Source organism: Paenibacillus sp. FSL H7-0357 (assembly GCF_000758525.1).
In the GTDB taxonomy this organism is placed as follows: domain Bacteria; phylum Bacillota; class Bacilli; order Paenibacillales; family Paenibacillaceae; genus Paenibacillus_AQ.
On sequence record NZ_CP009241.1, the window covers coordinates 2133041 to 2248383 of the forward strand.

Here is a 115343-nt window from a genome sequence, read left to right on the forward strand (position 1 = left end):
TGGTGACGATCCGCGGTGACCGGTTTGTCATTCCGGTCAAGGCCGAATACCGCGCCCATTTTGGCGGAATCGTGCATGACCAGTCCGGTTCGGGGGCAACGCTGTTCATTGAGCCGGAGTCCATTGTGGCGATGAATAATAAGCTGCGGGAGACCCGCCTGCGCGAGGAACGCGAGATTGAGATCATTCTCCATCGGCTGACCGCGCTGGTAGGCGACATTGCCGAAGAGATGACCTATGATGTCGATATCCTTGGCGAGCTTGATTTCATCTTTGCCAAGGCGCGTCTGGCACGCGATATGAAAGCGACCCAGCCACGGATGAATGATCGTGGCTACCTCAAGCTGCGCAAGGGGCGCCACCCGCTTATTCCGGCGGAACAAGTCGTTCCCTTGGATGTGGAGCTTGGCAATCAATACAGCTCAATCATCGTTACCGGGCCGAATACGGGCGGTAAGACGGTTACGCTGAAGACCATCGGCCTGCTGAGCCTGATGTCGATGTCCGGATTGTTCATTCCGGCAGAGGAAGGCAGCCAGATGTGTGTATTTGATGCGATTTATGCCGATATTGGGGATGAACAGAGCATTGAGCAGAGCCTCAGTACCTTTTCCAGCCATATGACCAATATTATTTCCATACTGAAGCGTATGACTCCGAAAAGTCTGATCCTGCTGGATGAGGTGGGAGCGGGAACAGATCCGGCCGAAGGCTCGGCACTCGCCATTGCGATTCTGGAGCATATTCACCGGATAGAATGCCGGATGGTGGCCACCACGCATTACAGCGAACTGAAGGCTTATGCCTATGAACGCAAAGGGGTCATCAATGCCAGCATGGAATTTGATGTGCAAAGTCTCAGCCCAACCTATAGATTGCTGATTGGTGTGCCGGGCAGAAGCAACGCATTTGCCATTGCCGAACGCCTCGGCCTGCAGAGTGACATTCTTGAGCATGCCCGCGGCGAGGTCAAGGAAGAGGATCTGCGCGTGGAGCACATGATTGCTTCACTTGAAGAGAACCGTCTGGGTGCAGAGAATGAACGCGAGCGTGCCGAAGTGGTCCGCCGTGAAGCGGAAGAATTCCGCAACCGGCAGCAGCTGGAGCTGGAGAAGCTGGAGAGCCAGCGTGACAAGCGGCTGGAGAAGGCGGAGAAAGACGCCAGTGCCATTCTGGACAAGGCGCGTAAGGAAGCGGAGGAAATCATCAGCGATCTGCGGAGGCTGGCGATGGAGGAAGGTGCCTCCGTCAAGGAGCATAAGCTGATTGAAGCACGCCGCCGCCTCGATGAAGCCGAGCCGGCACCGCGTAAGAAGGCGGTATCCCGCAGCAGCAGCGGCAAAGCGCCGCGGCGGATTCAGCCCGGAGATGAAGTCAAACTGCCGAGCGTGAATCAGAAAGGCTTCGTCGTGGAGCTGAGCGGAACGAAGGAAGCGCTGGTGCAATTCGGCATTATGAAGATGAAGGTTAATCTGAACGATCTGGAGTTCCTGGCTTCCGCCCCGGATGTCCCCGTTCCTGCTCTTCGCCGGGCTACTACAGTGAAACGTACCCGTGACGAGAACATCCGCAGTGAGCTGGACTTGCGCGGGACGAACCTGGAAGAGGCAATCATGGAGACCGACCGCTTTATTGATGAAGCCTTTCTCGGCAACCTGGGCCAGATTTCGATCATACACGGCAAAGGAACCGGCGTGCTGCGAACAGGCATTCAGGAGTACTTGCGCAAGCATAAGCATGTCAAAAGCTACCGGCTCGGGAATTATAATGAGGGCGGCGCGGGCGTAACCGTGGCTGAACTGCAATAGCGGCGGAGCCTGGCGGAAAGAGGGGGAAAGATGCAAGAAACTATTGATCTTATGCTGGGCCATCCGCTGGGCGCACTGATCGGTTACTTCACCGTGGCGATTTTGGGGCTGGTGGTGTTTCTGTCCTTTTTTGAAATGGTGACGAAATATAACTGCTGGGAAGAAATCCGCAAAGGGAATTTGGCGGTAGCCATGGCGACAGGCGGCAAAATCTTCGGCATTTGCAATATCCTGCGCTTCAGCATACAGGCAGGGGCATCAATTTACGAGACGATGAAATGGTCGGTTGTCGGATTTCTGCTGCTCTTGCTGGCTTATTTTTTGTTCGAGTTTTTAACCCCTGTTTTTTCAATTGATGATGAAATTGCCGCAGATAACCGTGCTGTCGGATTGACGGCCATGCTGATCTCGGTTTCACTGTCTTATGTAATTGGCGCCGCTATATTCTAAACTCAGGGAGTAGGAAAATCATGAAGATGCTGATCCGGATTCTGTTTTTTTCTGCCCTGGCTTTTATAGCGGCCGGTATTATTTATTTAATGGTGAATTGAATTTAAATGTGAGGTAAGAAGGAGATTTTAGTGATGGAAACAACCGTATGCCCTTGGTGTCATACCGAAATCGTGTGGGACGAGGAATTTGGACCCGAAGAGACTTGCCCCCACTGCAACAATGAGCTTAGCGGCTACCGTACAGTCACTCTGGGCAGTGACGATCTGGAAGAAGACGAGCCGGAGACTGAGGACGAACCGGAGTCAGAGGAAATCAGCGATGAGGACTTGTGGGACGACAGCGACAAGGAGAGCGTAGTGCCAATCTTCAATACCGCCAGCCAATTCAGCGACGATTATGATATGAAGCGTTATGAGCATAGCGTTTCTGCAATTCTTGCTGCACAGCTTGAAGCGCCCGAGTGCCCGCAATGTCATGAACTGATGGTGCTTGCCGGTACACAGAAGGTAGACAGCTTTGAGCCATCAACTCCCGAAGCACTGGGTGGAGCTGTATTGAAAGCGCCGTTTGCGCTTAATCTCTATGTATGTCCTTCATGTTTTCATGTTCAGCACAATCTGGCGCAGGAAGACCGTATTCAGTTTGTGCGTAACCTGAGCACCTCTGCGGAATAAATGCCGATTCATGTCAGCCCTGCTTTCTGGACATATTAAAGCTAGGAATGTCCAAAGGCAGGGGGTTAATTATGAAAAGCTTATTGCGTAATCAGGCGGTTCTGCTGCTTGCCGTGGCCGGGCTGTATATGCTGGCGAGTGTGCTGGCAGGCACTTTTCTGAACGTCTATCTGTGGAAAAGCCGCCAAAATTTTGCCATGATCGGCTGGTTTACTGTTGCTCAGCAGGTGGCTGTTGGCCTCAGCTTCTGGGTGGGCGGCAAATGGGTGAAGGAGCATAATAAGATGAATGCCCTGCGGCTGGGAATCGCCGTTTCGGGCTTTTTTTATTTGCTGGTGCTGTGGCTGGGCGGACAAGCAGTACATTATATCTGGCCGTTCGGCCTGATCCTGGGGCTCTCGATAGGCTTCTTCTGGCTGGCGTTCAACATCGTATTTTTCGAAATTACCGAAGCGGTGAACCGCGATTTCTTCAATGGGTGGATGGGGCTGCTTGGTTCCTTTACCGGCATCGTCGGACCGTGGGTTTCCGGTTGGCTGATCTCGCTGTGGCCAGGAGAACACGGGTACCGCGTCGTATTTATAATCTCGCTCTGCACTTATGGTATTTCAGCCGTTCTCAGCTTTCTGCTGCAGAAGCGTAAGAGCGAAGGGACCTACCTGTGGCTGGAGCCATGGAAAGAGCTCCGGCGTGCCGGCAGCCCATGGAGACCGGCAGCGGCTGCGCTGCTGTTTCAAGGGTTGCGTGAGGGCGTTTTTTCATTTCTGATCGGCTTATTGGTGTACATAGCGGCTAGGGAGGAGAGCAAGCTGGGGCAGTTTGCGCTAATTACCTCAGTTGTATCTCTAATCAGTTATTTTGTTGCCGGTAAGTGGTTCAAGCCCAAATTCCGCTCCGCAGGCATGTTGGCCGGTGGCCTGCTGCTGGTGGCTGTGATTACGCCGCTGCTCTGGAAAGTCAGCTACGGGACGCTGCTGATAATGGGCATAGGAACCTCGCTCTGTATTCCGCTGTATATGCTGCCTATGGTTTCGACCAGCTTTGACTTGATGGGCCTGTCTGCGGAGGCTGCCGGCAAACGGGTCGAGCTTGTCGTGCTGAGGGAGCTGAGCCTCATGAGCGGACGGCTGCTAGGGGTGTTCGTATTCATTGCGGTGCTGTCTGTGAACGACTCACCGCAGGTCATCACGCTGCTGATGCTGCTGCTGGGTGCATCTCCGCTGGGCAGCTGGCTGGTCTTGCGCCGTCTGCTGAGAAGCGGCAAATATCATCCGTCTTGAAGAGGGCGTGATGACCGGATGGGGGGAAGGTTAAGTTTTGGCCAAGAAAAAAGGTTATGGCCTAAGGACGAAGGTTGCAGTTATGGTATCCGCTGTGGTGATGTTGGTCATGCTGGTGCTCTACATTATTTTCCGGAATCAGATTATCCCGCAGACCCGCCATGCCCTGGAGGATAAAGCCATTACGATTGCCCGCACTCTTGCCCTGATGCCGCTGGTGTCGGAAGGGCTTGGGGAGGGCCGCAGTAAGGAGATTCAGGCCTATACCTCCAAAATCACCCGCCGCAATGATATTATGTTTGTAGTCGTAATCGATATGAACAGTATCCGCTATTCCCATCCTGATGCCTCGATGATTGGAAGGCACTTTGTGGGTGGAGGACAGAAGATGGCGCTGCGCGGGGAAGAGAGTATCTCCGAAGGCGAGGGGCTGCTGGGCAAGTCACTGCGCGCTTTTGTGCCAGTGTATAACAACAGAGGTTCTCAGGTGGGAGTAGTCGTAGTCGGACTTTCACTGGAACGCGTACACCGTCTGATACGGCAAAATGAATGGACCATCATTGCGATTCTGCTGTCCGGTGCTGTGCTTGGAGCCGGAGGGGCGATCGTGCTGGCCCGGAAAATCAAACAGATGATGTTCGGCATGGAGCCTTCAGATATTTCCAAGCTGCTGGAAGAGCGCAGCGCCATGCTGCAGTCAGCACGCGAAGGTATTATTGCGGTAGATGATAAAGCCCGGATCACAATGATCAATGTGGAAGCAGAGCGGCTTCTGGGAACGGTGGGCATTACTGGCAATGCGATGACCCGGCATATCGCAGATTATTGGCCTGAGCTGCGTCTTGAGCCCGTGCTGGCCACAGGGGAAGCGAAGGTGGATCAGGATCTTGAGCTGAACGGTATCACTTTGCTCGTCAACAGTGTTCCGATCCGGGTGAATGGCCAGATTGCGGGAGCCATCGCTACATTCCGGGACAAGACCGAGCTTGCCGTGTTGGTTGAACGGCTGTCCGGCATTTCCGTATATGCGGACGCCCTGCGGGCCGGGACGCATGAATTCATGAACAAGCTGCATGTCATTATGGGAATGACACATATGGGCCTGTACGATGAGCTGCAGCAATACATCTCGGGAATGGTGGGCAACTACCAGAAGGAAATTGGCTCCATTACGAGACAGATTAAGGACCCCGTGATGGCAGGCTTCCTGCTGGGGAAATTGAGCCGGGCCCGCGAAGCTGGAATTGATCTGCAGCTGACCGGGGACAGCTATTTGCCGGAATCGGCAGACCCGCAGTGCATTCATGAACTGATCACGATTGCCGGCAATCTGCTTGACAACGCTATGGAGGTACTGAAGGAGCATAACGTCAAGGAGATAGAGCTTGCTTTTTGTTATGACCGGGGGCGCCTGATTTGCACCGTGCGGGACAGCGGACCGGGCATTCCAGAGGCGCTGCGGGAGCAGGTATTTGTTCAAGGCTTTTCCACCAAGGGAGAGCAACGGGGGATCGGTCTGTACCTGGTCCGGAAAAGCGTGGAGAAGCTGCAGGGCAAGCTTCAGATTGTAGATGACGGGAAGCCGGGAACAACGTTTATGGCCGATGTGCCATATGCTGTAATGGGTGATGAAGCTGTATGACCATTAAGGTGCTGTCCAGCCGTGAAGATAAAGGGGAACATTGATTATGGACAACGATCATCACCTGCAGCTTTGGGATCAGGTGCTTCTAAGAGTGCTGGATATACGGCTGCGGCGGGTAGAAGCAGGTGAGTTTCATCTGCCTTATGTCCTGCCTGCAAGTTCTTTTATATTTTGTACGCACGGCAGCGGCGAGCTTTGGCTGGATGAAGAAATCTGGCTGGCTGATGGATTTTATCTGCTGCACGCAGGCAAAGGCAGGCGGCTTAAAGTAAATACGGAGAAGGGTATGGAGCTGTATTTCATTTTCTATAAGGCTGTTTTGTCGCAGAACTCCTTGCGTGAATTTCATATCCTGATGCAAACGGACAGCCCCTTCGATCATATGTGGGGAATTTCTCCAGCAGAGCCGCTGGAACTGCTCAGTCTTGCCCAGCAGATGCTGGAGGGCTGGCATACTGACAAAAGCCCTATAGGTAAGCTGCTGATAAAAGGAATGTTCATGCAATTCCTCCATCACGCTTTAAAGGATAAGCAGTACTGGAAAGCAGCCAAGACATCAGTAGCGGAGCAGGTTGTGCGGTATTTGTCACAGCATTATCGTGGTCAGGTATCCATTGAACGCCTAGCGCAGCAGCTTAATTACAGTCCTCAATATATTTCACGAAAATTCAAAGAGCAGACCTGCTACAGCCCGCTTGACTATGTCATCAAACTTCGCATGTATAAAGCACAGGAGATGCTGCTTGCTACCAATGCTTCTTTGCAGGAAATCGCTACATATGTTGGCTATACTGACGTTGTATATTTCAACCGTATATTTAAAAAAAACATGGGTGTTGCTCCCGGAATGTTTAGAGCACAATTAGAAGCCGGGCAAAGTGGTGTTTCGGATTATGCTATAAAGAAGTTAAATCCGTCTCTTGTTATGAAACTTATCCAACGATATCATATTGATGATAATGAAAATCATTATCAATATACGGAGGATGGAGAGTTTGATATGCTTAACCATTACAAGAAAATGACCACAATGCTCAGCTTATGTGTCATGCTGCTGCTTGTTGCTTGCGGAACATCTCAGGGCGGATCACAAGCTGCGGGGAGCAGCCAGGCGCCAAATGAACAACAGAATAAAGCGGTATCGACTCCGGCCATTCAGCCGGACGGATTGCCGCAGGAAACCAAAACTGTCTCTACGACATTTGGTGAAGTGGAGATTCCCGTCCATCCTCAACGGGTGGCTGCTATTTCCTATTTGGGTACTGTGCTTGCACTGGATGTTAAGCCCGTTGCGGCAGAGGAGTTTTTAATGTCAAGTCCATACCTTGAAGGAATGCTTGACGGTGTGGTGGATGTGGGCAACTCGCTGGAAAAGCTGCTTGAGGTGGAACCTGATCTGATTATTAGTCATGTAACGGATCAAGAAACCTATGATAAGTATAAACAGATTGCTCCTACTGTTGTGATGCCGTACAATTCATTTGAATCCGTTGAAGCTGAAATGGACTATTTCGGCAAGGTGCTTGGCAAGGAGGAAGAAAGCCGGAAATGGAAGGAACATTTCCAGGAGCAGATAGCCAGCGCGAAGCAACAGGTACAGGAAGCTGTCTCAGAGAATGAAACGGTATCCGTTATGCAAGAGTTTGATGGTCTTGTATATTTGTTTGGCAGCAAGTCCGGCAGAGGCGGACGTATTATGTACGAGCAGTTGGAGATGAACCCTCCCGCAGCAGTACCGGGAAAAATGCTTCAGGAATCCTATGCTGAATTTTCATTGGAGCTATTGCCGGAGTATATGGGAGATTATCTTGTGCTAACCTCCGAATCCTCATTGGAGCAGCTGCAGGCTGATCCCATCTGGGGAATTCTTCCTCCGGTCAAGGAAGGACGCGTATATTTGTGGAATGAATCGAGTTCCTGGTACCGCGATCCCATTGCAATGCTTAATCAAATCAATGATTTAGCCGATTGGCTGGCTGCTGCAGCGAAAGCTAACCTATAAACCGTAAATGGTGTGGAGACTCTGTCCGAGGATAGAGTCTCCTTTTGGTGCTCTATATTATTTTCTGAGATCAGATTATCCGGCAGCAGGGAGATTCAGGCCTTTACCTCCAAAATTATCTGCCGTAATGATATTATGTTTGTAGTCGTATTTAATTGAGCCTCTTCGAAGGTGAGGGGCAGGTGCGGCAGAATGAATGGAGAAGTTACTGATCCAGCTTCAGATTGTAGAGGATAGGAAGCCGGGAACAACGTTTATGGCCGATGTGCCATATGCTGTAAAGGGTGATGAAACTGTATGAACATTAAGGTGCTGATTGTTGAGGATGATCCGATGGTGGCGAAATTCAACCGCCATTATCTGGAGCAGGTGCAGGGTTTTGAGTTCGCAGGCTGGGCCTCTTCAGGCGATGAGGCTGCAAAGATGCTTGTGGATCGTGAAGTAGACCTGATACTGCTCGATATTTATATGCCGCATACCAACGGGCTGCAATTGCTGTCCTCCCTGCGGGAGCAGGGAAGCATGGTTGACGTTATCGTGATTTCCGCAGCCAGCGACAATGGGAGCATCCGTAAAGCGCTGCAGCATGGGGCTGTTGACTATTTGATCAAGCCCTTTGAGTTCGCCCGTTTTCAGGCGGCGCTGTCTGCATACCGGGAGGATCATCTGCTGATGAAGCATAGGGAGCATCTCAGCCAGGAGCAGCTTGACAAGCTGCTGCGGCATTCCCTGGGAACCGAGGAAGACAAAGCGGGGACTCTGCCCAAGGGACTTGCAGAAGGGACGCTGGAGAGCATTTGGAACACCATACAGCAGCTGGAAAGGCCGGTATTCTCCACCGAGGATATTACGGCAAGTGCCCCGCTTTCGCGGATCTCTGTCCGCAAATATTTGGCTTTTCTCACGGAGGCCGGTGTGCTGGAGATGGAGATCAGCTATGGATCGGTGGGCAGGCCGGTATATATGTACACAGTATCTGCTACGGGCCATGAAATTATAGCTAAATATATATAAGCGGCAGCTGCCAATCAAGAGGGACCTTCGGGTCCCTTTTTACTGTACAGGACAATCGTTGAACCAGACGTGGTTACTCGCTTATTCGCTATGGATTTGGGGTTTCATCACTCCTCTATGAATTTAAGAAGCAAATACTAGGCATATTGGTCCTTTCTCTAAATAATATGTCGAATCTACTTGACAATGCTAGGCCTTTTTGACTAGTGTTAACTCAAATATTGGTAGAGAGGATCATGCTCAGGATGGTAGGGTTGTCGATGAAATCACTGTTTTACAAGTTTTGTATGGTACTATGTTTGTTAATTCTGGGTCTTGCTATTTTTCCGCGTCCGTCGCTAGGTTCGGCTAATATTGTGAACCCTGGCCAGGTCTATTCCTATTCCACTATGGAAAGAGATATCAAGAGTCTGGCCGTTAAATATCCTGGACTGATCACTTACAAATCGCTGGGTAAGACGATATACGGACGCGAATTGTGGGCAGTTCAGCTAGGTCGCGGGGAAGCCTCTCTGTTTCTGAATGGCTCGCACCATGCCCGGGAATGGATGACGACTTCACTGCTCATGAAAATGGCAGACTCGTATGCTCAAGCTTATGTCCAGGATCAGAAGCTGGGAAACTATAAGGTGAGAGATTTGCTGAACAATGTCAGTATCTGGATCGTGCCGATGGTGAATCCGGATGGTGTCACGCTGGCTCAGCAGGGGACAGCGGGTTTGTCTAAGAGTCTAGCTTCCACACTGGTAGGCTACAATGGAGGAAGCAGTAATTTCAAACGCTGGAAAGCGAATATGCAAGGGCTCGACCTGAACCGCCAGTATCCAGCGAGCTGGAGCGCGATCAGGAATACTTCGCCTTATCCGTCGTACCAGAATTACAAGGGTGTGAAACCGGCGCAAGCGCCGGAGATCCGGCTTATGATGGATTTCACTTATACGCTGGATCCGGAAATGACCATTTCCTATCACAGCTCCGGCGAGATTGTTTTCTGGAACTTCAACACGCTGGCAGCCAATCTGGGACGGGACAAAAAAATCGCCGCCGATGTCGGACTCTTTACCGGTTATTCTCTGGTGAAGCCGGAGAAGAATCCATCCGGTGGAGGCTACAAGGATTGGTTCATCCAGGAGTTTAAACGACCTGGCCTTACGATTGAAATCGGCTCGTACGCCGGTGAAGGGCCACTGCCGCTCAGCGCTTTTAATAACATCTGGGCGAAGAATAAGAAAGTCGGAGTGTATGCAGCTGCGGTCTCATATGATCTTTGGTTCAAGAAGCAGACGCTGGAGCAGGTTGGGCTACCCATGAATCTGTTCACCCAATCGGCAGTATTCTCCGGTACCGGCAATTCGCCAGCCATAGGCACGCAGCAGCCGCAGGAAGTATATGTAATCGCACGTAAGGGAAACTGGTTCCAGATCAAGTACGGCAGCGGTGTGGGTTGGATTTGTCCTGCACCTGGGACATTGGCTGTCGTGGAGGCAGTAGAAGCCACTGCTCAATTGAATGCACAAACAAAGCTGTATAAGTATCCTGATCTTCTGGCTCCCAAGGCGGGCATCCTTCCGCCACAGAAGGTAGAGGTCAAAGGCAAGTACGCCAATTGGCTGCTGGTCTCGAGCTTGAACGGGACGTGGTGGATTGACGGAACTTCGCTTACTCTGGTAGAGGCTGCGGACCCTACGGCAGTGTCACAGGGTGCAGAGGAAGTAAATAATAGCGCCGAAACTGAAAGCAGTAGCATTAATGAAGGAGGAGCACCCGCCGAAGAAAACAGTAACGCAGCGGAAAGCAGCGGCGTTACTGAATAAAGCAGCTCTGCAGAAGGCAGTGGAAATGTTGGACGGTGAGTGTTGCAGAAGTGATAGTTAAATCATAACATCATGCGAAAATGGCAGACCCGAAACTACAGGTCTGCCGTTTTCATTTTTAGCTATACATAAGCATCTGCACCAGGAAATTTAAGATTAACTTAAGATTCTCGAAATATAGCTGAAAGGTTGAAAGGATATTCTTGATCCATATGTCTGACAAGAGAAGGGACAGAATCAGGAGAAGAGGTTAAGAGAGATGAAAACAATACAGCGGACTATCATCCAAGTATTAATGATTATATTGGTTATGGTCACAGGCAGCGTGCTGCCCTTACTGCAACCGGGGATGGCCCATGCGGAAGCGGCTCCACTTGCTGTAGATGCGGACCGAATTGACAAATTTGTGGAAACGATGCGGGAGAAACTGGATGTTCCGGGTATGGCGGTCGGGATTGTACAGGGAGACCAGACCGTCTACACCAAGGGATATGGAATTTCCGGCCCTGAGGGTCAGCCCGTTACAGCGCAAACCCCTTTTATTCTAGGCTCGGTCTCCAAATCGTTTACGGCGCTGGCCATCATGCAATTAGTTGAGCAAGGGAAGATTGACCTGGATGCGCCGGTACAGCGCTATTTGCCGGACTTCGAGCTTGCTGACAAGGAAGCGTCCAAAACCATTATGGTCCGGCATTTACTGAATCAGAACAGCGGACTGTCCACGTTACATGGGCGGACAGCTTTTACCAACACGATGCCAACTATAGATGCACTTATACACAATCTGAAAGACACACCATTAACCGAGACCGTCGGCAACAAGTTTCAATATTCCAACTACAATTACGATATACTGGGCGGAATTATTCAGGCCGTTTCCGGCAAGTCTTATGCTGAATATATCCAGGATCATGTGTATTCTCCTCTGGATATGCAGAACAGTTTTACTTCTACACCCGAAGCGAAACTACAGGGATTGGCCACAGGCTACAAGTCCGTCTTTGGTTTCATGGTTCCTTTTGAGCAGCCGGACAACCAATCCATGCTTGCGTCCGGCTATCTGATCTCAAGCGCAGAAGATATGAACCATTATTTAATTGCTCAAATCAATGGCGGAAAGTTCCATGATCGCAGCGTGGCTACTGCGGAAAGTGTTGCGAAGATGCATCAGCCGGCCATAAAAGACCCTACCACCGGCGGTGAATATGGCATGGGCTGGGAGATCGTTAATGGTATTGTTCAGCATCCGGGTGATGTTGAGAGCTTTCACTCCGATATGAAGCTGGACGGGGACGTAGGTGTTGTGGTATTGATCAATGCCCATGATTATTTGGTGCGCGGCTTCAAATTAAGCATGGTGGCTGATGGAATTCTTGACATTATACATGGACGCGAGCCGGTTGAGGATGTGGGCAGTATTGCCGGTACCCATATTTTCATTGATCTGGCTTGTATAGCAATGGCAATTATGCTGGGAGTGTCGGCTTTCAACCTGTTTAAACGCAAGAAAAGCTTTCGATTTACCCCGTTGCGGACCAGCGTATTCGCATTTTGCCTGCTTTTGTTTAATGTAGTGCTGCCGATTACGGTTTTATACGGTCCTAGTCATATTTTTGCCCCATGGAGAGTGGTGGTCTCCTTTCTGCCTGGGATTGGACATCTCGTCTTTGTCCTGAGTATCCTATCTCTCGGGATCGGTGCTGCCAAGCTGATTGTACTGGTTCATAATCTGCGTCTGCACAGAATGAAGGGAAGCGGGAAAACGATCGCCAGCTAGAATTGAATAGAGGAACCGGGGCCGACCGCTCCAGCCGGAAGATTCGATATCTTCAGTCAACAGGGAATCAACTTTAGGGCCAGTCAGAGGGCTGGAAAGTACTTACAGAGCGCATCGGCTAGCTTGCAGTAAAAGTGCCGGATTCTACATCGTGGAGCCGGGCTGCTGCCAGCTAAGCTGAGTGTAACTCCCTTTACGTTACCGATCCCTAAGAAAGGCCAGCGAGAGAAAGTCACTGCCGCCAACCCCCACCAATGCAGGCCCTGCCTTTATTTGCGAGGCGTTCCTGAAGACCGGCTATGATGACCCGGAGCTGAACCTCAACCAGACCGTCGAGTTAGCGTAGAGCAGACGGTTTCGGAAGCAGGCTCTACACCAGGGAGATCAACAGGGATTCATCTGTTGGTCTCTTTTGCTGTGCAGCCGGAAGAAATAAATGTCACGCCTGAGGCTACTCAAGTGTTATATCTATAGAAACAGAAGAAATAGAAGAAAGGAGACCAACGTGGATTCTATAGAAGAGAAGATTAGGAGGATACAGGCCGGAGATGCCCGCCTGTTCTCAGATGTAATCAGGCTGTACCAGCAGCGGATATACCTCTACTGCTTCCGGCTGCTGAACAGCAGGGAAGAGGCGGAGGATGCGGTGCAGGATGTCCTGATTAAGGCCTATCAGAATATCGGGCAATACAAGCCGCAGGCGGATTTCGTATCATGGCTCTACAAGATCGCTTACCACCATTGTCTGAATCAGTTGCGGCGGCAGAAATTTCAGCTTCAACTGCGCAAGCTGCTCCGGCAGGACGTTGCGGTGAACAGCGCCGAACAAATGGTTGAGAACCGCCTGTTCAGCGAGCCGGTCTCGGCCGCTCTGGGGAAGCTTGATGTGGAAGACCGGAACTTGTTAATTCTGCGAATATATGAAGATAAATCGTTTGCGGAAATCGGCGAAATTCTGGGCGTCAGTACGGCTACCGCACGCAAAAGATATGAACGGACCAGAGGCAAACTTAAAAAAGCGATTGAGAGAAAGGAGAAACAATTATGGGCAAGAGTGAATTGACTTCGGAGGAGCAGTTTCTGAAGGATGGAGACCGTTCGGCCAATTTGATCCCCGTTGATGTTCATGGACCGGTAATGAAAGCGCTCGGGCTTGGCGGGACCTTACCTGCTGCAGAAGAGCAGACAGCGCTGCAGACACTTCCGCCAAACGAAGCGGCTCCTAACGTGATGCGCAGGCTGGAGACAGAAGCCGCGGCTGGGCGGGGCCGGAGGAGATTCCTGCGGATTCCGGTGCAGGGCTGGGTGGCGGCACTTCTTGTATTGGTCTTGCTGGGCGGCGGCTATACCCAGTATTCCGGTGAAGTCCGGCAGGGGGCTGGAGCTCAGTATAAGGTGCTGCCGTATAAGCCGCTTCCGGCGACGACATCAGGTGGTATGATAGAGAAGGCGATAGAACCCTTGATTCCCTTGCATCCCGAGGTACAGCCGAGTACAGAGAATGAAATCTACAAAGAGAATAAACTCTACAACATGAAATATTCAAAGGGCTACAATGCCATTAAGACGCTGCTGCTTCCTGGAGAGTATGCCACCTATGTTATCACACGTGAAGACCGGAAAGAAGAATCTCATCTTGGCTTGTACTGCCCGCCGATCATAGTCAAGGACTATTCCACTTATAAGACCAGTGTCGAGAAGCACCACGCTCCGGAAGTGAAGCAGCCGGGGTATATGCCGGATGGGTATGCCTTGGACGAGGCGTTTATCAAGCCTTCTTTCATAAAAGTTCCAGATGAGAAGCAGCTTGAAGGCGGAAGCGTGAGAGACCTGGGAGACAACTTCCGGCTGACCTGGAGAGTAGAGAAGGCGGAGAACATTGCCTATCTTTCTTCTTCACTGGTGTACAAGAAGGGGAAGGTTCAGGTGAGAATCGGTGCTTCACGTGTTGATGACAAAGACAAACCGGCATATCCGCTGTCGTGGACCAAAACGACAAAGGTGGAGAATATTGAGATTGGCAGCAAGCAGCTCATTTATCTCGAAAACTCCAGCAACAAGGAGATCGACATGGGGTATACGTATAACCTGGTCTGGTCTGACCCCGAAGCGCAGATCGTCTATAATGTGTCGGTTCGCCAGGAGAAATCTGAGTTGACCAAGGATGAGGTCATCCGCATTGCTGCCAGTATGATGAATTAAACGAGCGAATCCTACATCACCATACTTCCAGCACAAGAAGCCCGCGTCGGACGCGGGCTCTTTGCATATTCCATCTTCCGTAAGCGTTCCGAGCCCCAGCAGCAAAATCTAGTTACTTTAGTTACTAAATGTTTTTTTTAATTACGTAAGCTTCCAAGAACAGCATCTTTGCCGCTATGATTATTGTGAAAATATGCACAAGGGGGCAAAGATTACACATGAAAAAGAAAACAGCAGCTGCTCTTCTTCTCATTCTCTCCGTCATGCTTGTTATCGCTGGATGCGGTAACGGAAACAGCAACAACAATACCAGCAGCAACGCAAATGAGAACAAGAGCAAGAACAGCGCGACAAACGCGCCGAAAGAAACTGAAGCCGTTTCGGGGGCATCCGAAGCAAGCTATACACCGTTCGATCAATTAAAAGATAAATATGATATTATCATTGTCGGTGCAGGCGGGGCTGGGATGTCTGCTGCACTTGAAGCAAAAGAAAAAGGCATGAATCCGGTTATTTTGGAAAAAATGCCGGTTGCCGGCGGGAACACAACAAAGTCATCTTCCGGAATGAACGCTTCGCAAACGAAATTCCAAAAAGAGCAGGGCATTGAAGACAGCAATGATTTATTTTATGAAGAGACATTAAAAGGCGGTCATGATACCAACGATAAAGAAATGCTCCGTTTCTTCGTTGACAATTCAGCAAGCGCTATTGATTGGCTGGATTCCATCGGAATTCGCTTGAACAATATCACGATTACTGGCGGGATGAAGGAAAAACGTACACACCGTCCTGAAGATGGTTCAGCGGTCGGACAATACCTTGTCAAAGGTTTGGTGAAAAACGTACAAGAAAAAGGCATCCCGCTTTTTGTGAACGCGGATGTTAAGGAGATAACTGAAAAAGACGGCAAGGCAAACGGCGTCAAAGTCCTCTTTAACCAAAAGGATGAGAAAAACATTACAGCGGCTGCTGTTATTGTGACGACCGGCGGTTTCGGCGCGAATATGGATATGATTTCTAAAGTGAGACCTGACTTGGAAGGATATGTGACTACAAACCAGATCGGCAGCACCGGTGACGGCATCCAGATGATTGAGAAGCTCGGCGGCACGACAGTCGATATGGATCAAATTCAGGTTCACCCGACGGTGCAGCAGGACAAATCCTATCTCATTGGGGAAGCTGTCCGCGGTGAAGGCGCTCTGCTTGTCTCAAGTGAAGGCAAACGGTTCACCAATGAACTGGACACGCGGGACAAAGTCACAGCTGCAATCAATACACTTCCAGAGAAATCGGCTTTTCTTGTATTTGATTCCGGCGTAAAGACCCGTGTTAAAGCGATTGAACAGTACGAAAAGATGGGCTTTGTGATCCAAGGAGATTCTATCGAGGCATTGGCCAAAGAAATGAATGTCCCGGCAGATCAGCTGCAAAAGACACTGGATACCTGGAACAGCTCGGTGAAGAATAAAAAGGATGCTGAATTCGGCAGAACTACAGGAATGGACAACGACTTGTCCGGTGCGCCATACTATGCGATTAAAATCGGCCCCGGGATTCATTACACCATGGGCGGCGTAAAAATCAACACGAACACAGAAGTTCTAAATAAAGACGGCAAACCTATTACAGGACTGTTTGCGGCTGGGGAAGTTGTAGGCGGCCTGCACGGACAAAACCGGATCGGCGGCAACTCTGTAGCGGAAATCATTATTTTCGGCCGTCAGGCAGGTATTAAATCTGCTGAATTCGTAAAAGCACAATAAGTAATCAATACCTCTTCTACTAGGCAGAATAAAAGCTTGGGCTCAACAGAGCCCAAGCTTTTTGCTGCTTTTATGCCTGTACGGCGGGAGAAGGAGACGGCTTGCTTGACCGGGTCAGCGAGAACAGCTCCAGCTCGGGCCGGTATTTACCGGCAAGGGTATCGGCCAGAAGCTCGGCAGCGATCATGCTGTAGACCGTGCCGTTTCCGCCATAGCCTTCAATGAAATAGCAGTGGGGATACTCTGGATGCGGGCCCATATAGGGCAGTCCGTCCCGGGTTGAACCGAAGACGGCTCCCCATGAATATTCCGCTTCGATTCCCCGGATTTCCGGGAAAAGGGCTTCCAGCTCTTCAAGCAGCCGCTGGCCCTGGGAGAGCACGCGGATATCCCGGCGCTCCGGATCGGTCAACGGCTCATCTTTGCCTCCCGCAATAATCCGGTTATCCGGCGTAGTCCGGAAATAGAGGTACGGGCGGGCAGTTTCCCAGATCAGGCTCCGCTCATGCCACTTGGGCAAATGATCAAGCGGTTTTGTCATAATGGCGTAGGTATTGATGAGCTCGGCGCCACGGTCTTTTTTCATCTCCTGGGTTTCGTAGCCCATCGCAAAAATCACTTTCTTGGCGAAGATCCGTCCGTTCCCGGTTATGCAGGTCACACCTTCGGCGCTGTATTCATAATGCCGTGCCCGGGTATGCTCATAGATGCGGACACCGTTGTCACGGGCTTTGTCAATTAGGCTGTGAACAGTCCGGAAAGGATTTGTCTCTGCATCGCCCTTGGAATATAGTGCGGCGGGTTTGGAGAAGGCGTAATGTGAGCTGACCTTGTCTTGCCCCCAGAATTCCGAATCAAAGCCGTGTGATACCAGATTCTCATGCTCCAGCCGCAGAGCTGGCACATCTTCAGGTGTGCTTGCATACAGCAGACTGCTGCGGGGAATAATGTGCGGATCAATGTTCAACTTGTCAGGCAGCTCCAGAATTCTCCGGGCAGCCTGCTGGCACAGCTTATAGAACAGCACACCGTTTGCTTCCCCAAACGTATTCATACACGCAGTCAGCGATTTGTCGTTGGCTATCTGCAGCAGGCCGGTATTGGCATGGGAGCTTCCGTCTCCAATTGCTCTTTTATCAATGAGAACTATATCTGCTCCGCTTAAAGATAAGCGGTAGGAGGACATGGCTCCGCCCATACCTCCGCCAACAATCAGGCAATCGCATGTAATATCCCCTTCAAGCGCAGGATAGGATGGAGGATTTGGAAAAGAGCTGCCCCAAGGCAGCTGCCCGCTGTTTAGTTTCATTTGTTGATCTCTCCTTTATGAGATACCGATAGGGTAGTTTCGCCGGCTTTACCCGCTCTTATGCACTGGTTTAACCGGCATTCATCCGGGAGCACGCATAACATCAATGCACACATAATGTGCCTGGATACGCGGCATAATAACGACTGCTTGAACCATTTAGAAGGAGGGAAATACACACTATGCAATCGAACCAAATGCAGGCGCTTAGCGGCAAAGAAGTGGAATACATCGCTGACTCCATCTCTAATGAGGATCTGTTGATCAAGCAGATGGCCGCAACCGCCGGGACGACTCAGAACGCCACGGTGCACCAAATCTGCGTTCAACAAATCCAAAGCCATACTGGTCATATGAATACTCTTGTGCAGCTGCTGGAGCAGCATCAGCAATACGCACCGACACAGCCGCAATAAAGCGGCCGGGTATTAGTATGGAAAGCAATTTCAAAACCAAACTATTGAGGGGGTAATATTGTGTACGCACAAAACGGATCGGCATTTATGTCGGATGAGGATTTACTCAACACAGTGCTTGCAGATTTGAAACGGACGGTACGCGAATATACGACCGCTGCGACGGAGTCGAATTGTCCGACTGTACGCCGGGTGTTCAACGACCTGACCATGGATACTTTACGCCTGCAGGGGGAACTGTACACGAAGATGTCCCAAATGAACATGTACACTACGCCAGGCAAGGCACTGCGCCAAGATATTGACAAGCAGATTCAGACCGCTCACCAGACCCAGCAGAAATGCCAGCAGTTCGTACAGCAAAAAACAGGTGCAGCCGGAACAAACGCACATTATGGAAATGTTCCCCAGCATCAGCCGAACGTACAAAGCTCTTACTATATGTAACCTTCCTGCCGGGGGGTGAAGCAACGAAGGGCCTGACCTGTTCGTGCGTAAAAACCTCAGCAGCTAAAGCCGTCCGCTATCCGCCGGATTTCCTCCGGAGGGGTGGACGGTTTTTTTTTGTTGGCGACCCTTATTTCGAGCACTGCCCCGTCTTCCCCATGGGGTTATTTTGTTTGCAGAACTGTCATTTTCGTGTCATATTAGTATTAAACTCTTTTCGCAGGACGATGCGTGATCTTTACGCAGTTGCCGGTGCGAACTATCCGGAGGGAAGGCATGAAGGAAATGAATGAATTGAAGCGGAAAGTGCTGGAACTGCTCAAGGAGGACGCCCGAAGCTCTACGGCGCTGATGGCGACGTTGCTCGGAGCGGAAGAAGATGATGTTAAGACGGTTATTGAGCAAATGGAGAAAGATCATGTCATTGTAAAATATGCTACTGTCGTGAATTGGGATAAAGTGGATGACGAACGGGTGACCGCATTGATCGAGGTGCAGATCACGCCTGAACGGGGCCGCGGATTTGAAGGCATTGCCGAACGGATCTATCTGTACCCGCAGGTCAAATCGGTCTATTTGATGTCCGGCGCCTACGATCTATTAGTGGAAGTGGAAGGACGCAACCTGCGCGAAGTCGCCAATTTTGTCTCCGAGAAGCTGTCTCCGATTGATTCGGTGCTCTCTACTAAAACCAACTTTACCCTCAAAAAATACAAACAGGACGGTATCATCTTTGAAGAGCATGAAGAGGACAAGCGTCTGATGATATCTCCGTAAAGGAAGTAATGATATGATCACCAATGAACCCAAACCAACCGGAGATACAGGCAAATCAATGAATTCATATTTGGCACCGCTGGTTCAGCAAATCCAGCCCTCAGGCATCCGCAAGTTTTTTGACCTGGCGGCTGGCAGCAAGGATATCATTTCCCTCGGGGTCGGGGAGCCGGACTTCAAGACCCCATGGCATGTCCGTGAAGCCTGTGTCTATTCGCTTGAGCGAGGTTTTACCGGATATACCTCCAATGCAGGGATGCCGGAGCTGCGTGAAGGCATTGCCAATTATCTTCAATCTCGTTTCGCTGTTGAGTATAATCCCGCTAATCAGATTATCGCCACGGTAGGCGGAAGTGAAGCAATTGATTTGGCACTCCGCGCATTGATCGCACCGGGAGATGAAATTCTCATACCTGAGCCCTGCTATATTTCGTATTCGCCGATTACTGCAATTGGCGGAGGCATTCCGGTCGGGATCGAGACCTTTGGAGAAAATAACTTCAAACTTACGGCAGAGGCGCTTGAAGCCAAAATTACACCGCGCTCGAAAATATTGATCCTCTGTTACCCGAGCAATCCGACGGGGGCGATCATGAGCCGGGAAGACTGGGAACCGATTGCCAAAGTCGTCGAGAAACATGATCTCATTGTGATTTCAGATGAAATCTATGCCGAATTGACCTATGGAAGCAATCATGTGAGCTTCCCATCACTGCCGGGGATGATCGACCGGACCATTCTGGTCAGCGGCTTCTCCAAAGCGTTTGCGATGACCGGATGGCGGATGGGTTATGCCTGCGGCCACCCCGATTTGATCTCGGCCATGCTGAAGATTCATCAGTATACCGTAATGTGCGCCCCTTCCATGGGGCAGGTAGCTGCGCTGGAGGCTTTGACCAACGGTATGGAAGAGAAAGACCGGATGACGGATTCCTACAATCAGCGGCGGCGCCTGATCGTCAAAGGCCTGCGCGATGCGGGATTGGACTGCCATGAGCCGCAAGGTGCGTTCTACGCTTTTCCAAGCATACGCCGTACCGGACTGACCTCAGATCAATTTGCCCAACGTCTCTTGCTGGAGTACAAGGTAGCTGCTGTTCCTGGCAGTGTATTCGGCTTAGGCGGCGAAGGTTATCTGCGCTGTTCCTATGCCACATCGGTATCCCAGCTGAACGAGGCGATAGAGCGGATAGGTGAATTCGTCTTACAGCTGGAACGTGAACGGACTGAATAAGGCAGTGAGATGAAGTTTAGGAGGGATGATTGTGCTCTGCGCCGATTGTTACTTGCCTTCCTATAGCGGGGAATGTTATCCGGAAAACGGAAAACGGTCCTGCAAGGCGGATGCTTCAACTCGCAAACTCTCTCTGGAAGATGAGATTCAGGCACTTCGCAGCAGAATGGAGCAGCTCTTTATACAGGAGAAATCCTTCACCTCAGATATTGTGATTGAAATCAGCAGTTTGCTGGACCTGAAGATTAATGAATATATGAGAGGACGTATGCGCAGGGATTGACTGCACATACATCCATTTGGAGAAGGGGCTGTCTCAAAAGTAGATTTTTTATGAGCGGAGACAGGCCACCTTCAATTTTAAAAGCATAAAAGTCAATAGAGCAGCGCTCCTCCTGTTATTGGAGGAGCGCTGCTCTATGTTTTTGGTCCATGGCTGCTCGCTTCAGTAGATTGTGGGCAAGCGAAAGCCAACCGACCTCTAGCGTCACTTTTTCTATCCCGCGAAGCAGAAAACGCCGGAAGCCCCGGTTATTTTTTAGTTGTCCAAATACACTTTCTGGCTCCGTCATTCGACGTACAGCTAAGGCGTAGCCCTCTTCACTCCGCAACCGTTCCCGCGCTTGGTTCTGGTATCGCAGCCGTTCCAGACTGACGACCACCTCCCGATTTCCTGCCGCTTTCGTGCAACGCTCCTTTAGGGGGCAGCCGTCACAGGAGCTGCTTCGGTAATGACGTCTACGAATTTCATAGCCGCTCTCTAAGGTCTCCTTGCTTTCCCTGTGGAAATGCAGCATTTTCCCACCTGGGCACGTCCAGTTATCTTCGGCTGCATCGTATGTACAGTTCTCGATTTTACCAACATTCGTTTTCCAGGCCTTGCTCTTTTCCTTGTGGTAGCTGCCGTACTTCACCACCGCCTGAATCTCTTTCTTTTCCAGATAGGCGTAGTTTTCTTCGCTGCCGTAGCCTGCATCCGCAATGACTGTCTTTGGCAGTTTTCCGAGGATCTGCTACGCTTTTTCCATATGCGGCTCTAAACAGCGGGTGTCGGTCGGTCTTTGGTGTAAACTGTAGGCTAAAATAAATTGGTTTTCGGTCCCGATTTGCACATTGTATCCCGGTTTCAGCTGGCCATTTCGCATGTGGTCTTCTTTCATCCGCATAAACGTTGCATCTGGATCTGTCTTGCTGAAACTGTTCCGGTCACCAAGCAGCTTTTGGTATTGTTCGTACTTCAGCAGTCGGGGAAGCAAATCCTTGCGCAGCTTCCGAACAGCCTTTTTCAAGGGCTTGTCTTTCGGTTTTTGGGCCAGCTGAGCTTCGAGCTTTTGCACCACCTGTTCAAGTTTCACGCTGCTCACTTCGGAATCTGTGCCGAGTTCAGCCAGATCTTTACCTGGATTCTCTTGTTCTTCCTGCTCTTCTGCCGTTTCAATGTCAGCGAACAGGGCATGTACCTTATCCTGCAGTGTGGCTTTGTGTTTACTGACGGCTTTCCCCCAAACAAACGTGTAGCGATTGGCGTTCGCCTCGATTTTGGTTCCGTCCACAAAGTAATGCTCGAGGGAAACGTATTTTTCGTCAGCCAGAAACTGAAGCACGGCGGTAAATACGGTTTCGAGAACGTTCTTCATCCGCTGGGAACGAAATCGATTCAACGTCCGAAAGTCTGGCCGCTGCCGACCGGCGAGCCACATGAAGGGGATGTTCTCCCGAATGGATTTGGCGATTTGGCGAGAGGAATAGATGCGCTGCGTGTAGGCGTAAATAATGACTTTGGTCAGCATTTTAGGATGGTAGCTGTCACGGCCACCACCCGGGTAGGCCGCGTCAAAAATGCCGTCGTCCAGCCGGTTAACGGCGGCGTTGACGATACGAACGAGGTGATGTTCTGGAATATCTTCCTCCAGATCCATTGGCAAGCAAAGTTGGTCCATGGTATATTGAATGTACAAAAGAAACCTCTCCTTTGAAATGGTTGTGTGGTAACTCCATTTTACCAAAGGATGGTTTCTTTTTTTTGCGTTTTTTAAAGATTGTAGGTCCAATTCCCGCTTAAACAGCGGAGAGGACGGAACGATTGTGGAAAAGCGGAAGCGGTCGCCTTTGTCCCCGGATTTTCACCGCTAAGGAGAACAAATAAAATCTGGGGACAACAGCGATTGGAACAACGGTCCGTTCGCGGAGCGTCCACCCAAAAAGCTTACGTATCTCCTACGTTAAAAAAGGGCTGACCCAAGCAGCCATTTCATGGCTTTTGGGTCAGCCCCTTCTATTTTTCGCTAAAATAGATGTATCATATCACTAGTAAATTCCTTATAATGGGTTATGAATGAACGATCATTCATTTCATGGAGGTGTCTATGAGCATTCAAAGCAAAATGCTGGAGCAGAGATTTATCGACGGCTTTGAGCAACTCGCTCCAGATCAGGCAACGCGCCAAATTATAACTCACGCGCTCGAGGTTTTTTCGAGGAAAGGATTTGCCGGGACCAAAATCAAGGATATTGCGGCCAGTGCTGGATTCAGCCAGGGGTATGTATATATGTATTTCAAATCGAAGGAGGAGATCTTCACCAAGATTGTCGAACTGGCGTCGGAAGGGGCAGGAAGATCCGTGCAATATGCAGCGGAGCTGGAAGGGACGGCTATGGAGAGAATCACTTGGCTGACCGAGGCGTTTCTGTCCCCGGGCAGTCTTGCGATGCAGCATTGGCAGCTGATTCTTTTGCAGACAGCAACCTCCGAAGCTATCCCGGAAGAAGCAAAGCGGATCTCGAAGGAGAAGATTAGAGAGCCTTTTGAGCAGCTGATTCCGCTTATTATGGAAGGCCAGCGGGCCTTGGAGATTGTGGAGGGCGATCCGCTGGAGCTGGCGATTGCTTATTTTTCATTCATCCAGGGGCTGGGAATCGCAAGAGCTCAGGCCACGGAGCAGAATTCTTTTCCTACTACAGAGCTGGTGCTGCGCTTTTTGAAGAGAAGCTAACAGAAGCGGACATTGAACCTAAGGGAGAGAACAGTCATGGTCAAGGTATTTAAACGTGAAGCAGGCAAGGAGAGGGTGCTGCGTTCCTATAATGAGCTGCTGGAACGCTGGGCGACGGAATTCCGCGAGCTGGATATTGAAACGGAATACGGATCAACACATTGTATAACGGCAGGAGATGAAGGCAATCCGCCCTTGCTGCTGCTTCACGGGGTGGGTGATAATTCTGCAGTGATGTGGATGCTCAATATGCAGGAATTATCCAGGCATTTCTATTGCATCGCGGTAGACACGATAGGCGGACCCGGCAAAAGTATTCCTAACGCCAATTTCAGCAAGCGGACGTTCTCACAGGTGGATTGGATTACTGCCGTAGCCGATGGGCTGGGGATCGGGAAATTCCATCTGGCGGGTGTATCGAATGGTGCCTACATGGCTTTTAATTATGCGACCTGCCTGCCTGAAAGAGTATACGGGGTGGTGTGCATGGAAGGCGGGATGATTTCTGCTCCGATGAAGGCGATGATCCAGACGCTAATGATGATGTTCCCGGAAATTCTCGTTCCGACCCGCAATAATCTGCTAAAGGTCACCCGAAAGCTAAGCTCGCCAAACTCCGGACTTTTTGACAAACATCCCGAAGTGGCTGAGCATCTGGTGCTGTTAATGAAGAACCATAATCAACAGGCCATGTTTGTTCATCAGCTTCAGCTTTATGATAAAGAGACGGCGGTTGCGATCAGAGACAAGCTTTACTTTCTGGTGGGGGATTACAAGCTGGGCCACAAGAAGGATTTCCTGGAGATTTTGAAGGATGGGGATTTCCGCTATAAAGTGATCGAGGATGCAGGGCATGGGGTTAATCATGAGCAGCCGGAGATCATCAACAGGGAAATTATCAGCTTCCTGCAGGAACAGGAGGCATAGGTGTGATAGAAGAGGCTATACAAAAACGCGAAAACCTTAATTTGACTGAACTTGTCATGGATTGCCCGGACTCAGGCAGTTATTAACATGGCAGAAATACCGATCTTCATTTGCCAACCTTACATCCTACCGATTAAACTATGAATATGTGATGTTGAGAGTGAAGGGGGCAGAAAAGAGATGGCGATTTATACGCGTACGGGGGATAAGGGAGAAACATCGGTCATCGGCGGCCGGGTAGGCAAGGATGATGTCCGCGTCGAGGCTTACGGAACGATTGATGAGCTGAACTGCTTTGTGGGTCAGGCCCGCAGTCTGATGGAGGACGAGAGGTTCGCTGATGTCCGGGAACAACTGCTGGAGATCCAGCATGAGCTGTTCGATTGCGGTTCGGATCTGGCTTTTGTGAAAATCAGCGAGAGCAAATATAAGGTCAAGAGCGAGATGGCGGTTCGCCTGGAGGGCTGGATCGACGAATTGCAGGCGGAGAATCCGGTGCTGGAGCGCTTCATTCTCCCAGGCGGCAGCCAGCTGTCCTCAGTGCTGCATGTCTGCCGCACCGTCTGCCGCCGTGCAGAGCGGCGGGCGGTTACGCTGGGCCGCAGCGCAGATATTAATCCGGAAGCTGTGATTTATTTGAACCGGCTTTCGGACTATTTCTTTGCGTTGGCCCGCACAGCGAATACACGGCTGGAGATTGCTGATGTAGAGTATGTGCGCAGCAAAAAGGTGTTCCGCAAATAATATGACAAGCTATTATTCACCGATCTCCTATATTGTGCCGCCGTCCGAGGACGGCTGGCTGCTGAAGACCATCCTGCAGAAGCGGATGGATGTGTCCCGCAAGCTGCTCTCCCGCCTGAAGATGACAGAGCAGGGGATTATGCTGAACGGCGAGCGAGTCTATATCAGCGTCCGGGTCAGCGCCGGAGACACCGTGGACATCCGGATGGAGCAGGAAACGTCGGAGGATATTTTGCCGCAGGATATTCCGTTTGATATCCTGTATGAGGATGGGCATCTGCTGGTCGTGAACAAGGCAGCCGGAATCATTGTCCATCCGACCCATGGCCATTATACTGACACACTGGCAAATGGGGTCGTCCATTATTGGGCGCAAAAGGGAGAACAGTACCGCTTCCGCCCGGTTCACCGGCTGGACCAGGAGACGTCGGGCGTACTGGTAATCGCGAAAAATCCTTATAGCCACCAGCATATTTCCGAGCAGATGATTGCCGGAACCGTGGACAAACGTTATGCGGCCTTTGTTCACGGAATTCCTGCGGTGCCGCGCGGTGATATCGACGGTCCCATCGACCGTGACCCGGCAGAACCGCACCGGCGCATTGTGACGCCGGACGGCTATCCTTCGCTGACCCGGTATGAGGTCAAGGCAACCTACCCGGGCCGTGCGGCTAGGGTGGAGCTGAAGCTGGAAAGCGGCCGCACCCATCAGATCCGGGTGCATATGAGCTCCATCGGCTGCCCGCTGATCGGTGACGGCATGTACCGTCACCTGCTGTATGGCAAGGAGGAGCTGACTTCGGAGGAAGCGGGATGGCTTGCAAGCATCGCGGAGCTGGATGCCTCAATTCCGCGGCAGGCGCTGCATGCGGTGCGGCTGTCGTTCAAGCACCCGGTCGGGCTTGCGGAGCTGGTCTTCGAAGCACCACTGCCGCCGGATATGGCGCTGCTTGAGCAGAAGCTGGAAAAGGAGACGGCTGGGGAGTAGCGGTACTGCACCTGCACTGCACCTGCACAAGCATATGTCGCCGCAACACCTGGACCTCGTGATTAACGGGAAAAGGTCCCTGTAATTATCGCTTTTGGAAGTAGCGGAGTGAATAGCGGGATTTACTACCTGTAATTTTATCGATAGTGTGTTATAGCGTGATTTCTACAATTATAGAGGGAGTAATTCCCGCTGTCCTTTTATAATTGAGGGTTCGGCTGGAACTAGCGGGCATATTTCCCTCTAGTAACGCCCGTATTACTGATCTAATGCACTGTAAAACGAAAAGATAGACCGGAATTACAATTCTATCTGTGAATGATACATGACAGCACCACGGGTCATCTCCTTAGCTGCAGTTGGGCTGCAATTGAATTCACTATAAATTTTAAAAGGGAACTGCCAAAGGAGCTGCTATGAGTCAACTGAAAGTATATCAATATCCAAAATGCGGAACCTGCCGCAGCGCTGTCAAATGGCTGAAGGAACAGGGGCATGAGCTGGAGCTTCAGCATATCGCCGAGCAGCCGCCCACTGTGGAAGAGCTGCGTTTGCTGGTCGCGAACAGCGGGTTTCCGTTGAAGAAGTTTTTTAATACGAGCGGTGAGGTGTACAAAGCACTGGGCTTGAAGGACAAGTTGTCCAGTCTTAGTGAAGATGAGCAGCTTAAACTGCTGTCCAGCAACGGGATGCTGATCAAACGCCCGGTAGTCACTGACGGCAAGAAAGTCACTGTAGGCTATAAAGAAGAGCAATACGGCGAAGCCTGGAGCAACGCCTAATAAGATGGAATATAAGGAGAGGTTACACATGAGTTCAGTAACAACGGGCCGGGTAATGATCGTCGATGGAATGGCTCTGCTGTTCCGGGCCTTTTATGCGACCTCTTATGGAGGATATATCCGCAAGACGAAGGCCGGACTGCCGACCAATGCGGTGTACGGATTTTTGCAGTATTTTTTCGATGCGGTCAGCACATTCGAGCCTTCCCATGTGGTCTGCTGCTGGGATATGGGCAAAGGGACTTTCCGCACCGAGAAGTATGACGGCTACAAATCGAACCGGATTGATGCACCGCTGGAGCTGATTCCACAGTTTGATCTGGTCAAGGAAGTCGTGGCTGAACTAGGCGTACCGAATATTGGACTGGTGGGCTATGAAGCGGATGACTGCATCGGCACGCTTGCTTCATGCTACAGCGGGGAATCCGAGGTGTACATTCTCACCGGCGATCACGATATGCTGCAACTGGTCAACGATAACGTCAAAGTCGTCATTATGAAAAAAGGCCGCTCGAACTATAAAGTTTATGATCCGGCGGAATTGCTGGAGGAAAAGGGCCTCACCCCTGCCCAGGTGATTGATTTGAAGGGCTTCATGGGCGACACCAGCGATAACTACCCCGGTGTAAAAGGCATTGGCGAGAAAACGGCGCTGAAGCTATTGACCGAATACGGTACGGTGGAAGGGGTAATCGAGAATCTTCATCTGCTTCCTAAAGGCGTGCGTGCCAAAATTGAGGCCGATCTTGATATGCTTCACCTGTCCCGTGAGCTGGCGGAAATCCGCTGTGATGTTCCGGTAGTCTGCACGCTGGCTGAATGCCTGTGGGCGCTGCAGCGCGAGACGGCAGCCCGCAAGTTCCAAGAGCTGGAATTCGGCAGCCTGATGCATCTGATCGGCAGTGTGCAGGATGAGCGGGGCATTGTGCAGATCGAGCTTGGGGATCTGGGCTGATCTTCGCCAGCTGCTGATACAGGTTGATTATTTTTTTGCAAAAGCACTCTTGAACCCATATAGGTTCCAGAGTGCTTTTTTTGCGAATGGGGCGGAACATGTTATATAAAGATTGACGAAGGGGTTTAGCAGTGTTTATAATATTAATATAATTATTAAGTGGTTAATATATATATTAATTAATGAGAGGTGGATTATTAAAATGGCTCAGCGTGCAGTATTAAATGCGGATATCCGCAAGGGAACAATCAACCGGAATATTTATGGACATTTCTCCGAGCATTTGGGACGTTGTATTTATGAAGGCATCTGGGTAGGTGAGGATTCGCCGATCCCGAACACGAACGGCATCCGCAACGATGTTGTGGAAGCGCTTAAAGAAATCAAGATTCCGGTGCTCCGCTGGCCGGGCGGCTGCTTCGCCGATGAATATCACTGGAAAGACGGCATCGGTCCGCGCGAAGGACGCAAACGGATGATCAACACGCATTGGGGCGGTACGGTGGAGAACAACCATTTTGGCACCCATGAATTTATGGAGCTATGCGCCATGCTGGATTGCGAGCCTTATATCAACGGCAACGTCGGCAGCGGCACGGTTCAGGAAATGTCGGAGTGGGTGGAGTATCTGACGTTCAACGGCGTTTCGCCAATGGCGGAGCTGCGTCAGGAGAACGGCCGGCAGGAACCGTGGGCCGTGAAATATTTTGGCGTGGGCAATGAGAACTGGGGCTGCGGCGGAAATATGCGTCCTGAATATTATGCCGATCTGTACCGCCGGTATCAGACCTATGTGCGCAATTATGGAGACAATAAGATCCATCGCATTGCCTGCGGTCCGAATGTCGATGATTATCACTGGATGGAGGTCCTGATGCGTGAAGCCACCCGCTATATGGATTCCATCACATTGCATTATTACACCATTCCGGGTCCTGCCTGGGAACAGAAGGGGGCGGCTACCGGATTTGAAACTGGCGAATGGTTCTCTACGCTGGAGAAGGCGCTGCGCATGGATGAGCTGGTAACCCGCCATAGTGTGATTATGGACAAATATGATCCGGAGAAACGTGTGGGTCTCATTGTCGATGAATGGGGAACCTGGTATGATGTTGAGCCTGGAACCAATCCCGGCTTCCTCTATCAGCAGAACACGATCCGTGATGCGCTGGTTGCCGGTGTAACCCTCGACATTTTCCATAAGCACAGCGGCCGCGTTCGGATGGCGAATATTGCCCAGACGATCAACGTGCTGCAGGCTGTAATTCTTACTGAAGGCGAGAAAATGCTGCTGACTCCTACGTACCACGTATTCAACATGTACAAGGTGCATCAGGATGCGGAACTGCTTGATCTTTCTCTGGAGAGTGGCACCTATAGCTTCGAAGGCCGCGAGATTCCGGAAGTCTCGGCCTCAGCTTCCATTACGGCGGAGGGTGTAATTCATGTCAGCCTGTGCAACCTGAATCATGCTGCTGCAGCATCGCTTCCGCTGGAGCTGCGCGGACTTGCCGGGAAAGAGGTTGAAATTACAGGAACGACGCTGGCCGGAACAGCAATTGATGCCCACAATACATTCAGCCAGCCGGAGGCAGTGACGCCACAGCCGTTTACCGGCTTTAAGCTGGAAGGCGGCAAGCTTAACGTTGAGCTGCCTCCGATGTCGGTGACCGTGCTGGAAATTACCCCGAAGGCTTAAGGGAGCATCCGTTATGAGCACTTTATCAACCTGCAAGGGCTGCCGGGAAGAGTATAAGGTGACGGATGCCCAGATTGCCCGGATTCTGGCTTCATCAATGTTCACCCCGGACAACACCGCTTCAGATGAAGTATACAGGGAGCGGGTTGCCCTTTGCTCAGCTTGTCCGAAGCTCCAGGATGGCGTAACATGCACAGCCTGCGGCTGTATCATTCCGGTAGTGGCCAAGCTGAAGGAGCGCGGCTGCCCGTTGCCGGGCGGCGGTTTGTGGAGTCCGGTCACGGAGTAGCGTTCCGCCAAGCCGTTGGAGAGCCTTTGTCACAGAGGAAGCATCATCGGCTGTGAATACCGGAAAGAACCCCGTGGAGTCCCAGGCATACTGAAATTTTAAACGCCCTCATCACTCGTGGATACAATACCGCGAGGGATGGGGGCGTTTATGTGAGAAGAGAAGAATATATGTGCGGACTTTACAGTGAAGGCGTCGCTTGGCTAGGAATCTGTCCCATTCCCATTGTCAGTACCTGCTGCTGCATCCCTTTTATCCGCGTCAGCACCATTGAATCCATCGGTATAGAACAGCTCTACGACCAGATCCTCGTTGTAATTGCCGAAGCCTTTGCCGAATAAGGTGAGCCCGCCGATATGTTCGGCATCCTCTTCCACCGAGAGCCTGAAGGTCCACTGCTTGTTGCGGATTGCAACCTGCTCCAGCGTAATGTCTGAGAGTTTTAAGCCGTCCATATAGGTTCCTTTTGGGGTAATGCGCAGCTGCTTGAGCAGGCCGTATTGATTGGTGTACGCCGGCCACCAGGCAGGGGTATATTTCCCCGGGCTGTCTCCGTAATCGCCTGGGCTAGTCCAATACCCGAGCTTCTGGCCATTTAGCGTGAACGCAATATCCGAAGGCCAATTATTATTGGTTGACGGTGCTTCGGAGGCAATCTCCATCGTAATGATGAGCTCCTCCGGCTGCTGGCTGGACAACAGGAAGTTGGGTATTTTGTATTCGACATAACCTTTGCCAAACCAGAGAATTCCGGCATTCATCCGCTCCATATCCCAGAAATAACGGGGATCGTCGAAGCTGCCGATGATATGCTCGGTAGTGGCCAGTCCGCAGGTTGGCTCTATCTCAAAGTCGGAATAATGTCCGACCGGTATTTCTTTCCGGTGACCCTTGCGCTCTGCTTTGGCCTGGAGTGGGAAGATAATCTCCACCCCTTCAGCGGCAAGAGAACAAATCTTCTGCAGTCCGCTTCGTCCGGGGGCCATATGGGTGCGGATCAGTCCGGCCGTTTCCAGCTTACGCACATGCATTGTCATAATGGCGCTGCTCAGCTTGACCGCTCCCGCCAATTCCTTTACGTTCATGGGCTGAACAGCAAGCAGCTGCAGCATTCGCAGACGTACAGCGCTTGAGAGCGCCTCGTACACCGGCAGGGAATCTTCGGTAAGATCAAGTTTCATTTTCTGGGTACGCCTCCGGATTCAAGTTATATAGTTAATAATTATATTACTTAAATGGCTTTCTTACAACCCGTAGGGTTCACCGGATGGTGTGCTGGAGAACTTTGCCGCTCCACTTTTATCACAGACACCACCCGGCGAAGTCCACTATAATTGACAGGATAAATTAGCGATAAGACAAGGTGCCCTTGTAACTACAAGGGGTAACAGGGAATCGGGTGCAAATCCCGAGCGGTCCCGCCACTGTAAGGAAGAGCTGAACTTCAGCATGTCACTCGGCAAACAGCCGGGGAAGACGAAGGAAGGCGTTATGATTCCGAGCCAGGAGACCTACCTTGTTTGCGCGCACCACGACTCTACGCGGATAGGAGCGGTGTACGAATTGGTTAAAGAGATGAAGGCATGCAGTTTTGGAGACGGTGGATTTTGAAGATTTGGTGCAGAGCAAGTGCCAGCTTCAGCTCTCCCACATTACAATTCTGCGAATTCTCCGCGCTGTTGCAGCGGGACCACCATCTCTTACATATCTGATGACGTACATAGCACTCCCACCCCCCGGGGCGGGAGTTTTTGATTTGATGCGGCACAAAATGACGAATCCATGGAGGGAAAAGGATGAACAAACGCAAGTTTTGGAGTTTTGCTGCACTTATTGCCGGATTTACCGTTTATTTTTTGCTGAATGAGCCGGGCACGGCTAACGCGATGCATATTATGGAGGGGTTTCTGCCGGTAGGCTGGGCCGTATTCTGGTGGGCGGCGTTTCTGCCGTTTTTTGCCCTTGGAGTCCTTAAGCTGAAGAAAATGACCAAGGACAACCCGGAGCTGAAGCTGCTGCTTGGGCTGGCGGGTGCATTTACCTTTGTATTGTCGGCACTCAAAATGCCTTCCGTAACCGGAAGCAGCTCCCATCCTACAGGAACGGGACTTGGTGCTGTAATGCTGGGGCCGCTGCCGATGAGCGTAATCGGGTCTGTTGTACTGCTGTTTCAGGCGCTGCTGCTGGCGCACGGGGGGATAACGACACTCGGTGCGAATGCATTTTCGATGGCGGTGGCCGGTCCTTTTGCCGGGTATGCGGTCTATAAGCTGCTGATGAAGGTGAATGGACGTGAAAAGCTGGCAGTCTTTATGGCGGCGGCAGTGGCTGATCTCATGACGTATGTGGTGACCTCGGTTCAGCTTGCAGTGGCTTTTCCGGCGGCAGACGGAGGTGTGCTGGCTTCTCTGATTAAGTTCGGCGGTATTTTTGCCGTGACGCAGATTCCGCTCGCCATCAGCGAGGGGCTGCTGACCGTGCTGCTCTGGAACTGGCTGAAATCCTACAGCCCGAATGAGCTGTCGCTGCTGAAACGGCAAACCAAGGGAGGAAGTCTGTGATGAGCAACAAGTGGAAAAATGGATTGATGCTGCTGGCGGTGATTTTGCTGGTGGTGCTGCCTCTGCTGCTGGTGAACGGGGAATTCGGCGGGGCTGACGATGCCGCAGAGGGTGTAATTACAGAGATTGATCCCGGTTATGAGCCCTGGTTCAAACCGCTGACCGAGCTGCCCGGCGAAACGGAAAGCATGCTGTTCGCGCTGCAGGCGGCGATCGGGGCCGGAGTGATTGGCTATTCCATCGGCCTGCTGAAAGGCAGACAGGACCGGCGCAAGCTTAATGATCAGAAGAATTGATGCGTTATCCTACAGCAATGCGCTGAGGCAGCTGCCCGCGATGTGGAAAAGCCTGTTCGCAGCAGTCATGTTCATCCTTTCCTATGCACTTCATCCGGTCTTGCAGCTTGTGATTGCGGGCTGGATGACCGTGTGGTGTGTCCTGTACGCCAAAATCCCGCTGCGCGCCTACGGCCTGCTGTTTGGTACGGCACTTTTGTTCTTTTGTCTGAGCCTGCCGGCCCTATTGCTTGAAATTGGCCTTCCAACTGCCGGTGAGGCGGTAATATCCTTGCAGCTCCCGGCTTTGACTCGTTCGCTATACATTACGGCGGAGGGGCTACACCGGGCAGGATTGCTGCTGGCGCGCGTGTTGGCCTGCCTGACCTGCTGCTTATTTATCATATTTACAACACCGTTCGGAGAATTGCTGCAGGTACTCCGCAGGCTGCGGATGCCGCAGATCGTACTGGAGCTCATGCTGATTATGTACCGTTTTCTGTTCCTGCTGAGCGATACAGCACATGGAATGATGCTGGCCCGGCGGCTGCGCGGCGGCAGAAGAGGACGGGTGGCCAAACTGCGGGAAGTTGCGGGAATGGCGGGCTCGCTGTTTGCCAATACGATGCACCGCTACTATGGGCTGTCGCAAGGGCTGATAACCCGGGGGTACATGGGTGAGATCATTTTGCCGCCTTATGTGTCACGCCCGGTGCCGCGCAGATTCGCGGTTCAGGCCTGCACCGGTATTTCCCTGCTGCTGCTCGCTCAGCTATGGATCTTGCGGAGCTGGTGATTTCTTGATTGGGGAATCGGCCAACGGCAGGAGTTAAAGTGGAGACTGAACTAAGAGTAAGGAGATTGCAATGAATAATGAATATAGCCTGGTCTTTGAGGGGGTCGCCTTCAGTTATCCGGACACGGCGGAACCTGCGCTGCGGGAGCTGACTGTCTCCATCCCCAAAGGACGAAAAACAGCAGTGCTCGGCCACAACGGCTCCGGCAAATCAACCTTGTTCCTGCATGCCGTTGGCGTACTGCGTCCGCAGAAAGGCAAGGTGCTGCAGGGCGGTACCCCGCTAACCTATTCCAAAAAAGAGCTGGCCGCCCTGCGCCGCCGCGTGGGCCTCGTCTTTCAGGACCCCGAGCAGCAGCTGATTCTTAGTACGCCTATCGAGGATATTTCTTTCGGACTGCGGGGGACGGGCATGGATGAGGCCGCTATTCAGAAGCGCTGCCTGGAAGTGCTGGAGCAGCTGAATCTGCTGGCTCTGCAAGATAAGCCGGTTCATCAGCTCAGTCTGGGCCAAAAAAAGCGCACGGCGCTCGCAGGGGTCATGGCGATGGAGCCGGAGCTGATTTTGCTGGATGAGCCGACCTCCTATCTGGACCCGCTCTCCGAGAGACAGCTGCTTGCTGGACTTGAGAGCATTTATGCCAAGGGCACCACGGTGGTCATGGCGACGCATGATATGAATCTGGCCTACCGCTGGGCAGACTGGATCATCGTGCTGGATAAAGGCGCCTGCCGGGTAGCCGGATCGCCGGAGGATATTTTTGCAGACGGGGAAGACATGCGGGCGATCGGTCTTGACCTGCCGCTGCTCGCCGATATATGGCATAGCCTGCCCGGCCGTTTGACTGCCGGGCAGACTGCTCCCCGGAATGCAGAAGAGTTCAAAGCCATTCTGAAGCGGGAAATTCAATAGAATGATTGCGTCAATGACAGAGGTGAATGCTGTTTGGGCAGAAGCATCTGCTATATATAGAGCGTTGTAGCAAGCAGCAGGGGAAGCATGAAATCAGGTTATTTTGTGGACGGGGGAAAAAGGATGGAAAAACAAGGAAAGCTGCTGATTATCGGCTTTGGCCCCGGTGCCCTGGAGCATATTACAGGCCGCGCACTGGCTGCGCTTGAGGAAAGTGAAGCTGTCATCGGCTATAACACCTATGTAGAGCTGATCAAGCCGCTGCTGAAGCATCAGGAAATTGTCGGTACCGGTATGACCGAAGAGGTCAGCCGGGCCCAGGAAGCGGTGCGCAGGGCGGAAGCAGGACAGAGCATTGCGGTCATTTCCAGTGGGGATGCAGGTGTGTACGGGATGGCCGGACTGGTGTACGAGGTGCTGATCGAACGGGGCTGGAAGCGTGCGGGCGGTGTGGAAGTTGAGGTGATTCCCGGAATATCGGCGATCCAGTCCTGCTCCTCACTGCTGGGAGCGCCGATTATGCATGATGCCTGCACGATCAGTCTGAGCGATCATCTAACGCCGTGGGAGAGCATCGCGGCGCGTGTCGATGCGGCGGGTGCGGCGGATTTTGTAATTGCCTTCTATAATCCGCGCAGCGGCAAACGGACGCGGCAGATTGAGGAAGCCCGCAGCATTCTGCTTCGCTACCGCGATCCTTCCACGCCGGTCGGCATTGTCAAAAGCGCCTACCGTGACCGCCAGCAGACGGTTGTAACTACGCTGCAGAATATGCTGGAGCATGAGATCGGCATGCTCTCCACAGTTGTGGTCGGCAACTCCGCGACTACCGTCTATGAAGGTCTGATGGTGACGCCGCGCGGCTATGAGCGCAAGTACAGTCTTGGCGCCGAGACGCAGGCGCTGAAGCCGCATGAGCGGCTGCGGACAGCGGCAGAGCCGTGGTCGCTGGCTGCGGCAGCGGTTGCCGCAGAGGCCGCAGCAGAGGTGAATAACGCTGCTGGCCCTATGGGCAGCGCGGCGGCTGCGGAGAGCGGAGCTGCTTCTGCAGCGGCCCGGACGGAGCTGCCTAAGGCTTTTGCTTCCGCCGTTTCGCCGGCGGGGCAATTCGAAGCCTCCGAACTGGAGGTTTCGCCGGCACTTGGCAGCCATAGATATAGCGGCGCCCAGATGGCGCTGCTTGCGGAGCTTGCAGGCGATGAAGGTCAGCTGGTATATACGCGGGACGGACATTTTTTGCTGCGCAGCAGTGGGGCTGAGCAGGAGGATAAGGCGTACCGGCTGGCAGAGGCCGGGCTGAATGTGAGCCTGCCAGGGAATTTTGTGAGAGTGAAAACTTGCGGCTTCTGTGAATTAAGAAAGGAAGACGGACTTAATGCAGCTATCCGCCTTCATAAGCATCTCCACGGACGGCCGGTGCCGCGGGAACTACAGATCGGTGTAGCTGGTTGCGGCATGGCCTGCAGCTCAGCCGTGCTGGAGGATATCGGCGTAGTGTTCTCCAAGGGCAGCTTCGAGCTGTATCTTGGCGGGAAGAAGTCGGGAAGAGGCGCACATGCAGGCAGCCTGTTCCGAGAAGGAATGAATGAAGATGAGCTCATAACCGCAGTTACAGCGATTGCCCTGCGATACGCTTCGCAGGGCAAAATCAATGAACGGTTTTATACATTTTTTCAGCATGGGGGTCACAACGAATGAAAACAGTATTGCTCGTAGGACATGGCAGCCGGGTAGCGGAGGGCAACGAGGAGCTGCGGAAATTCACAAGTGAGCTTGCCGCCCGCAAGCCGGAGCTGACCTTTGTAACCTGCTTTATAGAACTGGCTTCGCCTTCGATTGCTGAGGGCATAGCGCTTTGTGTAAAAGGAGGCGCTTCGACGGTTTACGTGGTACCGATTATTTTGTTCGCGGCTGGCCATTCCAAGCTGGACATTCCGCTGGCCATGGACCAGGCGAAGCTAAAGTATCCCGGCGTGGAATTTGTGTACGGACGTCCGGTCGGTGTACAGGAGCGGGCGGTGGATATTTTGCTGGACCGGATCGCAGAAGCAACTGCGTGGAGACAGCCGGCCCAGCCGGAAGACAAGATACTGACATTGGGGGAGAATGCGAAAGAAGCGGGTCCGGGGGAAGTGCATTCTGTCTCCGGAGCTGGCAATACAGGCACTGCTGCAGTTGAGATGAAAACCTCGAAAGTGGAGGACAAAGACACCATTATTCTTGTTATGGGCCGTGGAGGCAGCGATCCTGATGCCAACAGTGATTTCTATAAGCTGACCCGCCTGCTGTGGGAAAGGACTGCTTATAAAAGCGTAGAGGGCTGCTTTATCGCCATTGCCAAACCTTCGCTGCCCGAGGGGCTGGAGCGTTGTCTGGTATTGGGTGCGCGTAAAATTGTGGTGCTGCCGTACCTGCTTTTCACCGGAGTTCTGATGAAGCAGTTTTCTGATATCATCTCGCAGTTCGCTGCCGGGCATCCTGAGGTCGAGGTGGAGCAAGGCAGTTACCTTGGTTCTCACCCGCTGCTGTCCGACATGCTTGCGGAGCGAATTGAAGAGACATTGGAAGGCCAATCCTTCGCCAACTGCGATAACTGCAAATACCGTGTTGAGGCGGCCGCACACCACCATCACCACCACCATGGTGAGGAAGAACATGAACATGAAGAGGGACACGGGCATGATCATCATCATGGGGAAGATCATAGCCATGACCACGGGTATCACCATCATCATGGGGAAGATCATAGCCATGACCACAGGTATCACCATCATCATGGAGAAGATCATAATCACGAGCATGGGCATCACCACCACCATCACGGGAAACATCATAGCCAGGAGCACGGGCGATGTGGGCATAATCATGCGGCTCATGGGCATCAGTGCTGCAGCAGGCAGCATGAACAGGAGCATCACTCCGAGATGGGTACGGAAGGCAAAATACAGCCGCGTCAGCGGGAACTTTCAGTACAGACAGTATCTTCGGCCAACGGACCGAAGGAATTCTGAACGCTATGATATTTATGTTGTGCGGAACGAGTGATGCCCGGGAATTAGCGCTGACTTTGTCATCTCATGGATTGCCGCTGGTGGCTTCTGTCGTGACGCCAAGTGCAGCGGAGCGGCTTGAAGCAGCCGCAATACGGACTGCGGTTGGCAGGTTGGACCAGCCGGGGATGACCTCCTTTTTGCAGGAGGGGAATTACAGTGTTGTAGTAGACGCAAGCCATCCCTTTGCACTTGAGGCCCATGCCAATGCAATGGCCGCTGCGGAAGCGCTGGGGCTGCCCTATTTTCGCTACGAGCGGCGAAGCCTTCACTATGACAGTCATCCCCGGTTGATTTGTGTAGATTCTTATGAAGCAGCGGCCCGCAAAGCAAAACAATTAAAAGGCTCGGTCATGCTGACCACCGGTGGGAAAACACTGGAGATTTTTGCGGAGCGGCTGCTCAGCGATCCGGAGGTGCGCCTGACGGTCAGGCTGCTTCCCTGCCTGGAGAACATTGAGAAATGCCTTGCGCTTGGGATAGAACAGCGGAATATTATTGGGATGCAGGGACCTTTTTCAAGGGAAATGAACGAAGCGATGTACAGGCAGTACGGCACGCAGGTCATGATCACTAAGGAGAGCGGGGCAGAGGGATCTCTTGATGAGAAGCTGCATGCTGCGCTGGATATGGGGCTTTACGTTATTTTGATAACGCGTCCGGACACGCCTTATTGTGATTTTGGCAGTGTCTATCATGCAATGGATGAGATAGCTTATGCGGTAAAAGCAGTACTGGCGGGGCGTGAGCGAAAAGATGTGGAAACATCTACTGAATTATGAAAAGGGGAATGGGCTTGGACTTTGGAACGGATTTCAAACCGCTGACGGTGCAGCCGCAGGAAATTGAGAGCTTGAGCTTTCAAATGATCACGAAGGAACTGGGAGTACATTATTTTAACGCTATACAGTATCCGGTGGTGCAGCGGATCATCCACGCATCTGCCGATTTCGAGCTGGGGCGGAGTCTGGTGTTTCATCCCCGGGCGATTGAAGCGGGTATAGCTGCCATTCTGCAGGGCAAGCCGATCATTGCCGATGTGCGGATGGTAGAGGCCGGTATCGCCAAGGAAAGGATACATAAATACGGCGGAGATGTCAGGGTGCATATTTCCGATCCGGATGTCATCGAAGAAGCCAAAATGCTGGGGACGACCCGGGCGATTGTCGCGACGCGCAAAGCTTGTAAGGAAGCTCCCGGCGGGATATATGTTATCGGCAATGCGCCTACGGCGCTGCTGGAGTTGATTCGTCTGGTAAAAGAAGGAGCGGCCCAGCCCGGACTTGTCATCGGCATGCCCGTTGGTTTCGTATCCGCTGCCGAATCCAAAGATGAGCTGCGCAAGCTGGATATTCCCTACATTACGAACATAGGCCGCAAAGGCGGCAGTACGGTCGTTGTAGCAGCGGTGAATGCCTTAAGCCTGCTGGCTGTCCGGCAGGATACTGAGCAACAGGAATCTGGACGGTAGCAGTAAAGGTAGGGTTTTATACGAATAAAGAATAAATAATCATAGAAGTCGGGAACTAAGCAGAAACAAGCCAAGACTAGCCAAGCTAAGACAAGAAGAAGCGAATTAATGAGAGCCAAACAGAGAGCAGAACATTCACAGACCACAAGTGAAAAGTAACATCAAGTAAGTACTAAGAAGTACTAAGAGCACTAAGAGCACTAAGAGCACTAAGAGCACTAAGAGCACTAAGAGCACTAAGAAGAGCTAAGAAGTACTAAGAAGTACTAAGAGCATTAAAAAAACTAATAAGCTAAGAAGCAGCACTAAGCACGTAGAAGCACTAAGTTAAAATGTAGTGAGCCAAGCAAGTGCAGCAATTACCGGTATCAACAGAGACCCATAACATACAGCAAAGAAGGGATCGGCATGACTGAGGAGACCGCTTCAAAACCTATGCGCCGGGGTTATACCACCGGCGCCTGTGCTGCCGCCGCAGCCAAAGGCGCGGCACTCCTGCTGATCACAGGCGATGCGCCGGAGAGCGTGGAGCTTTACTTGCCGGCGGGATTCCGGCATACCTTCGAACTGACCGGATGGCAGCGTCAGGATAATTTCACGGCAATCTGTGCCACGGTGAAGGATGCCGGGGATGATCCGGATGCCACTCACCGGGCCTGGATCGAGGCCACTGTCAGTTGGCTGGAACATCCCGGTGTGGAGATTGACGGCGGGCGGGGCGTCGGCAGAGTAACGAAGCCGGGGCTGCCGGTAGGGGTAGGAGAAGCCGCGATTAATCCGGTGCCCCGTCGTATGATTCTGGAAGCTGTATCCGAGGTGCTGGAAGAGCATGGCGCCGCCCGGGGACTGCGGGTGGTAATCAGTGTGCCCGAAGGCGAAGCCATTGCGCTCAAGACACTCAATCCGCGCCTAGGCATCGTAGGCGGTATTTCGATACTCGGCACAAGGGGAGTGGTTACGCCGTTCTCCACTGAAGCCTATAAGGCGAGTGTGGTTCAGGCCATATCGGTTGCAGCTGCTACAGGGAACAGGGGCCTGATCCTCACTACCGGCGGCAGCAGTGAAAAATATGCCATGGCAATGTTCCCGGAGCTTCCGGAGGAAGCTTTTATCCAGATGGGCGAATACGTGGGGTTCTCTCTCGGCCATGCCAAAGCCTATGGATTCAGCAAGGTGACGCTTGTCGGTATGGCGGGCAAATATTCCAAAGTAGCACAGGGTGCCATGCTGATTCATTCAAAAAATGCACCGGTTGATTTCGGTTTTTTGTCCCAAGTAGCGTCCGAAGCCGGGGCTGACGAAGAACTGGTGCAGGAGATTGCTGCCGCCAATACGGCTTCGCAGGTTGTGGACATGATGACGGAGGCCGGGAATTACGCTTTTTTTGAACAATTATGCCTTCATGCCTGCAGACATTGCCTGATTCACATGAATGGGGAGATGACGGTAGAAATGGTGCTGATCACGATGAAAGGCCGAGTGCTGGGAAGGGCGGAAATCTGTGGCTAATGTAATTTATATCATCGGTATCGGCGAGGATGGCGCAGGCGGGCTGACGCCGGGTAGCTTGAGAAAAGTGCAGGAGAGCGAGGTACTGCTCGGCGGGGAGAGGCAACTGTCGTTTTTCAGCCGGTACGATGGGGAAAAGATCACGCTGCAGGGCGGGCTGAAGCCTTTTGCCGATAAGCTGGAGGGATTGTGGAAAGCAGGAAAACGTATTGCTGTGCTGGCTTCGGGGGATCCGCTGTTTTTTGGGATTGGCGGCTACCTTGCCAAAAGGTTCGGGCCGGAGCAGGTCGAAGTGATTCCGTATTACAGCAGTGTGCAGCTTGCTTTTTCCCGGCTGGGTGACAGCTGGCAGGATGCAGAGCTTATCAGTCTGCACGGCAGGCCGATTAACGGGCTGGCCCAGCGGATTGACGGCAGGCAGAAGATTGCTCTTTTGACGGATGAAGTCAATACTCCTGCGCGGATTGCAGCTTACCTGCGGGAGTTTGGCATGACAGAGTATCAGCCTTTTGTCTGCGAGCGGCTGGGCGGCCCGGAAGAGGTCTGCCGGTTCTGGGAACTGGAGGAGCTGGAGCAGGCGGAGTTTGCAGCACTAAATGTAGTGATTCTGCGGCGGAAGCCGGGAAGTACGGTGGAGGTGCGGCGCGGATTCGCATATCCCGATGGGGTGTTCCAGCAGCGAAAGCCGGAAAAGGGCCTGATTACCAAACGGGAGGTCCGCGCTTTTGTCCTGTCGGAGCTGTATCTGTCCGAGGATGCGATTGTCTGGGATATCGGCTCCGGCTCCGGTGCAGTAGCGGTGGAGTGTGCGCGGATTGCCCGTCTTGGCAGGGTCTATGCCCTGGAAAAAGGGGCAGATAATCTGCCCAACATTGAAGCCAACCGCCGGAAGTTTCGTGCGGATTTTGCAATTATCCATGAAAAAGCCCCGCAGGGGCTGGATAAGCTTCCAGACCCTGACGCTGTGTTCATCGGCGGCAGCGGCGGTGAGCTGGCAGCTATAATTGCACATAGTGCGGCCCGGCTGCGGCCCGGAGGGCGGATCGTTGTGGGAGCCATCACGATTGAGACGCTGCATGGCAGCATGGAGGCACTGGCACTCGCCGGATTTGTTCCGGAAGTAACGATGCTGCAGGCCTCGCGGGGCAAACCGATTCTTGGCATGACCCGGTTTGAAGGGATGAATCCCGTCTATGTGGTCAGCGGCCAAAAGACGGTTTAACCGATGAACGCTGCAGGGCAGCGGAAGATAGGTATGAGGCGGACATCGGCTGCGGTGCGAAAAAGATAAAGTTGTGAATGCGGCTATGGTGCGAAGAGGGTAACGATACGAGGACGATTAGACGGCTACGATGCGAAGAAGGTAGCGATATGAGGACGACTAGACGGCCACGGTGCGAAGAAGGTGGCGATACGAAGATGACTAGACGGCCACGATATTTAGTAGGTAACGTCACGAAGTTAGCTACGAGCAGAGGCGGACCGCAGCGACGTTATTTTATCAATGAGCTTTAGTTTTCCAAGTAAACGGACCCCAGCGCCGCTATTTCATTCGCTGGGCTGTACCGTGGAGGTAAATGATGCTAATAACGTCTCTGGAGTCCGAGAAGAGCGAAAAACAGCAAGAAATCTGCAAATAGCGCCTCTCCAGTCCGCGTAGCCACCAGGTGCTCGAATCATGAGCGATGGACCAAGCATTCTGTGCTAGTCCTCCCCTTGAGAAACTGAGTGCTGCATCCAGCAGCTGCAAGGGAATCAACTGACCATCGTCCGGATATGCAATCGGCAATCTAGAGCGAAGCACATGGAAGATTAGTCCATATCTGAGTTAGTCACTACCAGATTTAGTTACTAATAGCTTCAGTCCATACGTGCACCCGTGCGTGCCAATCCGAACTCTTATATGCATACCTGTGCCGCAAAATGCCAGGCCGTACATACACGAAACTGTCGCAGCATAAATCCCTCCTGCCATAGGCAGTAGTGACCTAAAGATATATCCAAGTAAACATTCAGCTCAATAAAAGGAGAAACTGGAGATGACAAACAATCAAGCGGAACCGCAGCTGGTGCCCACAAGCGGGCAGTATACTGCCGGTGAAGAGACAGCCCAAGCGATGGCCCAAACTGCTGTGGAAGAGTATGAGTTTGTTGACGGCCAGCTGGAGGCCGAGAATGCATTTGAGTCTAAGGCTGCTTTGCTGGCTGTAGGTACCTTGTATGGAGTGGGTGTCGGTCCCGGGGACCCGGAGCTGATTACGGTCAAAGCCTGCCGTCTGTTGAAAGAATGTCCGGTGATCGCCTATCCGGCTGCCAAAAAAGGCGGTAAATCCTATGCACAGGAGATCGTCGACACCTATGTAAATGAGGACGAAAAGGTCATGCTGGGACTTGTGTTTCCGATGACTAAAGACCCTGTGCAGCTGGAGAACGGGTGGCGCTGGACTGTGGAGCTGTGCTGGAATGAGCTGCGCCTTGGCAATGATGTTGCTTTTGTGACGGAGGGTGACCCCAATCTGTACAGCACCTTTATTCATCTGGCCCGTTTAATGCAAGAGCAGCATCCCGTTGTGCCGATTGTATCGGTTCCCGGAATTTCATCGGTGCTGGGTGCCGCTGCGGCACTCGAACAGCCGCTTGCCGACGGCGATCAGCGGGTGGGTATTATTCCGGCTACCGATGACCGCGAGGCGCTGAAGGAAGCGCTGCTGCATCATGATACTGTAGTGTTCCTTAAGGTGGCGAAGGTGCTTGATCTGGTGCTGGAGGTGCTGGATGAACTGGGTCTTGGAGGAAAAGCGTCCGTTGTCACCAAGGTGACTTCTCCCTATGAGACCGTCTGGCGGGATGCCCGCGAGCTGCGCGGCTCGGATCTGGAGTATTTGAGTCTGATGGTGGTGAGCAAATGACGGAAGTACAGCTGGAACCTAAGGTCTACATCGTCGGGGCAGGACCCGGCGATCCTGAGCTGATTACCGTTAAGGGCAGCCGTATTCTGCGCTCGGCCGATCTCGTATTGTACGCCGATTCGCTGGTCAGTGAAGAGCTGATCTCCAGCGCGAAGCCTGGTGCTGAGGTGCTGCAAAGCTCAGGGATGGATCTGGAGCGACAGGTGGAGCTGATGGCAGAAGCGGTGCAGGCCGGCAAAAGCGTAGCACGTGTGCATACAGGCGACCCCTCGATGTATGGTGCGATCCTGGAGCAGATGTCGCTGCTGAAGCTGTGCGGCGTCGGCTATGAGATCGTGCCGGGTGTCAGCTCTGTTTTTGCCTCAGCGGCGGCACTTGGCGCGGAGCTGACGGTGCCGGAGCTGACGCAGACGGTCATTCTGACCCGTGCCGAAGGACGCACGCCCGTGCCCGAGCGCGAGCAGTTGCGCCGTCTGGCCAGCCATCACTGCACGGTGGCACTGTTCCTCAGCGCTTCACTGGCCGGACATGCGGCGGAGGAATTCCTCGCCGCCGGATGGAGTCCGGACACGCCTGTGGCTGTGGTCAAACGGGCCACCTGGCCGGATCAGCAGATTCTGCGGACAACGGTAGAGAGACTGGAGGCTGACCTGCGTGAAGCGGGCATTACGATGCATGCGATGATTCTGGCCGGCTGGGCACTGGATCCCGGGCTGGTCGACCGCGATGCTCACCGCTCAAAGCTGTACGACAAGACGTTTACCCACGGCTGCCGGGAAGGGACCGGCAATCATGGATAAGAAATATGCGGCTGTCGCCATTACACGTAACGGCATTAAGCTTGCGCTGACGCTGGGGGAGCAACTGGGCGGTACCGAAGTATTCTGCTACGCCAAGTACAGCGGGGAGCTTGAAGAGCTACCGGGGGAACGCCGGATATTTGCTGAGCCGCTAAAAGAGCTGCTGCCGGTTCTATTCCGACGTTATGAGGCTTTGATTCTTTTCTTCTCGCTTGGCGCAGCGGTAAGATTAGCTGCGCCTTTACTGCAGGATAAAAAAACCGACCCCGCCGTCATCGTGATTGACGAACGCGGAGAGCATGTAATCAGCATGCTCTCCGGCCATTTAGGCGGGGCCAACAGGCTGACACTGCAGATTGCCGGGCTGCTGGGCAGCCATCCGGTGATCACGACCGCCTCGGATGTTCAGGGGACGTTCGCGGCGGATTTGCTCGGCCATGAATTCGGCTGGCGGCCGGAGAGCTTCACCCACATGAAGGCGGTGAGCGCCGCCTTGGTGAACGGCGAGCGGGTAGCCTTCCTGCAGGAGCACGGGGAGTGCGGCTGGCTGCACCCCGGAGCGGCATTGCCCGAGCATGTGCAGCTCTGCGGGGATATGGCTGAAATGCGCGCGGCTTCCTTCAGCGCGGCAATTGTTGTAACCGACCGGCTGCTGAAAGCGCCGGAAGCGGCGGCTTTGCCGGAACGGACCGTAGTGTACCGTCCGCGCAGCCTGGTGCTCGGCCTGGGCTGCAACCGCGGCACTTCGGCGGCGGAGCTGGAAGCCGTGGTGGCGGAAACCCTGGCAGAGCTGGGGCTGTCCCTCCTAAGCGTGCGGAATGCGGCCACTGCCGGGATCAAAGGCGATGAAGCCGGACTGCTCGCTTTGTGCGCCAAGCACGGCTGGGAGCTGGCTTTATATCCGCCGGAGCAGCTGAATACGGTTCCGCTGGACCAGCCGTCGGAAATTGTATTCAAGGCGACCGGAGCATATGGTGTTTGCGAGCCTGCAGCCCTTTTGTCTTCCGGTGCGAAGGACTTGCTTTTGCCCAAGAAAAAAAGCGGCAATGTGACGATTGCCGTGGCCAGGGTTATTTTTGACAGAGGGGAGGCAAATGCAGATGTATGAGTGGGAAGGAGACGGGCTTCCGTTGCAGCGGCGTGCCCGCATCCTTGTAGCCGGTACAGGCAGCGGTTCGGGAAAAACGACTGTAACACTTGGGCTGATACGGGCGTTTGCCCGGCAGGGACTGAATGTACAGGGCTTCAAATGCGGCCCGGATTACATTGATCCGGCCTATCATGCCGCTGTCACCGGACGATCCCCCCGGAATCTTGATTCCTGGATGACCTCAGGCGAGTATTTGCTGGAGTACTTTCTGCGCTCCTCAGCGGAAGCGGATCTTTCGGTGATCGAAGGGGTCATGGGGCTGTATGACGGCAAAGAAGCGACAGGGCTAACCGGCTCAACCGCCGAGATTGCCATCCTGACAGAAAGTCCGGTTTTGCTGGTGCTCGATGTCCGCAGCATGGGCCGCAGTGCGGCGGCAATAGTACTGGGCTTCCAGCAGCTGGAGCTGCGCGTACGTATTGCCGCAGTTATCGTGAACCGCTGCGGCAGCGCCAGCCATTACCAGACGGTGAAGGCGGCGATTGAAGCTGCCTGTGGAATTCCCGTGCTGGGCTGGCTGCTGCGGGATAGCGGGCTCGACATTCCGGAGCGGCATTTGGGCCTGCTGCCCGCCGTTGAGCGGGGGGAGCTGGAGCCCTTGTTCGACCGTGCCGCCGATCTGCTGGCGGAGGGCACCGACCTCTCGGCGCTGCTGCAGCTTGCCGGAGCAGCGCCCCCGCTGCGGCATCCGCTCCTCTTACCGGAGATCCCGCTGGCAGAGATCTCCCTGTTTGGTGACCCTCCACAGGGCGGGTCGCCAGCTGAAGACTACCCGGTGGCGGCGTCCGGATGCCTGCGTGAAGATCAACCGGCAGGCATCGCGGAAACAGGATTACCAACTAATCCTGCTCCCGATTTGCACCTTTCCCGGGGTGTGGAAAGTGAACGGGCAGCTGCTTCCCAGCGGCCAGACCAACCGGAAATCGCTAGCAAATCCGCTGCGATATTCCCAGCCGTATCTCCAAGTAGCCATCTTCCCATCGCTCCGTCACTCGCGTCAGCCAGCTACCAGCCGCCGGTTCACCCCATCCATCCGTCCCTTGTACCAGCCGACTACCGCCCGGTTCTTGCCGTTGCCCATGATGCGGCATTTAATTTCTATTACACCGACAATCTGGAGCTGTTGGTTCGAGCCGGTGCAAGACTGGCTGAATTCAGCCCGCTGCGCGGCGAGGGCATTCCGCCGGATGCGGACGGCATCTATATCGGCGGCGGGTTTCCCGAAGAGTTCGCTTCTGTGATCGCGGGGAACAAGGCTTTCCTGAACGGCATCCGGTCAGCTGCGGCGGGCGGAATGCCGCTCTATGCCGAATGTGGCGGCTATATGGTACTGGCCCGCAGTCTGACCGACCGCAGCGGGAACTTGCATGAGATGGCCGGGATTATTCCGGCCCATACGGTTATGCAGGAGCGTCGTGCGGCGCTTGGTTACCGGGAAGTTACCGCGATCCGGGACTGCCTGCTGCTGCAGCAGGGAGAGACGCTGCGCGGACATGAATTTCATTACTCCGTCATGAGTTATGACCATGGAGAGCCGAGGACCTTTGCGTATGAGAGCAAAGGGAGGGGCGGCAGCCAGCCGGAAGGTTATGTAAGCGGCAATGTGATGGCAGCTTATGCCCATATTCATCTGGCTTCTTATCTGCCGGCCGCCGCACGGTTTGTCGCAGCATGCCGGGCCTATCATGAACGTAAGTAAGCCAGATATTTACCAGCTATGACAAAGGACAAAACAGCTGCTCCGGTTAAACAGGGGATAGCGTGTAATGTCCTTTTTTTCGGAAAACAGAAGTATGTCAACCGCTTGTCATAACCCTGCAACCCACGTATAATAAAGGCAAGAGAGCGCTTCAATATTGTATAACTACCGGTAGAGCCGGTTAACGGCCAGCCGTTCATGGAGAAGGGGGAACACTGCAGTGAAATTGTTGGGAGCGATTGAAGCAGGGGGAACGAAGTTTGTATGCGGAGTGGGGAATGAGGACGGGACGATAATCGACCGGGTCAGCTTTCCAACGACAACGCCCGAAGAGACGATGGGACTCGTGATCGATTATTTTGGCAATAAACAAGTCGACGCCATCGGCATCGGCTCATTTGGACCCATTGATCCGGTGCTGGGAAGCCCTACGTATGGATATATTACGACGACTCCGAAACCTCACTGGGGACAATATAATTTGGTAGGAGCCGTAGGCGGACAATTCAATGTGCCGATCGGTTTTGATACGGATGTGAATGGAGCAGCGTTGGGTGAATACAAATGGGGCGCGGCTCAGGGGCTGGACAGCTGTCTTTATATTACCGTTGGCACAGGCATCGGGGCCGGGGCAGTGGTCGGCGGTGAGCTGATTCACGGCTTATCCCATCCTGAAATGGGGCATATTCTCGTGCCGCGCCATCCGGAGGACAACTTTGCAGGCTTTTGCCCTTATCATGGGGATTGCCTAGAAGGCCTGGCCGCAGGTCCGGCGATCGGCAGCCGTTGGGGCCAGCCGGCAGGCGAACTGCCTGCGGATCACCCGGCTTGGGCCATGGAGGCCCATTATCTGGCGCATGCACTAATGAATTATGTGCTTATTCTGTCTCCGCAGAAGATCGTTATGGGCGGCGGTGTCATGAAGCAAAGTCAGCTGTTCCCGTTAATCCATGCCAAGCTGCAAGAGTTGCTGGGGGGTTATGTGCAGCATCCTGCGCTGAATGAAGGCATCAGCAACTATGTTGTTTCACCACAGCTTGGAGACAATGCCGGACTGTCCGGAGCGCTTGGATTAGCCAAAATGGCATTGGACAGAGCCTAACACAAAAAGAGATTGACTGTTCGGCAATCTATGGTATCCTAGGATTTAACAGTATAGCATTTAAGAGGGAGCACCTCTTTCACGTTCAGCGTGAGAGAGGTGCTTTTTGTGCGTTCAAGGGGTCTATATAGCAGTCGTGCTCTATAGATTGGAAGCTCCGGCGTTGACGCGATCATGCTTGCTGTAAGACGAGGAAGGTAGGGATCGGGATGCAGATCGTATTTATGAACCGGTTGTCGAGAATGTCAGGGGCGGACCAGGAAGCGTTTGCCCAGCTATGGATTGGCGAGGAAGAAGGCAGTTGGAGTGTGGGCTGGCGCGATTTTTCCGGAGCCGAGGAGCTGAGCGACAATATTTGGTATGAGGGCGGCTCATGGAATGAGATGTTATGTGTATACAGGCATGAGCTGGCGGTAAAGATGGGGGACGGCTACCGTCCGTTAATCGACGGCGTATTCCATGAAGAAGAGGGTCTGAACAGCCGTAATCAGGAGCAGCTCAAGCTGCAGCATTACAGCGAACAGCACGCTAACGAAGCCATCTATGAGGAGCTCTGCGCCTGGCGCAGGGGCAGGGCATCCAGTGAGCGCAAAGCGCCTTATATTCTGGCCAGCAACCGTCTGCTGCGGATGCTCAGCGCATTTCTTCCCCGCACGCCGGAGGAACTGCTGCAAATCCCGGGGGTCGGCGAGGGAAAGGCTTCGCAATACGGGGCCGAATGGCTGAACATCACTTCGGGAGCTTCGCGTGATCACAGTTATCCGCTGAGCTGGGTCAACGAGGCTGTTGAAGAGGAAGCTTTCAGCTCATGGCTTTATAAGCAGAAAGAGCTTAAGTACAAGAAACAGCTGGAACGGTTGCGGCTGCGGCGCATAGTGCTCCAGGGGATTGAAAACGGCCTGGGAATGGACCAGCTCAAAACGACGAGCGGGGTTAGCCGCCGTGAAGTGCTCGAAGCGGTAGAAGAACTGGAGAAGGACGGATATTCCGTGGAGAAGCTGATTGAGCTGGAACTACAGGGAATTTCACCAAACGAGCAGGACAGTATATGGACCGCTTATGAACTGTTGGGGGATTCCTTCCTGAAGCCTGTGCTGTATAAAACGTACGGAGAGGAATTTTCACCTGCCGAAGGGCTGGATATGTATTATGAACGGCTGCGGCTGATCCGGATCCGTTTCCGGCGCGGTACGGAGAGCGGAGTGGAGATGGCTACGGGGTTTTAGAATAAGGCTTTCGATGCCGGGGCGAAATGGAGTTGCCTAAGCGAAAGAATTGTAGCTAAGCGGGATTTTCCCCTTGCAGGAGAGAGTTCCGCTTAGGTTTTTTTTCGATTTGTATTACAAAATATGCAAACAGGGTAATGAACATTAACCTTTAGGCAGATGATCAAAGGGGATTTGCGGATTGCCGCTGAACATATTCTGGATTGGAGCTGTATACATGAATGTTTTACAATGGCTTGAAGTGTGGTATTCACGGCAATGTGACGGAGATTGGGAACACAGCCAGGTTGTCAGCATCACGACACTTGATAATCCCGGGTGGTCTGTTGACATTTTTCTGGGGGGAACTGAACTGGAGGATAAAGGTTTTGAACTGCTGAATATTGACAGGTCGGATCTCGACTGGGTATACGGCAAGGTAAGCGATAATATTTTCCAGGGAAGAGGAGGAGTGAACAATTTAGAAGAGATCCTACAAATATTTCAGCAATGGGCAATGCTTAACGAAGATTAGGAAATGATGCTATTCAGCTTCTTCTAAACAAAAAGACGAAGGCTTCCATTCCCTTGCGGTACCGGTGCCTTCGCCTAGCGTATTCGTCCGTTGTTGTTCATAGCCAATCCTTTTTGCGGAAAACAAACAGCATCCCGCAGCCGAGCGTCACCATAACGGCAATAACGCCATAGTAGCCGTACTCTGAATGGGTCTCGGGAATATTGTCAAAGTTCATCCCGTAGATCCCGGTAATTACGGTCAGCGGCATGAATATCGTTGTAATGGCTGTAAATACTCTCATAATTTCGTTGGCACGGTTGGCAATACTCGATTGGTATGCCTCGCGCAAGTTGCCCATAAGATCGCGGTAGGTCTCGAAGGTTTCAGAGATTTTGACCGCATTTTCATAAATATCGCTAAAATACTTCTGCAGCTGGTCATCGATCAGGCGGAGGTCTTTTTTATTTAGGGTGTTGATAACCTCTTTCTGCGGTCCAAGCATCTTCTTCAGCCAGAGAATTTCGCTGCGCAGACCGATAATCTCGCTAAGATGCGATTTCTTGGTATGCATAAGAATATCCTCTTCCAGCTTCTCAATCCGCACTTCAATCCGGTCGCCGACGGAGAAATAGTTATCCACGACAGTGTCGATCAGATGGTACAGGAAGCGGTCCGGCTCGCTGACCTCCTGCTCCCACAGGATGGGTTTCAGCACACGCAGTTCATGGATCTTTTGTTTGGTGACGGTAATAATGTAATGTCTGCCGAGAAACACGTTCAGTGCACGGAGGAAAATCTCCTCGTCATCAAAACGGATACTGTTGACAACTATAAAATAATGGCTTTCATAAATTTCAATCTTCGGGCGCTGCTCCTCTTCGCTGAGGCAATCCTCAACGGCCAGGTCATGCAGATTGTATAGGGGCTGAAGCAGCTCCAAATCCTCAACATCCGCATCAATCCAGTAGAAGCCCTCTGTAGGGGCTGTCAGTGTTTCTTCAATATCCTCAATAGTTGTAAAAACCCCTGCGTTCACCAGCCGGATTTTCATCTGATTCACTCCTTCTGTCCCCGGTCTTCTCCAGGGAGATGCTAATTAAAGCACAGAGAAAAAAATCAGCTTGGCCGGTGGTACAATCAATGAATCAGGCCAAATGACGTTTCGAGAGCATGAAGAAGAACTGCTCCCGCCGCCGGCAAGCTGATGTTAATCCTGTGTGGTAGCTCACTTTGCACGCTTAACTGCGCACCCGGGTCGCCTTCCATTCTTCTCTCACCTCTTCTTTTCGTCATTTATGGTATGAAACACTTGTCTAGTATAACGCCGGGGTATGCCTCTTTCAAGCAAAATTCTTTTCACTTTCAGGGGCTCTTTAGCATTGTATGGACTTGACGAAAAGGAGGTTCATGATTTAAAGTGAATTTTAAGAAAAACAACGTTTGACATTTTAGATTTTTCTAACTGAATACAGCTAAATCTTATCAAGAGCAGGTGGAGGGACTAGCCCGATGAAACCCGGCAACCGGCGTGTGAACGCACGGTGCTAATTCTTGCGGAAGCTTTGCAGGGGATATTTGAATCCCGGCAGAAGTTCTCTGGCAGATGAGAGAGGCACATATGACTGCAAATCTATGACCTTTCTCGCCCGAGAAAGGTCTTTTTTGGTTGTATTTTAAACACAAGCCGTATTAGCGGCACTCAAATTCAGTTAAGGAGTGGACACAACAATGCCAATTAAAATTCCCGACAGCTTGCCGGCCAAAGAGGTATTATCCGGGGAGAATATCTTTGTAATGGATGAAAGCCAGGCCTTCCACCAGGACATCCGCCCCTTGAGAATCGCTATTCTGAATTTAATGCCGACTAAGGAAACGACGGAAACGCAGCTGCTGCGCCTAATCGGAAACTCGCCGCTTCAGGTTGATGTGATTCTGCTGCATCCCAGCTCCCATACCTCCAAGAACACTTCGGCAGAGCACTTGAAGAGCTTTTATAAAACCTTTGACGAAATCAGCCACCGCCGTCTGGATGGATTAATTGTTACCGGCGCCCCGGTAGAACAGATGGAGTTCGAGGATGTGAACTACTGGGAAGAGCTGAAAGAAATCTTCGAATGGAGCAAACACAACGTTACTTCGACCATGCATATCTGTTGGGCTGCCCAGGCAGGATTGTATCACCACTTTGGAGTGCGCAAGGTTAGCTTGGATGAGAAATGCTTCGGAGTTTTCCCGCACACCCTGAGCCATAATAACGTCAAGCTGCTGCGCGGATTTGACGAAGTGTTCCATGTTCCACATTCCCGCCATACCGACATTTCCCGTGAGGATATCCTCGCTAATCCGGATCTGCAGATTTTGGCCGAATCGGAGGAAGCCGGAATTTATCTGGTAGCAACACATGACGGAAGACAGATTTTCGTTACCGGTCATTCTGAATATGATCCTTTTTCCCTCAAATGGGAGTATGACCGGGATGCAGCCAAGGGGATGGATGTCGCACTGCCGAAGCATTACTATCCAAAGGATGATCCGCAGCGCACACCGCCGGCCGTCTGGCGGGCCCATGCCAACTTATTGTTTGCCAATTGGCTCAATTACTATGTATACCAGGAGACCCCTTACGATATTGGTCCAATAATTTAAAAGAGAAGACGTTAGCTGCTTCACACCATATAGAAATGATTACACCACATTTAGGAGGCTTACAGATGGACGAGAAACTTAGGATTGAAAGCAGACTGGCGCAAATTGGCTCGCAGGAAGATCCCGGTACAGGGGCAGTAAATTATCCGATTTATAATGCAACGGCATTCCGCCACCCTAGACTCGGACAAAGCACAGGTTTTGACTACAGCCGCACCAAAAGCCCAACCCGCTCCGTGCTGGAAGAGGCGGCTGCGGAGCTGGAATCCGGGGACGCCGGTTTTGCCTGCAGCTCCGGGATGGCTGCGCTGACCACAGTGTTTGCGCTGTTCGGGCATGGTGACCATCTGGTGGTCTCGCTGGATCTGTACGGGGGCACATACCGGCTGCTGGAGCGGATTCTGTCCAAGTACGGGATCACCGCCTCCTATGTGGATACAAACGATCTTGATGCGCTGGAAGCGGCACGCCTTCCGAATACGAAGGCTGTATTTATTGAAACCCCGACCAATCCGCTGATGATGATTACGGATGTATCAGCCGTGTGTACGTGGGCCCGCCGCCATGGGCTGCTCACAATCGTAGACAATACGCTGCTTACCCCGTTCTTCCAGCGTCCGCTGGAGCTCGGCGCGGATATTATTGTCCACAGTGCCACCAAATATCTGGGTGGCCATAACGATGTCCTTGCGGGTCTTATCGTTACCAAGGGCACCGAGCTGTCGGCAGAAATGGCCATTCTGCATAACTCTCTGGGTGCAGTGCTTGCACCAAATGACAGCTACCAGCTGATGAAAGGCATGAAGACGCTGGCCCTGCGTATGGAGCGGCATGAGAGCAATGCGCTGGAATTGGCTCATTATCTGCTGGAGCACCCGGCTATTGCAGAGGTATTCCATCCGGGGTTGCCTGATCACCCGGGCTACGAGATTCAGAACCGCCAGTCCTCGGGCAACACCGGGATCTTCTCCTTCAAGGTAAAAGACGCCAGATATGTGGAGCCGCTGCTCCGCCATATCCGCCTGATCGCCTTCGCCGAAAGCCTGGGCGGTGTCGAGTCGCTGATGACCTATCCGGCGGTGCAGACCCATGCCGACATTCCGGTCGAAATTCGCGATGCCGTAGGCGTGGATGACCGCCTGCTGCGCTTCTCCGTCGGAATAGAGCATGTGAATGATCTGAAGAGCGATCTCGGCCAGGCGCTGGAAGCAGCGCGGATCGAGCTTGAGGAAGCTGCGAATTAAGGGAAACAACAGGGATGAGCGAGAATGAAAAATCGTTAAAATCCGCTGTCCAACTGCTTCATTTCGGCGGGGGAATCGACCGGAAAGCGAGTCGGTCGAAGACCCTATCACTGATCTGGACCAGGTTCTCGCAGGCAAATGATAAAGGATACAGGCAGCAGCGCCGCTTTATGGCGCTGCTGTTTTATTGTATGCAGAAGTAAATAATGTAAAAAATGTGGAATGAGCGGTAAAAGTGCATCTGAATTTGGCGTATGTGGGCAATGCAGCGGCATGAGCGGTAAAAGTGCGTTTGAATTCACCGTATGCCCACTAAATGGCGGATTTAGAGATTGAACACCTTAGGAGCCCCAGCCCCCAGCAAACTTCCAGATGAAGCTGCGAAGTCCATGCCCTACTTTGAGGGAGGATTTTGCCTCGGCTGAGGAATCGCGTGTACGCAAAAAGTTTCTCAAGCCGCCCGGATTGTGATACGATGAAGAAACGAGCTTATTCAAATGTTATACAAATTTAATTCATCCATCATACTAAATGGGCTTAAGAGGAGGCTGCGAACGATGAGTGCGATAGATCTTATTCTGGATAAGACGCTGAAGGGCGAACGTCTTCAATTGGAGGACACTATCCGGTTGTTCGAGAGCAACGAAATTGAGAAAATGGGCGCTGCCGCAGATATTATTATGAAACGCTGGCACCCGGACCCGCTGGCCACATTTGTGATCGGCCGCAATATTAACTACACTAATGTGTGCGATGTATACTGCCGTTTCTGCGCATTTTACCGCAGACCCGGATCCGAGGAGGGCTATGTGCTTCCGGATGAGACCATCTATCAAAAAATTGCCGAAACCATAGCCGTAAACGGTACGGAAATCCTCATGCAGGGCGGCACGAATCCGAATCTGCCGTTCAGCTACTATACGGATTTGCTGCGTGGCATTAAGCAGCGTTTCCCGGAAATTACAATGCATTCCTTCTCCCCGGCGGAGATTATGAAGATGAAGGAAGTGTCCGGCCTTTCTCTGGAAGAGGTAGTGCGGGAGATTCATGCCGCAGGACTAGATTCGCTACCAGGCGGTGGAGCGGAAATTCTTGACGACCGTACCCGCCGCAAGATCAGCCGGCTGAAAGGCTCCTGGCGCGAATGGATGGACGTCATGCAGACCGCACATAAAATCGGCATGAACACAACCGCAACGATGGTTATTGGCCTGGGAGAGAGTATGGAAGAGCGCGCGCTTCATTTGCTGCGTGTGCGTGAAGCTCAAGATGAGTGTATCGCCAATAAATATGACTCTGAAGGGTTCCTGGCCTTCATTTCCTGGACATTCCAGCCGGACAACACCAACCTGAAGCTGGACAGACAGACGCCGGAGGAATACCTGAAGACGGTAGCCATCAGCCGGCTTGTGCTGGATAATATCAAGAACTTCCAATCCTCCTGGGTAACGATGGGTCCTGAGGTTGGCAAGTTGTCCCTGCAATACGGATGCAATGATTTCGGCAGTACAATGATTGAAGAGAACGTGGTTTCCTCGGCGGGTGCGACCTACAAGGTCAACATCGAGTCGATCACCCAGCTCATCCGTGAGGCGGGCAAGATCCCGGCGCAGCGCAACACACGCTACGATATTCTGCGGACGTTCGAGGATGCCAATGCGAAGATCGACAATGATTTTGTGATGCAGAACTAGGAAGCTCCGCTGATATTCTAAGTTTAATAAACCTTCATAACAATGCGTTAGAGCACCTGTCCGTGTACTTGGCAATTCACGGGCGGGTGCTTTTTGCTGTGTGCCTGCGTGGTGATAACTAACCAGCGGCTATGTCGAATCTACTAATATTTCAAGTTTTACAAAACTATTTATTAGATTTGATAAACTTCGACAGATTCCTTAACTTTGTCATGATACACTTTTTGCGGTCGGTATAAAGAGACAAAGTGGGAGGATTATTAACTTATGAAAGTAACAAGATGGAACAAGCCTATCGCTTCAATACTGGCGGCAACGGTTCTTGGTGCGCAAGTGTTGGGAGGGATGTTTGCAGGTTCAGTTTTGGGAGCGGAAAAGGTTGAAGCCGCAGGTGCTGCAGCAGACTCTTCGGCCACAGTTAAACTGCGGCTCATGAGTACAACGGACGTGCATACAAATGTCTATGGCTGGGACTACTTCAAGAATAATAAATCCTTGACGGTAGGTCTGGACCGCACAGCAACATTGGTCAAAACGGCCAGACAAGAGAACCCGAACAATCTTTTGCTCGACAACGGTGATTTGATTCAAGGCACTCCGCTTGGCACTTATATGGCAACCAAATCGGACATTATGACAAAGGCGGGCAAAATTCATCCGCTGATCGCAGCCATGAACGTGATGGGCTATGACGCAGCGACCTTCGGCAACCATGAATTCAACTACGGGTTGGAGTATTTGGATCGGGTAGTTAATGGAAGTAAGGAAGATAGCGAAGCTACGAATGCTGATTTTAAATATGTGAATGCAAACATTTATATTGACGACCATAATGCGGATCCTGCAGATGACGTCAATGCCTATAAGCCTTATATCATCATTCCTAAGACAGTTACTGACAGCAGCGGCCAGACGCAGACGATCAAGGTGGGACTCCTTGGACTGGTAACACCGCAAATTATGGAATGGGACAAAGTGAATTTGGAAGGCAAATATATCACCAAGGATATTGCCGAAACCGCAGAGAAGTTTGTTCCCCAAATGGAGCAAGCGGGCGCAGATGTAATCGTGGCGATGGCACATACCGGATTTGATGCATCTGCCGTGAAGGGTGATCTTTCCGAAAATGACGTCAATGCGCTGAGCAAAGTGCCGGGTATCGATGCCATTACCTTCTCCCACAGCCACAAGGTATTCCCGACCAACGGGAATGATACCCTGCTGGATGCTTCTTTTAAAGATCCCGTGACCAAGCTGCCGTACAACAACGACAAAGCGGTCATCGACAATGCAAAGGGACACATCAATAATGTTCCTGCTGTACAAGCCGGCTACGGCGGTGCATACCTGGGCATCATCGATCTCTCGGTTGTCAAAGACGGAGACAGCGGCTGGAAGGTGGATAAAGCCAACTCGGAATCCTCCACACGTTCGATCTACCGCACAGAAAACAAAGTGAACATCGCAAATGTTGCTCCGGATGCCGAAGTGGATGCGGCGGTTGCTGCCGACCATGAAGCTACAATCGCGTACACCGGCCAGAAGCTGGGCGAAACTACGGCTCCGATGAACAGCTACTTCGCTATGGTACAGGATGATCCGACAGTACAGATCGTAACCTATGCGCAAAAATGGTACGTGGAGAATTACATCGCCACCAGCGCACCGGAATACAAGGATCTGCCAATTCTCAGTGTCGGGGCGCCTTTCAAAGCGGGACGAAATGGCCCTGACGAATACACCAAAATTGATAAAGGCGATTTGACGATCCGCAGCGCCAGCGACCTCTATCTCTATGACAATACGCTGAAGGCGATTCTGGTCAAAGGCAGCACAGTCAAAGAATGGCTTGAAATGAGCGCCGGTGCCTTCAACCGTATCAAAACGGGCATTTCGACGCCGCAGTCTTTGCTTAATCCTTCTTTTGCCGTATATAATTTCGATGTAATTGACGGAATTAAATACCAAATTGATGTGACCAAGAACGCAAAGTACAAGCCGGACGGGTCTATCAATGACGCAACTTCCAGCCGGGTGACGGAAGTGACCTACAACGATCAGCCGCTGGATATGAATCAGGAATTCGTCGTTGTAACGAATAACTACCGTGCCAGCGGCGGCGGCAACTTCCCAGGTGTGAAGGACTCAGTCATGATCCTGAATTCCCAGGAAGAGAACCGCCAGGTGCTGATGGATTACATTACCACTGCCGGTACAATTGATCCAACTGCTGACAACAACTGGTCGATTGCTCCGATCAAGGGGAATGTCAACGTTACCTTTACCTCTTCTCCAGCTGCAGCAGCAGTGATGACCGGGAATATTACGGATACCGGTGAGCGTGACGGACGTGATTTTGAAATCTACAATTTGAAATTGAAGGAAACCACTCCTTCGCCTACCGGGGATGTCGAGGTTCACCTTCTCGGAATCAATGACTTCCACGGTCAATTGGATACAACTTCTATGGTGGGCGATAAAAAGGCAGGTACTGCAGCTGTGCTCGCCACCTATTTGAAAGAGGCACGCGCGAAATATCCGAATTCCCTGCTGTTCCATAACGGTGACTCCGTGGGTGCATCTGCACCGGTATCCTCGCTTGAACGCGACGAGCCGACCCACGAATGGATGAACCTGATGAAATTTGATGTGGGAACCTTGGGCAACCATGAGTTCGATCAAGGTGTTGCAGCGCTGAAAACACAAATTTTCGGCGGTGTGGACCCCGTTAACAGCAAAGTTAATCATGCGGGTTCGGATTTTGATTACATCAATGCTAATGCAGTAGACAGCAAAACCGGAGAACCGATCATCACGCCTTACGTTATTAAGGAAGTTGGCGGTATCCAAATCGGCTTTATCGGCGTGGTTACCAAAGCGACGCCAAGCAAAGTATCCCCTGCCGGAACGGCTGGCGTGAAATTCCTGTCCGCTGAGGAAGAAGTTGCGGCGATTGAGAAATACGCAAAGGAATTGCAGCAAAAAGGCGTGGAAACGATCATTGTACTTGCCCATGATCCCGCTACAACTAAAAATGATGTGACCACAGGCGAAGCTGCCGATCTGGCCAACGCGCTTCCGGCCAACTCGCCGGTAGACGTTATCGTAGCCGGAGATAACCATGCGCTGGCCAATGGGGTTGTGAACGGCAAGCTGGTTGTTCAGGCTTACTCTTACGGCACCGCTTTTGAAGACATCAAGCTTGTCATTGATTCTACTACCCGTGATGTGAAGAGCAAAACGGCTGTAGTTACGACCACATTCCAGGAAAATATCACACCTGATGCCGAGACTCAGGCACTGGTGAATAAGTATCTGGCGCTTCATCCGGAGCTGACTCAGCCTGTAGGCACTACAGACGGAACGATTAACCGCAACGATGCCTACACCAAGGAATCCAACCTCGGCAACCTGATTGCCGATGCGATGCGCCAAGCCGATTTCGGTGACGGCAAAGGGACTGCTGATTTCGCCTTTATGAATCCGGGCGGCATCCGCGCTGACCTTCCAAAGGGAAATGTGGCATTTGGCGATTTGGCCAAAATCCAGCCGTTCGGCAACACGCTGGTGAAGCTGACCCTGACCGGCGAACAAATCAAAACGCTGCTTCAGCAGCAGTGGAACGTTAAAGCCGATGGAACGGTAGATACAAAAACACTGCAAATTTCCGGTCTGAAATATACGGCCAACATGTACCTGCCGGTTGCTGACCGTGTGGCCAACCTTACCAAGGCTGACGGAACCGCGATCAGCATGACTCAGAGCTATACGGCAGTAGTCAACAATTTCATGGCTGCAGGCGGTGACAATTACAGCGTATTGACAAAGGCAAGCGCAACTTTGCCGGGACCTATTGACCTCGACGTGTTCTATGACTACGTTGTGAAGACATTCAAGGGCGGTGCCATTACTGCGGCGCTTGAAGGACGTATCGTCAATAATCTTACGGCTCCTAGTACAGGAGGAGGCGGTACATTACCGACAGCAACACCAAAACCTTCTCCAACCACATCAGCAAGCCCGTCGCCTAGCGCAACACCTGCGCCGGCAGGAACCTCAGCGCCTAGCGCAACGCCGGTGCCGAGTGCAACAGCGGTTCCTGTATTTAAGGATCTGGGCAAGGTAGCCTGGGCACAGGAAGCGATCAGTGCTTTGGCCGCCAAAGGCATTGTCAAAGGCCTGGACGGCAATACTTTTGCTCCGGCGAAAACTGTAACCAGAGCAGAATTTGTAACCATGCTTGTTCGTTCACTGAACCTTAGCACGCCAGGAAGTGCAACGTTCAAGGATGTTAAGCAAGGAACCTGGTATTCTGAGCCGATCTCCATTGCGGTGAATGCCGGTCTTGTAAAAGGCTCCGGAGATAACCGCTTTGAGCCGGGACGTGTAATTACCCGCCAGGAAATGGCGATTATGATTGCGGGTGCGCTTAAAGAGCAGCTGCCTTCCGTAGACAAGACTGCGGTTTTGGCAAAGTTCGCCGATAAGTCCTCCATTGCCTCCTATGCCCAGGAAGCTGTTGCACAGCTGACAGAGCTTGGAATTCTGAATGGGATGGATGACGCCAAGTTTGCACCGAAATCTAATGCGAACCGTGCTCAGGCAGCGGTGATCATCTACCGCATGCTGGAGAATAAAGCATCTTAATTTCAGCTTTTACCCGGATGTTCCGCCGGCTCTCTTAGAGAGCAGCGGAACATCTTTTTTTAAAATATAAAATTTATATGCTTCACGTTATAAATTATCATTCTATTTCTCGCTGAAACGATGCCCTCCTTTTGAGGACGGTGAAGTTGTTTCCACTTGTGCCAAGAATGTTTATTTCCTTTGTAAAAAAGGCCCATGCGGTTATGTGCGCATGGGCCTTTCATTGTTCATTAAGAGGATATCCGGCAGAAAGTTGATCTCTGCAGCCCGCTGACCGCTGCGGCTGCTCAGGGATTACTTCGCTGCAGCTTCCCACTTGCAGCGGATGGGGGAAACAATCGCATTTTCTTTCTTCAGCTCGGTGAAGGCTTTGTCAATGGCTTTGCGTTCCAGTCCCGACAGCTTTTCCACTTCACCTGCGCTAAGCGGGTTCGGCGAAGCTTTGATAATATCCAATACCTGTTCTTTAACACTCATGTTTTCCACTTCCTCGTTTGATTTTTGTGTATCACATTAGCTTTGCTAGATAGATTGAATTTAAGATTTTCCCATTAGGCGAGGACGTAGCTACGGTGAAAATTTGGACTTCCGGCGGCTGTTGTCGTAAGAATTTCTTGATTTAACCCGCTATATGCGGTGGAAATCAGGTGACTGGTTATGCTTCCGAAGCGAGCTTTCCTATGGAAAGCTTTCAGGCGGTCGCTATCGCTCCTACAGTTCCAAAATTACCCTCCGCTACTTGCCCTTTTGTGTAGTTTTTAAGTTCATTCTATATAGATTTGTAGTATAGGGAAATATGAGCAATAACGCAGTGATATTTTTGGGGGAATAAAAAAAGTAGGCGAGAAAGGGATTTACATATACAACCAAAAGTGATATCATAATCATATCAAATACATATCTTATGGAGGTGTCTTTATGAAAGAGAAAACACTGCGCCCGGTCAGCGGTTTTTGGGTTATTGCTTTAATTGTCATTTGTTTAGGCGGGGGCATTTACGGTGCGTCTCAGGAGTATGTGGCAGTACCGCTCATCCTGTTCGCTCTAGCTGCTGTGCTGTGTACGAGTATTACAGTAGTTCAGCCTAACAAGTCAGTGGTAGTGACCTTCTTCGGACAATATGTCGGAACCATTTCAAGCAGCGGTTTATGGGCGGTTATCCCGTTCAGCATTCGCAAGACGGTATCGCTTCGCGTACGCAACTTCAACAGCGTCAAGCTGAAGGTGAATGATGTGGAAGGCAATCCGATCGAGATTGCCGCTGTCATTGTGTTTAAAGTGATCAATTCGGCCAAGGCGTTGTTTGATGTAGATAAATATATGGCTTTTGTGGAAATCCAGAGTGAGACGGCTCTGCGGCATGTAGCAAGCAAGTATCCCTATGACAATTTCAACGAATCAGGAATGTCACTGCGTGCCAATGCGGATGAAATTGCCAAGGAGCTGGCAACCGAATTGCAGGAGAGATTGTCCTTATCCGGTGTAGAGGTCATTGAAGCCCGGCTGACTCATCTGGCCTATTCTACGGAGATTGCCAGCACGATGCTCCAGCGCCAACAGGCATCCGCTATACTGTCTGCCCGCCAGATTATAGTGGAAGGCGCAGTTGGAATGGTGGATTTGGCCATCCGCCAGCTTAAAGAGAGCGGAGTCGTTGAGCTTGATGAAGAGCGCAAAGCGGCGATGATCAACAATCTGATGGTAGCGATTGTGTCGGAGCGCGGAGCGAGTCCGGTCATTAACGCCGGCTCGTTGTACTAGAGGCGGTTCATCATGGCGGCCAAAAAAAGCTTTCCGCTGCGGATCGATCCTGAGCTCCATGAGGCACTGGAACGCTGGGCGGCAGAGGAATTCCGCAGCGTAAACGGACATATTGAGTACCTGCTGCGTGAGTCTTTGAAGCGTTCGGGCCGCTTGCCGGGAAGTAAACGCCGGGAAGAATAATTCAGCTTGCGGAATTTCGGGCAGGCTGCAGGCTTGACGGAAGGTGAGGACAGATTTATAATTACTCCATAATTCACGTTATCAGCTCCGACAAAGACATGGACCGTTAGCTCAGGACCGCTTCAGAGAGAGGAAACAAGGCTGCAAGTTCCTCCGGTATCCGGCTTCCGATTTACCCCTTTGTAGCTGCGGTTATGAACTCCCGAATGCTGCTTGTTAAAGCCAGCCGCTGCGGGACAGTAAGAACCGCCGGTTCATGGCCGTTATTCCCATGCTGACGAAGGATGTAATCCCATAAATGGCTGCTTTTAATTTAAGGTAGTTAGCCGGGAGGAATCGAATTTGGGTGGAACCACGGGTGCAATCACTCGTCCCTTTGCGGGACGGGTGTTTTTTGTGTGCGTGGATCATTCCGTTCCGAAATAGGCTCGAAGTAGTTTTGTACGAAGAAAACTCAAGAAGTAAATGCTAACAAAACTTTTAGGAGGAATAACAATGTCAGTAAGTATCAAGCTACCGGACGGCTCGGTCCGGGAATACGCCGATGGCAGCAGCATCGATGATGTGGCCGCCTCCATTAGCAGCGGACTCCGCAAGAATGCCGCAGCGGGCAAAATGAACGGGATTGTCGTAGATTTGTCGACTCCACTGCAGGAAGACGCGCTGGTGGAAATTGTAACGCTGGATTCGCCGGAAGGCCTTGAAGTTATGCGCCACAGTACAGCCCACTTGATGGCCCAGGCGGTCAGACGTCTATTCGGCACAAAGAAAGTCAAGCTGGGAGTAGGTCCGGTAATTGAGGATGGCTTCTATTATGATATGGATCTGGAGCATCCGCTGAATCCTGAGGATCTGCTGAAGATCGAGAAGGAAATGGATCGCATCGTTTCCGAGAATCTGCCGATTGTACGCAAAGAAGTTAGCCGTAAGGAAGCCCTGGATCGCTTTGGCGAGCTGGGCGATCCTTACAAGCTGGAGCTGATCGAAGCGCTGCCTGAGGATAGCGTGATTACTATTTATGAGCAGGGCGAATTCTTTGACCTGTGCCGCGGCCCGCATCTGCCGTCGACTGCCAAGATCAAAGTGTTCAAGCTGATGAATGTGGCCGGTGCTTACTGGCGCGGCGACAGCAAGAACAAAATGCTTCAGCGCGTATACGGCACAGCCTGGCTTAAGAAAGCACAGCTGGACGAGCATCTGCATCTTCTGGAGGAAGCTAAGAAACGTGACCACCGCAAGCTGGGCAAGGAGCTGGAGATCTTTACATTTAACCAGCTGGTTGGACAAGGTCTGCCGATCTGGCTGCCGAAGGGCGCTAAGCTGCGAAGCATTCTGGAACGTTACATTGTGGATCTGGAAGCAAGCCTTGGCTATCAGCATGTATACACTCCGGTGCTGGGCAACGTAGAACTCTACAAAACTTCCGGCCACTGGGAGCATTATCAGGAAGATATGTTCCCTAAGATGACAATTGACAACGAAGAATTTGTGCTTCGTCCGATGAACTGCCCGCATCACATGATGATCTATAAGAGCTCGATGCACAGCTACCGTGATCTGCCGATCCGTATTGCCGAGCTTGGCATTCAGCACCGTTACGAAATGTCCGGCGCATTGACCGGTCTGCACCGTGTACGCTCCATGACCTTGAATGACTCCCATATTTTCTGCCGCCTGGACCAGATCAAGAGCGAGTTCACACGCGTGCTAGAGCTGATCAAGCAGGTGTACAGCGATTTCGGGATTTCTGATTACCGGTTCCGGTTGTCCTACCGTGATCCTAAGGATACCGAGAAATATTTCCCTAACGATGAAATGTGGGAGACTGCTCAGCGGATGCTGCGCGAGGTTGTTGAAGAAGCGGGCCTGCCGTTCTTCGAAGCAGAGGGCGAAGCCGCCTTCTACGGTCCGAAGCTGGACGTTCAGATCAAAACAGTTCTGGGCAAGGAAGAAACATTGTCCACTGTGCAAATCGACTTCCTGCTGCCGGAACGCTTTGAGCTTGAATATGTAGGCGATGATGGTCAGAAACATCGTCCGGTTGTGCTTCACCGCGGAATTCTCGGCACCATGGAGCGTTTCGTAGCGTTCCTTCTGGAGAATTTTGCCGGTTCGCTGCCGCTGTGGCTTTCCCCGCAGCAAGTGAAGATTATTCCGGTATCCTCTGCTTTTGACGAATATGCCAAAGAAGTGGAAGCGAAGCTGCTGAAGAGCGGCATCCGGGCTGAAGTGGATCTGCGCAACGAGAAGATGGGCTATAAGATCCGTGAAGCCCAGCTGGAAAAACTTCCTTATATGTTCGTCGTGGGAGAGAACGAGATGAACGCGGGATCCGTCTCCATCCGCAAGCGGGGAGAAGGCGATATCGGCGCCCAGCCGCTGCAGGAAGTTATTGAGTCCCTTGCCAAAGAGATCGCCGAGCGTGTAATTTAGTCACCTGATATGAACCTCTGTCATAGGCCCCATGAAGCCGGAACCTGGTGCTTCATGTATAAAATTTTGTGAAACGGGAAACCTTCGCTAATAGGGGGAGGTTTAACAAATGAACAAAATGGGCTTATGTCAGAGGTTTTGGTGTCTATTCGTTACCATCGTGCTTATGCTGGCTGCTGCGGATATCTATCCGGATTATGGACGCAAGTCGGTTGAGGCGAGCGGGACGGGAGACACTGCCAATCCGCTAAACGTCCGTACAACGGAGTCAGAGGCTTCTCAAAATACAAAGGATTCAGCTGTTTTTACAAGTGTTCGCAATACCAAGCCGTCAGAGGTGCTGGCTACCGGCCGCGTGATCCTGCATTCTCAGGAGACGATCTCCAGCGGAGCATCCTCACTCGGCGGCGCCTCAAGATCAACGCGCCCTGCCGCAACACAGGCGCCTCAGCCAGCGGAAGGAACGGAGGGCCGCAAGAAGACCAATGCTGCTTCCAAGCTGCCGGCCACCGTGCCTGTAGCCGCACCGGCGCCGGAGCAGATCATCACTTCGCTAAAGGTCATGGCAACCGGCTATACGGCCGGATTTGAGTCTACAGGCAAAACCTCAAAGCATCCGCAATACGGGATCACGTATTCAGGTGTCAAGGTACGCAGGGACAAAAATGCCGTCTCCACCATCGCAGCGGACCCGAAGGTTCTGCCGCTGGGCAGCATCCTTTATATTCCGGGTTATGGCTACGCTGTTGTTGCAGATACCGGATCGGCGATTAAAGGACGGAAGATTGACTTATATTTTTCCACTACCAAGCAGGTGTATAAGGAGTGGGGCAAAAAAACAGTTGTGGTCCAGCTCATCAAACGCGGTAACGGGAAATGCACGGAGAGCATGCTGAAGAGTCTCAGCCGGGCGATCCAGACATACAAGACCGTTCCGCAAGACCTGCTGGAGGAAATCGTTTAAACGCAATTACGGATGTTAGGCAGTTTGAATTCTTTTTCACTTGGGTATGCATAATACAGCCCGTCACTTCCCATAATACGGACTGGGGCAAAACACTTGCCTCTTCCGAAAAGGGAGGTGAATTCCGTGGCTAAAAAACCAAAGGTACAAGAAAACTACAAAACACCGAATGAAAAATACAATGCTGAGTTTGCTGTCGAGAATGACGGCGCAACAAAGCAAAGCAACAACACGTTGTCCAAACCGGTCCAAAAACCGCAGCAGTAATGCGGTGATGGACTCTGGGTTGCATCTAAAAGCAATGAAGCAGGCTGTCCCGATCACGCTCATATTGAGCTGAGGGGCAGCTTTTTTTTGCGGCTTTAAAGAGTAGCCATTGAAATAATCCATGAAATTTCTTACTATTAATACCAATGGACTCCGTCCAGAGACTGAGGCTTATTTACTTCTCGCGCCGCTGTTCCCCGCACCAGTATTCCTGTAGACTAAGGCTATAAGAAACGGATCACATGATTGCTATAACAACTAAAGGGGAAATGGATTATGAAAAGAAGGTTCACCAGCCAGGTACTTGGCGGTCTGATCCTGATTGGACTCGGCGCAGTGTTCCTGCTGAGGCAGATGGGTTATACCGATTTCAGCATAGGATCACTAATTTCTGACTACTGGCCGGTTATTCTCATTTATATGGGTGTGCAGCGTTTACTATCCACCGACGACCATCAATCTAAATTTTCATCAGCGCTTGGCGGATTTTTCTTTCTGGCGCTCGGGGTCTTTTTTCTGGGGCGCAACTTGGACTGGTTCGATGTTTCAGCAGGCGACTTCTTTAAATTGCTGATACCCGTCATGCTGATCGGCGGAGGACTGTTTGTGATCTTCAAGCCGCGCAATGCTACACCACCGGTACCTCCCGTTCCGCCAGCACCGCCAGCGCCGCCAAGCTTCTACCCGCCGGGCCAGGGTTCACCGGATGCCCCGCCTCCAAAGCCGCTGGAATCGACGCTGGATGAGCAGTTTGAGCAGAAGTTCGGCAAACCTGCCGGAGAGCGTGACTGGAATGAATATTTAAATAAAGACACTAATGAAGAAGAGATTGACCCTAAGGATGGCCGTTTTCAATCGGCTGCGGAATCGCGCTGGCAGGAGAACCGGGAACGTCATGAACGCAGACGGCAGGAGCGCCAGGACCGGCATGCCCGTAGACACGGCGAGTGGCATGAGGAGTTTCACCAGACAGAGGATCATAAGGAAACGACGAACCGGTCTGCTTTTATCGGAGATGTCCATATGGGACGTGAGCATTTTCAATTGAAGCATACCAACGTTTCGCAATTTATCGGTGACACGGTGCTGGACCTGACCAATGCGCAAATTCCTTACGGGGAGACGAAGATTAATATTTCCGCGTTTGTCGGCGACATCAAAGTGTATATTCCGGATGATATGAATCTTGGGGTATCTGTGACCAGCAGTTCCTTTATCGGTGACATGCAGGTACTGGAGCAGTCGCGCAGCGGGTTTATGAGCAATGTGCAGTGCAAGACACCTTATTACAAGGAAGCAGGCAAAAAGGTCCGTATTAACGTGAGTGCTTTCATCGGCGACATTAAAGTCAAAACGGTAGGTTAAGGATGGGGACGATCTTTAGCAATACCAAATGGATGCTGCTCGTTTATTTCCTGCTCAGCGGAGGTTTGGCTGCCGGACTTGTGTATGCCGGAACATGCTTGGGCTATATCGAAGTTGTAGATTACCGCATGTGGGTGTACCTGTGTGTTGGGATTGTACTGTTCACCGTGGTTATCGGCTATGTGGCGGGACAGCGGATTCAGCGCCGGATCGATCATCTGGATCTGAACATGCTGCAGGTGGCTAAAGGCAATCTGTCTGTACGGATGCCTGAAAGTGATGATCAGTCCTTTGCGCGTGTCTACCATGAATTCAACATTATGATGGACACCGTGGAGAACAAGATGCAATTGCTGCAGCGGCTCGGGGAACAGGAAGTGATTGAAAAAGAAAAGGCGGCGGAGAGCGCGGTACTGGAAGAGCGGAGGCGAATGGCCCGGGATCTGCATGATACGGTGAGCCAGCAGCTTTTTGCGATTCATATGTCCGCTTCTTCGCTGCCTAAAGTTCTGGAACGCAATGAAGAGCAGGGCCAGATAGTGATGAACCAGTTAATTACGATGTCCCAAATGGCGCAAAAGCAGATGAGAGCGCTGATTGCGCAGCTGCGTCCGGTGGAACTGGAAGGCCGTAATCTGTTTGAGGCGCTGGAGAAATGGTTTCCGGACTATTGCCGCCAGAATGGGCTTAAAGGCGTGAAGGAGCTTGAACTGCAGGGCGAATTGTCGGAAGCGATCGAGCATCAGCTGTTCCTGATTATTCAGGAGTCGATGGCCAATATCGTCAAACATGCAGGAGCAAGGGTGGTCAGCCTGTCGTTGCGCGAAGTGCCGAGGCAGGTCGTACTGAGCATCAGCGATGACGGTCAGGGCTTTGAGCATGTGCAGCACAAGCAGGGGTCCTACGGGCTCACCACGATGCGCGAGCGTGCGGAAAAGCTTGGCGGCCAAGTGGAAATTATCAGCCGAAAGGGAGCGGGAACGACGATCCGCGTACATATTCCAAAGTTTGTGCAGGGCTATCAGGAACAGGGGGAGTAAAACATGAGTCTTATAAAAGTGCTGCTTGTGGATGATCATGATATGGTGCGGATGGGGCTCAAAACGTATCTGATGCTGGAGCCCAGTTTCGAGGTTATCGGCGAAGCGGCGAATGGCCAGGAAGCGCTGGAAATGCTGAAAGCCGGCGGACAGGACGGTCTGCCTGATCTCGTGCTGATGGATCTGATGATGCCGGTGATGAACGGTGCCGAAACGACGAGGGCCGTCCTATCCGAATTCCCCGGGCTTAAAATTGTCATCCTCACCAGCTTCCTGGAAGATGATCTGGTCGTAGACGCCATTGAAGCCGGAGCTGTCAGCTACGTGCTCAAAACTGTCTCGGCCGAGGAACTGATCTACGCGCTGCAAGGAGCGTACCGCGGGATGCCGGTCATGACCGGCGATGTCTCACAGGCGCTGACCCGCGGCATCCGCCAGCGGACTGTACAGGGGGATTCCTCCGGCCTAACCGAGCGTGAGAAGGAAGTGCTGCTGCTTATTGCCGAAGGCAAAACCAACAAGGACATCGGCGAGGAGCTGCATATCAGCATCAAGACGGTGAAGACACATGTCAGCAACCTGTTGATGAAATGCGAACTGGACGACCGCACACAGCTGGCGATTTACGCCCACCGCAAGGGCTGGGCGCAGGGATAAAGGAAATGGATTCATTACAAATGGTTTTATAGGAATCTATCAGTAAATAGGACCTGACTATTTACTGGATGGCAGAATGAAGCTTGATCATAATAAGATGTTGTTAGAGGCCGGCGCGGCAATGTGCGCGCGGGCCTTTTTGTTTTTGTAAATCCTGAAGTTACAGATACAACAGCGTTGGTTGTTATTCCTCTGCTACGATGTCTGAACCCTATTATCTTTTATCTCCGCTTAAATTGTTTTTAATGTGACCTTAAGGTTTAAAGTACAAAATAAGAACAAGAGAACAACACAATACTCCTTGTCGAACAGGCAAGGCACGGGAGGAACGTAAACATGGACGATAACAAAAACAACTTCAATCGTGATAATGAACCTTCACCGGATCGGGAATGGGATAATACTAAGAACAATGACAGCAGCAATGATAACCAATCAACCGATTCAGGATCCTCATACTACTATTCCTATGGACCTTTTAAATCTTTGAACAAAGACGAGATGAATCCGGATGATGTACAGCATTACAACCGGATGGAGTCGGAGCGGGTAGAGGTCACTCCTCCGCAGCCGATCAAACCGGCCCCTTACAGCACTTCACTTCGCACTACCGGAAATGACGGCGGTGGACGTGGCGGCAATGGCGGCAACGGTTCGGATGGCGGCAACGGCTGGCAGTATAACCGCAAGCCCCAGAGACCGGTAAAAACCGCCTTGATTTCTTTCCTCGCCGGGATGGTCGTGCTGTCAGGCTCGATGTTCATGGCAGACCGCGGTAACTGGTTCACAGGTGGTGAACAGGCGGCAACAGCTACAGTGGCCAGCCCGGCAGCCAAGACGGCAGTCGGCAATGCCAATATTACTCCTTCGACGTCCACCACGGCACTTGTTACCGGATCAGGTGATGTGTCGAGTGTAGTAGATGGAGTTGGACCGGCAGTCGTCAAAATCGAGACATTGGTCAAAACAGGCTCTGGCAGAAGCTCAACCAATCCAAACACGAGCGATCCGTTCTCACAATTTTTCTTCGGTGATCAATTCGGAGGCAGTGGATCTTCCGGGACGGACCAGAATTCCCAGTCGGAACCAGAGTCGGATTCATCCCAGCTAACTCCTTACGGTATTGGAACAGGCTTCATTTATGATTCGGCCGGATATATACTGACTAACCAGCATGTTGTTGATAATGCAGATGTTATTCAAGTAACTGTTGATGGAACCACCAAACCTTATGAGGCGAAACTGCTCGGCGCCAGCAAAGATCTGGATTTGGCAGTGCTGAAGATCGAAGGGGCAGACTTCCCTACAGTGGCTCTTGGAGATTCAGACAGCATCAAGGTAGGCTCTGAAGTTGTCGCGATCGGCAACCCGCAAGGTTTTGATCATACAGTCACTGCTGGTGTGCTGAGTGCGAAGGACCGCAGCATTGATATTAACGAAGAAGACGGCAGCGGGACACGCAATTACAAAAACCTGCTTCAAACCGATGCATCGATCAACCCTGGTAACTCCGGCGGACCGCTGCTTAACATGAGCGGCCAGGTTATCGGAATGAACGTTGCCGTAAGCACGCAGTCTCAAGGTATCGGATTTGCCATTGCGGTCAACACCATCAAAGAGGTAGTAGACAAACTTGAAGCCAACCAGGAAATTCCGAAAGAACCTGTTCCATTTATCGGTGCCTCGCTCATGACCATTACAGATGAAGTGGCGAAACAAATGGGCACTGACATCAAAGAAGGATCTGTAGTTGCTGAGATTGTCTTTAAATCACCGGCTTATTCCGCCGACCTGCGTCCTTATGACATCATTACAGGTGTGAACGGAACGAAATATGCAACCAGCCAGGATCTGATTACTTATATCCAATCCTTGAAGGTTGGAGATAAGGTCACCATGAATGTGGTCCGTGACGGCAAAACGCTGGAGCTTCCGGTTACCATCGGCAACAAAAATGATTTTGACACCACCAAAACTCAGAAGCAGTAAATACACCGGACGGTAAAGTGAACAGCGGAAGGGGGAACCCTTCCGTTTTTGCTGCACAGGGCGCTGGGCCGCGCATTCATGCTACAATAGAGATAAACGATTTAGACAATGGGGGCTGCTTGATGCGACCGAATATTCTAATTATTGATGACGATGAAAAAATTATTTCCATGCTGCGCCGTGGTCTTGCCTTTGAGGGTTATGATGTTAAAACTGCGGCTAATGGGGCCGATGGACTGCGTGCTGTTCTGAACAGCGATCCCGATGTAGTCATACTCGATGTGATGATGCCGCAGGTAGACGGCTTTGAGGTCTGCCGTCGTTTGCGGGAAGGCGGAAGCAATGTGCCTGTACTGATGCTGACAGCCAAGGATGAAATCGAACACCGGGTCAAAGGGCTGGATCTCGGAGCAGATGATTATCTGGTAAAGCCTTTTGCGCTGGAGGAGCTGCTGGCCCGGGTGCGCGCACTGCTTCGCCGTAAGAGCGAGCAGGGAGGCGGCACAGATCAGGCAGTGTCGTATGAGGATATTACGCTGGATGTGGACTCGCGTGAAGTGACTCGCGCCGGCAAACGTCTGGAGCTGACGGCCAAGGAGTTTGAACTGCTGCATTTGTTCATGCAGAATCCGAAGCGCGTATTGTCACGTGACCTGATTATGGATAAAATTTGGGGCTATGATTACAGCGGGGAGTCCAATGTGCTTGAGGTCTATATTGCCATGCTGCGCCAGAAGACGGAGGAGCACGGCGGCAAACGTTTGATCCAGACGATCCGGGGAGCCGGTTACATTCTAAGAGGTGACAATTAAACATGTCTATTAAATTGCGGCTGACAGCCTGGTATTCAGGAATTTTGGCCGTTATGCTGCTGGCTTTATCAGCCGCAATTTACGGTTTTGTCTATTTTAATACGTATGGTGATTTGAAGGACCGGCTTAAACTGCAGGCACAGCAGGTTCAACCCGACATGGGCTTGAACAATGACGGTACTTTGGGGCCGGTGCTTAGAGGGCCTGCAGGACAAAGTTTATTTGCCCAAGTGTATATTTATGACCTGGAAAAGCTGATTCTCAGCACGAACATGACACAGATCAATCTGGAATTCAAATATCCTGCGAAAGAAAACATCCAGAAACAGCAAGGATTCTCTCAGTCCTATTATGGCGGGAATCCCTTTCTGATCTACCAGCAGGCAGTTGATGTTGCTACTAGCAGCGGCAATCATGCAGGTGTACTTCAGGTTGCAGTATATATTGGGGAACAAGTGACAATGCTGACCCGGCTCAAGAACATCCTGCTCGTCGGCTCTTTTGCCACGCTGATCGCAGCCTTCACCTTCGGCCTGTTCCTGGCCCGTAAATCCATGAGCCCGATCGGCATGGTCATTGAAGCTGCGAACGGAATTCAGACGGGAACCGATCTGAGCTCCCGCATTGAATATGACGGTCCGCCGGATGAAATCGGGCGGCTGATTGAAACGGTCAACAGCATGCTGGGGCGGATGGAGGATTTCTATAAGGATCTTGAGGATTCGTATGCAACCCAGCGCCGGTTTGTATCCGACGCCTCGCATGAGCTGCGGACTCCGCTTACCACGATTCGCGGGAACATCGACCTGCTGCAAAAAATATGGGAGATGGGGCCGGGCGAGAGCAGAATGACCGAGGCGGAAATCCGCCAGCTCTCTATGGAGTCGGTGAAGGATATTGCCGATGAATCGCAGCGCATGAGCCGGCTGGTCGCAGATATGCTCTCATTGGCACGTTCCGATACCGGGCGGACCTTTGATAAGGAGCCGGTAGCGCTTGAGCCGATGATGACTGAGGTCGCCCGCCGGGCGTCCTTCCTGCCGCGGCAGGCGGAATGGTCTGTAGGGGCTATGGGGCATCTGAACGGCAAATATATTGTCGGCAACAAGGATTATCTGCAGCAGATGTTATTCATTTTTATCGATAATGCCTTCAAATACACACCTTCCGGAGTAGTGACGCTGGACGCTGTCTTTTATCAGAGCCAGGTGGGGATCCGCATCACGGATACCGGAATCGGGATGGACAAGGATGAGGTGCCGCATATCTTTGACCGGTTCTACCGGGCCGATGAGTCGCGGGGTATTACGGAAGGAATTGGTCTCGGGCTGTCCATCGCCAAGTGGATTATTGATGAGCATGGCGGTTCAGTGGAGGTCGTTACCCGCCAGGGCGAGGGGACTACTTTTGTCATCTGGCTGCCCCTTCTCTTTGCTCCGCCGCTGGAATAGGGTATAATTAGGCAGGTCCTATTACAGCCGTCATTGACAGCAGAAAGCCGGTGAATTCATGGAAGTTATCAAAATATCTCCCCGGGGCTATTGCTACGGTGTCGTCGACGCCATGGTAATGGCACGGCAGGCCGCACAAAATCTTGATCTGCCCCGGCCGATTTATATACTGGGCATGATTGTTCATAATAGTCATGTTACCAATTCTTTTGAGGATGACGGAATTATAACTCTAGACGGCCATAACCGTCTGGATATTCTCGATAAAGTCGACAGTGGTACCGTTATCTTCACCGCACACGGCGTTTCGCCGGAGGTGCGCAAGATGGCCCGCGCCAAGGGGCTGACGACCGTAGATGCCACCTGCCCCGATGTGACCAAAACGCATGACCTCATCAAGGAGAAGGCAGAGGAAGGCTACGAGATTATTTATATTGGCAAGAAGGGCCATCCGGAGCCGGAAGGCGCTGTTGGTATTGCCCCGGAGCATGTCCACCTGATTGAGAAGGAAGAGGAGATTGCAGGGTTATCTGTGCCTTCTTCCCGTATCGTTATTACGAACCAGACCACAATGAGCCAGTGGGATATTAAAAATATCATGAAAAAGCTGCTGGAGAAGTTCCCCGGCGCTGAGGTACACAACGAGATCTGTATGGCTACCCAGGTACGGCAGGAAGCTGTAGCGGAGCAGGCTGGTCAATGTGATCTGGTCATCGTTGTTGGCGACCCTAGAAGCAATAACTCCAACCGTCTGGCACAGGTGTCAGAAGAGATCGCGGGCGTGCCTGCCCACCGTATTTCCGACGTGTCGGAACTGAATACAGAGTGGCTCAAGGGAGTATCCAAGGTAGGGGTAACGTCCGGCGCTTCGACGCCTACACCGATTACGAAGGAAGTTATCAGTTACCTGGAGCAGTATGATCCGGCGCTTCCGGAGACATGGGAAATCAAACGTACGGTGAATATGGCGAAGCTGCTGCCTCCGGTGAAGAACAAGACTGCGAGCGCTACCTAAGGTTTGTCCCGGCATTTGAACTTATAAATTTGGTGAATATGAAGCACACAGATTCCGGCAGCGGAACCTGTGTGCTCTTTGTTATTGGATAGATATCCCTTTTATTATTCCATGCTGTACCAGCTTTTTTTCCAATGTGCACCAGAGATATAGCTTCATGAATACTAATAAATGGTAACTAATGCAGCTGGAACTGTAATTGAAGGTTGACGAAAAGAACAAAATGCGGTAAAATTACTTTAGTGCTTAAAAGCGTACACGCGTCGTAGCGTGATAGTGCCGTGCGATTTATAAGGTAACATTTGCTAAATAATTGCCTAAAAGGGGAGCTATAATATGATCGTTATTACATCCAATCAAACACCGCAAGAGCAGGTAAATGATATTATTGCCGTTATCGAAAAGGAAGGGCTGCAGGTTCATCTCTCCCGGGGGGCGGATCATACGGTTATCGGCCTGATCGGTGGTGTCACACCAAAGCTTGCCGAGCATTTGCGCCAGATGAAAGGGGTGGAGAACGTAGTGAAAATCTCCAAATCCTATAAGCTGGCGAGCCGCGATTTCCATCCGGAGGATACGGTTATCGATATCCGCGGCGTGAAGATCGGCGGGGAAAATCTTGTCATTATGGGTGGGCCTTGTGCCGTTGAATCCCCGGAGCAGATTGACGAAATCGCCCGGCTGGTGAAAGCTTCCGGCGGCCAAGTATTGCGTGGAGGCGCGTTCAAGCCGCGTACCGGACCTTACAGCTTCCAGGGTGTCGGTGTAGAAGGACTGACAATGATGGCAGAAGCCGGCAAGCGGCATGGTCTGCTGACCATTACCGAGGTCATGACACCGGAGTATGTGGATATTTGTGCGGAGCATGCTGATATACTGCAGGTGGGCACACGCAATATGCAGAATTTCGACCTCTTGCGCAAGCTGGGCACCTGCGGACGTCCGGTATTACTTAAACGCGGCTTCAGTGCTACTTACGATGAGCTCCTCAATGCGGCTGAATACATTCTGGCCGGCGGTAACCGTGATGTCATGCTTTGTGAGCGCGGAATCCGCACCTTTGAAACCTACACCCGCAACACGCTGGATTTGTCAGCAATTCCGGTGCTTCAGAACCTCAGCCATCTTCCGGTGATTTCTGACCCGAGCCATGGTACAGGACGGCGTGAACTGGTTGCACCGATGGCCAAAGCTTCTGTTGCTGCAGGAGCCAACGGTCTTATTATCGAAATGCATACCGATCCCGACAATTCCATGACAGGCGATGGGGTCCAGTCTCTGTTCCCTGAGCAGTTTGACACCCTGCTGAGAGATCTGGAGAAGCTTGCTCCGCTGGTGGGACGCAAGTTCTCGGAGTCTCTTGAGCCTGCCCCGATTCTTTAGTACAAGAAGCAGAAATCAGCCTTTAGGCCGTCCTCTTCTCGCTTACGGGCGTAGGGAGAGGACGGTTTTTATGTATCGTATTGAATGAATGTGACATAGGAAATAGAGAAAGTTGCTTTTTTCACTAAAGCGTTAGAATATCTTACATTGTCTTCAAAAATACCTGACATAAGCATTGACGATGTTAGGTTTGAGATTTATAATGACGACAGCAAAAAAATTATAAACAAGAACATTTGATACTGTGAGCGGCCTAATGTTCGGAAATTGGGGAGGAATATATTCATGTCGGTTGAAAAAGTGTTGCAGACGATCAAGGAAAACAATATCGAGTGGGTGGATTTTCGTTTTGTAGATTTGGGTGGACGTGCTCACCATATCTCATTGCCAGCATCCGCAGTGGAAGCAGAAACATTTGAAAATGGTGTTGCGTTTGACGGTTCTTCCATCAAAGGATTCCGCGGTATTGAAGAATCTGACATGGTAATGATGCCTGATCCAAGCACTACATATATCGATCCTTTTACAGCTCATCCGACGCTGAACATCATGTGCGATATTTTCACCCCTGATGGTGAACGTTACGAGCGCGACCCTCGTGGTATTGCAGTGAAAGCAGAAGAATTCCTGCAAGCAAGCGGTGTGGGTACAGCAGCTTTCTTCGCACCAGAATCCGAGTTCTTTATCTTCGACGATGTGCGTTATGAGAGCGGAATGAACAGTTCTTCCTACTTTGTAGATTCCGAAGAAGCGGTATGGAATACCAACCGTAAAGACGAAGGCGGGAACCTGGGATTCAAAGTTGGCGTTAAAGGCGGTTATGTTCCAGTAGCGCCAGTGGATTCCCAACAGGATATCCGCAGTGAAATGTGCCGTTTGCTGGCTGAAGCCGGACTTGAAATTGAACGTCATCACCATGAAGTGGCAACTGCAGGCCAAGCGGAAATCAACTTCCGTTTTGATACCTTGAAGAAAACAGCTGATAATCTGCTGACTTACAAATATATTGTGCAAAACACTGCACGCCAATACGGAAAAGTGGCAACATTCATGCCAAAACCGCTGTTCGGCGATAATGGTAGCGGTATGCACGTTCACCAATCTATCTTTAACGGCGACGCTCCTTTGTTCTACGAAAAAGGCGCTTATGCCAACCTGAGTGAGATGGCCTTGCACTATATCGGCGGTATCCTGTATCATGCTCCGGCACTGATCGCGCTGACTAACCCAAGCACTAACTCGTTCAAACGTCTGGTTCCTGGTTATGAAGCACCGGTTAACCTGGTTTACTCCAAAGGTAACCGTTCGGCTGCTGTTCGTATCCCGGTAGCTGCTGTGACACCTAAAGGCTGTCGCATCGAATTCCGTACACCGGATTCCACAGCCAACCCTTACCTGGCATTTTCAGCTATGCTGATGGCCGGTCTGGACGGAATCAAGAAGAAGATCAACCCGGAAGAAATGGGTTACGGTCCTCTGGACAAGAACATCTACGAACTGTCCGATGCAGACAAAGAAAAAATCCGCAGCGTTCCGGGCAGCCTGAGCGAAGCGCTTGATTCTCTGGAAGCTGATTACGAATTCCTTACTGAAGGCGGCGTATTCACTAAAGACTTCATCGATAACTATATCGCTCTGAAACGTTCTGAAGCTCAAGAAGTTGCGATTCGTGTACATCCGCATGAATACTCCCTGTACTTCGACCTATAAGTTAGCTTAATTTTTGTTAAGAAGCCCCCGGGTATCCCGGGGGCTTCTTTGTGGTCTATTTCTCTTAATCAATGTCCCAAAATTAAAAACAATTTACGAAAATTTTCGTTGATATATCATTATTTTACATAGTTTGAGTGCATTTAGCATGAGCTTATATGTAATGTGATTGGTTTAAGGCGTTTTTTGATAAGAAAACTCAAGATTTTGAGGTTTATTCGAGTGGAATTGATCAAAAATATGAATTATCGAAAATAGTTTCGGACGAATTAATGCGGTTATTATTGATTGGTGTAAGTGATCCCCCTATGTAATAAATTTGTTTATACCTTGATATATCAGACTTTATTCTATGTTTTATTATTATTCAAGGTTACCAAACGAAAATTACTTTACAACGATATCTAACGATGTGATAATAAATACCGAAAGCGGTTTCTGTAAAATGGATAAAAAAGTAACAAAATAATAGGCTATGGAAAGGATGATTGCAGTGGAACAAACGTCTAAGTCAGGTTGGGAATTTACCGGAACAAATGGAGAGTTTAAACTTAAGTATCCAGAAAAAAGCAGTTTTTTATATTTTCCCTTGGTGAATGAGGGAGGGATGATGTCTTCGGTCACTCCGAATCTTCATGGCCAAGCCACTTCAGGGCATAATACATTTCTTACTCCGCCGCTTTCGGTGGAGGATTTGCATAATTCGCGTGCTTCCCGCAATTTCTGGGTATATATTGAGGGTAAAGGCGCCTGGTCGGCAGCGGGGAGTTCAGCCAGACAGCATGCACAGGCCTATGAGCCTAACTCTGATGATTCGGAATTGGAAGCAGGGCTCCTATGGCATCGGGTAACCCGTGAGAGCCGTGAACTCGGTATCAAGGCGCAAATCACCAGCATTGTACCCTGCGGCCAAGACAAGGTAGAATTGATGCAGGTGGTGCTTACGAATACCGGAGCGGCTGAGATCATCATAACGCCGACTGCGGCTGTTCCGCTGTATGCCCGTTCAGCGGATGATCTGCGTGATCACCGGCATGTGACCTCATTGCTCAACCGGATTTATACTTCAGCACACGGTGTCGAGGTTCAGCCGGCACTTTCCTTTGATGAACGGGGCCATCGCGTGAATCATACCTCCTATGGCGTCTTCGGTGTAGAAGGAGAAGGAAGAACTCCTGTGGGCTTCTTCCCGGTGCAGGAGGAATTTATCGGTGAAGGTGGAAGCCTGGATTGGCCTGAGGCTGTTGTGCGGAATCAGGCTCCTCAGACAGGCGAAGAAGGCGTACATAAAGAAGGTTATGAGGCTCTTGGCGGATTGCGTTTTGCCACTGCATCTCTGCTTCCAGGAGAAAGCCGTTCCTATGTGGTGATTCTGGCCATTGAAAGTGAAAGAATAGATATTCCGGGGTTAATGGCCAAATACGGATCCGCCGCAGCCTTTGACGTTTTACTGGAAGAAAACAAGGCTTTCTGGGCGGACAAGGTGAATACAGTTGAGTTTCATACCGGAGATCATGCTGCTGACCAGTGGATGAAATGGGTAACGCTGCAGCCTGTGCTTCGCAGGTTGTACGGCAACTCTTTCCTCCCTTATCATGACTACGGAAGAGGCGGGCGCGGCTGGCGCGATCTGTGGCAGGATTGCCTGGCGCTGCTTATTATGGAGCCGTCAGATGTGCGGAGTCTGCTGCTGAATAATTATGCAGGTGTGCGAATCGATGGCAGCAATGCGACCATTATCGGCCAGCAGCCGGGCGAATTTATTGCCGACCGCAACAATATTCCCCGGGTTTGGATGGATCATGGGGCCTGGCCGTTCCTGACCACTATGCTGTACCTGGACCAGAGCGGGGATCTGGATTTTCTGCTGCAGGAGCAAAGCTATTTCCGCGACTCCTTCATGAGCCGGTGCCGGGAACGCGACGCCTCCTGGGACGCTGCGGGGGGAAGCCATCTGCAGACCTCAACCGGAGAGACCTACAAAGGGACGATTCTGGAGCATATTCTGCTGCAGAATCTGGTTCCGTTCTTCAATGTGGGGGAGCATAACAATATTCTTCTGGAGGGCGCAGACTGGAATGACGGGCTGGATATGGCGGCCCAGCGGGGAGAAAGTGTGACCTTCACTGCCTTCTATGGCAGCAACCTGTATGATCTGTCCGTGCTGCTGAGCACTCTTCAGGAACGTACCGGGCTGGAGTCACTGGAGCTGGCGGAAGAGATGACGCTGCTGCTGGATACATTAGAGAAATCGCTGAACTATGAGTCTGTAATAGCCAAGCGGGAACAGCTGAACCTTTACTACACCGCTGCGCCTAACAAAGTAAGCGGGGTCCGGGTAACTCTGCCAATAGCGAAAGTGGCAGCTGATCTGGCGAAAAAGGCAGAATGGATATTCAATCACTTGCGGCGGAATGAGTGGGTGCAAAGTGATCATGGCGACGGCTGGTTCAACGGTTATTATAATAACGACGGAGAACGCGTCGAAGGCGAACATGCCGAAGGTGTACGCATGACACTGACAGGCCAGGTATTCCCGCTGCTCGGCCATGCAGCAGCGCCAGAGCAAATTCCGCATATCGTCGCAGCAGTAGAACGCAACCTGCTGGACGACAATATCGGATACCGGCTAAATACCAATTTTGGCGGCATCCAGCAGAATCTGGGCCGTGCTTTTGGTTTTGCCTTTGGTCATAAAGAGAACGGGGCTATGTTCAGCCATATGACCGTGATGTATGGGAACGCGCTGTATAAACGCGGCTTTGTTCAGGAAGGCCGCAAAGTGCTGGATTCACTGTACAAGCTCAGCGCGAATTTCGAACTCAGCCGGATGTATCCCGGCATTCCCGAATATATCAATGAGCAGGGCAGAGGAATGTACACCTATTTAACCGGTTCAGCGAGCTGGCTGCTGCTGACGATGGTCACAGAGGTGTTTGGTGTCAAGGGCCGGCTCGGCGATTTGCTGCTTCAGCCTAAACTGGTGAAGGAACAGTTCGATGAGCAGGGGAAGGCAACGATTAAGACGATCTTTGCGGAACGCATGCTGGAGGTCGCCTATACGTCCACAGGAAGCAGAGAATACGGGGAGTATGAAATACACTCTGTGTCGCTTAACGGCGCTGAGGTGACGCTTCAGCGCGTCTCAGAGGGTGTTGTGATACCGCGCAGCATACTCCGTGCGCTGCCGGAAGGAGAACTGCATCTCCTGCAAGTGGAGCTGGCCTAACTGCATAAAAGTATACGAAAAGGCGCTTGCTTCGCAGGAAATGCGGCTGCAGGCGCTTTTTTCAGCGATGAAGAGGTTCTGAGAATATTGGTAACAATAAAAATAAGCAAAAGAAAGAGGAAGAATAACTTATGGCTTACACTCTCACTAATGGGATACTTACTGTGGAGATTGCTGATACTGGAGCCTATAACGGCACTAGATTTGATTGGACAGGGTTTATTACACAGGTAACACTGGAGCAGGGTAAACATACGTTTTGCGTTCCGGAAAGCCTCGTGCCCGGGCAGGGTACTGGCGGTTTTGGGCTATGTAATGAATTCGGCATTTCCCGGGCAATTGGCTATGACGATGCAGAAGTTGGAGAATGGTTTCCAAAGCCGGGAGTAGGGCTGCTGCAGAAGCAGGAAGATGCTCCCTATTTTTTTGCCGGAATTTATCCGCTGATTCCCTTTGAGGTGATGGAAGAACACACTACAGATTCGGTTACCTATTCGGTGCAGCCGATGGAGTGCCGGGGATACAGCATGCTTTTGACCAAGAGGATCTCGCTTGACGAAGACAGGCTGAACATCTCTTACACTCTGGAGAACAGAGGGTCAAAGGAGCTTCTGACGGAGGAGTACAATCATAATTTTGTTGGAATTAACGGTAAAAATGTCGGATCAGGCTATGAACTGAGATTGCCGGACAATGTCAGGGTAGAGCAGGCGGAATCCATTTATACAGAGGAATTGCTCAGCCGAACCGGAGATAAACTAAGCTGGAAGAATGAGCCGGACCGCCCCTTCTACTGTAAGCTGGGAGGCTGGGAAGATGCAGGGGATTCCTTTTATTGGGAAATCACTCATCAGCCAAGCAGAGTTGGGATCAGGGAATACGGAAGTTTCCAGCCGGAACAGATAGCACTGTGGGGCGAGAAGCATGTTATTTCGCCGGAAGTTTTTGCGGACATCAGCATTTTACCGCGTCACAGCAAGGATTGGAGCCGCAGCTATCAGTTTTTCACCATTTAAGCCTGGCGATTATACCTTCTATGTGAATAATTATACTTGATGGTGTGTTAGATTACTGCTATCATAATCTCTATCCATATTCGCAGGAGAGAAAGGGTGGGGGCAATTTTGAGCAAGAGAGCATACAATTTTAATGCAGGTCCGGCGGCGCTGCCGCTTGCAGTATTGGAACGCGCACAAGCGGAGTTTGTCGAATTCCGGGAAAGCGGAATGTCCATTATGGAGATGTCGCACCGTGGGGCGGTATACGAGTCCGTTCATAACGAAGCTCAGGAACGTCTGCTATCACTCCTTGGCAATCCGCAGGGCTATAAGGTATTGTTCATCCAAGGCGGAGCAAGCACCCAGTTCGCCATGCTTCCGATGAACCTTGTCTCTGAGGGCCAAGTGGGCAGCTATGTCATGACAGGAAGCTGGGCGGATAAAGCCCTCAAGGAAGCCAAATTGGTTGGTGGCGCCCATGTCGCCGCATCCTCAGAGGACAAGAAGTTTCTGGCGATTCCAGAGCTTAGCAGCATCAAGGCAGCGGATAATGCAGCGTATCTGCATGTTACGTCGAATGAAACGATTGAAGGAACACAATATGCGGAGTTTCCGGATTCCGGCTCTATCCCGCTGATTGCAGACATGTCCAGCGACATTCTGAGCCGTTCCTTTGACGTGAATAAATTCGGACTGATTTATGCCGGCGCACAAAAGAATCTCGGACCATCAGGCGTAACTGTAGTTATTGCCAAGGAAGAGCTGATCGCGAAGTCGCCTTCCAATATCCCGACGATTCTGCGTTACGATACGCATTATAAGAACAACTCTCTCTACAATACGCCGCCATCCTTTTCTGTATATATGGTTAATGAAGTGTTAAAATGGATTGGGGAGCAGGGCGGGCTTGCAGGTATCGAAGTCAAGAACCGCGACAAAGCCGGGCTGCTCTATAATCATATTGACGGCAGTGATGGTTTCTACCGCGGAGTTGCGGAACAAGGCAGCCGCTCCATCATGAACGTTACATTCCGGATGCAGTCGGAAGAGCTTGAGAAGCAATTCGTCAAAGCCGCCGAACAAGAAGGTTTTGTTGGTCTTAAGGGCCACCGCAGTGTTGGAGGCTTACGTGCTTCCATTTATAACGCGGTTCCTTATGAGAGTGTTAAGGCGCTTACCGATTTCATGCAGCATTTCCGGCAAACTCAGGGCTAATGTATGAAAGCTTTTGAACCTTCCGCCTGCAGGCGGAAGGTTTTCTGCGTGGCACACCACGCGCCGTGTATGATCTATAAGCGCTGCCCTCACCTTAGAGGATGTCCTTACTAACACATTATAGGGCTGTTAGAGCCTTCAGAGAGGAAGCATTCACACTATGGCACTTCATATTGTGCTGGTAGAACCGGAAATTCCGGCGAATACCGGCAATATTGCCCGCACTTGCGCGGCAACAGGCACGCATCTTCATCTGGTCCGTCCCTTGGGCTTCCGTACAGACGACGCTACGCTGAAACGGGCAGGACTCGATTACTGGCACGCCGTAAATATCGAATATCATGATTCGTTTGGGGAAGTGCTGGAGAAGTATAAGGAAGGCCGGTTTTTCTATGCTACAACCAAGGCCGAGAAGCGCTATACCGATTTTGCCTTTCAGGATGAGGATTTCTTCGTTTTCGGCAAGGAAACCAAGGGTCTGCCAGCCGATATTCTGGAAGCCGGGAAAGAAACGAGAATGCGCATGCCGATGAGCGAAGCTGTCAGATCGCTTAATTTGTCAAACTCGGCGGCCATTATTGTCTATGAAGCGCTGCGCCAGCTAGACTTTCCACAACTTTTCTAAAAACGGACATGAATTTTTATTTATTTCAGCAGGATTCGACAATTGATTAACGAAATAGTTGAATAGTGCCGAAAAAAGTAGTAGTTACTAATTATTAGTTGAACAGGAGAGGTGTAAGTTAGATATGAAACCTGCTGGCGTTGTTCGGAAAGTAGATCAGCTGGGTAGAATTGTTCTGCCTAAGTCCCTGCGTAAAAGGTATCAAATGAATGAAGGTGACCCGGTAGAAATTCTGGTACAGGGCGACCATATCATTCTGGAGCGTTACCGCCCCAAATGTGTATTCTGCGGATCAATTGAGGGTGTAAGTGAATATAAAGATCGTTATATTTGTGCTGAATGTCTTGGGGAAATGACTCAACTTTCAAGACACGCCTAGAAATTACGCTTTCTCCTGCTGAAAGCAAGCAAATTTAATTGTACATAGTATGGCCGCAGCAGGGTGTCTGCCGCCTCTATTACTAAAAAAAAGCACCGCACAGATGTGCGGTGCTCTTTTTTTGAAGCAGCGAATGCTTGGGTCCATCCAGGCTTTTATAAGCCCTTGGTCTTATCGTCGTTGTAGGAGGAGGTTAGAATTCCGGTCAGGAACAGCAGAAATACCAGGGTTATGATCCAAAAGGTCAAGGAAAACGACATGCTGGACACCTCCATAAGGATCTGTATTCGTTATCCTGATTATAACCTGGTCTATATCAAAAACAAAAGAAAAATGTGAGATGCCGCATAGACAACTGGAAAAAGTTATTTGAAAAACAGGAAACTGGTTGGCACCTGGCGGAGATTCCCGTCCGATGGATTGTTAATAACCTTTCCTCTAAAGATCAGGGACGAAGATCCCCCGCCATCCAGATTGTAGGCATCGATCACACCCATGTTGTACAGCTTGTTCTGGATTTCCTCCAGTGTGGCACCGGAGTTGCCGTTTTCGTTGTAGCCGTCCGCCACGAGCACGAGAAGCTGATCATCCTTGTACTTGCCGATTATGGTGCGCGGGGCACGTTTGGGGCTCGTCTTCCACTTATCCGGGATCACCATCTTGGTGTTGTTCTTCAGCAGGACCGGGACAAAGGTGGCGCCGAACACCGGCTCCAACTGGTCGAGTTGTGTCCGGCTGAAGAATTTGCCGCCGATCAGCTGTCCTGATTTATTCAGGCCAACGAAGCTGAGATCCTTGTAACTCGGCTCGAATCCGTACAAATATTGGCCGCCTACAACGGTTGTGGACAAGGGATAACGTTTACCGCCCTTATCGGCAAATCCTCCGGCATTGATGCCGGCTGTTGCACCGTAACGGTTGACGGCGCGCATGGTAGTTTCAGCTCCGCCGGAGCCGTCTCCGGCCAGGCTCATTTTCATGGCCGAAGCATCCTTCAGCTTGATTTTTAGGGCATAGGCTTTATAGTTGCCGGGATTTAAGCGGTAAAGTTCGATGGTAATGCGATCGCTGTTCACAATATCGGCAGGAATTCCCAGCCTGGCTGAAATTCTCCGGTTATAGATTTGTTCCGGGCGGGATGCCTGGGTTTTGGCGGTATTAACAATGGCATTCATCGCGTTTGTTGTTTGTTTGTAGAGCTGTGCACTGGCACCTATTGAATCTATGGTATAGGAAGCAGAGGCCTCGGCCAGCTTCAAATCATTCTTCAAAGAGGTTGTTAATTCAAGCGGCCCCGGGGCTGCAGCGAACTGTTCTGTGTTCAGCTTCAGGTCAAGCGGCGGCTGATACCACCACAGACAGAGCAATAACCCGAAGAAGGGAGCAGTCAGCAGCATAAAGAACCGGTTGACTCGTTGGACAGGGGTTCTCATTTCAGCAGATCCATCTCTTTCTTCAGGGCATCGAGTTGCTTGCGGACCTCGTTTAACTGGGTATACAGCTTGTTGCTGTTGTCTGTCTTGCTGCTTGCATTGTCTTTGGTAAAGGTGAGCAGTTCATTAAAGCTCTGAACAGTGCTCTGCAATTCCTTCACCTCTTCAGAGAGAACGGCAATTCGCGATTCATAATCGGTCTTCAAAACGGTAAGCTGCTGCTGGCTTTGAGTGCCAAGTTCGCTCAGCACCTGCTGCTTTAGATGGTTGGTATAGCTGTACACGGCATAGAAGCCGAGCCCGATCATCAAAATCCAGAACAGTAAAAACCATTTTACGGAAGGGCCGCTTCTCGCTGCAGTACGGCGCGAGTGTACCGGGGTCGATTCCGCTAGCGGTTGCATTACATCACCTCAGGCTGTTTTTTTTCAAGTCCCCATTCTATCAGACTTTTTGAGTTTTCGCAAAAGTGAAAGAGAGTCTGAAAACGTGAAAAAGTAATTGCATCCTATTAAACTACTGCGATACAATTTCTATAGATTGGAATATCTGATGGGCGTATACAAGGTAAAAGAAGGAAGAAAGGATAAAAATGCAACCATCCTTGCATACGTAATAACCGTAAAACCCCGAGGCGTTTTTCACTCTGGGTAAATTATATAGATAGCAGGAGGTCAGGGAGTTAATGATGAAGGTGTGGCGGGGGATCATCGTGGGATGTCATCCCACAAGTATGCTTGGAACAAAACTGATTTTGGAGGAAGGGGGGGAGCTGGAAATTCTCGGGATGTATTCGACTTGGAACGAAGGCGTTTACAATGTGCGTGAAAGTCAGCCGGATCTGGTGCTGGCGGATTATCAGATGCCGGAAGGAAATGTGGAGAGCATTCTGCCGGAGATGAAGAGCAGTTCGCCAAATTCTCATTTCATCATCATGACGGAAGAAGAGGACAAGACTTTATTTCAGCCGCTGCTTGAGCTTGGGGCAAGCGGAATACTCTCCAAGGGAGCTTCTCCCCGCCAGTTGCTGCTGATGATCGACGGATTGCGGGAAGGTTTCCTCTCTATACCGTTTGACTGGATTGAAAAAGGATTTCGGCTGGCACCATCGTCACAGGGGCTGGATGGTGTCATGCAGCTGACCCAGACTGAGATGTTCATTATGGAGCGTATTGTGCAGGGAATCACTTATGATAAAATTGCCCTTGAAATAGAGGTGAGCCGGCGTTCCATTGACAATTATTTGCGCAAAATTTATGTGAAGCTTGAAGTGTCGACGAGAGCGCAGGCTATCGAGAAGTTTGCTCTTTTCTCAAGGCAGAACAAGCAAATCTACGCATAGGATCACCCTAACGACATATTGCCGGCTGGGCTGGAATATTCTTGGTACCAGGGGAGGGGGGAACATATGAGATATGAGTTTTCTGCCCGCGCACATACCTTGCTGTCTTCACCGCTGTTGAGTATCCGCACCAAGACGCGCCGGGGCACGTTGATTTCACTGGCGGAAGAGCTTCCGGCGGAAGAATTGTTCCCGTTGTCCTTGCTTGCCGAAACCGCGTCTACAGTCATCTCCGCAGATGCCGGGGCACTGCAGTACGGTGATCCGGAAGGGTACGGTCCGCTGCGGGAGTGGCTTACCGGGGATTGGCTGAAAGCCAAAGGTGTGGCTGTTGCCGAGGGCGGAGTTCTTCTGACAACGGGAAGTCAACAAGCCATCGATTTGCTGTCCAGGGTATACATAGATCCCGGAGACCGGGTTCTTGTAGAGAATCCCACCTCACCAGGCATTCTGCAGGCGCTCCGTATGCAGGGTGCGGTGATTATTCCCGTGCAGGGAGACAGGGACGGCCTGCTGCCGGAGCATCTGCGTGCCCAAATCCGGCAGCACCGGCCTAAGATGCTGTTTGCAACACCGAGCTTTACGAATCCAAGCGGTATTCTCTGGAGCCTGGCAAGACGCAAGGAGGTGCTGGAGCTGTGTACCGGCCATAACGTGCTGATTGTCGAAGACGATTCCTATGGTGATCTGCATTTTCAGCGTTATGGCCAGCATCCGTCCGTAAAATATCCGTCGCTTTATGCGCTGGAGAATGTAAGCGAGGGTGGACATGTGCTCTATATCGGTTCTTTCAGCAAAACGGTCGCGCCCGCTCTGCGGACGGGCTGGGCGGCAGGCAGCCGGGAGCTTATCGGCATGATGGCTGCCGCAAAGCAGATGGCCGACTGGCAGTCCAGCTCCCTAAATCAGCGGCTGCTGCATCATCTGCTGGATGTCACCTCTTTTGATCTGCGCGAGCATATTGCCCTCTTGAACCGGGAATACAATACCCGCCTCAAGCTAATGGCTGAACTGCTGAAGCGTCCGGCCTGGAAGAGCAGCACCTATAGTCTGCCGGAAGGCGGCATGTTCCTGTGGGTATCGCTGCCGGCTGGGCTGGACGCTATGGCACTGCTTAAGGCCTCGCTGGTTAAAGGCGTAGCTTTCCTGCCCGGCCCGTTGTGTTGTGTCAGCGGCGGCGGCAACCGCATCCGCCTCAACTTCAGCCATCCCGGCCGGGATGAGCTGCTGCTGGGCATGAACCTGATGAGCGAGGCCGTGACGGAGTTTACGGCCCGGAGCTAAGGGGAATAGGGTTATTGATGACAGCTGGGTTGATTGGTTAGAGTTTAGAAGTTAGAGGTTGTAGTTTGTGACATATGAGAGGCTATGAGTAGCGTCTGCTGTATTTAGTACAATAGATTCCCTGTTTTTGGCAGTCTGATAGGATTCTGTTGCATTCTGTGCAGGAGAATTGGGCGAGAATGGGCTTTTTGGGTGAACATGGGGTCGTGATCTCTACCCTATGAGCGAATTACGCGATAATTGCACTTTATACATCTAAAACTCCATATGGATGGGCGAATGAGGAGATAGCTGCACTTCGTACAACTAAATAGATGTCATTCGGGCAAAACGAAAGGATTCGCCATTTTTAATTGCAGAGCATACAACTATATCTTTGAAACAACTATATTGCTCCCGAATAGCTGCACCAAATACACTTATCTGAACTCGGAGCAAGCAACCTAAACCAGAGTTCATCCGCAGCAAACAACAATCAAGAGGTTGGCGGGAGTCAGCGGCCGATAATCTTAATAATCAACGCGCTTACGTGTGGAAGGGCAGGAAGATGGAAATTAAAGCGGTGCTCTTCGATCTGGATGGAACGTTATTGGACCGCGAGTCCTCTCTGGTCTCTTTTGTCCGCGATCAGTATGAACGATATCCACAATTTCATTCTGTTGCCAAAGAAAAATTTCTGCAGCGGTTTGTCGAGCTGGATCAGCACGGTTATGTCTGGAAAGATAAAGTGTATCAGCAGCTTCTTGAGGAGTTTTCTATCCGTGAGCTAAGCTGGGCAGAACTTTTGAATGATTATCTGCATGGTTTCCAAGGACATTGCATCGGATTTCCTAATATGATGAGTATGCTTACAACCTTAAAGGCAAACGGAATCAAACTCGCGCTGGTATCCAACGGCTATGGACAATTCCAATATGATAATTTTCAAGCTCTGGGGATCAGCCCTTTGTTTGATGAGGTGTTGATTTCAGAGTGGGAAGGTCTGCGCAAGCCGGATCCGGCGATTTTCCTTCGGGCATTGACTAAGCTAGGGGTTACGGCGGAGGAAACGCTGTTTGTCGGCGACCACCCGGACAATGATATCCGGGCGAGCCGTGCCGCAGGTCTCAGAGCAGCATGGAAACAAAGTACACAGTTTTCTACGGATGTAGAGGCGGATGTAATATTTGAAGATCTTAAGGAATTAGTTCAGTATGTAATAATTGATTAATAACAAATCGTTGGATATTGGCAGTGTGCAGGCTGGTATTGGTGAAAAAGGCAAGTCTTCCGGTATGGGGGGCTTGCTTTTTGTTTATGCAAATACATGGCATTTCAGCGCAGCTTGCAGGGATGTTTCGAGTACAGGAGTCTAATGATTTGGAATGTATATATATGGATATAAGAAAGACCGAATGAAGAGGAGGGGCAATGTGGAAAATGTACTGGAATGTGCGAATCTGACGAAAATGTATGGAAAAAAGGCTGCTTTAAACGGACTGAATTTAACAGTTCCCAAGGGAAGTATAGTAGGGCTGTTGGGGCCGAACGGGGCGGGGAAAACGACGCTTATGAAGCTGATCGTGGCTTTGCTGCGGAATTATAAAGGGACGATTACAGTCGGTGGGCAACATCCCGGTGTGGAAACGAAAAAGATTGTATCCTATCTGCCGGACAGAGAATTTCTGTATTCATGGATGAGTATTGAGGAGTGTATTGATTTTTATCATCACGCTTTTGCCGATTTTCAGCGGGACAAGGCCTGCGGAATGATAGAGATGCTCGGATTGAATCTTAAAGATAAGGTGAAGTCCCTGTCCAAAGGAATGCAGGAGCGTGTGAGCTTATCGCTTACGTTTGCACGCCGGGCCCAATTATTCGTACTTGATGAACCATTAGCGGCTGTCGATCCATCAACGCGTGATAAAATCATGCAGATTATCCTGGATAATTTTGACCCTGACAGCTCCATTCTGATCAGCACCCACCTGATTCGCGATGTCGAAAGCCTGTTTACGCATATAGCGATTGTGGACGAAGGAAGAGTGCAGCTGCAGGGGAGCGTGGAGGAATTGAAACGGGAGTATGGCCTGCCCATTGAAGATTTGTTTAAAAGCATCGTTTAACCATTTGAGAAGGGGAGTAGTTACGTGATTCTAGTCCATCAATTTAAACTGGAGTGCAAAAGACATTTTGCAATGTTCGCCTCGTTAACCGGATTAAGCTGCTTAATCAACCTGTATTTCCTGTTCAGCTCAGGCCAAGATCTGGCATTTCTGATTCTCACCGTAAACATGGTCATCGGTATTCTGATCCCGGTGTACATCTATGTGGATTATTACAGGGAATTCTTCACGGGTACGATGCCGGTTAATCATATGCTGCCTGTCAAGACTTCATCGCTGTTTCTGGTGAAATCGGCTGTTTTTATGCTCGGCACCACGGCGGTATGGTCGACGACATTGCTGGAGGTGTTTTTAAATCCTGATGGCTTATATCAGGCGAGGATTGCTGATTCGGCCAGTCCGGCGCTAGGAATCCTGTATCTGTTGTTGTCCAAGCTGTGCAGTATTCCTGCCGGACTGGCCTTAATAGGACTGGCGCTGGCTGCAGGCAAAAGACAACGCAAACCGTTGTTAAGCCATCTCTGCATTGCTGTCCTGATTGTTGCGGTTGTTGCTGTCCAGTTCGCTCTGGTTATTCAGGACAGCTCGCACTGGAGCTTAGGAACGTCGGCTAATGAGTCCTTCAAGCAATACGCCAATCTGCTGACGGTCAGTCCCATCTATCAGGAGCAGGCGGCCAATATTAACGATACGATCAGTTGGCAGTCTATTGGCATGAATCTGCTGGTCGCCTGCGTTGCAGGCAGCGGGGCAGCCCTTCTGCTGAACGGACGGAAATATGAGCTGTATGGAAAATAAAGTTTAGGCTCGGCTTCCGGTGATATTCGCATATTCGATCAGCGCCGCTGTTCCGGCGGCCGTGAGCGTGTAGCGGCCGCGCCCCACCCGGAAGAACCACCCATAGTAGTTCTTCTGCAGGAATGCGGCGGCGCCCGGCACGCCGCTTCTCTTGCGCAGCTCGGCGGGTGTGACGCCGAGCGGAGCTTTCGCCCGGCTGTCCGCAGCCGCCGGGCCTAAGGCAGACACAGCAGCGGCGTCCGCTGCTGCGTCTGCCTCTGGCGCGCCGCCGCGTCCGGCGCGCTTCGCGGCGAGGCCGGCCGCCGCAAGGGCGGCTTCGGCCTCAGCGGCCTGCAGCGCGAGCGCCACGCGCAGCGCCTTCTCGCGGTAGGCCGTCACGAGCTTGACGCGCGTGCTGCCGCCGGTGTTGTAGTCACCGCTGCGCTCGCGGAACTCGTAGAGCAGCCGCTCGCGCCGCCGTGTGCGGCTGCGGGGCTGGGGCGGCGCGTCGCCCGGCTCCGCGAGCACCTCGACCAGCGGTGCCTTGGTCTTGTAGAAGACGACAGTGATCAGTCCAAGGCCAAGGCGGCGGCATAGCCCGCTGAGTTCGCCCCAGCGCTGGTTCACCGCGCCTTTTTTGTCACGCACGCGCTCCACGGCGAGATAAACGTTGGGACTTAACCGCAATCGTTCAACCCCCTGCAGCAGCAGGGCGAGGTTGAACGATTTTTTCATCTCCACGATCAGCGGCTGCTCCTCACCTTCACGCAGTCCAACCAAATCACAGGTCCGCACCTCGCCTTTGATGTCATAGCCTTGTCTCTCAAAAAAACTCTTCAAAGGAGCATATAGCTCCGTTTCATGCTTTACGGCCATATTTGTCACTCCTGTGTCCTAATGTTGCGTCCCCGGCTGAATCTACAGGTTTACGGTTGAATGGCAAAGTGTCTGAATAAGCTTGGAGGACAAGCCCGCACTTTGTGCCGGTATTTTATAAGGGAAATCATGATGCTCTATTATAGCACAGCAAAAAAGAGGTAAACTATTCCGGGCTCGCCGCATAGGTATGTAATACACTTTTAAAGCTGTGGAGCAAGTAGGAGCGCAAGAGGAGGTAGCGAGCAATGGATATTTTTGAGCGTATAGCTTCGTATCGGGCTGAGAACGACCGTTTGGCGTGGAGCGGCACCTTCAAGGACTATATAGAACTGCTGAGAAAAGACCCCTCTCCCGCTAAAACAGCTCATTCCCGCGTATACGACATGATCAAGTCACACGGCGTAGAGGACATTAATGGACGCAAGCGGTATAAATTTTTTGAGCAGGAGATTTTTGGACTCGACCGGGCGGTGGAGAAGCTGGTGGAGGAATATTTTCATTCCGCAGCCCGGCGTCTAGACGTACGCAAACGGATATTGCTGCTTATGGGACCGGTCAGTGGAGGGAAATCGACATTGGTTACGCTGCTGAAACGTGGCCTTGAGCAGTATTCGCGTACGGATGCAGGAGCGGTGTATGCCATTGAAGGCTGCCCGATGCATGAGGACCCGCTTCATTTGATTCCGCTGGAGCTGCGCCCGGAGATCGAGAGAGAACTGGGTGTGCGGATCGAGGGCAATCTCTGCCCTTCCTGCCAAATGCGGCTGAAGAATGAATACCATGGCGACATCGAGCAGGTGAAGGTTGTACGGGTGCTGCTGTCGGAGGAGGAGCGGGTGGGCATCGGGACCTTCAGTCCGTCCGATCCGAAGTCGCAGGATATCGCTGACCTCACAGGCAGCATCGACTTTTCCACGATTACCGAATTCGGTTCGGAATCCGATCCGCGCGCCTACCGCTTCGACGGGGAACTGAACAAAGCGAACCGCGGAGTGATGGAGTTCCAGGAAATGCTCAAATGCGATGAGAAGTTTCTGTGGAACCTGCTGTCGCTGACCCAGGAAGGCAACTTTAAGGCCGGGCGCTTCGCATTGATATCGGCGGACGAGATGATCATCGCCCACACGAATGAAACGGAGTACAAATCCTTTATTTCCAACAAAAAGAATGAAGCGCTTCAGTCCCGCATGATCGTCATGCCTGTGCCGTACAACCTGAGAGTGTCGGAAGAGGAAAAAATCTACGCCAAGCTGATCGCCCAAAGCGACATGAAGCATGTGCATATTGCGCCCCACGCGCTGCGCGCCGCTGCGATTTTCTCAATCCTGACCCGCCTGAAGGAGAGCAAGAAGCAGGGGATGGACCTGATCAAAAAGCTGCGCATGTATGACGGCGAAGAGGTTGAAGGCTACAAGGAAGCCGACCTCAAGGAGATGCAGACCGAATATTTGGATGAAGGCATGTCTGGCATCGACCCGCGTTATGTCATCAACCGGATTTCCAGCGCCCTGATCAAAGGCGACCTACAGTGCATGAACGCACTGGATGTGCTGCGGGCGATCAAGGATGGCTTGGATCAGCACCCCTCGATTACCAAGGAGGAGCGGGAACGGTATCTGAATTTCATTTCCATCGCCCGCAAGGAATACGATATTCTGGCCAAAAGCGAAGTGCAGAAGGCGTTCGTTTACTCTTTTGAAGAGTCCGCCAAAACGCTGTTCGAAAATTATCTCGATAATATCGAAGCCTTCTGCAACTGGGCAAAGATTCGTGATCCTCTGACGGATGAGGAGATGGAGCCGGATGAGCGGCTGATGCGCTCCATTGAAGAGCAGATCGGCATTTCCGAAAATGCGAAAAAAGCTTTCCGTGAAGAAATCCTGATCCGTATTTCCGCCTATTCCCGCAAAGGCAAAAAGTTCGAGTACAACAACCACGACCGGCTGCGGGAAGCGATCGAGAAGAAGCTGTTTACCGATCTCAAGGATATCGTCAAGATTACCACCTCCTCCAAAACGCCGGATGAAAGCCAGCTCAAACGGATCAACGAGGTATCCAGACGCCTGATCGACGAGCATAACTACTGCCCGATCTGCGCCAACGAGCTGCTGAAATATGTCGGAAGTTTGCTGAACCGGTGACCGCATTCATTAGGCACATTCTCCAATAAAGAAATCTGCAAGCTGCATACTTTTGTATGTAACTGCAACACTGCGGACTGCCATGAGGCGGTCCTTTTTGTGGTGTTCTTTTAAGTAAAATGTACTGCTGAACGCCCATGCAAAACGCCCATGCAAAACGCTGAAGCAGAAAGCTGGTGCACGATACATGCTGAACTTGCCAAAGGGGCAACGGAGCGTACAGCACTGACTTATGTACTTTGAGCTCATATACCCAGATTCACGGACCGTATAGTCCTTGTGATGCTGCAAATACCGTTAAATATAGCGAATATGGAGAAATAGCCACCAAAAATACATACAAAAGTCGACATTTTCATAGGAATATCAGTTTTTTCTTATAGTCGAAATTTAGGAGATCGTGTAATTTAATAGCGGATTCATTTTTTTTATCATTGGAGGGAAGAACGTTGTCGAAGATGAAGATTGTGAAGAAAGGTTTTGTCTTATTAATTGTGATTTGTTTCACGATATCTCCCTACGCTTCCGTATTCGCCGGGACGGCTTCGGATATTTCCGGGAATTGGGCCGAACCGCAAATTAGCAAGTGGATGGAAAAAGGCTTCATCTCCGGATATCCGGATGGCCGCTTTAAACCGGCTAATCCCATCACCAGAGCCGAACTGGTTTCATTAGTTAACAAATCCTTTGGATTTGTGGAGAGCAAGTCCGTGGAGTTCAAGGATGTGGCAGCTTCAAGCTGGGTGTATCCGGAGTTGTTAAAAGCAAATGCTGTTGGATACATTAGCGGATACGGCAACGGCTCTTTTGGACCGGGCAACAAGGTTACCCGGCAGGAATTAGCGGTCATTGTCAGCAAACTGCTCGGGTTGACTGCATCAGCAGATGCCAACTTCAGCGATACAGCGGATAGTCCGGCGTGGTGCAAAGACGCTATCAGTGCAGTGCAGGAGAAGGGGATTATGCAGGGCTTTGCAGACAACAGCTTTCATCCGGGTGATCGGGCGACCCGCGCCGAGGCTGTAGTTATTCTGGATAGAGCTCTGGACATACATAATTCAGCAGTAAGCGTAACATACAGTACACCAGGGACCTATGGCCCTGAAGCAGGGAATGCCGCCACCCTTCAGAATGTTATCATCAACTCACCGGATATTAAACTCCGGAATACGATGATCAGCGGTAATTTACTCTTAGGAGAAGGTATAGCAGAAGGCGAAGCGGTCCTTGAGAATGTGACTGTCAAGGGAACGACTACCGTCTCCGGCGGCGGTGCTCGCAGCATTCATTTTGACAAGAGCATTCTTGGCACGGTCATCATCGACAAAAAGAATGGCAGTGTAAGAATTGTGGCAGAAGGAACGACGACGGTTGCCAATCTGCAGGTTCAATCGGAAGCGGCGATTGAATCGATCACGGGGGCAGCTGTAGGTGTAGTAACCTTATCGAAAGAGCTGCCGGCAAACGCCAAGATAAGCTTGAAAGGCAGCTTTAAGGAAGTCAACATTCAAGCACATAATATTGCTGTAGATATTCCTGAAGGCACGATTCAGAGTCTAAACGTGGCTAAAGAAGCCACAGGCAATAAACTGAAGAATGAAGCCAGCATCACAAGGATGAATATCAATACTGGCCTGGATGTTACAGGAAAAGGTAAAATTGACACTGCGGTCATCAATGCCGTGGGCATTACGATGGAAACTTCGCCAGTCAAGCTGGAAGCTGGTAAAGACAGCGGCTCCGATGTTAAGGTCAAGATTGGCGGTGTTGACAAATCGGCTGTGACGCCATCACCAACAGCGGCGGGAAACACTAATCCTGCTGTACCGCCGACAACTGCAACCCCAACCCCAGCGGCGACAGCAACACCAGCCGCGACAGCAACGCCAGCCGCAACCGCAACTCCTGTGGCGACAGCAACGCCAGCGTCGACAGCAACACCAGTGGCGACAGCAACGCCAGTGGCGACAGCAACACCAGCGTCGACAGCAACGCCAGTGGCGACAGCAACGCCAGCGTCGACAGCAACGCCAGTGGCGACAGCAACACCAGTGGCGACAGCAACGCCTGTGGCGACGGCAACGACGCCAGTGGCGACAGCCACAGCCAAGCCAACCGCAAAACCAACAGCGACCCCGCCGCCAGCATTAAGCGGCAATGTTAAGGGGAGTTTTACGTATGCAGACGGATCGATGGTTGAAGAGGGAACTCTGTATCTATACAGGCTGAAGAATGGAGTAGGAATCACCTATGAAGCAGAGCTGAAGAACGGTTGGTTTGGAATAGAGCTACCGGACGGCAAGTATTACTTGAACCAGCTTTATACCGGAGGGAATCAAGAGGTTATTGCTTTGTCCCGTCAATTTACTGTCGCTGACGGTAAGCTGGATTCAGGGACGCTGCAGCTGACCTTGTCTCCGAAATTGTCAGGAACCTTTCAATTTGCCGATGGCAGCACAATCAGCAATGGAAGTCTGAGCATCAACAGCGTCAATACCAATCCTTCTTCCAATTACAGTGTTGTGGTCCGGAATGGGGACTTCAATCTGTACCTGCCTGATGGCAATTATCAGGTCAGCAGTTTATATAAACACGATAGCCAAGAGAGCATTTCAGTGAACTATACGTTCACCATTACAGGAGGACAATCTTCACCGAGTCCGCTAAGCATTACGCTTCCTGCAGCTGTTACAGGAACAATCAACAATTCCGACGGAACACCGGTTGCTTCCGGAAGGCTGTATGTGAACCGGACAGATTCCGGTACTTACTCAACCTATTTTGCCGAAATTAAGGATGGAGAGTTCACCCTCTACTTGCCGGACGGAAATTACCGTACCTACAATCTTAACACTCCCGAGGAACAGATGATTGGTTTCTACCAGTCATTCAGCGTGTCCGGCGGCAAGACGAGTCCGAACCCGTTTGAAATAATGCTGCCGAAGCTGTTTACAGGAAAGTTAAGCTATTCGGATGGAAGCTCTGTCGGCAAAGGTTCAGTGTTCCTGCTGAACACAACGAACGGAAACGGTTATATCAGCTATTCTTCCGAGGTAATAGATGGCCAATTTAGCGTCTACTTGCCAGACGGCACGTATAAGTTGACCGAATTCAATAATTATGATAACTCTGAAAGAATATCGCTGAACTACAGCTTCACCATAGCTGACGGTCAGCCAGCTCCGGATCCCATTAAGGTTGTCGTTCCCAAGAAGCTTACGGGAACTGTTGTGGATAGTGAAAACCAGCCGGTGAACTCCGGCAGGCTGTATGTGCGTACCACAACCACTCCCGTAGTCGAATATGCTACAGCTATCAAAGACAGCAGGTTCACCCTGTATCTCCCTGATGGCTCATATCAGGTATATACGTATTATGACAGCCAAAACAACATGACCCCACTCAGCTATTCATTTACAGTGCTAGACGGACAAACCGTTCCAAGCAATTTAAATCTAATTATTCCTTCGAAAAATGTGACGGGGACTGTGAAATATTCGGATGGCAGAGTGGTTGAGAATGGAACGGTCTACATTTTTGATCAAGATCCCTCAAATCCTACTTCTGTCGGTGCCAAAGTGAAAAACGGCTCTTTCAGCGTCTATCTGCCGGATGGAGATTATAAGATTAGCAGCTACTATAGCGAAGACAGCAATGAATCGCAACAGGTCTCTTATACCTTCAAAGTTGTGAATAACAAAAGCTTACCTGATCCGTTGTCTGTAGTCGTGCAGCTCAAGAACTTAACGGGGACGTTGCAATTCGAGGATGGTTCAACAATAAAGGATGGGTTTCTGTCCATTACAGAAGAGACCACCCAAGCCTTTGTAACGATTCAAGTGAAGGACGGGAAGTTCAGCTCTTATTTGCCTGACGGCAAGTATAAAGTGGACAGATACAACGTCACAGGCTCACAGGAGAATATGTATCTCACCTACAACTTTACGGTAGCCGGAGGGAAACCGGTCCCGGCTCTGCTGGATATTAAAGTCCCCAATTATAATGTAACGGGTACACTTAAATATCCGGACGGATCAATGGTTCCCGATGGCATATTGTCAGTCAGAGGTCAGACGGCAGGAGCCAGAACTTCTGTGGCTAAAGGACAATTTACACTTACCTTGGCGCCGGGTAAATATGATGTGTACAGTTACAATGATTCAGCTATTCCGGCCTACTCGTTCGAAATTGTTGATAAGCAAATGAAAACCCTGGATATTACCATCCCTTTCAAGAGCGAGATTAAGGTAACCTATGCTGATGGTACAGCACTTGGTAGGAGCTACTTAAATATCAGCACTGATGGAGGGACATATACGAGCTACGGTACTTCTTCACAAGATGGCGTATTCAGTCTTTATCTTCCCGATGGAAAGTATAAGATATATAGTGTAACCGTTAATGATACCAGGGAGAATATTCCATTACATACTGGCATCACTGTAACTGATGGACATCTTAACCCGCAGCCGTATATTCTGAAGCTTCCTCCAAAAGTTTCGGGCTCAATCATTAGTGCAGATGGAACTCCAGTTGCCAATGGAACAATTCATCTCCACAGTGTCGGGGGCAGCGAATACAAGGCATACTCTGCTGTAATCAAAGATGGAAAGTTCTCCTTGTATCTCCCGGAGGCTGATTACACAGTGGATAAATTTATTGACGAAGCCAGTCAGAAGGACATTAAAATCTACTATTCCTTTAGTGTTGCAGCTGGACAGTCAGTGCCCAATCCGCTTGTGATTACCGTGCCTGTGGAGTATTCCGGTACAGTTACTAAAGGCGGTAAACCTATGACTGGCGTTGTTCTATACTTGCATGATACTGACAACAAGAACTCGTATTCAGGACAAATAAAAGACGGGGAATTCACCGTACTCTTGCCTGACGGAAACTACCAGCTCGATAGGGTCAATGACATGAATAACTTTAAGGATTATACGCTCGATCTGAAGTTCAAAGCCGCAGCCGGGGTCATAGATCCCGGGGGCTCTCTGACCATTACGATTCCTTAAGCACATCTCTTGCACAGCAACACAATATGTTGAAAAGTATCATATATACAACAGGCAAGCCTCCGGTATACGGGGCTTGCCTGTTTTTTTTAGCGTGTGCTGCCGAACAGTTGTCTTCCTATCTTCCGGTAAGCCGGTTTACTCCTTCATTGATTGTATATGCCGCTTAAATTGCTTCTTAGCAAACGAGGAACAGCCTGCTTGCAAACTGCTTGTTATAATGAAATCACCGTACGGGGAAAGGCTGGGTGACTCATTGAATTACAGCAAGGATATTGAGAGATGTATCGATTATATTGAGGAAAATATCAAAGACAACCTGACTGCTGAGAAGATTGCCGCCGAGGCCGGATATTCGCTATATCATTTTAGCCGGGTATTCAGTCTGTGCAAGGAGATGTCTGTAATGGAATATGTACGGAGCCGGAAGCTGTCACTGGCAGCGGTCGAATTGTTCAGCGGACGGAGAATTATTGATATTGCGCTGGAGTATGGCTTTGAGACGCCAGGCGGATTTACCAAGGCGTTTCGCAAGGCCTATGGCTATAGCCCATCGCAGTATGCGTCCCGTATGGACGGTTATCTTCAGGGCGGTTCTGTTGTCAAAATCGGAGGTTATTTAATGAATCCAGTTATTATGCATAAACCGGCCTTTAAGGTCGCTGGTTACGGTATTGAAACCAATGTGGCCGAAGGCAATTATACCAAGGATATCGCTTCTTTCTGGAGCCATTATGATGGAGAGAACCTGGAATCAAAGATGTATGAAATTCTCGCACCCCCAAGGCACGGAGAAGTCGGCTTATGTGTTCCGGCCGCTGAGAGCGGAAACGCCACTTATCTGCTTGGCGTGATCGTTGACGATTTTAGCCAGGTGACCGATGAGATGCTGACAGTTGAGGTGCCTGAGGCAGACTATGCGGTATTCACCACACCACCCGTAGATACTTCGGTAGAGAAGGATCAGGGGGATTTTGTTCAGGTGATTAAGAGCACCTGGAAGTATATTTTTGAGGAATGGTTCAAGGGCAGCGGGTATGTCTATGACGAAGGCAAGCTAGATTACGAGTTCTACGACGAACGCTGCCATTCCAGGGTGGATACGGTGATGGAGATTTATGTTCCGGTGAGGGTGCGACTTTAACATTTGAAAGATGGGCAAAGGCTGCCGGTGAATGAGCTTCACTGCGCGAATATTTGGACTTCCGGCCGCTGTTAAGGTTGGATTTCTTGATTTGAGCCGCTGTGCAGCGGTGGAAATCCAACCTTAAAGGCGGACGCTATCGCTCCTGCAGTTCCAAAATTCTCTCCGTTACGCTCACCTCCACAGCCTTTGCCTGTTTTCCTATTGTTAAGGTCGCTGTGGGTAGCGACCTTAAGAAAAGCCCGCTCGCACAAAATATGTGCTACTACACAAACTTGCGCTGCACCTTTTTACCGTCATAGGTAAAAAGGGCTTTTTTGTCTTCTACCACGGTTTGGAGGTGCACCGTCCGGCCCCAGAGGGCATAGATATGCGGGAGCGTGCGTTCCAGATATTTCAGGTCAAGCTCAATACTCTCGTAGCGGTGGGCGATCAGCAGTTCACCATTGCGCTCGTAATCGGCATCCTGAACAACAAGGTAGGGAGAACCGCCGTTGACCCGGGCAAGCACAAGCTGGTCGCGTACATTTTCCCAGGCCTTGTCGGTGATTTTCCATTCCGGGCCTTTTTTCTCAAAGACATAGAGGTCGAGGTCATTAACCAGCTCTTTGGACAGGTAGCTGCGGATAAACGAAATGTCCGAATCCAGTTCACGTACCTCAAACATTTTGTCACGGTCCCAGCGGCGTTCGATGTCTTCAAAGATTTTGAGCCCCAGATAGTAAGGGTTCAGGCTCTGGCGCGAAGGCTGCACGACTGAGGAATTGAGCTTCGAGTATTCAATTGTCTCCTCAGGAGTCAGGTCCAGCTCGCGCATGATCCGCTGATGCCAATAGGAGGCCCAGCCTTCGTTCATGATCTTGGTCTCCATCTGCGGCCAGAAATAGAGCATTTCGTCACGCAGCATCGTCATAATGTCGCGCTGCCAGTCCTCCAGCACGGTCGAATACTGCTGGATGAACCAGACGATATCCTTCTCCGGCTCAGGCGGGAAGGCCCGTTTTCCTGCGGTTTCCGCTGCCTGCGGCTCTGCTGAAGCCGTATCCAGATTCCATAGCTCACTATAAGGACTTGGCGCAGCGGTACCGCCGGCTGGGGCATCCTTGCGTTCCTTCATCTTGGCTTCCAGCAGATGGGTTTTGCCCAGCTTGCGCGGCTGGATCAGACTGGGGTCAATATGCTCCTGTATTGCCAGCACAGAGTCGATGAAGCTCTCCACAGCATCCGTTCCGTAGGTCACCGAGTAGCCGGCAATCCGGTCGGCTGTGGCTGACATACTCTCGACCATATCCCGGTTGGACATGGAGAAGCGCATGTTGTTCTTGAAGAAATCGCAATGCGCCAGCACATGCGCGACAATCAGCTTGTTCTGGATCAGCGAGTTTCCGTCCAGCAGGAAGGCATAACAGGGATTGGAGTTAATGACGAGCTCATAGATTTTGCTTAGTCCGAAATCGTATTGCGATTTCATTTTGTGAAATGTTTTTCCGAAGCTCCAGTGTCCAAATCGGGTAGGCATTCCATAGGCTCCGAACGTGTAAATAATATCGGCAGGACATATTTCATAACGCATCGGGTAAAAATCCAGCCCAAATCCGGTCGCAATCTCCGTGATCTCGGCAATCGCCCGCTCCAGCGCTTTAATCTCATCCCCGGGCATGAATCCATCGCTCCTTCCAGCTTGCTGTGTTTGCTGCAACCTATTCCGGCTAGACCGCAGAGGTTCCGTTAGATCGGTACTGTTCTTCTTAATGTATATGGGAGGAGGGGAGGGAGTATGATGCCGTGAATCGGGAGTTGGATAAATAGACTTCATGTAAATTGGAGTATGTAATCGAAGAGTTAAAAAAATAGCTTAACAATAAACAGTCAGTTTATTGTTAAGCTATTCTTCATCAGGGTCAATTCCCCAAAATATATAATGAGACAGTCCAGTATTTGCAAAGTAACAAGCATCTACATACACTTCCCGAAGATCCTCGTCAATCCTGTAAATAATAATCACATTGCCGATTAACACCCAAAAGTATTCATTAAACTCAAAGCCAGGGAAGTCAGAAACTCCATCAGCTTTATACTTGGGTTCATCGGCCAATACAGATTTTGAACGTCTAAAGACATTCATGGAATCTACTTTAAATTCCTTCATTCGGGCAAGAGCTACCCGAGCGTAAGTGGTCCAGAGAACCTTGAATCGGTCAGATTTCATTCTTGGGCCTCTTTCAGTAATTGTGTAAACTCCTCTTCGCTATCACTGTATGTGGAAACTCCATCCTTGCGATCCTTCTGAGCTTGTTGCAGTTGGGACAAAACCCCTTCATCTTTAAAAATGACCGAAGTCATTCGCTTCTTCTGTTCCTCTGTAAATATAGGCTGTTCATCTTTCCTTTGCAGCGTAACGTTGAATCCAAAGTTTTCTTCGATTAGCTGGACCAAATCTTTAAGGTCAACGTAAGATTTTCCCTGAAAGCTCTGTTCTAATTGTTCCTTGGAAATGGACATTCTGCTCACCGCCTTTGTGTAATTATATCACAAACCAATAGCAATCTTATTGTGTTAAGATTACATTTATTAACACATGAATATCATGATTTTCTAGATCTAAAGGGGCCAATCTGTATGAGCCAACACTGTTATGACTTACATGGGACCGTCAATAAAATGACTCGGCATCATTTTCCCTTCGAGGACGACCTGATCCCCAGAAATAGGGTCTATTTGCTCTTTGAAACGGGGGAATACGGCATGAGGCAGATCGGATCGTTCGAGTTGGTACCCACATAGGCCCTAATCTACTTAGGTCGCACTTTTATGTAAATAATGTAAGGGGATTATTTCTTGATTATAGCAAACAAAGTTCTTTAACATATGCAAGTAAGCCACGAAGTGTACGAATCTCAACCTTCAGTTCTTCGTTTGCAGTATGAGACACGATCATGCCATCCTTAGATTGAAGCAGTTCTTTGGTCGCTTCTTTCGGGTCTTGAATGGCACGAATCAGCGCGACTTCTTCAACAAACTTGGTGCTACCTTCGGTATGAGATGCAAGGATTTGCAGCTTGACGTATTGATCGGGATAAATCTTACGAACTTCTTCCCATTGCATTGCTGGCACCTCCAGTTAGGTTGTCCTTTAATTGTAGCAGATAATGGGCAATTAAAAAGCTCTCCATAAACGATGCATTTCGTTCGTGGAGAGCTTATTTGAATACCCGACGATATGACTCGCAGACTTTGGGCTTGAAATTGAACTTGAGCTCTGAACTTTGAGCTTGAACTTGAATTTTGATTTTGATTTAGATCTGAAACCCGACCAAAAGGGAAAGTGACGGAGGGGAAGTTTGGAACTGGAGGAGCGAACGCGTCCGCCTTTATGGACCAATTTCTACCGCGATCAGCGGTTTGTAATCAGGAAATTGGTCCATAACAGCGGCCGGAAGTCCAAACATTCCCCGCAGTCACGGCCGAACCCGAAAGGTATAGCCTTACATTCTTACAGTCTTATAGCCTTTAAGCCTCACAGCCTCTTAATGCTTCCTACCTCAGTACACAAACCTCCTCTGCGCCCAGTAGCTGAACAGGAAGATCGAAACCTCGGTCAACAGCTTGGCGGCGACAAGCGGGATGATCAGCTTTTCATTGTAGAAATAGAGCAGCCCGTAATTGAACAGCAGCACGAGAATGACCAGCGCGAAGTATTTGGGCAGCGATTCCTGGAGCCTGGACGCCTTTCCGCCGGTGAACACATATTTCCGGTTCATGGAATAGTTGAAGATGGAGCTGCACAATCTCGCGGCGGCGACTGACAGGAACAGGTTGTGGCTGAGACTCTGGAACAGGAACAACAGCGTAAAGTCGAGCAGGGCCGACAGCAGCGATGAAGTGCTGAACATTAGGATCGGCAGATAAATCCGGAAGGAATCCACCAGAGGCCGGAAATGGGACGATTTATTATCTTCCAGATACACGGTATCAATATATTTCTCGGTAAGGGTATACCCCTCTCTATGGGCAGTCAGCAGCATGTTCATTTCATACTCAAACCGTTCCCCGGGAATCTGGCACAGCCAGTCAAGCATCGGGAAGGAGAAGCCGCGCAGGCCGGTTTGTGTATCATAGATTTTGGTGCCTGTAGTGAGGGAAAAGACTGCCCGTGTCACCGAGTTGCCGAAACGGCTGCGAAGGGGAATGGTCCCGCTGAACCGGCGGCTGCCCAGCACAATTCCGGGAGTGGTCTGGTTCTGGAGCACCTCGACAATCCGCTTAATGTCATGAGGCAGATGCTGGCCGTCACTATCCGCGCAGACTACATAGCCGGACAGTCCGGTCTCCTGGATATACCGGAAGCCTGTCTTCAGAGCGCGTCCTTTTCCCAGGTTGGCCTCATGCGTCAGGACAGTGCAGCCGAAGGCTTCGGCCATGTCGAAGATTCCGCGGTAAGCCGGGCCGCTTCCGTCATCTACAAGGATGATCGCTCCAAGCTGATACTCTTGCAGCTGCACAATTAATTCCAGCAGTCGTTTATCTGGCTCATAGGCCGGAATAAGGATCGTCATGAGGTTACTCCCTCCTTGATATAAAGAATGTCGCTGACGCCGCGTTCCTGATTTTTGCCCAGCGGATTATTCACAACCCGTCCCATGAAATACATTGTGGATGAACCGCCGCCGTCCAGATTGTAGGCTTCGGTGGCTCCGAGATCCGACATCACAGCAGCAAGCTCGGCGAGGGTCATGCCCCGGCTGTAGCCTTCGCTGCGCCCGTCCACAACAACGAACACATAATGGTTTGGTGCGATCATGCCAATCGCGGTCCGGGGATTCGCATTCTGGATGGAACGGTTGCCGAAATTTCTGTCGATTTTGACACTGCTGAAATCACTGACGATGTTGCCGTCCTGAATCAGAATCGGCCCGAAGGAGAGGGTATTGGTGGCTCCCTGGGCCAGCAGATCGGACGAAGAAATTTCTTCCTCGTCATACGTCTTCATGGTCCCGTCATCGAACAGCGCCATCGCATCCCGCACGGGATCATCCCGGTACACTGTTCCATTGCGGATAATGACCCCATCCTCGCGGAAGCCATAGTAATCGCCGTTGATTGCAAAGACCGCGTTGTTGCTGGAGGCAATCTCTGAGGTGTCCTCTATGATGTTCGTGCCAAAGCTGCTTTCGGCAAAAGCAGAGCGCAGGCTGCTTGCCTCCTTAAGCACGACATCAGCGACAAAATAAGTGATCTGGTCTGAACCGGACCCGGTCTGTACCTGGTCGATCTGGATCTGGATATCGTCACTGGAATAACTCCAGTCGTCGGAAGTCGCGTTAACCTCGGCTGCAACTGTGGCTGCTGCTGTGCTTACGCCGGCTGTGGCTGTGTCATCCGCTACGACGACTTCGACATGTTCGATCAAGTAACGGTCTGCCAGGCTATAGATCACCGTGCCGAGACTCAGGAGGACCACGATCATCACGATCAGAAGTTTGCGTTTGAAACTCCAGGGTTGTTTTTTTCTTATGTTCATCATTGAACCATCACCTCATCATGTAAGTTGTTAAGGTCATCATACCGGGGCTACCTTTAGTGAAACTGAAATAGTAACCGCACCGGACAATTGGTATACTTTAACAGAGATCCGGCCATTTCCAGCAATGATAAGGAGGGTAAAGGCTATGAATCCAGTCCGTTGCGGTTATAAATAAACGATGATGCGATTGAGGGAACCGCTGATTTTAGCTTTTGTATCAAGGAATCTATTGCTATACTTTAACAACAAGACGGTTATTAGAGCTGCTGGGAGGTTCAGTCATGACGCATCGTATACTGCTGGTTGAGGACGATGAAGATATTAGTAGAATGGTATTTTCTTATTTGGTAAAAGAGGGCTATGAGGTGGAGACTGCATTTGATGGTGAGGCAGCGGAAAAGCTTTTTCATCGCGGCGGCGCCTATGATCTGGTTCTGCTGGATCTGATGCTTCCGAAACGAAGCGGCAACGATGTGCTGCAGACGATTCGCCGGGACAGTCTGGTGCCTGTGCTGATCATGTCGGCTAAGGACAGTGATGTGGACAAGGCGCTGGGCCTTGGCTTCGGCGCGGATGATTATATTACGAAGCCGTTCTCGATGATCGAGCTGGCGGCACGGGTGAAGGCGGCGATCCGGCGGGCAGGATATGCCGCTGCTGGAAGTCCTGTTCAGGAAACAGCTGCCGTTCAGGAGCGCGCCAACACGATAGCACTGCGTGGACTCACCGTCGATCTCGATAATTTCTCGGCGCTGAAGAACGGGGAAGAGGTCAAGCTTACGGCCAAGGAGTTCCAGATTCTTAAGCTGTTCGTGAGCAGCCCCGGCCGGGTGTACACCAAAGCGCAGATTTACAGCGTCGTCTGGGAAGACGATTATTACGGGGATGAGAATGTCATTAATGTACATATGCGCAGACTGCGTGAAAAAATTGAAGATGACCCGTCAAAGCCGGAATACATCAAAACGTTATGGGGCATTGGCTACAAGCTGGGGGATGTGCTGGAATGATCGCTTTTTTGAGTGTGGCTATCCTGCTGCTACTGATCGTGATCCTCTGGCAGTACCTGCGTCTGCGGGAGCATTCCCGCCACCTCGATTATATCCATACCAAACTTACGAGCATTGTTGACCGGGGCTCGCACGAAAGGCTGCTTCTGTTCAATAGCAACCCTCATCTGCAAACGCTGCTGACTGATCTCAACAGGCTGCTGGACGTCAATCACAAGGGAGCGGTCGAACTGGCCAAGCTGGAGAAGTCTATGCGCAGCATGCTGGCAAACATCTCCCATGATCTGAAGACTCCGCTGACGGTGGTGCTCGGCTATATTGAAACGATTCTCCATGACGGGAATATAACGGAAGAGGAGCAGGCGCATATTCTGCGGATGATTCATGCCAAGGCAGAAGAGGTGATCCGGCTGATGAACAGCTTTTTTGATCTGGCCAAGCTGGAGTCCGGGGATAAGCAGATCGCGCTGTCGCGGGTGGAGCTGGGCGAGGTCTGCCGGCGGAACATACTTTCCTTTTACGATATCCTGAATGCCAAGGGCAGTGAGGTGGAGATTGGGATTCCGGATGAGGCGATGTACATGATGGGCAACGAGGAGGCGCTGGACCGGGTGCTGTCCAATCTGTTGTCCAATGCGATCAATTACGGGGATGCCGGAGGTGTACTTGGACTCACCCTCTACAGCGCAGGAGACCAGGTGTGCATAGACGTATGGGACCGGGGCAAAGGTATCACCGAAGGGCATCAGGATAAAGTCTTCGAACGGCTCTACACACTGGAGGATTCCCGCAACCGTGACTATCAGGGGAGCGGCCTTGGGCTGACCATCACCAAACGGTTGACCGAACAGATGAACGGCAGCATTACCTTACGCAGCAAACCTTACGTCAAAACGGTATTTACGCTTTCTTTTCGCAGGCTGACCTTCTAAAAACTATACTGGTCCGGCGGCTTAACCTGCACTTACGGCTGCATCTTAAGATTTTCGTAAGAATCAGGTAATAAAAAAGAAAATTCCGCTGTGTACAATAAGAACCAGGAAGACAAACGAAGAAGCCAAAGGGGATAACGGAAATGACCACCATACTGCGTACTTGGGATTTAACCAAGGAGTATCAAGGCAAAGAGGCTGTCAAAGGCGTGAATATGAATATCAAGCAAGGCGAAATTTACGGGTTCCTGGGACCTAACGGTGCGGGCAAAACTACGGTGATGAAAATGATCACCAATCTGGTGAAGCCGACGGCAGGGGAGATTGAATTTTTTGGCGAGTTTATGACAAACCGTTCCTATGAAATGCTGAAACGTATGGGCTGCATTATTGAATATCCGGTATTCTACGACAAGCTGACGGCAAGAGAAAATCTCCAGCTGCACGGGGAGTATATGGGTTACTACGATGCCAAGGCCATGGAAGAAGCGCTGGAGCTGGTGAAGCTGAAGGGTGTGGACAAAAAGCCGGTCAAGCAGTTTTCCCTGGGGATGAAACAGCGGCTGGGCATTGCCCGGGCAGTCATGACGAAACCGGAGCTGCTCATTCTGGATGAGCCGATCAACGGGCTGGACCCCATGGGCATCAAGGAGCTGCGTGAGGTGTTCCGCATGCTGAGCCGCGAATACGGAATGACGCTGCTGATCTCCAGCCATATTCTGGGTGAAGTTGAACAGGTCGCCGACACCATCGGCATGATCCGTGACGGAATTCTGCTGGAGGAAGTGGCGATGGATACGATTCGCAGCCAGAACACGCAATACATTGAACTGATTACCGGAGAGAGCAGCAAAGCGGTGTATGTTCTGGAGCACAAGCTGGGACTCACCAACTTCAAGGTGCTCGACCCGCGGACGATCCGCATTTACGATGCCATACAGCAGCTTGAACTGAATAAAGCACTGGTAGAAGCGGGTGTGGAGCTGGAAAGCCTGAGTAAAAAGAATCATTCGCTGGAAGATCATTTTGTGGAACTGATGGGGGGTGAGGGCATTGCTTAAGCTGATACAACTGGAAATCCGTAAAAACAAACTGGCAGGCATGCTCAAAGGCGTTGCCATCGCCAACCTCGCAATTTTTGTCTTTATGCTGCTGCTTACTTACGTTGATTCTGAAGGCAGCGGCAGCGGCGGCGGGGAATTCAAGTCTTATGCAGAGATGTTTGACGGCTTGTATGTTCTTGTCAAGGCGACCTTTGTGGTGTTTGCTTCGGTTGTACTGAGCAAGCTGGTTATTGATGAGTATAAGAACAATACTATCACTTTGCTCTTTATGTACCCTATCTCCCGTAAAAAGCTCTTAGGTGCCAAAATTATCATCGTATTCCTCTTTACACTGATCAGTATTTTTGTAACGGATGTTCTGATTAGCGCTCTTCTGATCGGACTTAACTCCTTCACCCATGCGATTCCGGGACAGCTGGATTTGGCTGTGGTTCCTGGAGAGATGATCCGGATAGGTGCGGATGCGGCATATGCGGCAGGGATTGGACTAATTCCTTTATATATTGGAATGCGCAAGAAATCCGTACCAGCCACCATAGTTACTGCAGTGTTGCTTGTCAGCGTGAGTGCCTCCGATTTTGGTAATTTCCAGCCGGGTAATCTGGTAGGGTTCTCCATCTTCCTCAGTCTGCTTGGCGTAGCCATTGCTTACCTGTCGATCCGGAATATTGAACAGAAGGATATTGCCTGAAGGTAACCGGAAGTACAGCTTTGAGTGTTTTCATTTCCTAAGTTCCTCTGCGGTGAGGTTAAGGATGGTCCAACCGTTCTTGCTCATCTGCCGGAGGGACTTTTTTGCTGTAAAACCGCTTGGCATCAATGTTTTGATGGCGACCAACTGCGGTTTTTTTGCTATAATAGTTCTTAATTCAGCAATTTTCGAGCGGAGTACAGATTGAAGTTATGGCTACAGTTTATCCGCAGTTAATGAATAGATGAAGATACAGGATTGAAGCAGCAGAGGAGGTGGGCTATGACTAAACAATGGTCTTTTATTCTGGATCGGGTGCTTTCGGAAGAAGGTGCTTATAAAGCGTTATACGATCATCACCCCGACCTGATAATTGTGCTGGACAGGCAGGGATATTATGTAGACAGCAACCGTGCTTTTGAAGTTGCCGCTGGCGCAGATCCGGAGCTTCATGAGCCATTGTCTGGTTTGCGGCTAGAACCTCCCGGAGAAGAACATTTTGCTGCAGCGCTCGGGGGTATCGGCTCCGGCTTTGAACTAGAGGCGGATGAGAGCCGCGGAAGCAGCCCGGCTGCGGTTACGTATGTGCCGGTAAAAGCTGAAGAAGGGATCGCAGGCGTGTTCGCCATTATCCGATATGACCAGAGCCGTGTTCTTCCTCTTCTGCTTCAGGAATGGTTCGGCAGGCTCCTGACCGGGGAAGTTTCTCCCATGGAATGGACGGATGAGCGGACACCGGGGCGTGAAGAGGAGCTTATAGAACTGGCTATGGTGGAGGAGCAGCAGAAGGCAGAGCTGGTGCTGGAGATGTCAGAGGACAGGCATCTTAGCCTGATATTCAACTCTATTGCAGCCGGAATCTTCGGGCTCGACACGTTGGGCCGGACCTTCTTTATCAACCGTGAGGGAGCAGATATGCTGGGTTATGAGCCCTACGAGCTGAGGGGGCTGCCGTTGATGGATGTGATTCATCATATCCGCGGAGACGGGTCAAGGTACCAGCAGCATGAATGTCCGATCTGGCAGACCCTGCAGGATGGTGTCACCCGCAGTAGAGGGGATGAAATCTTCTGGCGGAAGGATGGCACCAGCTTTTTTGTCAGCTACCGGATTGCACCGCTTCTGCATAAAGGAATCATCTGCGGTGTAGTGGGCTCTTTCAGTGATATTACCAATGAACGGGAGATTCTCCGGGCCAAGGAATCAGCAGAGCAGGCGGCTCAGGCTAAGTCCGATTTCCTGGCGATGATGAGCCATGAGATCCGTACCCCGATGAACGGGATGATTGGCATGGCCGACCTCCTGCTGGAAACAGAGCTGGAAGAAGAGCAGCGCGGCTACGCCGAGATTCTGCGCAGCAGCAGCTATAGTCTGCTACAAATTCTAAATGACATTCTCGATTTCAGTAAAATGGAAGCCGGCAAAATGCCGCTGCTGTCGGAGAAATTTGATCTGCGTGAAATGCTGGAGAGCATTATAGATTTATTCACCCCCAAAGCTGAAGAGAAAAAGCTGGCGCTGCGCTGGTGGGCGGATACAAGCGTTCCGGCCATAGTGAAGACCGATCCCAGCCGCCTGCGCCAAATCATCGTCAATTTGGTCGGTAATGCGCTTAAATTCACGGAACGTGGAAGCGTAACCTTGTCGGTGAAGAACATTCCGCTGCCGGGTTCACCGGAATACCTGCTGGAATTTTCTGTCCGTGATACAGGAGTGGGAATTGCCGACAGCAAGCTGAATCTGCTCTTTCAGTCCTTTTCGCAGCTGCATCCGTTCATTAACCGCAAATATGGCGGAACGGGACTGGGACTGGCCATCTGCAAGCAGCTCGTCGAGCTGATGGGCGGAACGATTTTTGTGGAGAGTGAAGAAGAACGGGGTTCGACCTTCCGCTTTATGCTGCCATTCGTCCATGAAGAAGCTGAATCAGAAGCAGAAGCGGGAATCACACCCTACCTGTGAACAAGCCGTCTTTGTATTGAATGTTCGAACTGGATTAAACATAGCCATAACAAAAACCAGCAAGCTCCGGTTATCGGGGCATTGCTGGTTTTTTTGAAAATATAAGAATTTATACGCTTCGCACTATAAATTATCCTTCTATTTCTCGCTGAAACGGATACCGTCCTTTTGAGGACGGTATCCGTTTCCACTTGGCTGTTCAATAGTTAGTGCATATACATGAGGCCTACTGTAGCGGGTCCGCAGTGGCTGCCAATGACACAGCCGGCATGAATGACGGCAATCTCTTCAACATCGGTCTGTTCACGCAGCGCCGCCACCAAAAAGTTGGCATCCTCTTCACCCAGTGTGTGGGCCACGATGAGCAGCTCCTTATCCATTTCCCCGGCATTGGCAAGGGCATGCTGGAGCATTTGTTCCACAGCTTTCTCCTTCTTGCCGCGAACTTTGCTCACAGGTACAATCGCACCGTCAATCAGCCGCAGCACAGGCCGGATCTTCAACAGGCTGCCGATAAAATTCTGCATACCTGAACAACGTCCACCCATATATAAGTAATCCAGTGTATCCACAACAAATTCTGTCTCCACTCGGTCGCGGCATTGCTTCAGCATAGCGGCAATTTCCCTGCTGCTGTGGCCTTTGGCTGCGGCGCGAACCGCTTTCATCACTAGGAGCGCAATCCCTCCGCATAACGTCTGGGAATCAACCACTTGAACGCGTCCTTCAGGAAACTCCCCTGCAGCCAGCAGGGCATTCTGATATGTAGAGGATAAAGAAGAGGAAAGACTGATATAGACGACGTCTCCTCCGCTGCTGATGACCGGCCCAAAAGCGGCCATGAAGTCGGCGGGCGAAGGTGCAGCGGTCTTCGGCAGTGCTCCATTTGCGGCGACACGACGATACACTTCCTCAGGTGTAATATCTACACCATCCTTGTAGGTACCGTCTTGAAATACTACATACAGCGGGACGATGCCAATATCATACGTTTCCTTCCAGCCTTGCGGCAAATCGGAAGTGCTGTCTGAAAAGATTTTTACGATAGACATGAAATTCTCCTTCACCGAATCTCGGATGACAATATGACATAATAGAATAAGCCATATAATCTGTTTATTATACCAAGCTATTGCCAATTCTCAAAATGAAAATTAATAGAGAAGGAGCTGGGAAATATGCCAATCTCTTTACGCGGCTGCTTCCGGCAAGGTTTAAACAAAAAGGACTACCCTAATCGGGTAGCCCAGTTGCTTATTTCTTCATCACCGGAATCCACACTTCACAGACATAATCCTCTGCATCCGGGTCGCCTGGTGGATAAAGCTCGAATTCCGGACCACCTGCATGCTCATAGCCGGTACCCGGGAACCACTCCTGGAAAATCCGCTGCCACACATTTTGAATCGCATGCGGCATGGGGCCGACTGAGGTGAATACGGCCCAGCTTGCAGCTGGAACCACCGCGGTTTCATAGCCTTGGGGATCCGTCTCCGGCGTACCTTCCACTCCGATCCAGTAGGACAGCAGCTCTTTCTCCATGTCCATACTCATACAGATGCCAAGCCAATCTTTGCCTGTGCCGATTTCAATCAGCTTATCCGAAGTGCCGTCCGCATTGCATTCATTCCAAAACTCAGGGATTCTGCGGAAATTCTCTCCCTCCCTGGTCGTAACCTCCATTGATTTGCCGATGACGGTAAATGCGTCTTTCTCCACGATTCTGTATTCCATTTCCTGATCTCCCTTCAATGATAGATGGAAGGAGAGGCGGGGGAATGCCTTGAGCTGTACACCCGGTTCACGCGCGGCGGAGGGGGTGAGTCCATGCGCTTTGCGGAACGCTTTGGCGAAGGCTTCCGGGGAGTCATATCCATATTTCAGCGCTACATCCAGCACCTTGATTTTGGAAATGGCCAGCTCCTGGGCGGCCAAAGTCAATCTGCGCTTGCGGATATAGTCTGCCACCGTTACCCCTGTCAGCATGCCGAACATGCGCTGGAAATGAAAAGGGGAGACATGAGCCACCTTAGCCACTTCTTCTATGCGCAGGGGTTCGGTCATCTTGCTCTCCATATAATCCAAGGCATTTTTCATTCGGATCAGCCATTCCACGTTTGCCATCTCCCTTTTGCATTTATACTATCATGAGCCAGTCAACCAAGCCTGTTATTCTCTGCTCATTAATGACAGGTTAACACAAATCGGGTGTATGCTATAGACGAATTTGATAGACCCGGGCTTCATAAGGCCGCAAGGTTGCAAGGCTGGCAGCATCCGGCTCTCCCGGATAATTGCCGATAATGATGCTGGTTACAGCCGCCAGCTCAGCAGGGAGATCAACCGGCTGCGGGTCAGCGCTGAAATTCAGCAGAATAAGCCACTGTTCATCGTCTAACGTCCGGGTATAGGCATAAATGTATTCATGCTCCGTCAGCAGCAGTTTATATTCGCCGTAAGCCATAATCTGATGTTCTTTACGCAAGCTAATCAGCTTCTGGTAATAATAAAACACGGAATCCGGATCAGCCAGCGCCTGCTCTACATTGATATCTGGGTAGTTCGGGTTAAGCTTCAGCCATGGCGCGCCTTGAGTGAAACCTGCATTTGCGGAGGCATCCCACTGCATTGGAGTACGGGCATTGTCCCGGCCTTTCGTGTGGATGGCCTGTAGAATCGTCTCATGCTCCGCGCCGCCTTCCGTGACCTTTTCCCGGTACATATTCAGGATCTCGATATCCTTATAATCTTCCAGCACAGGGAATTTCACATTCGTCATGCCGATTTCTTCGCCTTGATAGATGTAGGGCGTGCCTTTCAGCGTATGCAGCAGTGTAGCCAGCATTTTGGCTGACAGAACACGGTATTCACCATCATTGCCGAACCGGGAGACCATCCGCGGCTGGTCATGATTATTCAGGTACAGACTGTTCCAGCCGCGTTCGGCTAAGCCAACCTGCCATTTATGCAGAATGTCGCGCAAGCCTTGGAGGCTCCAAGGGGTGACATCCCATTTGCCGCCGGGACCGGAGTCCACATCCATATGTTCAAATTGGAACACCATCTGCAGCTCCTGCCGGTCTTCGGCTGTATACAGAATCGCATCCTCTACACTGGCCCCCGGAGTTTCACCAACCGTCATCACCTCATATTTGGAGAGGACCTCACGGTTCATTTCCTGCAAATATTCATGGACCCGCGGGCCGTTCATAAAATATTCGCCGCCACCGGCCAGCTCTCCCGGAGCCAGCCCCTCTCTGTGAGCGGAAGGCAGGCCTTCCACCTTGGAGATCATATTAATGACGTCCATCCGTAAGCCATCGACGCCTTTGTCGAGCCAGAACGCGATCATTTTGTAGAGGGCTTCGCGAAGCTGCGGATTCTCCCAGTTGAGATCCGGCTGCTTGCGGGAGAACAGATGAAGATAATATTCTCCGGTAGCTTCATCCAGCTCCCAGGCCGGACCGCTGAAGACGGAGCTCCAATTGTTGGGCCGTTCGCCATTCGGTCCGCCGGGCCGCCAAATATAATAATCGCGGTAAGGATTGTCCAGGGAGGAACGGGATTCGGCAAACCATGCGTGTTCATCCGAGGAATGGTTGATCACAAGGTCCATCATCAGCTTGATGCCGCGTTCATGCAGTCCGGCCAGAAGCTCCTCCCAGTCCTTCAAAGTGCCGAACTCATCCATAATATCCTCGTAATCGCTAATATCATAACCATTGTCGTCGTTGGGGGATTTATAGACCGGGGACAGCCAGACGACATCGACACCGAGCTTCTGCAAATAATCGAGGCGGGAGATAATCCCTTGCAGATCCCCGATTCCGTCTCCGTTGCTGTCCTGGAAGCTGCGAGGGTAGATTTGATAGACTACGGCTTCTTTCCAAAAGGCTCTTTTCATTTTAAACGACTCCTTTGAGTGATTTTATAATGAAACCATAATGAATAATAAAAGATATAGGATGAACTTAAAAAGATCTTAGTGGGCAGCAGTAACGGAGGGGAAGTTTGGAACTGTAGGAGCTTTAGCGTCCGCCTTTATGTTTGGATTTCATCCGCAAATTGCGGCAACAATCAAGAAATCCAAACATAACAGCGGCCGGAAGTCCAAACATTCCCCGGAGATACGGCGTAAGCCCATTCTGCAGATTTTTGAGTTTAACCTATAAAAAACAACCCCGAAGGAGATTGAAGCCTCCGGGGCCATTTAGCCGGAATTATGCCGTGACGGTGGAGCCTTCAGCAGTGACGCTACTGAGTCCGTTCACAGTATACTCCTTGCCGTGAATCGTGATGGATGCCGGAATATCGGTTTCATTAACAACCGTAACCTGTACATCGGTAACAATGACTTTAAGCCGCGAACCGCGGAACA

Annotated in this window: 96 protein-coding genes, 1 pseudogene and 2 riboswitches (2 of these 99 running past the window's edge); of the genes and pseudogenes, 79 read left to right on the forward strand and 18 right to left on the reverse strand. The window is 51.1% G+C overall.

The features are described from left to right. From H70357_RS09290 to H70357_RS09345, 12 genes are all read left to right on the forward strand, one after another. On the forward strand, positions 1 to 1808 hold the 3' portion of the coding sequence (locus H70357_RS09290) for an endonuclease MutS2 (RefSeq protein WP_038588256.1). 562 nt of this gene lie to the left of the window's left edge; the window shows 1808 of its 2370 coding nt (coding positions 563-2370); the start codon falls outside the window, past its left edge; it ends in the stop codon at positions 1806 to 1808. 30 nt (positions 1809 to 1838) lie between these two features. Next, the gene (locus H70357_RS09295; protein ID WP_038588259.1) at positions 1839 to 2258 is read left to right on the forward strand and encodes a DUF350 domain-containing protein; all 420 of its coding nucleotides are present in this window, start codon (positions 1839 to 1841) and stop codon (positions 2256 to 2258) included. Between the two features lie 134 nt (positions 2259 to 2392). After that, positions 2393 to 2935 (forward strand): hypothetical protein, encoded by a 543-nt coding sequence (locus H70357_RS09300; RefSeq protein WP_231578399.1) that lies wholly within the window; start codon positions 2393 to 2395, stop codon positions 2933 to 2935. Between the two features lie 71 nt (positions 2936 to 3006). Beyond that, a complete protein-coding gene (locus H70357_RS09305) occupies positions 3007 to 4215 on the forward strand; it encodes an MFS transporter (protein WP_038588265.1) in 1209 nt (402 codons plus the stop codon). A gap of 37 nt (positions 4216 to 4252) precedes the next feature. Next, positions 4253 to 5857 (forward strand): DcuS/MalK family sensor histidine kinase, encoded by a 1605-nt coding sequence (gene dcuS, locus H70357_RS09310; protein WP_081965751.1) that lies wholly within the window; start codon positions 4253 to 4255, stop codon positions 5855 to 5857. Positions 5858 to 5903: 46 nt separating this feature from the next. Then, positions 5904 to 7862, forward strand: a complete 1959-nt coding sequence (locus H70357_RS09315) for an AraC family transcriptional regulator (protein ID WP_038588268.1) — start codon at positions 5904 to 5906, stop codon at positions 7860 to 7862. A 297-nt stretch (positions 7863 to 8159) separates the two neighbouring features. Further along, positions 8160 to 8876, forward strand: a complete 717-nt coding sequence (locus tag H70357_RS09320) for a response regulator (protein WP_038588271.1) — start codon at positions 8160 to 8162, stop codon at positions 8874 to 8876. A 260-nt stretch (positions 8877 to 9136) separates the two neighbouring features. Next, positions 9137 to 10690 carry a M14 family metallopeptidase gene (locus H70357_RS34790; RefSeq protein WP_063848031.1) on the forward strand — a complete coding sequence of 518 codons (1554 nt, stop codon included), beginning with the start codon at positions 9137 to 9139 and terminating at the stop codon, positions 10688 to 10690. 259 nt (positions 10691 to 10949) lie between these two features. Beyond that, on the forward strand, positions 10950 to 12467 hold the full coding sequence (locus tag H70357_RS09330; protein WP_038588274.1) for a serine hydrolase domain-containing protein: 1518 nt from the start codon (positions 10950 to 10952) through the stop codon (positions 12465 to 12467). Positions 12468 to 12972: 505 nt separating this feature from the next. Next, the gene (locus H70357_RS09335) at positions 12973 to 13530 is read left to right on the forward strand and encodes an RNA polymerase sigma factor (RefSeq protein ID WP_038588277.1); all 558 of its coding nucleotides are present in this window, start codon (positions 12973 to 12975) and stop codon (positions 13528 to 13530) included. Further along, positions 13512 to 14669 carry a DUF4367 domain-containing protein gene (locus tag H70357_RS09340; protein WP_156130842.1) on the forward strand — a complete coding sequence of 386 codons (1158 nt, stop codon included), beginning with the start codon at positions 13512 to 13514 and terminating at the stop codon, positions 14667 to 14669. Before H70357_RS09335 ends, H70357_RS09340 begins: the two co-directional genes overlap by 19 nt. A 218-nt stretch (positions 14670 to 14887) precedes the next feature. Further along, the gene (locus H70357_RS09345; protein ID WP_038588282.1) at positions 14888 to 16438 is read left to right on the forward strand and encodes a flavocytochrome c; all 1551 of its coding nucleotides are present in this window, start codon (positions 14888 to 14890) and stop codon (positions 16436 to 16438) included. A 70-nt stretch (positions 16439 to 16508) separates the two neighbouring features. Here the strand turns inward: H70357_RS09345 and H70357_RS09350 are convergent, their stop codons facing one another. Further along, complete coding sequence (locus H70357_RS09350) at positions 16509 to 17747, reverse strand: NAD(P)/FAD-dependent oxidoreductase (RefSeq protein ID WP_038588284.1); 1239 nt, start codon at positions 17745 to 17747, stop codon at positions 16509 to 16511. A gap of 182 nt (positions 17748 to 17929) precedes the next feature. Here H70357_RS09350 and H70357_RS09355 point away from each other — a divergent pair, with 182 nt between their 5' ends. From H70357_RS09355 to H70357_RS09375, 5 genes are all read left to right on the forward strand, one after another. Beyond that, positions 17930 to 18163 carry a hypothetical protein gene (locus H70357_RS09355; RefSeq protein WP_038588287.1) on the forward strand — a complete coding sequence of 78 codons (234 nt, stop codon included), beginning with the start codon at positions 17930 to 17932 and terminating at the stop codon, positions 18161 to 18163. A gap of 60 nt (positions 18164 to 18223) precedes the next feature. Next, positions 18224 to 18610, forward strand: a complete 387-nt coding sequence (locus H70357_RS09360; RefSeq protein WP_038588290.1) for a spore coat protein — start codon at positions 18224 to 18226, stop codon at positions 18608 to 18610. Between the two features lie 276 nt (positions 18611 to 18886). Then, complete coding sequence (locus H70357_RS09365; RefSeq protein ID WP_038588292.1) at positions 18887 to 19387, forward strand: Lrp/AsnC family transcriptional regulator; 501 nt, start codon at positions 18887 to 18889, stop codon at positions 19385 to 19387. A gap of 13 nt (positions 19388 to 19400) precedes the next feature. Then, positions 19401 to 20621 (forward strand): aminotransferase class I/II-fold pyridoxal phosphate-dependent enzyme, encoded by a 1221-nt coding sequence (locus H70357_RS09370; protein WP_038588294.1) that lies wholly within the window; start codon positions 19401 to 19403, stop codon positions 20619 to 20621. 31 nt (positions 20622 to 20652) lie between these two features. Beyond that, positions 20653 to 20904, forward strand: a complete 252-nt coding sequence (locus H70357_RS09375) for an aspartyl-phosphate phosphatase Spo0E family protein (protein ID WP_231578400.1) — start codon at positions 20653 to 20655, stop codon at positions 20902 to 20904. A 115-nt stretch (positions 20905 to 21019) separates the two neighbouring features. Here the strand turns inward: H70357_RS09375 and H70357_RS09380 are convergent. Then, a pseudogene (locus H70357_RS09380) lies at positions 21020 to 22579 on the reverse strand (IS1182 family transposase). Between the two features lie 408 nt (positions 22580 to 22987). On the opposite strand from H70357_RS09380, the gene H70357_RS09385 reads away from it, so the two are divergent. From H70357_RS09385 to H70357_RS09420, 8 genes are all read left to right on the forward strand, one after another. Beyond that, on the forward strand, positions 22988 to 23614 hold the full coding sequence (locus H70357_RS09385) for a TetR/AcrR family transcriptional regulator (protein WP_052091935.1): 627 nt from the start codon (positions 22988 to 22990) through the stop codon (positions 23612 to 23614). Between the two features lie 36 nt (positions 23615 to 23650). Beyond that, positions 23651 to 24541: an alpha/beta fold hydrolase gene (locus H70357_RS09390; protein ID WP_038588300.1), complete on the forward strand. Its 891-nt coding sequence runs from the start codon at positions 23651 to 23653 to the stop codon at positions 24539 to 24541. 180 nt (positions 24542 to 24721) lie between these two features. Continuing rightward, complete coding sequence (locus tag H70357_RS09395; protein ID WP_038588302.1) at positions 24722 to 25285, forward strand: cob(I)yrinic acid a,c-diamide adenosyltransferase; 564 nt, start codon at positions 24722 to 24724, stop codon at positions 25283 to 25285. A gap of 1 nt (position 25286) precedes the next feature. Beyond that, positions 25287 to 26273, forward strand: a complete 987-nt coding sequence (locus H70357_RS09400) for an RluA family pseudouridine synthase (protein WP_038588305.1) — start codon at positions 25287 to 25289, stop codon at positions 26271 to 26273. A gap of 416 nt (positions 26274 to 26689) precedes the next feature. Continuing rightward, entirely contained in the window at positions 26690 to 27055 is a 366-nt protein-coding gene (locus H70357_RS09405) for an arsenate reductase family protein (RefSeq protein ID WP_038588307.1), read from the forward strand. Between the two features lie 28 nt (positions 27056 to 27083). After that, entirely contained in the window at positions 27084 to 28010 is a 927-nt protein-coding gene (locus H70357_RS09410; protein ID WP_052091936.1) for a 5'-3' exonuclease, read from the forward strand. Between the two features lie 202 nt (positions 28011 to 28212). After that, complete coding sequence (locus tag H70357_RS09415; protein WP_038588309.1) at positions 28213 to 29709, forward strand: alpha-N-arabinofuranosidase; 1497 nt, start codon at positions 28213 to 28215, stop codon at positions 29707 to 29709. A 13-nt stretch (positions 29710 to 29722) separates the two neighbouring features. Beyond that, on the forward strand, positions 29723 to 29998 hold the full coding sequence (locus H70357_RS09420; protein ID WP_038588311.1) for a DUF6171 family protein: 276 nt from the start codon (positions 29723 to 29725) through the stop codon (positions 29996 to 29998). Between the two features lie 203 nt (positions 29999 to 30201). On the opposite strand, the gene H70357_RS09425 is transcribed toward H70357_RS09420, so the two are convergent. Further along, on the reverse strand, positions 30202 to 31179 hold the full coding sequence (locus H70357_RS09425; protein WP_038588313.1) for an ArsR/SmtB family transcription factor: 978 nt from the start codon (positions 31177 to 31179) through the stop codon (positions 30202 to 30204). Positions 31180 to 31342: 163 nt separating this feature from the next. Further along, positions 31343 to 31531: riboswitch (cobalamin riboswitch) on the forward strand. A 263-nt stretch (positions 31532 to 31794) separates the two neighbouring features. Here H70357_RS09425 and H70357_RS09430 point away from each other — a divergent pair. From H70357_RS09430 to H70357_RS09510, 17 genes are all read left to right on the forward strand, one after another. Continuing rightward, positions 31795 to 32559 (forward strand): energy-coupling factor ABC transporter permease, encoded by a 765-nt coding sequence (locus tag H70357_RS09430; protein ID WP_038588315.1) that lies wholly within the window; start codon positions 31795 to 31797, stop codon positions 32557 to 32559. Further along, positions 32559 to 32855, forward strand: coding sequence for an energy-coupling factor ABC transporter substrate-binding protein (locus H70357_RS09435; protein WP_038588318.1), 297 nt, complete (start codon positions 32559 to 32561; stop codon positions 32853 to 32855). The genes H70357_RS09430 and H70357_RS09435 overlap by 1 nt, the downstream gene beginning before the upstream one ends. After that, the gene (gene cbiQ / locus H70357_RS09440; protein WP_038588320.1) at positions 32839 to 33630 is read left to right on the forward strand and encodes a cobalt ECF transporter T component CbiQ; all 792 of its coding nucleotides are present in this window, start codon (positions 32839 to 32841) and stop codon (positions 33628 to 33630) included. Before H70357_RS09435 ends, cbiQ begins: the two co-directional genes overlap by 17 nt. Positions 33631 to 33700: 70 nt before the next feature. After that, the gene (locus tag H70357_RS09445; RefSeq protein ID WP_038588322.1) at positions 33701 to 34543 is read left to right on the forward strand and encodes an energy-coupling factor ABC transporter ATP-binding protein; all 843 of its coding nucleotides are present in this window, start codon (positions 33701 to 33703) and stop codon (positions 34541 to 34543) included. Positions 34544 to 34666: 123 nt separating this feature from the next. After that, positions 34667 to 36241, forward strand: a complete 1575-nt coding sequence (gene cobJ / locus H70357_RS09450; RefSeq protein WP_052092495.1) for a precorrin-3B C(17)-methyltransferase — start codon at positions 34667 to 34669, stop codon at positions 36239 to 36241. Continuing rightward, positions 36238 to 37554 carry a sirohydrochlorin chelatase gene (locus tag H70357_RS09455; protein WP_063848033.1) on the forward strand — a complete coding sequence of 439 codons (1317 nt, stop codon included), beginning with the start codon at positions 36238 to 36240 and terminating at the stop codon, positions 37552 to 37554. Before cobJ ends, H70357_RS09455 begins: the two co-directional genes overlap by 4 nt. Positions 37555 to 37559: 5 nt before the next feature. Beyond that, entirely contained in the window at positions 37560 to 38375 is an 816-nt protein-coding gene (gene cobK / locus H70357_RS09460) for a precorrin-6A reductase (RefSeq protein ID WP_038588324.1), read from the forward strand. 14 nt (positions 38376 to 38389) lie between these two features. After that, the gene (locus H70357_RS09465; RefSeq protein WP_038588327.1) at positions 38390 to 39064 is read left to right on the forward strand and encodes a precorrin-8X methylmutase; all 675 of its coding nucleotides are present in this window, start codon (positions 38390 to 38392) and stop codon (positions 39062 to 39064) included. A 408-nt stretch (positions 39065 to 39472) separates the two neighbouring features. Next, positions 39473 to 40573 (forward strand): cobalt-precorrin-5B (C(1))-methyltransferase, encoded by a 1101-nt coding sequence (locus H70357_RS09470; RefSeq protein WP_038588329.1) that lies wholly within the window; start codon positions 39473 to 39475, stop codon positions 40571 to 40573. Continuing rightward, positions 40566 to 41795, forward strand: coding sequence for a bifunctional cobalt-precorrin-7 (C(5))-methyltransferase/cobalt-precorrin-6B (C(15))-methyltransferase (locus tag H70357_RS09475; RefSeq protein WP_038588331.1), 1230 nt, complete (start codon positions 40566 to 40568; stop codon positions 41793 to 41795). Before H70357_RS09470 ends, H70357_RS09475 begins: the two co-directional genes overlap by 8 nt. Positions 41796 to 42771: 976 nt before the next feature. Next, positions 42772 to 43482 carry a precorrin-2 C(20)-methyltransferase gene (cobI, locus tag H70357_RS09480; protein WP_038599100.1) on the forward strand — a complete coding sequence of 237 codons (711 nt, stop codon included), beginning with the start codon at positions 42772 to 42774 and terminating at the stop codon, positions 43480 to 43482. Continuing rightward, a complete protein-coding gene (gene cobM / locus H70357_RS09485; RefSeq protein WP_038588334.1) occupies positions 43479 to 44282 on the forward strand; it encodes a precorrin-4 C(11)-methyltransferase in 804 nt (267 codons plus the stop codon). Before cobI ends, cobM begins: the two co-directional genes overlap by 4 nt. After that, positions 44275 to 45390 carry a cobalt-precorrin 5A hydrolase gene (locus H70357_RS09490; RefSeq protein ID WP_038588336.1) on the forward strand — a complete coding sequence of 372 codons (1116 nt, stop codon included), beginning with the start codon at positions 44275 to 44277 and terminating at the stop codon, positions 45388 to 45390. Before cobM ends, H70357_RS09490 begins: the two co-directional genes overlap by 8 nt. Beyond that, positions 45383 to 47131 carry a cobyrinic acid a,c-diamide synthase CobB gene (locus H70357_RS09495; RefSeq protein ID WP_197073672.1) on the forward strand — a complete coding sequence of 583 codons (1749 nt, stop codon included), beginning with the start codon at positions 45383 to 45385 and terminating at the stop codon, positions 47129 to 47131. The genes H70357_RS09490 and H70357_RS09495 overlap by 8 nt, the downstream gene beginning before the upstream one ends. Positions 47132 to 47351: 220 nt before the next feature. Beyond that, positions 47352 to 48233, forward strand: a complete 882-nt coding sequence (locus H70357_RS09500; RefSeq protein WP_038588339.1) for an ROK family protein — start codon at positions 47352 to 47354, stop codon at positions 48231 to 48233. Between the two features lie 209 nt (positions 48234 to 48442). Then, on the forward strand, positions 48443 to 49459 hold the full coding sequence (locus tag H70357_RS09505) for an HRDC domain-containing protein (RefSeq protein WP_038588341.1): 1017 nt from the start codon (positions 48443 to 48445) through the stop codon (positions 49457 to 49459). 217 nt (positions 49460 to 49676) lie between these two features. Continuing rightward, on the forward strand, positions 49677 to 49973 hold the full coding sequence (locus H70357_RS09510) for an immunity 53 family protein (RefSeq protein WP_038599105.1): 297 nt from the start codon (positions 49677 to 49679) through the stop codon (positions 49971 to 49973). Positions 49974 to 50070: 97 nt separating this feature from the next. On the opposite strand, the gene corA is transcribed toward H70357_RS09510, so the two are convergent. Continuing rightward, positions 50071 to 51006: a magnesium/cobalt transporter CorA gene (corA, locus tag H70357_RS09515; RefSeq protein ID WP_038588344.1), complete on the reverse strand. Its 936-nt coding sequence runs from the start codon at positions 51004 to 51006 to the stop codon at positions 50071 to 50073. Between the two features lie 425 nt (positions 51007 to 51431). Further along, positions 51432 to 51565: riboswitch (SAM riboswitch) on the forward strand. Between the two features lie 118 nt (positions 51566 to 51683). On the opposite strand from corA, the gene metA reads away from it, so the two are divergent. The 5 genes from metA (at position 51684) to H70357_RS09540 (ending at position 60186) form a co-directional block, all read left to right on the forward strand. Next, the gene (gene metA, locus H70357_RS09520) at positions 51684 to 52601 is read left to right on the forward strand and encodes a homoserine O-acetyltransferase MetA (RefSeq protein ID WP_038588346.1); all 918 of its coding nucleotides are present in this window, start codon (positions 51684 to 51686) and stop codon (positions 52599 to 52601) included. A 65-nt stretch (positions 52602 to 52666) separates the two neighbouring features. Next, complete coding sequence (locus tag H70357_RS09525) at positions 52667 to 53845, forward strand: aminotransferase class I/II-fold pyridoxal phosphate-dependent enzyme (RefSeq protein WP_038588349.1); 1179 nt, start codon at positions 52667 to 52669, stop codon at positions 53843 to 53845. 14 nt (positions 53846 to 53859) lie between these two features. Next, complete coding sequence (locus tag H70357_RS09530) at positions 53860 to 54048, forward strand: hypothetical protein (RefSeq protein WP_038588352.1); 189 nt, start codon at positions 53860 to 53862, stop codon at positions 54046 to 54048. A gap of 354 nt (positions 54049 to 54402) precedes the next feature. Continuing rightward, positions 54403 to 55539, forward strand: coding sequence for a cyclic dehypoxanthinyl futalosine synthase (mqnC, locus tag H70357_RS09535; RefSeq protein WP_038588354.1), 1137 nt, complete (start codon positions 54403 to 54405; stop codon positions 55537 to 55539). 267 nt (positions 55540 to 55806) lie between these two features. Continuing rightward, on the forward strand, positions 55807 to 60186 hold the full coding sequence (locus H70357_RS09540; protein ID WP_038588357.1) for a bifunctional 2',3'-cyclic-nucleotide 2'-phosphodiesterase/3'-nucleotidase: 4380 nt from the start codon (positions 55807 to 55809) through the stop codon (positions 60184 to 60186). A gap of 294 nt (positions 60187 to 60480) precedes the next feature. Here the strand turns inward: H70357_RS09540 and H70357_RS09545 are convergent, their stop codons facing one another. Beyond that, complete coding sequence (locus H70357_RS09545; protein WP_038588359.1) at positions 60481 to 60663, reverse strand: hypothetical protein; 183 nt, start codon at positions 60661 to 60663, stop codon at positions 60481 to 60483. Positions 60664 to 61104: 441 nt separating this feature from the next. On the opposite strand from H70357_RS09545, the gene H70357_RS09550 reads away from it, so the two are divergent. From H70357_RS09550 to H70357_RS09635, 19 genes are all read left to right on the forward strand, one after another. Continuing rightward, positions 61105 to 61947, forward strand: a complete 843-nt coding sequence (locus H70357_RS09550) for an SPFH domain-containing protein (protein WP_038588360.1) — start codon at positions 61105 to 61107, stop codon at positions 61945 to 61947. A 12-nt stretch (positions 61948 to 61959) separates the two neighbouring features. Then, positions 61960 to 62130 (forward strand): type II toxin-antitoxin system antitoxin, encoded by a 171-nt coding sequence (locus H70357_RS35060; protein ID WP_038588362.1) that lies wholly within the window; start codon positions 61960 to 61962, stop codon positions 62128 to 62130. A gap of 495 nt (positions 62131 to 62625) precedes the next feature. Continuing rightward, positions 62626 to 64563: a threonine--tRNA ligase gene (gene thrS / locus H70357_RS09560; RefSeq protein WP_038588366.1), complete on the forward strand. Its 1938-nt coding sequence runs from the start codon at positions 62626 to 62628 to the stop codon at positions 64561 to 64563. Positions 64564 to 64918: 355 nt separating this feature from the next. Continuing rightward, positions 64919 to 65527 carry a 3D domain-containing protein gene (locus H70357_RS36890; RefSeq protein WP_442950468.1) on the forward strand — a complete coding sequence of 203 codons (609 nt, stop codon included), beginning with the start codon at positions 64919 to 64921 and terminating at the stop codon, positions 65525 to 65527. A gap of 126 nt (positions 65528 to 65653) precedes the next feature. Beyond that, positions 65654 to 65794: a hypothetical protein gene (locus H70357_RS35800; RefSeq protein WP_156130843.1), complete on the forward strand. Its 141-nt coding sequence runs from the start codon at positions 65654 to 65656 to the stop codon at positions 65792 to 65794. Positions 65795 to 66070: 276 nt separating this feature from the next. Further along, entirely contained in the window at positions 66071 to 67159 is a 1089-nt protein-coding gene (gene liaF, locus H70357_RS09570) for a cell wall-active antibiotics response protein LiaF (RefSeq protein ID WP_038588369.1), read from the forward strand. A 2-nt stretch (positions 67160 to 67161) separates the two neighbouring features. Further along, on the forward strand, positions 67162 to 68199 hold the full coding sequence (locus H70357_RS09575; RefSeq protein WP_038588372.1) for a HAMP domain-containing sensor histidine kinase: 1038 nt from the start codon (positions 67162 to 67164) through the stop codon (positions 68197 to 68199). Positions 68200 to 68202: 3 nt separating this feature from the next. Continuing rightward, positions 68203 to 68856: a response regulator gene (locus H70357_RS09580; protein WP_038588375.1), complete on the forward strand. Its 654-nt coding sequence runs from the start codon at positions 68203 to 68205 to the stop codon at positions 68854 to 68856. A gap of 336 nt (positions 68857 to 69192) precedes the next feature. Continuing rightward, positions 69193 to 70845 (forward strand): S1C family serine protease, encoded by a 1653-nt coding sequence (locus H70357_RS09585; RefSeq protein ID WP_038588378.1) that lies wholly within the window; start codon positions 69193 to 69195, stop codon positions 70843 to 70845. A gap of 122 nt (positions 70846 to 70967) precedes the next feature. Beyond that, positions 70968 to 71657 carry a response regulator transcription factor gene (locus H70357_RS09590; protein WP_038588381.1) on the forward strand — a complete coding sequence of 230 codons (690 nt, stop codon included), beginning with the start codon at positions 70968 to 70970 and terminating at the stop codon, positions 71655 to 71657. Between the two features lie 2 nt (positions 71658 to 71659). Continuing rightward, on the forward strand, positions 71660 to 73108 hold the full coding sequence (locus H70357_RS09595) for a sensor histidine kinase (protein WP_038588383.1): 1449 nt from the start codon (positions 71660 to 71662) through the stop codon (positions 73106 to 73108). Between the two features lie 58 nt (positions 73109 to 73166). Further along, positions 73167 to 74123, forward strand: a complete 957-nt coding sequence (locus H70357_RS09600) for a 4-hydroxy-3-methylbut-2-enyl diphosphate reductase (RefSeq protein WP_038588386.1) — start codon at positions 73167 to 73169, stop codon at positions 74121 to 74123. A gap of 336 nt (positions 74124 to 74459) precedes the next feature. Further along, positions 74460 to 75506 (forward strand): 3-deoxy-7-phosphoheptulonate synthase, encoded by a 1047-nt coding sequence (aroF, locus tag H70357_RS09605; protein WP_038588389.1) that lies wholly within the window; start codon positions 74460 to 74462, stop codon positions 75504 to 75506. A gap of 285 nt (positions 75507 to 75791) precedes the next feature. Beyond that, positions 75792 to 77216: a type I glutamate--ammonia ligase gene (gene glnA / locus H70357_RS09610; protein WP_038588392.1), complete on the forward strand. Its 1425-nt coding sequence runs from the start codon at positions 75792 to 75794 to the stop codon at positions 77214 to 77216. Positions 77217 to 77823: 607 nt separating this feature from the next. Continuing rightward, on the forward strand, positions 77824 to 80445 hold the full coding sequence (locus H70357_RS09615; RefSeq protein ID WP_231578401.1) for a GH36-type glycosyl hydrolase domain-containing protein: 2622 nt from the start codon (positions 77824 to 77826) through the stop codon (positions 80443 to 80445). A gap of 131 nt (positions 80446 to 80576) precedes the next feature. Continuing rightward, on the forward strand, positions 80577 to 81461 hold the full coding sequence (locus H70357_RS09620; protein ID WP_038588399.1) for a hypothetical protein: 885 nt from the start codon (positions 80577 to 80579) through the stop codon (positions 81459 to 81461). A gap of 105 nt (positions 81462 to 81566) precedes the next feature. Continuing rightward, a complete protein-coding gene (gene serC, locus H70357_RS09625; protein WP_038599110.1) occupies positions 81567 to 82658 on the forward strand; it encodes a 3-phosphoserine/phosphohydroxythreonine transaminase in 1092 nt (363 codons plus the stop codon). A gap of 160 nt (positions 82659 to 82818) precedes the next feature. Then, positions 82819 to 83283: a tRNA (uridine(34)/cytosine(34)/5-carboxymethylaminomethyluridine(34)-2'-O)-methyltransferase TrmL gene (gene trmL / locus H70357_RS09630; RefSeq protein ID WP_038588402.1), complete on the forward strand. Its 465-nt coding sequence runs from the start codon at positions 82819 to 82821 to the stop codon at positions 83281 to 83283. A gap of 124 nt (positions 83284 to 83407) precedes the next feature. Further along, the gene (locus tag H70357_RS09635; RefSeq protein ID WP_038588405.1) at positions 83408 to 83662 is read left to right on the forward strand and encodes an AbrB/MazE/SpoVT family DNA-binding domain-containing protein; all 255 of its coding nucleotides are present in this window, start codon (positions 83408 to 83410) and stop codon (positions 83660 to 83662) included. 365 nt (positions 83663 to 84027) lie between these two features. Here the strand turns inward: H70357_RS09635 and H70357_RS09640 are convergent, their stop codons facing one another. Both H70357_RS09640 and H70357_RS09645 read right to left on the reverse strand, forming a co-directional pair. Then, positions 84028 to 85095, reverse strand: a complete 1068-nt coding sequence (locus H70357_RS09640) for a phosphodiester glycosidase family protein (protein ID WP_038588409.1) — start codon at positions 85093 to 85095, stop codon at positions 84028 to 84030. Continuing rightward, positions 85092 to 85499: a hypothetical protein gene (locus H70357_RS09645; RefSeq protein ID WP_038588412.1), complete on the reverse strand. Its 408-nt coding sequence runs from the start codon at positions 85497 to 85499 to the stop codon at positions 85092 to 85094. Before H70357_RS09645 ends, H70357_RS09640 begins: the two co-directional genes overlap by 4 nt. A gap of 281 nt (positions 85500 to 85780) precedes the next feature. Between H70357_RS09645 and H70357_RS09650 the strand changes: the two genes are divergently transcribed. From H70357_RS09650 to H70357_RS09670, 5 genes are all read left to right on the forward strand, one after another. Further along, on the forward strand, positions 85781 to 86437 hold the full coding sequence (locus H70357_RS09650) for a response regulator transcription factor (protein WP_038588414.1): 657 nt from the start codon (positions 85781 to 85783) through the stop codon (positions 86435 to 86437). Positions 86438 to 86503: 66 nt separating this feature from the next. Continuing rightward, entirely contained in the window at positions 86504 to 87721 is a 1218-nt protein-coding gene (locus tag H70357_RS09655) for an aminotransferase-like domain-containing protein (RefSeq protein ID WP_038588417.1), read from the forward strand. Between the two features lie 547 nt (positions 87722 to 88268). Next, positions 88269 to 88931: an HAD family hydrolase gene (locus H70357_RS09660; RefSeq protein WP_038588419.1), complete on the forward strand. Its 663-nt coding sequence runs from the start codon at positions 88269 to 88271 to the stop codon at positions 88929 to 88931. 202 nt (positions 88932 to 89133) lie between these two features. Then, positions 89134 to 89826: an ABC transporter ATP-binding protein gene (locus H70357_RS09665; RefSeq protein WP_038588422.1), complete on the forward strand. Its 693-nt coding sequence runs from the start codon at positions 89134 to 89136 to the stop codon at positions 89824 to 89826. 24 nt (positions 89827 to 89850) lie between these two features. Next, complete coding sequence (locus H70357_RS09670; protein ID WP_038588426.1) at positions 89851 to 90624, forward strand: hypothetical protein; 774 nt, start codon at positions 89851 to 89853, stop codon at positions 90622 to 90624. A 3-nt stretch (positions 90625 to 90627) separates the two neighbouring features. Here the strand turns inward: H70357_RS09670 and H70357_RS09675 are convergent, their stop codons facing one another. After that, positions 90628 to 91479 carry a DUF2161 family putative PD-(D/E)XK-type phosphodiesterase gene (locus H70357_RS09675; RefSeq protein WP_038588428.1) on the reverse strand — a complete coding sequence of 284 codons (852 nt, stop codon included), beginning with the start codon at positions 91477 to 91479 and terminating at the stop codon, positions 90628 to 90630. 248 nt (positions 91480 to 91727) lie between these two features. Between H70357_RS09675 and H70357_RS09680 the strand changes: the two genes are divergently transcribed. From H70357_RS09680 to H70357_RS09690, 3 genes are all read left to right on the forward strand, one after another. Then, a complete protein-coding gene (locus tag H70357_RS09680; protein ID WP_038588431.1) occupies positions 91728 to 93623 on the forward strand; it encodes a PrkA family serine protein kinase in 1896 nt (631 codons plus the stop codon). A 458-nt stretch (positions 93624 to 94081) separates the two neighbouring features. Beyond that, positions 94082 to 98638: an S-layer homology domain-containing protein gene (locus H70357_RS34245; RefSeq protein WP_231578468.1), complete on the forward strand. Its 4557-nt coding sequence runs from the start codon at positions 94082 to 94084 to the stop codon at positions 98636 to 98638. A gap of 256 nt (positions 98639 to 98894) precedes the next feature. Further along, positions 98895 to 99782: an AraC family transcriptional regulator gene (locus H70357_RS09690; protein ID WP_038599117.1), complete on the forward strand. Its 888-nt coding sequence runs from the start codon at positions 98895 to 98897 to the stop codon at positions 99780 to 99782. Positions 99783 to 100047: 265 nt separating this feature from the next. On the opposite strand, the gene H70357_RS09695 is transcribed toward H70357_RS09690, so the two are convergent. The 6 genes from H70357_RS09695 to H70357_RS09720 all read right to left on the reverse strand — a co-directional run bounded on the left by H70357_RS09695 (position 100048) and on the right by H70357_RS09720 (position 105306). Further along, complete coding sequence (locus H70357_RS09695; protein WP_038588433.1) at positions 100048 to 101442, reverse strand: SpoVR family protein; 1395 nt, start codon at positions 101440 to 101442, stop codon at positions 100048 to 100050. 225 nt (positions 101443 to 101667) lie between these two features. Further along, positions 101668 to 101991 (reverse strand): hypothetical protein, encoded by a 324-nt coding sequence (locus H70357_RS09700; protein WP_038588436.1) that lies wholly within the window; start codon positions 101989 to 101991, stop codon positions 101668 to 101670. Further along, positions 101988 to 102284, reverse strand: coding sequence for a hypothetical protein (locus tag H70357_RS09705; protein WP_038588438.1), 297 nt, complete (start codon positions 102282 to 102284; stop codon positions 101988 to 101990). Before H70357_RS09705 ends, H70357_RS09700 begins: the two co-directional genes overlap by 4 nt. A 340-nt stretch (positions 102285 to 102624) precedes the next feature. After that, entirely contained in the window at positions 102625 to 102888 is a 264-nt protein-coding gene (locus tag H70357_RS09710; RefSeq protein WP_038588441.1) for a hypothetical protein, read from the reverse strand. Between the two features lie 436 nt (positions 102889 to 103324). Further along, positions 103325 to 104338 carry a bifunctional glycosyltransferase family 2/GtrA family protein gene (locus H70357_RS09715; protein WP_038588444.1) on the reverse strand — a complete coding sequence of 338 codons (1014 nt, stop codon included), beginning with the start codon at positions 104336 to 104338 and terminating at the stop codon, positions 103325 to 103327. Further along, complete coding sequence (locus H70357_RS09720) at positions 104335 to 105306, reverse strand: phosphodiester glycosidase family protein (RefSeq protein WP_038588447.1); 972 nt, start codon at positions 105304 to 105306, stop codon at positions 104335 to 104337. The genes H70357_RS09715 and H70357_RS09720 overlap by 4 nt, the downstream gene beginning before the upstream one ends. Positions 105307 to 105587: 281 nt before the next feature. Here H70357_RS09720 and H70357_RS09725 point away from each other — a divergent pair, with 281 nt between their 5' ends. The 5 genes from H70357_RS09725 to H70357_RS09745 all read left to right on the forward strand — a co-directional run bounded on the left by H70357_RS09725 (position 105588) and on the right by H70357_RS09745 (position 110965). Further along, positions 105588 to 106316 (forward strand): response regulator transcription factor, encoded by a 729-nt coding sequence (locus H70357_RS09725; RefSeq protein ID WP_038588453.1) that lies wholly within the window; start codon positions 105588 to 105590, stop codon positions 106314 to 106316. Beyond that, positions 106313 to 107248: a sensor histidine kinase gene (locus H70357_RS09730; RefSeq protein ID WP_038588456.1), complete on the forward strand. Its 936-nt coding sequence runs from the start codon at positions 106313 to 106315 to the stop codon at positions 107246 to 107248. The genes H70357_RS09725 and H70357_RS09730 overlap by 4 nt, the downstream gene beginning before the upstream one ends. A gap of 143 nt (positions 107249 to 107391) precedes the next feature. Next, positions 107392 to 108309: an ABC transporter ATP-binding protein gene (locus H70357_RS09735; RefSeq protein ID WP_038588459.1), complete on the forward strand. Its 918-nt coding sequence runs from the start codon at positions 107392 to 107394 to the stop codon at positions 108307 to 108309. Beyond that, entirely contained in the window at positions 108293 to 109003 is a 711-nt protein-coding gene (locus tag H70357_RS09740) for an ABC transporter permease (RefSeq protein WP_231578402.1), read from the forward strand. Before H70357_RS09735 ends, H70357_RS09740 begins: the two co-directional genes overlap by 17 nt. A gap of 282 nt (positions 109004 to 109285) precedes the next feature. Beyond that, entirely contained in the window at positions 109286 to 110965 is a 1680-nt protein-coding gene (locus H70357_RS09745; RefSeq protein ID WP_052091939.1) for an ATP-binding protein, read from the forward strand. A gap of 206 nt (positions 110966 to 111171) precedes the next feature. On the opposite strand, the gene H70357_RS09750 is transcribed toward H70357_RS09745, so the two are convergent. The 4 genes from H70357_RS09750 to H70357_RS09765 all read right to left on the reverse strand — a co-directional run. Next, entirely contained in the window at positions 111172 to 112017 is an 846-nt protein-coding gene (locus tag H70357_RS09750) for a DegV family protein (protein ID WP_038588465.1), read from the reverse strand. A gap of 202 nt (positions 112018 to 112219) precedes the next feature. After that, complete coding sequence (locus H70357_RS09755) at positions 112220 to 113080, reverse strand: AraC family transcriptional regulator (protein WP_197073673.1); 861 nt, start codon at positions 113078 to 113080, stop codon at positions 112220 to 112222. A 100-nt stretch (positions 113081 to 113180) separates the two neighbouring features. Further along, positions 113181 to 114869 carry a glycoside hydrolase family 13 protein gene (locus tag H70357_RS09760; protein ID WP_038588471.1) on the reverse strand — a complete coding sequence of 563 codons (1689 nt, stop codon included), beginning with the start codon at positions 114867 to 114869 and terminating at the stop codon, positions 113181 to 113183. Positions 114870 to 115185: 316 nt separating this feature from the next. Continuing rightward, a protein-coding gene (locus tag H70357_RS09765; RefSeq protein ID WP_038588473.1) for a glycoside hydrolase family 65 protein crosses the window boundary here: on the reverse strand, positions 115186 to 115343 show its final stretch. Its footprint extends 2161 nt past the window's final position; only the last 158 of its 2319 coding nucleotides appear in the window; the start codon falls outside the window, past its right edge; it ends in the stop codon at positions 115186 to 115188.

Coding starts and splice junctions, on each gene's coding strand:
- H70357_RS09575 (WP_038588372.1), top strand. CDS start 67,162: ATGGGGACGATCTTTAGCAATACCAAATGGATGCTGCTCGTTTATTTC.
- H70357_RS09355 (WP_038588287.1), top strand. CDS start 17,930: ATGCAATCGAACCAAATGCAGGCGCTTAGCGGCAAAGAAGTGGAATAC.
- H70357_RS09735 (WP_038588459.1), top strand. CDS start 107,392: ATGACCACCATACTGCGTACTTGGGATTTAACCAAGGAGTATCAAGGC.
- H70357_RS09680 (WP_038588431.1), top strand. CDS start 91,728: ATGGATATTTTTGAGCGTATAGCTTCGTATCGGGCTGAGAACGACCGT.
- H70357_RS09490 (WP_038588336.1), top strand. CDS start 44,275: ATGGATAAGAAATATGCGGCTGTCGCCATTACACGTAACGGCATTAAG.
- H70357_RS09395 (WP_038588302.1), top strand. CDS start 24,722: ATGGCGATTTATACGCGTACGGGGGATAAGGGAGAAACATCGGTCATC.
- liaF (WP_038588369.1), top strand. CDS start 66,071: ATGAAAAGAAGGTTCACCAGCCAGGTACTTGGCGGTCTGATCCTGATT.
- H70357_RS09655 (WP_038588417.1), top strand. CDS start 86,504: ATGAGATATGAGTTTTCTGCCCGCGCACATACCTTGCTGTCTTCACCG.
- cobM (WP_038588334.1), top strand. CDS start 43,479: ATGACGGAAGTACAGCTGGAACCTAAGGTCTACATCGTCGGGGCAGGA.
- H70357_RS09675 (WP_038588428.1), bottom strand. CDS start 91,479: ATGGCCGTAAAGCATGAAACGGAGCTATATGCTCCTTTGAAGAGTTTT.
- thrS (WP_038588366.1), top strand. CDS start 62,626: ATGTCAGTAAGTATCAAGCTACCGGACGGCTCGGTCCGGGAATACGCC.
- H70357_RS09415 (WP_038588309.1), top strand. CDS start 28,213: ATGGCTCAGCGTGCAGTATTAAATGCGGATATCCGCAAGGGAACAATC.
- H70357_RS09445 (WP_038588322.1), top strand. CDS start 33,701: ATGAATAATGAATATAGCCTGGTCTTTGAGGGGGTCGCCTTCAGTTAT.
- trmL (WP_038588402.1), top strand. CDS start 82,819: ATGGCACTTCATATTGTGCTGGTAGAACCGGAAATTCCGGCGAATACC.
- H70357_RS09545 (WP_038588359.1), bottom strand. CDS start 60,663: ATGAGTGTTAAAGAACAGGTATTGGATATTATCAAAGCTTCGCCGAAC.
- glnA (WP_038588392.1), top strand. CDS start 75,792: ATGTCGGTTGAAAAAGTGTTGCAGACGATCAAGGAAAACAATATCGAG.
- metA (WP_038588346.1), top strand. CDS start 51,684: ATGCCAATTAAAATTCCCGACAGCTTGCCGGCCAAAGAGGTATTATCC.
- H70357_RS09695 (WP_038588433.1), bottom strand. CDS start 101,442: ATGCCCGGGGATGAGATTAAAGCGCTGGAGCGGGCGATTGCCGAGATC.
- H70357_RS09700 (WP_038588436.1), bottom strand. CDS start 101,991: ATGAAATCTGACCGATTCAAGGTTCTCTGGACCACTTACGCTCGGGTA.
- H70357_RS09435 (WP_038588318.1), top strand. CDS start 32,559: ATGAGCAACAAGTGGAAAAATGGATTGATGCTGCTGGCGGTGATTTTG.
- H70357_RS35060 (WP_038588362.1), top strand. CDS start 61,960: ATGGCGGCCAAAAAAAGCTTTCCGCTGCGGATCGATCCTGAGCTCCAT.
- H70357_RS09330 (WP_038588274.1), top strand. CDS start 10,950: ATGAAAACAATACAGCGGACTATCATCCAAGTATTAATGATTATATTG.
- H70357_RS09745 (WP_052091939.1), top strand. CDS start 109,286: ATGACTAAACAATGGTCTTTTATTCTGGATCGGGTGCTTTCGGAAGAA.
- H70357_RS09345 (WP_038588282.1), top strand. CDS start 14,888: ATGAAAAAGAAAACAGCAGCTGCTCTTCTTCTCATTCTCTCCGTCATG.
- H70357_RS09315 (WP_038588268.1), top strand. CDS start 5,904: ATGGACAACGATCATCACCTGCAGCTTTGGGATCAGGTGCTTCTAAGA.
- H70357_RS09305 (WP_038588265.1), top strand. CDS start 3,007: ATGAAAAGCTTATTGCGTAATCAGGCGGTTCTGCTGCTTGCCGTGGCC.
- H70357_RS09410 (WP_052091936.1), top strand. CDS start 27,084: ATGAGTTCAGTAACAACGGGCCGGGTAATGATCGTCGATGGAATGGCT.
- H70357_RS09710 (WP_038588441.1), bottom strand. CDS start 102,888: ATGCAATGGGAAGAAGTTCGTAAGATTTATCCCGATCAATACGTCAAG.
- cobJ (WP_052092495.1), top strand. CDS start 34,667: ATGGAAAAACAAGGAAAGCTGCTGATTATCGGCTTTGGCCCCGGTGCC.
- H70357_RS09645 (WP_038588412.1), bottom strand. CDS start 85,499: ATGCAACCGCTAGCGGAATCGACCCCGGTACACTCGCGCCGTACTGCA.
- corA (WP_038588344.1), bottom strand. CDS start 51,006: ATGAAAATCCGGCTGGTGAACGCAGGGGTTTTTACAACTATTGAGGAT.
- H70357_RS09495 (WP_197073672.1), top strand. CDS start 45,383: ATGTATGAGTGGGAAGGAGACGGGCTTCCGTTGCAGCGGCGTGCCCGC.
- H70357_RS09405 (WP_038588307.1), top strand. CDS start 26,690: ATGAGTCAACTGAAAGTATATCAATATCCAAAATGCGGAACCTGCCGC.
- H70357_RS09660 (WP_038588419.1), top strand. CDS start 88,269: ATGGAAATTAAAGCGGTGCTCTTCGATCTGGATGGAACGTTATTGGAC.
- H70357_RS09550 (WP_038588360.1), top strand. CDS start 61,105: ATGAAAGAGAAAACACTGCGCCCGGTCAGCGGTTTTTGGGTTATTGCT.
- H70357_RS09430 (WP_038588315.1), top strand. CDS start 31,795: ATGAACAAACGCAAGTTTTGGAGTTTTGCTGCACTTATTGCCGGATTT.
- H70357_RS09505 (WP_038588341.1), top strand. CDS start 48,443: ATGCAGATCGTATTTATGAACCGGTTGTCGAGAATGTCAGGGGCGGAC.
- H70357_RS09635 (WP_038588405.1), top strand. CDS start 83,408: ATGAAACCTGCTGGCGTTGTTCGGAAAGTAGATCAGCTGGGTAGAATT.
- H70357_RS09650 (WP_038588414.1), top strand. CDS start 85,781: ATGATGAAGGTGTGGCGGGGGATCATCGTGGGATGTCATCCCACAAGT.
- H70357_RS34245 (WP_231578468.1), top strand. CDS start 94,082: ATGAAGATTGTGAAGAAAGGTTTTGTCTTATTAATTGTGATTTGTTTC.
- H70357_RS09760 (WP_038588471.1), bottom strand. CDS start 114,869: ATGAAAAGAGCCTTTTGGAAAGAAGCCGTAGTCTATCAAATCTACCCT.
- H70357_RS09730 (WP_038588456.1), top strand. CDS start 106,313: ATGATCGCTTTTTTGAGTGTGGCTATCCTGCTGCTACTGATCGTGATC.
- H70357_RS09750 (WP_038588465.1), bottom strand. CDS start 112,017: ATGTCTATCGTAAAAATCTTTTCAGACAGCACTTCCGATTTGCCGCAA.
- H70357_RS09385 (WP_052091935.1), top strand. CDS start 22,988: ATGAGCATTCAAAGCAAAATGCTGGAGCAGAGATTTATCGACGGCTTT.
- H70357_RS09390 (WP_038588300.1), top strand. CDS start 23,651: ATGGTCAAGGTATTTAAACGTGAAGCAGGCAAGGAGAGGGTGCTGCGT.
- H70357_RS09585 (WP_038588378.1), top strand. CDS start 69,193: ATGGACGATAACAAAAACAACTTCAATCGTGATAATGAACCTTCACCG.
- H70357_RS09580 (WP_038588375.1), top strand. CDS start 68,203: ATGAGTCTTATAAAAGTGCTGCTTGTGGATGATCATGATATGGTGCGG.
- H70357_RS09595 (WP_038588383.1), top strand. CDS start 71,660: ATGTCTATTAAATTGCGGCTGACAGCCTGGTATTCAGGAATTTTGGCC.
- cobK (WP_038588324.1), top strand. CDS start 37,560: ATGATATTTATGTTGTGCGGAACGAGTGATGCCCGGGAATTAGCGCTG.
- H70357_RS09620 (WP_038588399.1), top strand. CDS start 80,577: ATGGCTTACACTCTCACTAATGGGATACTTACTGTGGAGATTGCTGAT.
- H70357_RS09590 (WP_038588381.1), top strand. CDS start 70,968: ATGCGACCGAATATTCTAATTATTGATGACGATGAAAAAATTATTTCC.
- H70357_RS09370 (WP_038588294.1), top strand. CDS start 19,401: ATGATCACCAATGAACCCAAACCAACCGGAGATACAGGCAAATCAATG.
- H70357_RS09615 (WP_231578401.1), top strand. CDS start 77,824: ATGATGTCTTCGGTCACTCCGAATCTTCATGGCCAAGCCACTTCAGGG.
- H70357_RS09295 (WP_038588259.1), top strand. CDS start 1,839: ATGCAAGAAACTATTGATCTTATGCTGGGCCATCCGCTGGGCGCACTG.
- cbiQ (WP_038588320.1), top strand. CDS start 32,839: ATGATCAGAAGAATTGATGCGTTATCCTACAGCAATGCGCTGAGGCAG.
- H70357_RS09715 (WP_038588444.1), bottom strand. CDS start 104,338: ATGACGATCCTTATTCCGGCCTATGAGCCAGATAAACGACTGCTGGAA.
- H70357_RS09320 (WP_038588271.1), top strand. CDS start 8,160: ATGAACATTAAGGTGCTGATTGTTGAGGATGATCCGATGGTGGCGAAA.
- aroF (WP_038588389.1), top strand. CDS start 74,460: ATGATCGTTATTACATCCAATCAAACACCGCAAGAGCAGGTAAATGAT.
- H70357_RS09640 (WP_038588409.1), bottom strand. CDS start 85,095: ATGAGAACCCCTGTCCAACGAGTCAACCGGTTCTTTATGCTGCTGACT.
- H70357_RS09350 (WP_038588284.1), bottom strand. CDS start 17,747: ATGAAACTAAACAGCGGGCAGCTGCCTTGGGGCAGCTCTTTTCCAAAT.
- H70357_RS09510 (WP_038599105.1), top strand. CDS start 49,677: ATGAATGTTTTACAATGGCTTGAAGTGTGGTATTCACGGCAATGTGAC.
- H70357_RS09470 (WP_038588329.1), top strand. CDS start 39,473: ATGACTGAGGAGACCGCTTCAAAACCTATGCGCCGGGGTTATACCACC.
- H70357_RS09600 (WP_038588386.1), top strand. CDS start 73,167: ATGGAAGTTATCAAAATATCTCCCCGGGGCTATTGCTACGGTGTCGTC.
- H70357_RS34790 (WP_063848031.1), top strand. CDS start 9,137: ATGAAATCACTGTTTTACAAGTTTTGTATGGTACTATGTTTGTTAATT.
- H70357_RS09455 (WP_063848033.1), top strand. CDS start 36,238: ATGAAAACAGTATTGCTCGTAGGACATGGCAGCCGGGTAGCGGAGGGC.
- H70357_RS09705 (WP_038588438.1), bottom strand. CDS start 102,284: ATGTCCATTTCCAAGGAACAATTAGAACAGAGCTTTCAGGGAAAATCT.
- H70357_RS09300 (WP_231578399.1), top strand. CDS start 2,393: ATGGAAACAACCGTATGCCCTTGGTGTCATACCGAAATCGTGTGGGAC.
- H70357_RS09525 (WP_038588349.1), top strand. CDS start 52,667: ATGGACGAGAAACTTAGGATTGAAAGCAGACTGGCGCAAATTGGCTCG.
- H70357_RS09540 (WP_038588357.1), top strand. CDS start 55,807: ATGAAAGTAACAAGATGGAACAAGCCTATCGCTTCAATACTGGCGGCA.
- H70357_RS09530 (WP_038588352.1), top strand. CDS start 53,860: ATGAGCGAGAATGAAAAATCGTTAAAATCCGCTGTCCAACTGCTTCAT.
- H70357_RS09425 (WP_038588313.1), bottom strand. CDS start 31,179: ATGAAACTTGATCTTACCGAAGATTCCCTGCCGGTGTACGAGGCGCTC.
- H70357_RS09720 (WP_038588447.1), bottom strand. CDS start 105,306: ATGATGAACATAAGAAAAAAACAACCCTGGAGTTTCAAACGCAAACTT.
- H70357_RS09420 (WP_038588311.1), top strand. CDS start 29,723: ATGAGCACTTTATCAACCTGCAAGGGCTGCCGGGAAGAGTATAAGGTG.
- H70357_RS09340 (WP_156130842.1), top strand. CDS start 13,512: ATGGGCAAGAGTGAATTGACTTCGGAGGAGCAGTTTCTGAAGGATGGA.
- H70357_RS09365 (WP_038588292.1), top strand. CDS start 18,887: ATGAAGGAAATGAATGAATTGAAGCGGAAAGTGCTGGAACTGCTCAAG.
- mqnC (WP_038588354.1), top strand. CDS start 54,403: ATGAGTGCGATAGATCTTATTCTGGATAAGACGCTGAAGGGCGAACGT.
- H70357_RS09725 (WP_038588453.1), top strand. CDS start 105,588: ATGACGCATCGTATACTGCTGGTTGAGGACGATGAAGATATTAGTAGA.
- H70357_RS09400 (WP_038588305.1), top strand. CDS start 25,287: ATGACAAGCTATTATTCACCGATCTCCTATATTGTGCCGCCGTCCGAG.